Below are 112,241 nucleotides of genomic sequence, written 5' to 3' on the forward strand. Positions count from 1 at the left end.
CCGTATGCCCGTATGCCCGCGTGTCCGTGGGCGGCCCCGGCGTCAGCCGAAGAGCACGCAGGAGGCCGCGGGCACCGGGACGGACCCGGTGCGGACCGGGATGCCCGTGGCCTCGTCGAGGGCGAACCAGGTGACGTCGCCGGAGCGCTCGTTGGCGGCGTACAGATACCGGCCCGAGGGGTCGAGGGCCAGGTCGCGCGGCCAGTCGCCGCCGCACTCCACCGAGGCGGTGAGCCGCGGCCGCTCCCCCGCCCCGTCGAGCGCGAAGACGGAGATGAGGTCCTCGCCGCGCGTCGCGGTCCACAGGAAGCGGCCGTCGGGCGCGACCACGACCTCCGAGGGGTAGGCGTCGCCTTCCGGTGCCCCCGGCAGCACAGAGATCTCCGAGAGCGGCTTGAGCGTGCCGTCGGCGGGGTCCCAGGCGCAGGTGGTGAGGGTGGGCGTCAGCTCGTTGAGGACGTACGCGTGCGTGCCGCCGGGGTGGAAGGCGAGGTGGCGCGGGCCGGAGCCGGGGCGCAGGGCCACCTCGCGGTGCAGGCCGGGGCCGCCGTCGGTGAGCGCGCACACGCGCACCGAGTCCGTGCCGAGGTCGACGCTGAGCACCCAGCGGCCGCTCGGGTCCGGGAGCACCTGGTGGGCGTGCGCGCTCTGCTGGCGCTGCGGGTGCGGCCCTGAGCCGGTGTGCGGCAGGACGCCGGACGGGGCGGGGGCCAGGGTGCCGTCGGCGTTCAGCGGGACGGCGGAGACGCTGCCCGAGCCGTAGTTGGCGGTGAGCACGTGGCCCGCGTGCAGGGCGAGGTGGGTGGGTGCGTCCGCCCGCACGGGCACGGGGGCGCCGCGGAGTTCCGGCTTGTCGCCCGTGACGTCGAGGGCGGCGACGGCGCCCCGGGCGGTCTCGCTGACCGCGTAGAGGGTCCGCCCGTCGGGCGCGAGCGCGAGGTACGACGGGTCGGCGACCACGTCCGTCGCGCCCACGACGGTCAGGGCGCCGCCCTCCCCGTCGAGTTCCGCGACGAGCACTCCGGGCCCTCCCGCCGCGGTGAAGGACCCGATGTACGCCCGTACGCCATGGCTGCTGCCGACCACTGCATTCCCCTCTCGCCCTGAATCGCGACCCGGCCGCCCGCGGCACCCGTGATCGTGCGGCGACGACGCTAGCAGCAGGTCTGGACCAGGGTTGCGTCGGCTTCGCCGCGCGCCCGGGCCAGGGCCTCCGGGTGGTGCACGAAGGCGGGGCGCTGCTCGACCGTGTCGTAGGTGCGATGGAAGACGGGTGTCGCGGAGCCGGACAGGGGCGGCACGATCCAGGACCAGTCGGCGCCGACGGTGCGGCCCTTGCGCTCCTCGCGGTCGAGGTGGGCCAGGAAGCGGCGGGACTCGGTGTGGTGGTCGCTCATGGTGACGCCCGCGCGGTCGAAGGAGTGCAGGACGGCGCGGTTCACCTCGACGAGGGCGCGGTCCTTCCACAGGGAGCGGTCGCTGGCGGTGTCGAGGCCGAGGCGGCGCGCGATGCAGGGCAGCAGGTCGTAGCGGCCGGTGTCGCCGAAGTTGCGGGCGCCTATCTCGGAGCCCATGTACCAGCCGTTGAAGGGCGCAGCCGGATAGCAGACGCCGCCGATCTCCAGGCACATGCAGGAGAGCGCGGGGACGGCGTGCCAGCGCAGCCCGAGCTCCGCCCACCAGGCGTACTCCGGGTGCTCGATGGGGACTTCGAGGACGGCGTCGGAGGGGAGCTCGAACCAGCGGGGTGCACCGCCCGCGCCCTGGATCACCAGCGGCAGCACGTCGAAGGGCGTGCCGGGACCGCCGGGCCAGCCCAGGCGCCGGGCCAGGGCGGTGAAGCCGGTGGTGCGCGGGTCGCCGGTGACGCTGCCGTCGGGGCGGGCGTATCCGGCGTACCGGATGAGCTGCTCGTTCCAGATGCGCGGGCCAGGGCGGCCGGGGGCGTCCGGGGCGAAGACGGTGACGAGGGGCCGGATCCGGCCACCGTGGGTGGCCTCGCGCAGGTGTGTGGCGCAGGCGGCGGCGAGGTCCTCGGCGCGGCTCAGGGAGCGGCGGTCGAGGACGCGCAGGGAGCGCCAGTACAGGCGCCCGATGCAGCGGCTCGCATTGCGCCAGGCCACGCGGGCGCCGAAGGAGAGCTCGTCGGGCGTGTGGCGGTAGGTGCCGGTGGCGCCGATCTCGGTGAGGGCCTCGGAGACGCGGCGGGCCGGGTCTCCGAGGGCGTTCTCCGCGTGGTGCAGGGTGAGGAACTCGGTGGCGGCCCGGGTGAGGGCGGCATGGGGTGAGGGGACACCCCTCACCCTGGAGTTGAGGTCGAGACTTGGCTTCCGGGCTGGATTCCCGGTGTTCTCGGTCCGGCGCAGGCGTGGGTGCATCGCGCTCCCCCAGGGGGCTCCGGGGCGGGCCGCTCCCGCGCGGCCCGCGCGTCCGTTGGCGACGGGACTACCCCTGCGATGGCCTGATCCACCCTGTACATGTCGGGCGAACCTGCCCATGGCACGGGCGAGTTGGCGCCCGCACCCGGTGTGATCAGGCGCCGAGCAGCGGGGAGCGCGGGGAGGTCCGCAGGGGCGCGGCCAGTTCGGCGAGCGCCCTTTCCAGGCCGTGAAGGTGGGCGAGGGCGGGTTCGACGGCGGTGTGGACGGCGGGCGGCGCCGTCGCCTCCAGGGCCTGCTCGCCCGCCATCAGCGCCTCGACGGCGGCCTCCACGCGGCGGCAGGCGGCGGCGAGCCGGGCGTCGTGGGACGCCTCCGGGTCCGCCGCGACCGAGGCCAGGCCGCGGGCCTCGCGGGCGCAGTCGTCGAGCAGGGCGAGGACCTGGCGGGCGCGAGCCTTGCGAGCGCGCATCGGGCTGAGCGGGTGGACCAGCGGGGCCAGCGAGAGCCGGACCCGGCCGAGGAGCGCCTCCAGTTCGGCGACGTGCGGGGCCGGGTCGGCGTCGGGGGCGCCGGAGAGGCGGGCGGCGGACTCGGCGGCGCAGGCGCGGACGCTGCGCAGGGCGCGCTCGATCCAGGCGTGGTTCGTGGCGTGGGTGGTGATGGGCAGCACGAAGAGCACGGCCGCCACCGCCCCGAGCGCGCCGACGCCGGTCTCCAGCAGGCGCAGCGCGAGCAGCGGCGGGTCCAGGACGCCGAGCAGGCCGTAGAGCGCCCCGGCCATGACCGTGACGGCGAACATCATCCAGGTGTACGAGACGGCGGCCGTGTAGAAGATCCCGAAGACTCCGGCGGCGACCAGGACGGCCGTGGGCACGGGTGCGCCCTGGAGCGGCACGACGAGGACGAAGCCCACGGCGATGCCGATGAGGGTGCCGAGGACCCGGCGGAAGCCGCGCACCATGGTCTCGCCACGCGAGGCGGTGTTCACGAACACCCACCAGGTGGCGCCGACCGCCCAGTACCAGCGCTGCTCGGACAGGAGCTGGCCCACGAGGAGCGCGGCGCCGCCGCCGACCGTGGCCTGCACGGCCTGCCGGGTGGTCGTGCGCAGCAGTCCGGTGCCGCCGGGCGCGGCGGGCGGAGCGGCGACCGGCAGGCGTCGCTCGTAGCACCAGAGGCCGAAGCGGACGGTGGACGAGGCGAGCAGGGACAGGGCGACGGCGGCGTACAGCTCGGGGAGCTGGCCGGGGACCGTGTGCAGGAACTGCGCGATGAAGAAGGTCATGAACGCGAACACGCCGAGCGCGTGGCCGCGCGGACCGAACCGGCGCACGTACACGCCGCCGCCGACGACCGCGAGGAAGGCGAGGTCGCGCGCGAGCGGGTAGTCGTGGAGCCCGGCGGCGAGGGCGAGCACCGGGAAGCCGACGGCGGGGAGCAGGGCGGTGGTGAGGGCCTGTCCGCGCACGGTGGTGTCGGTGACAGTGAAGAGGGCGAGCAGTGCGGCGAGGCCGCCGGTGATGGCGGCGACGAGCGAGTGGCCGACGAGACCGCTGACGGTCACCGCGAGGCCGATGCCGAGGACCGCCCTCAGAGCACTGCGCAGTCGCAGCCGCCCGGGATCCGCGGCGACGAACATCCCCTTCAGCACAGCTACTTCCCGCCCCTTCCGTTTCTGTTCCCGCGTGCGTGTCCGTGGCGCCCCATGAAAAAGGGCGCCGCGGGGATCCGCAGCGCCATCGACGGGGGATATTTGAGCATGGCCGGGCCCATTGGCTCAACACGATCGAGACGTGCTGTGCCAATGGTTCACTCAGGCGGCGATCAGCAGTGCCAGAACGGGGCCAACGGATCAGCGGTCGGCGGGGGCGTGGTGCGCGGCGGTCACCAGCGATTCGGCCTCGTGGCAGACCGTGCACGTCATCCGGCGCGCGGCGCGGGGTCCGTGGCTCAGCCCCATGCCGGTGAGGTGGCGCACCTCCTCGCCGGCGACGGCGACGTGGGCGACGCACATGCCGCTGCCGCAGTGGCGGCACACGGCGACGGCGTCGACGGACTGTCCGGCGTGCGCGCAGTCGTAGCACTTCATGCGAGATCCCCCTCCTCGGAGGGTCTGGGGGCGCCCACGGCCCCTCCCGCACTCCGAGTGCCCCCGCCGACGGCATCCGAACATGGGCCCGCCAAGGGTCTGAACAGGGGCCCGGACATGGGCAAATGGCGCCGCGGAATCCGGAGCGGCGCCCTTGTCGCTCCGGCGCATCGCGGCGCCATTGATGAGCGCTAGGAAAGCATCAAGCGGGCACTGGTTCAACTGACGTCACCTTCACTGCACCATTGGTACAGTTACTCAAGATCACTTGGCGCCCCAGGGAGACCATCGGACCATGGCCGTCGACGCACTCGACACCCGCATCCTGCGACTGCTCCTGGAACAGCCGCGCACCAGCGTCCGCGAGTACGCGCGCATTCTGGGCGTCGCCCGCGGCACGCTCCAGGCCCGCCTGGACCGCCTGGAGCGGGACGGCGTGATCACCGGCACGGGCCCCTCCCTCTCCCCCGCCGCGCTCGGCCACCCCGTCCTCGCCTTCGTGCACATCGAGGTCACGCAAGGCCATCTCGACGACGTCGGGGACGCGCTCGCGGCGGTGCCGGAGATCATCGAAGCCTTCTCGATCACGGGCGGCGGCGACCTCCTGACGCGCGTGGCCGCGCGGGACAACGGTCATCTGGAGGACGTGATCCAGCAGTTGATCCAGCTGCCGGGCGTGGTGCGCACGCGCACGGAGATGGCGCTGCGCGAACGCGTCCCGCACCGGCTGCTGCCGCTGGTCGAATCGGTGGGCCGCGCGGCGGCCCAGGGCTCCGGCTCCGGCTCCGGTCCCAGCCCTTCCACCTCCGCCGGCTCCTCCGGCCCTTCCGGCTCCGCCAAAACGGAATGATCGCGTCCTTGGCATCCTGGAAGGCATGAGCACCTTCGACAGCACAGCGGTCATCTTCGATCTCGACGGCACCCTCGTGGACAGCGAGCCGAACTACTTCGAGGCGAGCCGCCTGGTGCTCGCCGAGCACGGCGTCCCCGGCTTCACCTGGCAGGACCACGAGCACTACGTCGGCATCAGCACCCTGGAGACCCTGGAGATCTGGAAGGAGCGGTACGGGCTCACCGCGCCCGTGGCCGAGCTGCTCGACGAGACGAACACGGCCTATCTGCGACTGGCCCGCGCGAACACGCAGGTCTACCCGCAGATGCGGAAGTTCGTCGAGGCCCTGCACGGAGCCGGGGTGCCGATGGCCGTGGCCTCCGGCTCCTCCCGCGCCGCGATCGAGGCGATCCTCACGGGCACGGGCCTCGGCGCGCAGCTGACCACGTACATCTCGGCCGACGAGGTGGACCGCGGCAAGCCCGCGCCCGACGTCTTCCTGGCCGCCGCCCGCCTCCTGGACGCGGACCCCTCACAGTGCGTGGTCCTGGAGGACGCCGCTCCGGGTTCGGCGGCCGCGCACGCGGCGGGCATGCGGTGCATCGCGATCCCGTACGTCGCCGCGCAGGCGGAGGACCCGGCGTTCGCGACGGCGGACCTGCTGCTGCGCGGCGGCCAGGGCGAGTTCACCGCCGAGGGCGCCCTGGACTGGCTGGCCCGCCCCGCCCGCTAGCCGGGGCGCACGCACCACCTGGCACTCCAACACCCTTACGGTCCAGACCTGTTGACGAAAGGTCTGGACCAACTTACGTTGTGGGGCATCGCTCACCCCAGCACCTCTTCAGGAACGAACCCCCACCGTCCAGGAGGTCGGCGTGTTCCCCCGCTCCCCTCGCTCCCCCCGCTCTTCATCCAGGCGTTCCAGACCGGTCGCGCGCCTCCTCGGCGCCGGTCTCACCCTCGCCTTCGCCGCCCAGTTCCTCACCGCCGCCGCGTCCCCGGCCGATGCCCGCGACGACACCTGCGCCGTCAAGCCCAAGCCCGCCGGGAAGGTCCTCCAGGGCTACTGGGAGAACTGGGACGGCGCCGCCAACGGCGTGCACCCGCCCTTCGGCTGGACCCCCGTCACGGACAGCCGCATCGCCGCACACGGCTACAACGTCCTCAACGCCGCCTTCCCCGTGATCCGTTCGGACGGGACGGCCCTGTGGGAGGACGGCATGGACGCCACCGTGAAGGTGCCCACGCCCGCGGAGATGTGCCAGGCCAAGGCCGCCGGGCAGACCGTCCTGCTCTCCATCGGCGGGGCCACCGCGGGCATCGACCTGAGCTCGACCGCCGTCGCGGACCGCTTCGTCGACACGATCGTGCCGATCCTGCAGAAGTACAACTTCGACGGGATCGACATCGACATCGAGACCGGCCTCGTCGGCAGCGGCAACATCAACCAGCTCTCGCCGTCCCAGTCCAACCTGATCCGCATCATCGACGGGGTCCTCGCCCGGATGCCCGCGGGCTTCGGCCTGACGATGGCGCCGGAGACCGCGTACGTCACCGGGGGCAGCGTCACGTACGGCTCGATCTGGGGCGCCTACCTGCCGATCGTGAAGAAGTACGCGGACAACGGCCGCCTGTGGTGGCTCAACATGCAGTACTACAACGGCTCGATGTACGGCTGCTCCGGCGACTCGTACCAGGCCGGGACGGTGCAGGGCTTCACCGCGCAGACCGACTGCCTGAACAAGGGGCTCGTCGTGCAGGGCACCACGATCCGGGTGCCCTACGACAAGCAGGTGCCGGGGCTGCCCGCCCAGCCCGGAGCCGGCGGCGGCTATATGGCGCCGGGCTCCGTGGCCCAGGCGTGGAACCACTACGGCGGCGGCCTCAAGGGCCTGATGACCTGGTCCCTCAACTGGGACGGCTCCAAGAACTGGACCTTCGGCGACAACGTCAAGGCGCTGCAAGGCCGTTGAGTCCGACCGAGCCACGGGGCCCTTCGGCCGGGGGCGGACCCGCAGCCATCCGTCCCCGGCCTGCGGGGTTCCCCCTCAGGCCCGCGGCGCCGCCCGACCTATGCTGGCCCTCATGAGGCGGACTTCCTTTGCCCACTGGCCCTGTTCGATCGCCCGCACCATGGATCTGCTCGGGGACTGGTGGACGCCGCTGGTGCTGCGCGAGGCGTTCTACGGCGTGCGGCGCTTCGACGGGTTCCAGCAGTCCCTCGGCGTCGCGCGCAACACCCTCGCGGACCGGCTGCGCCGCCTGGTCGACGAGGGCCTCCTGGAGAAGCGCCCGTACCAGACCGAGCCGGTCCGCCACGATTACGTCCTCACCGAGAAGGGCCGCGACTTCTACGGCGTCCTCATGGCGATGAACGCGTGGGGCGACCGCTGGCTCGCCGACGAACAGGGCCCGCCCGTGGTGTTCCGGCACGAGCCGTGCGGGCACACCAGCCGGCCCGAGGTCGTCTGCGCCGACTGCGGCGACCCCATGACGCCCGCCAACACCAGCGCCCGGCTCGGCCCCGGCTATCCCGCGCGGCTCGCCGGGCGCCCGGACGTGCGTGAGCGGTTCGGCGCCTGACCACCCCCTCCCAACGGCCGTGTTCACCCTTGACAGGTAAGTCTATCTACGCAACTTTGAAGGTCATGGAGTGGACAGGCGCACGCTATGCCGATACACCGACCGTCGAGGGTGAGATCTGGATCGGGGCTCCGCCCGGGCGGGTGTGGGGCCTCGTCAGCGACATCCACCTGATGCCCCGGCTGAGCACGGAGCTGCGGGGGGTCGAGTGGCTGGAAGGGCGGACCGGCCCCGCGCTCGGGGCGCGCTTCCGCGGGCACAGCGCCCATCCGTCCTTCGGGGAGTGGTCCACCGTCTCCGAGGTCGTCGCATACGAGCCGGACGGGCCGGAGCAGGTGTTCGCCTGGGCGGTCGGGGATCCCGAACTGCCCTCGGCGCGCTGGCGGTTCACCGTCGTCGAGCAGGACGGCGGGGCGCTGCTGCGGCAGTGGATGCGCATGGGGCCCGGGCGCTCCGGACTCTCGTACGCCATCGACCGGATGCCGGAGAAGGAGCAGAAGATCGTGTTCGTACGGATGCGGGAGTTCGAGCGGAGCATCGGTGCCACGCTCGACGCCGTCAAGCGGCTCGCCGAGGGCGCGGGCGACGGGGGCACGGGCGACGAGAGGGCGGACAGCTGATGCGGACGTCGACCACCATCGAGGCATCCGGCGGGAGTTGGCGCGAGACCGTCGACTTCGTGACCGAGGCGGAGAAGCTCGGCATGGACATCTGCTGGGTCGCGGAGGCGTGGGGCGCGGAGGCGCCCTCGCCGCTCGGCTATCTCGCCGCCCGCACGGAGCGGATGCTGCTCGGCTCGGGCATCATCCAGCTGGCCACGCGCACCCCGATGGCCATCGCGCGGGCCGCCCTCACCCTCGCGGAGATCTCGGAGGGCCGCTTCCTGCTCGGTCTCGGTCCGTCCGGGCCGCAGGTGATCGAGGGGCTGCACGGTGTGCCGTTCGCCCGGCCGCTGTCGCGCATGCGGGAGACCGTGGAGGTGGTGCGCGCGGCCGCGTCCGGGGAGAAAGTCACGTACTCCGGGCGGGAGTTCACCATTCCGCTGCCGGGCGGGGAGGCGCGGCCGATGCGGCTCTCGCTGCGCACCGAGCACGCCGTCCCCGTCTATCTCGCCACCCTCTCCCCCAAGATGCTCCGTCTGACCGGCGAGATCGCCGACGGCTGGCTGGGCACGAGCTTCGTGCCGGAGGGCGCGAAGGAGGCGTACTTCGACCACCTGGACGCGGGCCTCGCGGCGGCCGGGCGCGAGCGGACGGAGCTCGACGTGTGCCAGGGCGCCGAGGTGGCGTTCGCCCGGGACGAGGACGAGCTGCGCTCGATGATGGCCGAGCGGAGGGCGAAGCTGGCGTTCAGCCTGGGCGGCATGGGCTCGGCGGCCACCAACTTCTACAACGCCGCCTACAGCCGTCAGGGCTGGGCCGACACGGCGGCCGAGGTGCACCGTCGCTGGCAGGCGGGCGACCGGGAGGGCGCCGCCGGCCTGGTCACCGACGAGATGGTGCTCGGCACGACGCTGATCGGCACCGAGGACATGGTGCGCGAGCGGCTTCGGGTGTGGCGGGCGGCCGGGGTCGACACCGTGCGGCTCTACCCGGCGGGCGAGAGCCTGGCCGAACGCCTCGACATCCTGGGGCGGGCGCTCGATCTGGTCCGTGGTGTGGAGCGGGACGACGCCGCCCGGGGAGCCGCCCACGGCGCCGCCCAAAAGGCCGACGGAATCGACAGAATCAGCGGGTTTACGACGCCGCATTCCCGGACATGAAATGCGGGACTTCAATTCACGCTCCCCTAAATGCACTTGGGGACATTTGAACTGAACTGGCGATCAGGAATCCGGAGTTGAAATTCCGAATCCGAAAGGGAAGGATCTCCGCACGGGGAAAGCCCGGCCCATTCGAGGCCGGGCGCCCGCGTTTATGAGGAGACGAAACATGTCCATATCGCGCACGGCGGTCGCCATCGGGGCGGCACTCTCCGCCGCGCTCGTGCTCAGCGCCTGTGGTTCCGATGACGGGGGCAACAGCGGTCAGGGCGACGGCGGTTCGGAGGCCACCGCCCCCGAGGCGAAGGTCCTCGCCAAGGTGCCGATGGCCAAGGTGAGCGAGCTGACCGGCGCCATGGGCATGTGGACCACCGACAAGAACTTCGTGAAGACCGAGCTCAAGAAAATCGTCGGCTATCCGCTCGCCGGTGGAAAGCAGCAGTGGGAGGTGCCGCTCGCGGGCGAGGTCTGCTGGTCGTCGGAGCGGCCCAGCAAGGACGGAAAGGTGGCCGTCCTCTTCCAGAACGACAAGGAGTCGACACCCACCTGCACCGAGGTCGGCGTCGTCGACATCAACAAGGGCAAGCTGCTCTGGCAGAAGGAGGCCAAGGACAGCTACGGCTCCGCGCAGAGCTTCGACGAGGTGAGCCTCGGGGGCGGCACCGTGGCGGCGGCCGGCACCAGCGGCGCCGCGTCCTGGTCCGTGGGCGGCGCCCCGCAGTGGAAGCAGGACTCGGACACCAAGTGTCCCGACCAGGGCTACGCGAGCGAGGGCGAGAAGCTCGTCGCGGTGCGCGACTGCGGCAGCACCGACCGCCCGGCGCTCGAGGTCCAGACGGTCAACCCCAAGAACCGCACGGCCACCTCCTCGTACAAGCTGCCGCAGGGCACGAAGTACGCCCACGTCGTGTCCACCGACCCCCTCGTGGTGGCCGTGGACGACGGCAAGTCGCAGGGCGGCTCCGGGATCTCCTCCCTCCTGTCGATCGACGACGGCGCCGCCCAGGGCAAGCTGCTCAGCACGATCAGCGCGAAGGGCGGCAAGCACGGCAAGTACGAGGCGGAGTGCCCCTCCACCAACGTCTCCGGCTGCACCCAGATCACGGTCGACAAGAAGACGAACACGCTGTTCGTGGGCACCTCCGACCCGGTCAGCGCCTCCTCCGACGCCGACAACGACATCGTCGCGATCAGCCTGAAGACGGGCAAGCGCGTGGGCATGACCCAGGGCAGCGAGAGCGGCCGCATGGCGCCCGTCGGCGTGGACGAGGGCGGGAAGGTCATCGTGTACCAGGAGAGCAGCGTGGCGTCCGAGGAGGGCGGCGCCGTCTGGAGCATCGACCCGGCCACGTACAAGAAGACGAAGCTGATGCAGAACCCCTCGTCCACGTACGAGATGGAGAGCCGCTTCGAGACGGACCGGCGCGTCCTGTACGCGGGCGAGCGCCTCTACCTGGGCGCCGACCACGAGAGCGAGCCGTCCACGGTCTACAAGACGCCGCAGCCGATCGCGGCGATCTTCGGCACCAAGTAGGCGGCACGCAGGCAGTGCGCAGGCGCCAAGTGGCGCTCGCCGTACGGGGGTCGGCGGCTCAGACCGGCAGCAGCCGGGCGACGAGTTCGCTGAGGCGGCGGGCGTTGCGGCAGGGGTGCATGGCGACGGCCTCGGCGTAGGCGGGGGCGGCCGAGTCGCCGCTGCCCCACAGGGCGGGGCGCTCCGGGTTGAGCCAGTGCACGCGGCGGGCCCTGGCCACGATCTCGCGCAGGGCCGGGAGGTTGGGGTCGAAGCCGTTGGTGCGGGCGTCGCCGAGGATCAGCACGGAGGTACGGGGGCCGACCGCGCCCAGGTGGCGGTCGGTGAACTCGCCGAGGGCGGCGCCGTAGTCGCTGCTGCCGTGGTAGCCGCAGAGGGTGGCCTCGGTGAGGATGCGGCGGCCGAGTTCGGCGGGGTCGGCGGCGCCCGTGGTGATCAACCCGGTCACCTCGTCGGTGCGGTTGACGAAGGCGAAGACCCGCACCTTGCTGAACTGGTCCCGCATCGCCTGCACCAGCAGCATCGTGAAGCCGGCGAAGCCCGCCACCGACCCCGACATGTCGCAGAGCAGCACGATCTCGGGGCGTGCGGGGCGGTGTCTGCGGTAGGCGGGGCGGAGGGGGACGCCGCCGGTGGACAGGGAGCGGCGCAGGGTGCGGCGGACGTCGATCTGGCCGCGGGCGGCCCTGCGGCGGCGGGCGGCGAGCCGGGTGGCGAGTTTGCGGGCCAACGGCTGGACGGCGCGCCGCAGTTCGGCGACCTGCTCGCGGCCCGCGACGAGGAAGTCCACCTGGTCGGCGCTGGGCGCGACGGCGAGCTGAGCGATGCGGTCGGTGCCACGGCGCTCGGCGACGCGCCTGCGGGCCTCGACGCCGACGCGGGCGCGGAAGTCCTGGATGCGGCGGCGGATCTCGTCGGCCTCGATCCGCTCCGTGACGTCGGCCTCGGCGTCATCCGGCCGCTCGCCCTCCCGCAGCGCCGCGAGGACGCGGGCCAGCAGGGTCTCCGGGCGCAGCCTGCTGAGCGTCTGGTGGGCGGACCAGCCGTCCGCGCCGGGCGTCGAGCCGTAGCCGCCGAGCGCGTTCACGGCCTCGCCCGCGAGCCGGGTCAGGGCGGCCTGGTCGTTCGCGGCCAGGGCCTCGGCGAGGCGGTCGCGGATCGTGTCGCGGTCGGCTTCGGGCGTGGTCCGCGCGCCCTCCGGGGTGCCCACGCCGAGCGGGAAGTACAGCTCGAAGGTCGCGTCGAACACGGCGCGCTGGCGATCGGCCCGCAGCAGGGCGGCGGCGAGGCCCTCGCGGATCCGCTCCCGGTCGGCGAGGCCGAGGACCTCCAGGACGGCGGCCGCGTCGACGGTCTCGCCGGGCCCGATCCGGATGCCGTGCCCGCGCAGCGCCCGCACGAGGCCGGTGAGGCGCCCGGTGAGCGGCGCCTCGGTGACCGCGGGAGCGTCGGCCTCGGCCTCGGTGACCGCGGGAGCGTCGGCTCCGGCCCCGGTCGTGCGAGCGCCTGCTCCGTCCTCGGTCATGCGAGCGTCAGTTTCGCACTCGCCTTCACGACGTCCTCCTGGTGTTTGAGGATCACGCCGAGGCTGCTCTGCACCACGGCCTCGTCGAGGGTGTCCGCTCCCAGCGCGAGCAGGGTCCGCGCCCAGTCGATCGTCTCGGCGACCGAGGGCGCCTTGCGCAGCTCCATCGCGCGCAGCGCGCCGACCACGCGGACCAGGGACTCGCTCAGCACGTCGTCCAGGCCCGGCACCTTCATCCGTACGATGCGCTGCTCCAACTCGGCGTCGGGGAAGTCCAGATGGAGGAAGAGGCAGCGGCGGCGCAGGGCCTCGGAGAGCTCGCGGGTCGCGTTGGAGGTGAGGACCGTGAAGGGGTGCCGCGTCGCGGCGATGGTGCCGAGCTCGGGGACGGTCACCTGGAAGTCGCTGAGCACTTCCAGGAGGAGGCCCTCCACCTCGACGTCGGCCTTGTCGGTCTCGTCGATGAGCAGCACCGTCGGCTCGTCGCCGGTGATGGCGGTCAGCAGCGGGCGGGTGAGCAGGAACTCGTCGCTGAAGATGTCGGTGCGGGTCTCGTCCCAGCTCTCGTCGCGGCCCGCGGTGATGCGCAGCAGCTGCTTGGCGTGGTTCCACTCGTACAGGGCTCGGGACTCGTCGATGCCCTCGTAGCACTGCAGCCGCACCAGGCGTGCGGCGCCCACCTGGGCCACGGCCTTGGCGAGTTCGGTCTTGCCGACGCCCGCGGGGCCCTCCACGAGGAGCGGCTTGCCGAGCCGGTCGGCGAGGAACACGGTGGTGGCGACGGCCGTGGAGGCGAGGTACCCGGCCTCGGCGAGCCGCTCGGCGACGTCGTCCACGGATGTGAAGAACCCGGTCCCCCGGCCCGCCCCGGCCCGCTCCGCACGCTCGCTCATCGGCCCGACTCCCCTTCGCCGTCTGATCGTTCTCCCGCACCCTAGGGCCTGCCGGTCACGACGGCGCCGGACCATGACCTACGCCACATCGCGGCCCCTGGGCCGTCGCGTCTCCGCCAAGGTCCGCCCACCCCCTGTCAAGCGCTTCGGCGCACTGTCACCAGCTTGGGCGTACCGCCCTCAAGTAGCTGTCCAGATAGCTTTCTTGCGGCGCTAGCATGCGGCGACGAGAGCCCCGGGGCGGCAGCCGCGGGAGCCGGCGCAGAAGGAGGCCGAGTGGAACGGCGGACGGACCGGATCGACGACGTGGTCAGGGCGTGGCGGCGTGAATTGCCGGACGCGGTCGGGCCGACCACGGAGCTGGCCAGCCGGATCATGCTCTTGTCCACCGCCCTGGACGACGTGACGACCCGCGAGCTGAACAAGCTCAAACTGACCGTCGCCGAGTACCACACGCTCGTGGCCCTGCGCCGGGCCGGCAATCCCTTCCGGATGCGGCCGAGCCAGATCGTCAACGAGCTGCCGATCACCTCGGGCGGCACCTCGAAGATCCTCAAGCAGCTGTCGGTGCGCGGCCTGGTGGTGCGGCGCCCGGACGAGTGGGACGGCCGGGTCACCTGGGTGCAGCTCACCGATGCCGGGCTGACCTTCTCCGAAGAGGCCGTCCGCAATACGAGCGCCGCCCAGCAGGAGCTGTTCCGGCGCCTCGCCCCGGAGACGGCTGAGCACGCGACGCACGCGCTGCGCGAGCTCTCCGTGTCGGTGGCCGACCGCCTGCCTGTCTGAACCGGCCGTCCCCGGGGGCCCTCTGAGGTGGCGTCAGCCCTCCGCGCGCGGGCGCACGCTGAACTCGAAGGCGGCCGTGCCGGGGTCCAGGGCCGTGACGCCGCCGTCGACGGTGAGCGTGGCGCCGTTCACGTAGGACGCGGCGGGCGACAGGAGCCAGGCGATCGCCTCCGCGACCTCCTCGGGCGCACCGGGACGGCCCGCCGGGGTGAGCCGGGTCGCCTCCTCGTACGCCGCGTCGGCGCCGCCGTCCCCGAGCCCCGCCTCCCGTGCGAACCGCTCCATCCGCCCGTCGGCCATCTCCGTGCGCACCCAGCTGGGGCAGACGGTGTTGGCGCGCAGGCCCTGCCGTCCGTAGTCGACGGCGAGCGAACGGCACAGCTGGAGCAGGGCCGCCTTGGACGTCGCGTACGCGGCGTTGGCGACGCCGTTGCGCAGCGCCGCGACCGAGGCGACCGCCACCACGGAGCCGCGCGCCGCCAGCAGGTGCGGCAGCGCGGCGCGCAGCAGCAGGAACGGCCCGGTCAGGTTGGTGCGCAGGACCAGGTCCCAGTCCTCGTCCGACAGGTCGCCGACCGCGCCGCTGCGCCCGACACCGGCGTTGAGGACCAGGCCGTCGATCCGCCCGTAGGTGGAGACGGCCGCCTCCACGAGGCCCGCCACCTCGTCGGGGTCACCGGCGTCGGAGGGGTGCGCGAGGGCGCCGGTCTCCTCGGCGATGCGGCGCAGCGGTTCGGGCCGCCGCCCCGAGACCACGACCCGGTCCCCGGCCGCCCGCAGGCCGCGCGCGGTGGCCGCCCCGATCCCTGTACCCCCGCCGGTCACGATGACAACTCGCTGATCTGACATACCGCGAGCATAAGCAGGGCGGCCGGGCGGCCCGGACGCGTTTCGGCCAGGTCGGACGACGGGTGGACGGCGGATGGGCGGCGGGGGGCGGGCTCAGCCGGGTGAGCCGACCGCGCACACCTTGATGGGCGTCGCGTGCTCGGGGTCGAGCGCGTTGCGGACGAGGTGCCAGACGTTCAGGTCGTACGCCTCGCCGATGTGGCCGACCGGGTCGAGGGGGCAGAAGTCCTGCACGTACTGGTTGGTGACGCCCGGCTCGCGGACGAACGAGGTCTCCGGCGGCGTGACGATCTCGTCGTAGCGCGAGGTGATGATGGTGTACGCGATGCCGGGCTGGGCCACCGGGCCGTCGTTGAGGGCCTTGACGGCGGGGCCGCCGGGGAACTCGTCGGACAGGACCGGGAAGCCGAGCTTCGCCACGATCGTGTCGAGGGTGCCGCGCCCGAGGATCTTGTCGCCGAGCTTCACCAGGCCCGCCGCGTCGGTGCCGTGCGTGGGCGGGGCGATGGCCACGACGCGCTTGATGTGGGACTGGATTCCCTGCATCTTCGCCAGGTACAGCGACTGCAGACCGCCCTCGGAGTGCCCGACGACGTCGACCTTGGCGGCCCCGGTGCGCTCCCGCACCTTCTCCACGTACTCCTTGATCTCGACGTTCGACTCGGCGACCGGCTTGAGCCCGCCGACCAGCGGGAACTCGGGGTAAGCGCCGTAGGTGAGGGCGAAGGTGCAGTAGCCGCGGGCGGCGAGGTCCGCCTGGAGGAAGTTGATGTCCTCGTACCAGGTGGCGAAGGTGCCGTGGAGCAGCACGACGGGTTCGGGGTGGGCCGAACCGGGCTTGCAGGAGAAGTCGTTGATGCCGCCGGTGGCGGCCTTGGCCGGACCGTCGGTCGCGGTCGCGGGCAGGGCCGCGCCGAGAACGAGGGTCAGGGCGAGGCCCGTGCGGGCTAGCCAGCGAGGGACCCGGGGGGTGCGCGCCATGGGAGGTCCTTTCGTGAGGGCGACGGCAGCGGGTGGGTGACCGGCCGGTACTGTCCGGCTGCACAGAATGGCCCCCGCACGGCCCCGCTGTCCCTTGGCGGTACGCGCAGAAGGCTTCCCGCCGCGTTTGTGCACGGTGACAATGCGGGGATGGATGCCGCCTCGAAGAGCGAAGCGATGGGGCCGGAGGCCGGGCTCGGACCCCAACCCCCCTCCGGGCTGGCCGCACTGCTCCCCCGCGTCGGCGCCATCGCCGCCGCCGCGGCCGCCCGCTGCGTCACCGAGATCCCCGACTACCGGGAGCTGCCCGCGCACGTGCTCGACGGCGACCTGGTGGCCAACACCGAGGCGGTGCTGCGGCTCTTCGTCACCACGGCCGGGGAGGGACGCCCGCCCACGCAGGAGGAGTTGGACGCGCCCATCGCCTGGGGTGCGGAGCGGGCCAGGGACGGGGTGCCGCTCCACGCCGTCCTGCGGATCTATCCGCTGGGCGCCCGCGAGGCATGGCGGCTCGTACGGGCCGAGCCCGGCGTGGGCATCGACCCGGATCTGCTGGCCGAGCGGCTCCTCGACTTCCTCGGCGCGGTGGTGCCGCGCGTCGCGGAGGCGTATCTGCGTGAACGAGCCCATCTGGACTGGGAGTTGCGCGAGCACCGCCAGGGGCTTGCCGGGACGCTGCTCGCGGGGCGGCCCGCGCGCCGGGCCGCCGAGCGGTACGGGCGCACCCTCGCCGACCGCTACGAGGTGGTGGTCTGGCGGATCCCCGAACCCCCGTCGGCCACGCGATCGGGTCCGGCCCGCGGCCGGAGCCGGGGGCGGGTCGGCACGGACGGGCTGCGGGCCATCCGCTCCGAACTCGACCTGTCCCCCGAGGTGTTGGCGACCTTCAAGGGAGACGGCGGCGTCCTCCTCGTCCCGGCGGACGAGCAATCAGCAGACCAGAGGCGGGCAGGCGAGCGGCAGGGGGACGCCGTGGCCGCGCTCCTGGCCCGCCTGGAGAGGGCCGCAGCCACGCCCTGCACCGCCGCCTCCGCCCTCGCCCCGCACCACGACGCGATCCCCGCCGCCCACGCCGAGGCCACCGAAGTCCTCTCCCTCGCCGAGCACTTGCGGCGCCCGCCCGGCCGCTACCGGCTCGCCGACCTCGCCATCGAGTACCAGCTCGCCCGGCCGGGCCCCGCCCGCTCGGCCCTGGCCGACACCCTCGCGCCGCTGGCCCGGCACGCCCATCTCGTGGACACGCTGCGGGAGTTCATCCAGTGCGGCTACCGGCGCGGCGAGGCGGCGGCCGCGCTCACCGTCCACCGCAACACCCTCACGTACCGCCTCGGCCGCATCCAGGTCCTCACCGGCTACGACCCGACCGTCCCCGACGACGCCCGCCGCCTCGCGGCCGCCATGACCGCGTACGACATCGTCCGCTCGGCCGGGTAGCCGGGCGGAGCGACTCGGGGCACGCTCAGGGTGCGGCTCCCCACCCGCCCGGAACTCGCGCTCAGCCCTCCAGGGACTCGTACGGGAACGAGTGGTGCTCATGGGCCACGACCCAGCGCCCCTCCTCCTTGCGCAGCCCGAGGGTGAGCCGCAGCCGCTGCTCCGGGCGCGCGGCCAGCTCGTCGGGGGTGCCGCAGCGCAACAGGGCGTGGGCGTAGGCGACTTCGGCGCCCGCGGTGACGTCGAGCGCGACGATGTCGAAGCAGGCGCCCTGGGCCTGCCACGCGAAGAACGGCGGCCACACCGCGCGATACGCGTCCAGGCCCCGGACCCCGTCCTGCGGCGGCGGCACGTCGAACATCACGATGTCCTCGGCGTGGTCGGCCAGCACACCCGGCAGATCGCCCCGGTGCACCGCGCGGGCCCACTCCTCGACCAGGGCCCTGATCTGCTCCTTGTCCTGTTCCGCGTCCTGCTGCGCCACGGCTCGGCTCCTCGCTCTCCGTCGAGTCCCGCCGCCGGAACTCCCTCCTCTCCGACCCTAGGCACGGAGAGGGGGACGAAGAGGCCACCTGCCTCCGATTGGCCCAGGCGCCCCGGCGTGCGCGCGGCCTAGCCTGCACCCCGTACCCGCTGGCCGGAGCCCTCCTCCGCGCCCGACGAACGGAGCCCGCGTGCACCCCCGACTCGCCGCCGATCTCGACCAGTTGCCGCAGCACCTGGACACCACGCGGCGGCATGCCACCGCCCTGCTCGGCTCGCTCGCACAGCGGCCGGTCGTGCCGGAGTGGCAGGCCCCCGAGCCCGTCGCGCTCCCGGAGGGTGCGGGCGGGCTCACCGCCGCGCTCGACGCGTTCGCCGAGCGGTGGGAGCCGGGTCTCTCGGCCGGCGCGGGTCCGCGCTACCTCGGGTTCGTCACCGGGGGCGCGACCCCGGCCGCCCTCGCCGGCGACTGGCTGACCGCCGCCCTCGACCAGAACCCCACGTCCTCGCTCGACCCCGCAGGTCCCCAGCTCGAACGCGAGACGGTGGGCTGGCTGCGCGACCTCTTCGGCCTGCCGGACGCGCACGAGGGCGCCTTCGTCAGCGGCGCCACCCTGTCCAACACGGTGGGCCTCGCCATCGCCCGGGAGTGGCTCGGGGAGCGGCGCGGCGTCTCGGTCGCCGAGGAGGGGGTGACGGCGCTCGGCCCGGTGCGCGTCGTGTCGGGTAGCCCGCACTCCAGCATCGCCAAGAGCCTCGCGGCCCTCGGTCTGGGGCGCGCCTCGCTGGTGCAGGTGCCGACCCTGCCGGGCCGTGAGGCGGTCGACCCGGCGGCGCTGGAGGCCGCGCTGCGCGGGCCGTGCATCATCGTGGCGAACGCGGGCACCGTCAACACCGTCGACTTCGACGACCTGCAGGCGCTGGCCGACCTCCGCGACCGGTACGGGTGCTGGCTGCACGTGGACGCCGCGTTCGGCGCGTTCGCCGCCCTCTCCCCCGCCCACGCACACCTGGTGGCCGGGCTCGGGCGCGCGGACTCGGTCTGCGTGGACCTGCACAAGTGGCTGAACGTCCCCTACGACAGCGCCGTGCAGTTCACCCGCCGCCGCGACCTGCAGGCCCGCGTGTTCCAGAACGCCGCCGCCTATCTGGGCCCGCTGGGCGAACGCCCCGACCTGGTCCACCTGACGCCGGAGAACTCCCGCCGCCTGCGCGCCCTCGCGGCCTGGTTCACGCTGCGCGCGTACGGCAGGGAGGGCCACCGGGAGATCGTCGAGCGCTGCGCGGCGGGCGCCCGCGCCCTCGGCCGGGCGATCGAGGACCTGCCCGGACTGCGGCTGCTCGCCCCGGTCCGCCTGAACGTCGTCTGCTTCACGCTGGCCGCCGGCCCCACCCCGCAGCGCCTCGCCGCCCTCGCCCGCGAGCTCTCCGACGAGGTCTTCATGACACCCACGGAATACGGGGGCGTGCCCGCCCTGCGCGCCGCGTTCAGCAACTGGCGCACCGAGGAGTCCGACGTCGCGCGCATCGCGGCGGCGCTGGAGCGGGCCACCAAGGACCCCTCCTAGGGACGGCGTGGGCGCCGCGCTTACATTCGCCCTCAACGACGGCACGAACGAGGAGCACCGCCAGTGACCACGGACCACCGCACGGGACCACCCAGCATGGGCGACGAGCGCGAGACGCTGCGGGCCTTCCTCGACTACCACCGGGCGACCCTCGCGATGAAGTGCGAGGGGCTCGGCGACGAGGAGCTGCGGCAGCAGTCGATGCCGCCGTCGACGCTGTCGCTGCTCGGCCTGGTGCGGCACCTGGCGGAGGTGGAACGCGCCTGGTTCCGGCGCGTGTTCGAGGACAACGACGCGCCCATGGTCTGGTCCGACACGATCGACTTCCAGGCGGCGTACGACGCGTCGGCGTCCACCCGCCAGGAGGCGTTCGCGGCCTGGGAGGCCGAGGTGGAGAACTCGCGCCGCATCGAACGGGAGGCCGCCTCCCTCGACCTCGTCGGGCACCAGCCCCGCTGGGGCGAGGACGTGTCGCTGCGGATGGTGATGGTGCACGTACTCCTGGAGTACGGGCGCCACAACGGACACGCGGACTTCCTGCGCGAGGGCGTCGACGGCACCGTGGGCGCCTGAGAGCGGTGTGCGCGCCTGAGGGCGCCCGCGCGGAGTAAGCCACCTCACACCCCTTATCGAAACCATGTCGTTTCGGTGATGGGCTATGCTCGACGGGTACGAAACCGTTTCGTTCACTAGGCGGCGCCCGGTGAACGACCCTCCCTGGAGTGGCTTCATGACGCAGTCCGTGACCGACGGCGCCCCCACGGGCACCGTCACCGCCCCGCCGGGGCAGGAGCAGTCCCCGGCACAGCAGTCGGGCAAGCGCTGGTGGATCCTCGGTGTCATCGGCATCGCGCAGCTGATGGTGGTCCTCGACGCCACCATCGTGAACATCGCCCTGCCCTCCGCCCAGGCCGACCTCGGCTTCTCGGACGGCAACCGGCAGTGGATCGTCACCGCGTACGCGCTCGCCTTCGCCTCCCTGCTGCTGCTCGGCGGCCGCATAGCGGACCTCTTCGGCCGCAAGCCCGCCTTCCTCGTCGGCGTCGCCGGGTTCGCCGGGGCCTCGGTGCTCGGCGGCGCCGCGAACAGCTTCGGGATGCTGGTGACCGCCCGCGCACTCCAGGGCGTCTTCGGCGCGCTGCTCGCGCCCGCCGCGCTCTCCCTGCTCAACACGACGTTCACCGACGCCAAGGAGCGCGCCAAGGCGTTCAGCGTCTACGGCGCGATCGCCGGTGCCGGAGGCGCGGTCGGCCTGCTGCTCGGCGGCATCCTCACGGACGCGCTCGACTGGCGCTGGACCCTCTACGTCAACCTGGTCTTCGCCGTCGTCGCCTTCGCCGGTGCCTGGATGCTGCTCGGCAACCACCGGGACGCGGCGGGCGCCAAGCTGGACCTGCCCGGCACCGTGCTGGTGTCGGCCGGACTGTTCTCGCTGGTCTACGGCTTCTCCAACGCCGAGACGCACGACTGGAGCTCGCCGCAGACCTGGGGCTTCCTGATCGCCGGCGGTCTGCTGCTCGCCGCGTTCACCTGGTGGCAGACGCGCGCCGCGCACCCGCTGCTGCCGCTGCGCGTGCTGCTCGACCGCAACCGGGGGGCCTCGTTCGTGGCCGTCCTGATCACCGGCGCGGGCATGTTCGGCGTCTTCCTGTTCCTCACCTACTACCTGCAGCTCAACCTCGGCTTCAGCCCGACGAAGACGGGCCTCGCCTTCCTGCCGATGGTCGCCGCGATGATGGTGATGGCGCAGGTCGCCACGACCATCCTGGTGCCGCGCATCGGGCCCAAGGCCGTCATCCCCGCGGGCTTCGCCCTCGCCACCGTCGGCATGGCCTGGCTCACCGGCATCGGCCTGACCTCCAGCTACGCCTCGGCCGTGCTGCCGCAGCTGATCCTCATCGGTGCGGGCCTCGGCGTCGTGATGCCGCCCGCGATGGCGATGGCCACCAGCGGCGTCGCCGCGGCGGACGCGGGCGTGGCCTCCGCCACGGTCAACACCATGCAGCAGGTGGGCGGTTCGATCGGCACCGCGCTCCTGAACACCCTGGCCGCCAGCGCCGCCACCAGGTACATGACGGACAAGAACCCCGCCGACAAGCTCGCCAGGGCCCAGTCGACGATCGAGAGCTACACGACCGCCTTCTGGTGGTCGGCCGGGTTCTTCGCCGCCGGTGCCGTCATCGCGTTCCTGCTCTACCGGCGGGGTGTGCAGCAGCAGGATGCCGACGGGGCACCGGTCGTCCACATGTGACGGTCGGCAAGCGCCGAGAGCGTACGGGGGTACGGGGCGGGGCCTGGGTCAGGCCACGCCCCGTACCGCTCCCTCTCCCCCGGTGCCCGTGCGGTGGATCGGCCGGTCCGAGCCGGTCAGCGGCGCACCCGTGCCGCCCTGCCGGTCCGCGACGATCTCCGCGGCGATCGACAGGGCGGTCTCCTCGGGCGTACGGGCACCCAGGTCGAGCCCGATCGGGGACCGCAGCCGGGCCAACTCGGCCTCGGTGACGCCGACTTCGCGCAGCCTGCGGTTGCGGTCCTCGTGCGTGCGCCGGGAGCCCATGGCGCCGACGAACGCGACGGGCAGGCGCAGGGCGTCCGCCAGCAGGGGCACATCGAACTTGGCGTCATGGGTGAGCACGCACAGCACCGTGCGGGCGTCGGTCGTGGTGCGCCGCAGATAGCGGTGCGGCCAGTCGACCACGATCTCGTCGGCGTCGGGGAAGCGGGCCCGGGTCGCGAAGACGGTCCGGGCGTCGCACACCGTGACGTGGTAGCCGAGGAACTTGCCGACCCGGACGAGGGCGGCGGCGAAGTCGACGGCGCCGAACACGATCATGCGGGGCGGCGGCACGCTGGCCTCGACGAGGACCGTCAACTCGGCGTCCTCGCACCGCGATCCGCTCTCCGAGAGGTCGACGGTGCCGGTGCGGCCCGCCGCGAGCAGGTCGCGGGCCTCGGCCGCCGTCGCCCGGTCGAGTTCCGCCGTGCCGCCGAACGTGCCCTCGTACGTGCCGTCCTCCTGGACCAGGAGCGCGGCGCCGAGCAGTTCGGCCGGGCCCCGCACCACGCGGGCGAGCGCGGCCGCCCCGCCCCGGGCGGCGGCCGCGAGGGCCGCCGCGTACACGGAGCGGGCCGGGGCGGCCGCGCCGACCGGCGTCACCACGACATCGATGACGCCGCCACAGGTGAGTCCGACCGCGAAGGCGTCCTCGTCGCTGTAGCCGAACGACGCACGGACCGTCTCGCCGTCCCGCAGCGCCTGCTCGCACAGCTCGTAGACCGCACCTTCCACGCAGCCGCCGGAGACCGAGCCGATGACCGTGCCCGCGGCGTCGACGGCGAGGGCCGCGCCGGGCGGGCGGGGTGCGCTGCCGCCCACCGACACGACGGTGGCGACGGCGAACTCCCGGCCCTCCTCGGCCCATTGATGCAGCTCGGCGGCGATGTCAAGCATCGCCGTCCTCGGCGGAGCCGGAGCGCGGGCGGGCCGCGTCGAGGACGCGGTCCGGCCGGATCGGCAGGTCGCGGTGGCGGACGCCGGTCGCGTGCCAGACCGCGTTGGCGATGGCCGCGGCGGCCCCGACGATGCCGATCTCGCCGATGCCCTTCACACCGACCGGGTCGCCCGGGATCGGGTCGTCCACCCAGTCCGCCTCGATGAGCGGCACGTCGGCGTTGGCCGCGACGTGGTAGTTGCCGAAGTCCGGGCCGACATGGGCGCCGGACCTCCGGTCGCGGACCGCCTCCTCGTGCAGCGCCATGGACAGGCCCCACGTCATGCCGCCGATCAACTGGCTGCGCGCCGTCAGCGGGTTGACGATCCGGCCCGCCGCGAAGATGCCCAGCATGCGCCGCACCCGGACCTCGCCGGTGGCGGTGTCGACGGCGACCTCGGCGAACTGCGCGCCGAACGAGTGCCGCTCCTGCGGCGGCAGCGCGGCGATGGCCTCGGCGCTGTCCGCGCGGACGGTGAGGCCCTGGGGCGGGATCTCCGCGTTCACGGCGAGCTGGGAGCGCAGTTCGCGGGCGGCGTGCATGACCGCCCACCCCCACGAGCGGGTGCCCATGGAGCCGCCGGCGACCCAGGCGGGCCCGAAGTCGCTGTCCGCGATGCGCACATGGACGCGCTCGGGCGCCACTTCGAGGGCGTCCGCCGCGATCTGGGTGAGCGCGGTGCGGGCGCCGGTGCCGACGTCCGCCGCGGTGATCCGCACCGTGAAGCCGCCGTCCGTCTCGGCGGTCACCGACGCCGTGGACGGGGCGACGCCCGAGGTGTAGGTGGCGGCGGCCGTGCCGGTGCCGAGCAGCCAGCGCCCCTCGCGGCGGATACCGGGACGCGGGTCGCGCGCGGACCAGCCGAACCGGCGCGCGCCCTCCTCGAAACAGGCCAGCACATTGCGGCTGTTGAACGGCAGGCCCGAGACGGGGCCCACGTCCGGTTCGTTGCGGACGCGCAGCGCGATCGGGTCGACGCCGCACTTCTCGGCGAGCTCGTCCAGCGCCGACTCCAGGGCGAACGAGCCCGGCGCCTCACCCGGGGCACGCATCCACGTCGGCGTCGGCACGTCGAGGCGGACGACGCGGTGGGCCGTGTGGTGGGCCTCCGCGTCGTACAGGACGCGGCCCAGCGCGGCGCTCGTCTCGATGAACTCGTGCATCGACGACGTGAGGTTCTGCGCCTCGTGGCTGAGCGCGCGCAGCCGTCCGTCGGCGTCGGCGCCGAGCCGGACCCGCTGCGCGGTGGGGCTGCGGTAGCCGACGAGGGAGAACATCTGCCGCCGCGTCGTGACGACCCGGACCGGGCGCTGCAGCGCGGTCGCGGCCATCGCGGCGAGGATCTGGTGCGCGCGCGGACCCTTCGACCCGAAGGCCCCGCCGACGTGTTCGGAGCGCACCCGCACCGAGTCCGGGTCGAGCGAGAACAGCTTGGCGAGTTCGTCGGCCACCCAGCGGCTGCCCTGGTTCGAGTCCACGATCTCCAGGCGGCCGCTGTCCCAGCGGGCCGTGGCCGCGTGCGGCTCCATCGAGCTGTGGTGCTCTTCGGGTGTGGTGTAGCGGGCGTCCACGACATGGGCGGACGCGGCGAGTTGGGCCGCCAGGTCGCCCTTGAGGGTGTCCGCGTCGAAGCCGGGGTTCTCGGGGGTGTAGGTGCCGGGCCGTCCTGCGGAGAAGGAGACGTCGTGCGGCTCCTCCTCGTACTCGACGACCAGTGCCTCGGCGGCCTCCCTGGCCTGCTCGGAGGTCTCGGCGACGACCAGCGCCACCGGCCAGCCCACGAACGGCACGCGATCGTCCTGGAAGATCCGCACGATCGGGTCGGGGCGGCCGAGCGCGCCGATGTAGTCGGTTTCGAGGCGGGGCGCGTCGCCGTGGTGCAGGACGGTGAGGACGCCCGGCATCGCCTCGACGGGCTCCGTGTGCACCGCGCGGATCCGGCCACGGGCGATGGTCGACAACACCATCCAGCCGTGGGCGAGTTCGGCGAAGGGGATCTCCCCCGCGTACCGGGCCGCGCCGGTCACCTTCTCGACGCCCTCGACGCGGGTGCGGGCGGTGCCGACGGCTCCCGTCACGCCGGAGGGGCGGGCCGCGGTCGTCGTGCCGGTCGCGCCGGTCGGGGTGCTCGGTGCCGACGGAGCTGTCATCGGGCCGCCTCCTCGGTGAGTTCGGTCAGCACGGCCACGATCAGGTTGCGCAGCAGCGTCACCTTGTAGCCGTTGTCGGGCAGGGGCTGGGCGGCGGCCAGTTCGGCGTCCGCCGCGGCGGCGTACGCGGTGGCGTCGGCCGGGCCGCCGGTGAGCAGCGCCTCGGCGGCGTGGGCGCGCCACGGCCGGGAGGCGACGGCGCCGAGGGCGAGCCGGGCCTCCCGTACGACACCGCCTTGGATGTCGAGGGCGGCGGCCACGGAGCCGATCGCGAAGGCGTACGAGGCGCGTTCGCGCACCTTGCGGTAGCGGGACGCGGCTGCGGGCGCCGGGGGCAGGGTGACGGCGGTGACGAGCGCGCCCGGCGGCAGCGCCGTCTCCAGGTGCGGGGTGTCGCCGACGGGCAGGTAGAAGTCCGTGAGCGCCAACTCGCCCGGCCCGGACTCCGTTTCGTACTCCACGACCGCGTCGAAGGCGGCCAGGGCCACGCCCATGTCGGAGGGGTGGACGGCCACGCAGTGCCCGGAGGCGCCGAGGATGGCGTGATTGCGGTGCTCGCCCTCGACGGCGGGGCAGCCGCTGCCCGGGACGCGCTTGTTGCACGGCTTGGCCACATCGGCGAAGTAGCCGCAGCGGGTGCGCTGGAGCAGATTCCCGCCGACCGTCGCCATGTTGCGCAGCTGCCCGGAGGCGCCCGCGAGCACGGCCTGTGTCAACGCCGGGTAGCGGCGCCGGACTTCGGGGTGGGCGGCCAGGTCGCTGTTGGTGACCGTCGCGCCGATGCGCAGGCCGCCGGCCGCGGTCGACTCGATCCGGTCCAGGGGCAGTTCGCGGACGTCGACGAGGCGACCGGGCCGCTCGACGCCGCTCTTCATCAGGTCGACGAGGTTGGTGCCGCCGCCGAGGAAGCGGGCCTCCGGGTCGGCGCCGAGCAGCGCGACCGCGCCGGAGACGTCCTGCGCCCGCTGGTAGTCGAACTCCCTCACGCCGCGGCCTCCTTGACCTTGTCTTCGCCGTCTGCGCCGTCTTCGCCCTGCTCCGCGGCCTCGGCCGCCCGTGCGACGGCCTGCACGATGGACACATAGGCGCCGCAGCGGCAGAGGTTGCCGCTCATGCGCTCGCGGATCTCCTCGGCGGTCAGCGGCGCCGGGCCGGCCTCGGGCCGCACATCGGCGGTGGCGGCGCTGGGCCAGCCCGCCGCGTGCTCCTCGATGACACCGAGGGCCGAACAGATCTGGCCGGGCGTGCAGTAGCCGCACTGGTAGCCGTCCAGATCGAGGAACGCCTGCTGGACGGGGTGCAGTTGGCCGCCTTCCGCCACGCCTTCGATGGTGGTGATCTCGCGACCCTCGGCAGCCACGGCGAACTGCAGACAGGAGACGGTGCGGCGGCCGTCGACCAGCACGGTGCAGGCACCGCACTGGCCTTGGTCGCAGCCCTTCTTGGTGCCGGTCAGATCAAGGCGCTCGCGCAGTGCGTCGAGCAGGGTGGTGCGATGGTCGACGGGCAGGGTGTGCTTCTCGCCGTTCACCTGCAAAGTGATGGCGCTGGACGTCGAGGGGGCCATGAACAGCCTTCTTTCGCGAATGTCGGGCGAGGGCTGGGGCGAAGGGGAGCAACGGCGACAGGGGGAAGAGGAGAAAAAGGGAAGGGGCGGGCTGGGGGGCTCTTTCCAGCCGCGGGTGCCGCTATGGTGGAGTCAACCGGACAGCTGTCCGCTACAAGAACCTAACGGACAACTGTCCGCTTATCAAGGGCGGCCCGGCACACTTTCCCGGAGGAGGACGCGTGCGGCGGAAAAACGACGCACCCCTGCGCTCGGACGCGCAGCGCAACCGCGAGCGCATCCTCGAGGTGGCGCTCGCGGAGCTGACGCGCTCGGCGGACGCCCCGCTGAGCGCGATCGCGAAGAAGGCCGGGGTCGGGCAGGGCACGATCTACCGCCACTTCCCCAACCGCGAGGCCCTCGTCCTGGAGGTCTACCGCTACGAGGTCCACCAGGTGTCCGAGACCGCCGAGCAGCTCCTGCGGACCCGGCCGCCGGACCAGGCCCTGCGCGAGTGGATGGACCGCCTCACGCAGTACGCGATGGCGAAGGCGGGCCTGCTGGGCGCGTTGCGCAACGTCACCAGCGCGCACGGCACGTTGAAGGGCCTCGGCCACGGCCCGCTGACCGCGGCCGTCACGCTGCTCCTGGACGCGAACGAGAAGGCCGGAACGATTCGCCCCGGGGTGAGCGCAGACGACTTCATGCTGGCCATCGCCGGGCTCTGGCAGATCGACCCGCAGGGCGACTGGGAGGCCCGGGCGGGCCGGCTGATGGATCTGGTCATCGACGGGCTGCGGGCGGGGGCGCCGGGGCGCTGACCCAGCCCTTGCGGGTCACTCGCCCTTCAGGCGCTCCGCCAGCGCGTCGGTGTCGGGCAGGAACCAGGTCTGCTGCCCCCGGTTGCACTCCCGCACGAAGTCCGTCAGCGCCGAACTCGCCTCCGTGTACGGGGAGATGTCGCCGACGACGGCGAGCCGCACCCGGTACTGGACGAACTTCTGGATGATGTCCCCCGCGATCCGGGTGCTCAGCTCGAAGAAGTCCGGCGCGAACCGCCCGGCGGGGACCACGACCCACTCGGCGCCCTGGTAGCCGGCGTCGCCGATGAGATCCAGGGCGTCGCGCTCGGCGGCGATGGGCTCGCCCTCGGCGGCGCACATCAGGACGGAGACGTCGTGGATCGTCTGGATCATCGGCACGGTGCTCATGATCGTCGAGCGTACTTCCCGTGGCGGGAGCGGTCGATGGGGGGATTCCGCCACGACCGCCCCGACCGCGCCGACCGCGCCGACCGCCCAGGCCGCCCAGGCCGCCCCGGGGCCGCGGTGCCCCGAGCCCTGGCTACGAGCGGCGCCGCGGCCTGCCGCTCCGGCTGCTCTTGGCGGCCTTGCCGCTCTTCCCGCCCTTGCCGCTCCCGCCGGACCTGCCGCCGCTCGGGCGTCCGGAACCGCCGCGCGCGGGCTTGCTCTTCGCCTTGGCGGCGGACTGCCTGTCGGCGGGCTTCTTCGCCGCGGGCTCCTCCTTGGCGCGGCCCCGGCTGCTGTTCACGGTGCGGCCGCGGACGATGCCGATGAAGTCCTCCACCTGGTCGGTGGTGGCGTCGGCGGGCCACGACAGGGCGACGCGCGACTCGGGGGCGTCCAGGAGCGGCCGGTAGGTGAGGTCCTTGCGGTGGTGCAGGCGGGCCAGGGACTGGGGGACCACGAGGAGGCCGATGCCCGCCGCCACCAGTTCGATGGCGTCGGCGGTCGTGTCGGGGCGGGCGTGGGCGGGCTTGCCCGGGGGGCCCGCCCAGTCGAGCACGTCGTCCAGGGGGTGCAGCAGGATCTCGTCGGCCAGCTCCTCGGAGGTCAGCTCGTCGGCCGCCGCGAAGAGGTGGTCCTTGGGGACCACGACCACGGTCGTCTCGGTGTAGAGCGGGATCGCGCTGAGGTCGTCCCGGTCGACCGGGAGGCGCACGAAGCCCGCGTCGGCGCCGCCCTCGCGCAGCAGCCCGTACGACGCGGCCGCGGTCACCTGGACGAGCTCCAGGGGAATGTCCGGCAGCCGCTCCTTCCAGATCCGCACCCACTTCGCGGGCGTCACCCCGGGGACGTACGCGAGCCGGAAGGACGGCGCCGCGGGTACGGCTCCGGGGGCGGGCGAAGCGGGGGAAGAGGGCGGGGGAACGTCCGAGCCTGTCACCTCGCCAGGCTACCCGCCCTGGTCAGCGGCGGCGCACGCGCTCGTTACCCTTGATGCATGACGTCGCACCAGACCGCCCAGACCATGAAGCCCGCGACCGCGGCGAAGAAGCTGGGTGTGTACCTCGAGGCCACCCCCGCAGAGTTCCAGGAGGGTGTCGTCTCGCGCACCGAGCTGAACGCCCTCCAGGCCGACCCCCCGGAGTGGCTGCGCGAACTGCGGGCCAACGGCCCGCACCCCCGCCCGGTGGTGGCGGCCAAGCTCGGCGTCTCCATCTCGGGCCTCGCCCGCGGCGGGATCACCGAGCCGCTCACCACCGAGCAGATCGAGGCGCTGAAGCAGGAAGCGCCGGAGTGGCTGCAGAAGGAGCGCGCCACGCAGGCCGAGGTCCGCAAGGAGACCGTCCGCATCAAGGCGAAGCACGCGGAGCAGGCCGAGAAGGCGGAGAGGTCCGCGAAGGACGCGTCCGGGCAGCAGTAGGTCCCCCGACACGACCTGGCCGGCTTCCGCTCGTACGGGCGGAGGCCGGCCTTTCGGTGTGCGGGCGAGCGCCGCGCCGGGCACTGCCAGGGGCTGCGCACAGGCCGGACGCGGGCTGTGCGCGGCGGCGGGGCGGACGCAGGCCACGCGCGGCAGCACGGCAACGAAACGGACACAGGCCGCGCGCAGCAACGAAGCGGACACAGGCCGGGCACGGGAACGCGCGGTGGCGGCCTGAACGTTCAGGTGCCGGAAGCCGCGGCCGCCGCCCGCACCGCCTCCACCACCTCACCCCGCAGCCGCGCGAACGCGGCCGTCGCGCGCAGCACCCCCGGGTCGGTGTCCGGCGCACGGTCCAGGTCGACCGGGAGTTCCGTCACGATGCGACCGGGGCCGCCCGCCATCACCAGGACCCGGGAGCCCAGGAGGACCGCCTCCTCCGCGGAGTGGGTCACGAACAGCACCGTGGTGCCGGTCGTGGCGGCGAGGGTGCGGACCTCTTCCTGGAGGCGTTCGCGGGTGAGGGCGTCCAGGGCCGCGAACGGCTCGTCCATGAGGAGGAGTTCGGGCTCCGAGGCCAGCGCGCGGGCGATCGCCACGCGCTGTTGCTGGCCGCCCGACAGCTCCCAGGTGCGGCGGCGCGCCATGCCGGTGAGGCCGACGCGGGCGAGGAGTTCCTCGGTTCGCGCGCGCCGCAGCCGCCTCGGCACGCCGTGGCGGGCCAGCGCGAACGCGATGTTGCCGCCGACCGTGCGCCACGGGAAGAGCCGGGGCTGCTGAAAGACCACGCCCGTGCCCCGGCCGGGCACCGGCGCGCCGCCCCGTACGCGTGCCGTGCCCGACGCCGCCCCCTCGAACCCGGCGACCAGCCGCAGCAGGGTCGTCTTGCCGCACCCGGACGGCCCGACCAGGACCACGAACTCGCCCTCGGACACGGTGAGGGAGACGTTCTCGACCGCGGCGGGCGTGGGCGTCCGTCCTTCGCCCCGGGCCCGACGCAGCGCGCCTCGGGCCTCGCTCCCGTAGCGGACGGTCACCCCGTCCAGGGCGATGGCCTCTGCGCTCCGTACGGACGTGTCAGCCTGCGTCACGGACGTGTCAGGCTTCGTCACGGACGTGTCAGCCCTTGCGGACGTGTCAGCCTGCGGCACGGGACAGCTCCTTCACTGCGAGGGCCTTCTCGAAGGCGGAGCGGCCGGGCACCGCGTCCACGGCCTTCTGCCCCTTGAGGAAGACCGCCGCGTCCCGCAGGTGCCCGGCGAACGCGCCCGGCGCTCCCGGCCTGCCCAGGTACTTCGGCGACGTCTGCTCCTTGGCCGTCAGGAGCACCAGCTGGGCCAGCTGCTTCTTCGCCTCGGCCGGGGGCAGGTTCAGCTCCTTGCCGATCGACTCCGCCGCCTTGTCCGGGTCCGCCTCGGCCTGCTTGACCGCCCGGTCCTCCGCCTTCAGCCAGGCCGTGACGATCTCGGGGTGCTTCGCCGCGAACGCGTCGGTGACGAAGCCCAGGTCGGCGGTGGGCTTGCCGCGCCCCGCCAGCTCGCGGCTGGATATCAGCACCGTGCCGTCCTTCTTGAGGTCGTCGAGCGTCGGCGTCCACACGTAGGCGGCGTCGACGTCGCCGCGCCGCCATGCGCTCAGCGCGTCCTGCGGCTGCAGGTCGACGATGTCCGCCTGCCCGGCCTTCACCCCGGCCTCGTCGAGCGCGGCGAGCAACGAGTAGTGCGCGGTGGACCCGAAGGGCGTCGCGATCTTCTTGCCCTTGAGCTGCTTGACCGAGGCGATGCCCTTCTTCGCGACCAGGGCCTCGTTCTCGCCGATGAGGTCGTGGATCCACAGCACCTTGTAGGGGATGTCGAGGGGCTGGGAGAGGCCCTTGGTGAGGGGGCTGGACCCCGCGAGGCCGAGGTCCACGGAGCCCGCGATGACGGCGGTGTTCACATCGGCGCCCGAGTCGAACTTCACCCACCGCACGTCGGCGTCGGGCAGCGCCTTCTCCAACAGCCGCTGGTTCTTGACCACCAGGTCGGCGTTGGGGATCGACTGGTAGGCGATCCGCACCTGGGTCTTCCCGCCGCCGCCCGCGCTGTCGGAGGACCCGCCGTATCCGCAGCCGGTCGCGGACAGGGCGGTCAGGGCGGCGGCCCCGGCCAGGAGTGCGGTACGACGGGTGAGTGACGGCATGAACGGGCTCCAGGGGAAGGGGAGTTGAGGAGGTACGAGGAAAGGAGGAACGGGGGAAGGGGGGAAGGGGGGTCGGGAGGAAGTGAGGGGAAGGGGGGAAGAGTCAGGCGCGGCTGCGCCAGGGGACCGTGAGCCGTTCGACCGCCCTGAGCAAGGCATCCAGGAGGATGCCGGAGAGGCCGATGGCGAGGATGCCGACGATGACGACGGCCGTCTGGTTGTAGCGCTGGGCGTCGCGGATCATGCCGCCGATGCCGGGGACTCCGTTGACGGTCTCGGCCGCGACGACCGACGTGTACGCGACGCCGACGGCGATCCGTATGCCGGTCAGGATCTCCGGCAGCGCGGCCGGCAGCCGCACCGACAGGAGCAGCGAGACCGGGCCGGCCCCCAACGACCGCGCAGCCTCGACCAGTTGGCCCGGCACGGTGCGCACTGCGGCCGCCGTGGCGGCGGCGATGGGCGGCAGCGCCGCGATGATCAGGAGCCAGATCTTGGGGGCCTCGTCGATGCCGAACCAGATGACGAGGAGGGAGAGATACGCGAGCGGGGGCAGGGTGCGCAGGAAGGTGACGGCGGGTTCGAGGACCACCGCGAGCGGGCGCACCACGCCGATGAGCAGGCCGAGCGGGACGCCCACCAGGACCGCGTAGCCGGTGCCGATGCCGATGCGGCGCAGGCTCACCCCGAGGTGTTCGATCAGGAGGTGGCCGCTGTAGCCGCGGACGCCGTCGTGCGTCGTGGAGGCGAGCACGAACTGGTGCCAGACGTCGCCGGGCGCGGGCACCAGGACGCGCGGCCACACCTCGGCCACGACGACCAGCTGCCAGGCGGCGAGCAGCACGGCGAGGGCCACGGCGCGCAGGGCGAGCCAGCGCAGGGCGGCGAGGCGGGGGCCGCCACGGCGGGGTGGGGCGGCGGACGACGGGCCCGGACCGACCGGCTGCGCCGCCTTCTCCGTCCGGTCCGTCTTCTTCGAACGGTCGGTGGTCTCGTCCGTGACGCTGCCGGTGGTCTCGTCCGTGAGGTTCACGCCCGGCCCCCGTCGACCAGTGCGCGCAGCCGTGGCGCGACCTCTTCGCCGACGCGGTACGCCTCTTCGAGGTGCGGGTAGCCGGAGAGGATGAACTCGTCGACACCCAGGGCCCGGTATTCGTAGAGGCGCTCGGCGACCTCGTCGTGGGAGCCGACGAGCGCCGTGCCCGCGCCCTCGCGCACGAGGCCGATGCCCGCCCAGAGGTTGGGCGCGACGGTGAGCGCGGAGTGTGCGGAGTGCGCGCCGCCGTGCAGGGCGGTCATGCGGGCCTGCCCTGTGGAGTCCATGCGGGCGAACCGCTCCTGGCTGGCGCGCACGGCCTCGGGGTCGAGGCGGGAGAGGATGCGGTCGGCCTCCGCCCAGGCTTCGTCGGCGGTGTCGCGGCTGATGACGTGGAGGCGGAGTCCGTAGCGGAGCGTGCGGCCCGCGGCGGCGGCCCGGTCGCGCAGCCGTGTGATGCGCTCGCCGACGGCGGCGGGCGGTTCGCCCCACAGGAGCTGCACGTCGGCGCGGCGGGCGGCGACCTGTTCGGCGGCGGGGGAAGCGCCGCCGAAGTAGAGCGGGACGAGGTGCTGGGCGGCGGGGTCGGTGAGCCGGGCGCCCGCGATGTGCAGGTGGGTGCCGTCGTGGGTGACGGGCTTGCCGTCGAGCAGGTCGCGGAGCACGGCCATGATCTCGTCGGTGCGGGCGTAGCGGTCGTCGTGCGCCAAGTCGTCGCCGTAGGCGCGCTGTTCGGCCGGGTCACCGCCGGTCACCACGTTGAGCGCGACGCGCCCGCCCGCGAACCGGCGGAAGGCGTCGGCCTGTTGGGCGACGAGGGTGGGGCTGGCGAGGCCCGCGCGGAACGCGACGAGGAAGCCGATGCGGTCGGTGTGCTGGGCGAGCGCCGAGGTGAGGATCCACGGGTCGGCGCAGCCGAGCCCCACGGGCGTCAACAGCGAGTGGAATCCGGCCTGTTCGGCGGCGCGCGCGACCTGGGCGAGATAGCCGATGTCGGCGGGGCGCCGGGTCGCGGCGGCGGTCCTGGACTGGACGGCGGTGACGCCGCCGGGGTCGCGGCCGTCACCGCCCGTGGGCAGGAACCAGTGCAGCAGGGGGCTTTCGGGCATGGAGGTACCTCGGCGGGGCGCGCACGGCGGCGCGCGGTCAGGGTGCGGCGGGCAGGGGGTGGCACGTCACCGGCGGAAAGCGAGCGGGACGGGCGTCGGTCGCACGCGTGGGAGCGGCGGAGCTGCCGTACGGGAGGGGTCGCGTCAGGGGCGCGGAACGGCGCGCCCGCGGGGACGGCTCAGCGGTCGACCGGCAGCCGGGCGGAGCCTGTCAACAGCCGGGCGTACGGCGGGAGATGGCCCGACACTGCATGCTCGCGACACGCAGCAGATCCACGTGACGACGGGATACGAGTACGGGGGCCATGTCCGGCATCCTTTCCGCGCCCGCCCCGGCCTGACAACTCTGTTCCGCATCGTGGACAGTCGAGTATCACGGCTCGGGACGGGGTGTGGGGTCAGCCGTGCGTGACGGGGCCGTAGTGGGCCGCGTCGGCGCCCGTCGTGTGGGCCCAGTAGCGGTCGCCGTAGGACCAGTGCCACCACTCGGTCGGGTAGTTGACCAGCCCGGCCGTGCCGAGGGCGGCAGCGAGGGTGCGGCGGTGCGCGCGGGCGTCGGCGGAGATGCGGTCGGTCTGCGTGTAGCAGGCGCCGTCGCTCTCCTCGGGGCTGGCGTTCACGGGGGTGCCGAGGTCGAGTTCGGTACCCGAGGTGGTGGCCAGGGTCAGGTCGACGGCGGCGCCCGCGACGTGCGGGCCGACGTCGGGGGGTGACAGGGAGCGGCTGGCCTGCCGGTGGAGGTGGTCCTCGGTCCAGTCGGGGTGGGCCAGTCTGAGCTCGGCGGCGTACGCGTCGAAGTACTGGATCTGCAGGGGCAGCGGCCGATACCCCTCGGTGACCAGAAGGCGCAGCCCCTCGGGCAGCAGCCGGGCCGCGCGGGCCAGGCGCCAGGCGACGCCCTCGCGCAGCTGGGCGTAGGCACCGGCCGCGTCGGCGAGCCGGTCGTCGACATCCACGAACGGCAACTGCCGCAGGTCGACGAGGGGTTCGCCGCACTCACGGACCGGGATGTCGACGATCCGGGGATCGCTCATGAGGATGATCGGCGGCATGCTGCCCTTTCGCGGCGACGGTGGCCACGGCTCCGGGGGCGGACTGCCGCCCGCCCCCGGAGCCCCCTGACAGTGGTCCTTCCGCGACGACCGGCCCACACGCGCGACGGTGAGCCGTCGTGTGGGCCGGACGGGACGTCAGCGGCCTGTCCCCGTGAATCTCCCCCGTTGAATTCTCCGAGGTCCCCCGTATTTCCCTGCATTCCCCCGTGGTCCCGCGTCCCACGGCTCCCCCGTGGCCGTCGGCGCAGTGGCCGCCGACATCAGGAGCCTGACGCACGGCGCTGCAAATTCTCTGCAAGTCCGCCTGAAGCCGCCTGCCGGGGCCCTTCGGACCGCCCTCAGGGGCTCAACTCCGCGCGCTCGCGCGCCTCGTACGCCTCGAAGACCTCGCACGCCTCGGCGCGCAGCGCCCGCGCCCCGTCCCGGTCCCCCGCGGCCTCCCGCGCCGTGGCGAGGTCGCGCAGGGTGCGGGCGCGCGGCAGCGGCAGGCCGAGGTCCTGCCAGAGCGCGGCCGCCGCGGTCAGCTGCTCCAGGGCGGCGTCGAGGCGGCCGCCGGCGAGCGCGCACTCACCGAGGGTGCGCAGCGCGAGGGCCTCGCCGAAGCGGTCGCGGTGGGCGCGGCACACGTCGAGGACGCCGCGCAGGTCCCGGTCCGCCGCGTCCGGGCGACCGAGCCGGATCCGGCACTTGGCGAGGGCCTGCACCGCGTACGCCGACATCAGCGGGTCCCCGACGCCGCGCAGCAACTCCACGGCCTGCACGAAGAGTTGTTCGGCCGTCTCGTAGTCGCCGAGGGCGCGGTGGACCAGGCCGAGGGAGCGCAGGGTGAGGGCCTCGCCGCGGCGGCTGCCGAGCCTGCGGTACGCGTGCAGGGACTCGTCGAGGAGGGTGCGGGCGGCGCCGTGGTCGCCGAGTTCGAGCTGGACGGACCCGGCGTAGCGGCAGGACAGCCCGATGCCGGGGTCGTCGCCGAGGGCGCGGAAGCCGTCGGCGGCGCGGACCAGCGCGTCCTGGGCGGCGCGCAGGCGTCCCGACTCCCGCAGGGCACTGCCGAGTCCGGCGAAGGCGGCGGCCTGGCCCCGCATGTCGCCCAGCTCGTCGCAGAGCCGCACCGCCTGCCGGAAGTAGTCCTGGGACTCGTCGAACCGGTCCTGTTCGTAGCGGAGTTGGCCGATTCCGATGAGCAGCAGCGCCTCGCCCGCCCGGTCCTCGGCGCGGCGCGCGGCGGCCAGGGCGGCGTCGTGGGTGCGCCACCACGCCTCGAAGCGGTTACCGAGGGCGTACGCGGAGGAGCACAGCAGCGCCGCGGCCTCGCAGGCGAGGGTGTGCAGGTCGAGCGCGGCGGCGCGTTCGACGGCGGCGGCGATCGCGTCGGCCTCGGCGTCGAACCAGGCGGCCGGGTCGGCGAGGGCGCTGCGGACGGCCTCCGGGCCGACGGTCCTGACGACGTGGTCGAGGGCGTTGCGTGCGGAGGGGCCGGGGTCGCCGGTCCTGTCGGTGTGGGGCGGGTCCTGCTGTGCCGTGTGCGTGCTCTCGGCGGGCCGGCCGGCAGCCCCCGTACTGGACGCACGGCCCGTACTGGGCGGACGGCCCGTGCGGGACGGACTCGGGCCTGCGGCCGGTGCGTCGGGAGGGCGTGCCGGGCGGCGCGGGGGCGGCGGGACGTTGCCGACGCGGCCCGGGCCGCGGTGCAGCTCGACGGCGCCGGAGGGGGTGGCGGAGGCGACGCGGCGGGTGAGCCAGAGCCAGCCGCCGAGGGCGCGGCCGACGGCGGCGGCGCGCAGGGCGGGGGCGTCCTCGGCCTCGGCGCGTTCGGCCGCGTACACGCGCACGAGGTCGTGGAGGCGGAAGCGGGCCTGGCCCGCGCGGTCGACGGCGGTGAAGTGGAGCAGCTGGGCGTCGACGAGCTGGTCCACGACGCGCTCGGCCTCGTCGCCCGTCGCGTCGAGGAGCGCCGCGATCACCCAGGCGGCGACGTCGGGCGCGCCGAGCAGGCCGAGGCGGCGCAGGGCGGTGCGCGCGGGCGCGTCCAGGGCCCGGTAGCTCAGCCCCAGTCCGGCGCGCAACTCCAGGTCGCCGACGGCGAGTTCGTCCAGGCGGCGGTGTTCGTCGCCGAGCCGCTCGGCGAGGGTGCGGGCCGTCCAGTGGCGGCGGGTGGCGAGACGGGCCCCGGCGATGCGCAGGGCGAGCGGCAGTCCGCCGCAGAGCTCGACGATGTCGCGGGCGGCGTCGGGCGCGCCGCGCAGCCGGTCCTCCCCCGCGACCCGGGCGAGCAGAGCCGTGCCCTGCCCGGTGTCGAGCACGTCGAGTTCGGCGCGGTGGGTGCAGGGCAGTCCGGCGAGGCGGCCCCGGGCAGTGATGAGGACGCCGCAGGTGGGGCTGCCGGGCAGCAGGGGGCGCACCTGGGACTCGCTGCCCGCGTCGTCGAGGACGAGCAGGATGCGGCGCCCGGCGACCAGGCTGCGGAACAGGTCGCGCCGCTCGGCGTCCCCTTCGGGCGGGTCGGCGCCGAGGGCGCGCAGGAGGCGGCCGAGGACGTCGGCGGGGGCCACGGGGTCGGTGGCACCGCGGAGTTCGGCGTAGAGCTGGCCGTCGGGGTAGGCGTCGGTGACGCGGTGGGCGGCGGTGACGGCGAGGGCGGACTTGCCGACGCCGCCGGGTCCGGACACGACGACCACGGGGGTGGCGTCGCGGGTTCCCGTGAGGGCGGCCCGCACGTCGGCGAGGGGCTCGGTGCGGCCGGTGAAGTCGCCGAGGGCGGGCGGCAGGAGGGCGGCCACGGGTGTGGTCTGCGCCGGATCAGCGGTGGGGCCGGGCTCCTCGGCGGGCAGCAGACCGGCGTCGGCCCGCAGGATCGCCTCGTGGAGCCGGCGCAGGGCGGGCCCGGGGTCGATGCCCAACTGCTCGGCGAGCACCGCGCGCCCCTCCATGTACACGGAGAGCGCGTCGGCCTGCCGGTCCAACCGGTAGAGCGCCACCATCAGTTGGCCGCGCAGGCGCTCGCGCGTGGGGTGGGTGGCGACCAGGGCGGTGAGCTCGGCGACGAGGTCCGTCTCCCGGCCCGCCTGGGCCAGGTCCGCGGCGATGCGCTCCTCCAGGGCGGCCTCGCGGGCCTCCTCGAGCTGGTCGGCCATGGCCCGCAGGGTCTCCCCGATGCCGCCGAGCGCGGGGCCGCGCCAGAGCGCGAGGGCCTCCCCGAGGAGGCGGGCGGCCGCCGGGTGGTCGCCCCCGGCGGCGGCCTGGCGCCCCTCGGCGGCGAGCCGTTCGAAGGCGACCCGGTCGACGAGGGCGTGGTCCGCGTGGATCACATAGCCGGGCGGGCGGGTCTCGATGGCGTCCGCGGACAGCGCCCGGCGCAGCGTGGAGACGTACGACTGGATGAGGCCGCGCGCCGTGTCCGGCGGCCGCTCGCCCCACAGGGCGTCGATGAGGGCGTCGGCGGAGACGACCCGGCCGGGTTCGAGGAGCAGTGCGGCGAGCAGGGCGCGGGGCTTGGGCCCACCGAGAGAGAGCCGCCGCCCGGCGCGCCACGCTTCGACGGGTCCCAGCAACCGATAGTCCGTGTCCGTGCTCACGCCTCGCCGTCCCATGGGTCCCCGCCCCGCGCCCCCCGCCCTTCCCCGTCGGCCGCCCGCCTGGTCATGCTACGCAGGCGGGGTTGCTGCTCCCGCGCTGACGAGGGGGATTCGGCCAGGTGCCGGCGGTGGACAGAAGTGCGGTGGGTGTCGGGGGTTGCCGACCCATCAACCACCACGAGCTCACCACTCCACCCACACCCACCCGTAGTACGGCAGTTGCCCCTCCGGTCGGAGGCTGTTGCCGTCCCGCGTGAGCGGGACTTCTCTCGGTGGCGCCAGCGGGGCCAGCAGGGTCGCGCGGGCGGTCTCGGGGGCGGCGTCGGGCCACTCGACGCGGGGCCGGGCCGGGTCCGGGCTGCCGTTGACGAGGGCCAGGCGGTGTGTGCCGTCGCTCCGGGTCAGGCGGGGGATCAGGTGGGGGCCGCCGGAGACCAGCGGGAGCGTGCGGCGCTCGCCCTCCAGGAAGCGGATCGCCGCGTGCACGAGGCGGCGTCCGGTGTCGCTGCGCGCCAGTGCGCGCGGCTCCGTCGCGGCGAGGACCACCACGCGGCCGCCGAGCCGGTTGACGTACGCGCTGCGGCCGACCCCCCACGGGCGGCCGTCGGGGGCGCGGACCTCGGTGAGCGCGGTGGCGCCCTCCGCCGCGTCGAGGCGGGCCAGGGCGGGCTGCACGTCGACGCTCAACACGGCGTCGGTATCAGGGAGATGACCCCCGGGGACCGCCACGACGTGTTCCGACGCGTACGGTCCCGAGAGGTCGTCCTCCTCGCGTCCGACCACTCCCCGTACCCGTACGCCGAGCAGATCCGCGAAGCCGCGCGCGGCGAGGATCGCGGCGGCCGTCCCGTCCAGCATCAGCCCGCCGCCGAGCAGCGCGAGCAGCTCGCCGTCGTCGAAGGCGTCCGCGAGCCGCCCGAACAGGGCCTGCACGGGGGCCGGGCCGGCGGTGACCGGGACGCCGTAGCCGAGCAGGAAGTCCGCCGCCGGTTCGGGGTCGACGGCGAGGTCGGCGATGCGGGGCCCCAGGGAGCGTATGCGGCTCGCGGCGTCCTGGCGGAAGGGCAGGCCGACGCCGAGCGGCTGCGGGGCGCGGCCCGTGCGGGCGGCGGTCCAGTCGAGGGCCGGCCGGGCGCGGCGCAGCAGGGACTCGACCTCGGGGTAGCGCTCGGGGCGGGCGCCGTGGGTCGGGTAGAGGTTCAGCAACAGGGCGTCGGCGCCGTGGAGTTGGGCCGTGACCAGTTCGGACCAGGTCTGGGTGTCGGACTTCGCCCAGGAGGTGTGCGGCCAGTTCTCGATCTCGGGTTCGGTGGTGGCGGCCGGCGGGCGCAGCGTGCGCTGGAGTTCCAGGGACCAGACGCCGGAGGTGAGTCCGCGGCCCGGCGCGTCCGCGTACGGGGCGAAGTGCGGCCGGTGCACCACCTGCTCCCCCTGTCTCGGCTCCCCCGCGTGCCCCGTGCGCCCGTCGACGGCCAGGGCCTGGAAGAGGGCGGGCCAGTCGCGGCCCTCCGCCGAGGAGAGGTCGGGCCGCGAGCTCATCAGGCCGAGGCGGGAGCGTCCGGCGGAGCGGTCGGCGACGACCCGGGACAGTGTGTCGGCCACCTCCAACTGCGCGGTGCGCCAGACCTGTTGGAGGAGGCGGCGCCAGGGGTGGGGCGGGCCGGGGGCGGTGAACGCGCGCGCCGCGGCCGCGCGGGTGACGGGCTCGCCGGCGAGGGCGGAGAGCCGCTCCAGCATGAGGGGTTCGAAGCCGCCGCCCCAGTCGAGCGGCGCGTGGTTGTGGATGCGGAAGTCGTCCTCGATCCACAGGACGCGCAGGCCGAGCCCGGCGAAGCGCCCGTAGTGCGCGTACAGCCACTCCCGCCACCTGGGGCAGGCGAACGACGCCTGGGCAGCGGCCACTTGGCCGGTCGGTGACACCATCGGCGCGAAGCCGTGCGGGTCGCGGCGGCCCCGGTCGGCGTGGCCGACGGTGACCCAGGGGTTGAGGCTGACGCCGACGCCCTCGGCGGCGAGCACGTCGCGGGCCTCGGCGACCGTCTCGTACCAGCGGTCCTCGGCGGCCCCGGCGAGGTGCCCGGGGTGGGCCTCCTCGGCGGCGAGCAGCAGCACCACCTCGTCGACCTCGGCCGCCCCGCACGCCTTGGCGAGCGCGGCGGCGTCCTCGGCGACGTGCTCGGAAGGGCGGATCTGGAACCGCAGGTGGTAGCGGGCCCGCCGTGCCCCGGCTGCCGTCCGGCCTGATCCGTCGGTCACTTGACGCTCCCCGCGACCAGGCCCGACCGCCAGAAGCGCTGCAGGCAGAGGAAGAGGATGACCAGCGGCACGACGGAGATCAGCGCGGCGGTGATCACCACGTTGTACGGGACGGCGGTGCCGATGCCGCGCTGGGCCTGCCAGCCGACGATGCCGACGGTGACCGGCTGCAGCTTGTCGTCGGCGAGCATCAGGACGGGCAGCAGGTAGTTGGTCCAGATGCTCACGAACTGGAAGAGGAAGATCGTGACGAGGGCCGGGGACATCACGCGCAGCGCGATGGTGGCGAAGATGCGGGTCTCCCCCGCCCCGTCGACGCGGCCCGCCTCGATGAGCTCGTCGGGCACGGACGCGGCGGCGTAGATCCGCGCCAGATACACCCCGAACGGGCTGACCATGCTGGGCAGCAGCACCCCCCAGTAGCTGTTGACGAGGTGGACGGGCGAGAACATCAGGTACAGGGGGATGGCGAGCAGCGGCTGCGGCACCAGCACAGCGGCGAGGACCACGTTGAAGACGAACTCCCGCCCGCGGAAGGCGTACTTGGCGAGGGCGTACCCGGCCGCGGCGGAGACGACCGTGCTCACGGCGGCGCCCCCGACCGCGTACACGGCGCTGTTGAGGAGCCACCGCGAGAAGACGCCGTGCTGCTCCGAGAAGACGGACCGCACGTTGTCGAAGAACGCGAAGTCGCCGAACCAGAAGCCGTTTCCGGTGAAGAGCCCCGAGCTGGTCTTCGTCGCGGAGACGAGGAGCCACCAGACCGGCAGCAGGAAGTAGCAGGCGGCGATGCCCATGACGCCGAGGATCACCCAGCGGGAGGCGCCCTGGCCGGGGCGCGCCGGGCGGCGGGCGGCGCGGGCGGAGCCGGTGACGCGCCGCCGCTGCTCACGGGTTTCGAGGGTCGCGGTCACAGGGCCTCCCCCTTGCGCTGGACCAGCTTGAGGAAGCCGAAGGACAGGACGAGGGCGAGCAGCGCGAGGATCACCGACTGGGTGGCGGCGTAGGGGAAGTTCCCGGCGTTGACCGCGTTGTAGGCGGCGAAGATCGGGGTGTAGTCGCTGCTCAGGTTGGGGGCGACGTTGTGCAGGATGGACGGCTCGTTGTAGAGCTGCGCGGTGCCGATGATGGAGAACACGGTGGTCAGGACGAGGGCGGGCCGCACCATCGGGATCTTGATGCGCCAGGCGATGCCGAGGGCGGAGCAGCCGTCCATGGTGGCGGCCTCGCTGATCTCGGGCGGGATGGACTGCAGCGCGGAGTAGATGATCAGCATGTTGTAGCCGGTCCAGCCCCAGGTCAGCATGTTGCCGATGACGGGGCCGAGCAGGCCGTCGGAGGTCAGGTTGAGGTGCAGGCCCAGGTGTTCGGCGGCGGCCGTGATGGGGCTGAGGCCGGGCGCCACCAGGAACGACCACATGATCGCCCCGATGACACCGGGCAGCGCGTACGGCAGGAAGTAGGCGAGCCGGAAGAACCGCTTGAACAGGGTCTGCTTGGCGTCGAGCAGCAGCGCGAGGGCGAGCGAGAGGCCGAGCATCAGCGGTACCTGGACCACGCCGATGAGCAGCACGCGCAGCAGCGAGGCGCGGAAGCCCTCGTCGCCGAGGGCGCGGGTGTAATTGGCGAGCCCGGCGAAGGACTTGGTGGGCGCGCCGAGGCCGAGTCCGGAGCGGTGCTGCTCGAAGAGGCTCTGGTACACGGTGTACGCGATCGGCGCCAGGTACATGCCGGCGAACAGGACGGCGAAGGGGGCGAGGAAGAGGACGGCGGTCCGCGTGCGGCGGCGCGCGTGCCGCGAGGGGCGGCCGCGCGGGGGCGCCGCCGCCTTCCCGGGTGCTGCGGTGGTGGTCACGGGGTGCTCCGGTCAGTACGTGGTGGTGACTCAGTGCGTGGCGCTCACGGCTCAGCGCGAGGCGGTGACGTCTCCGTATGCAGTGATGACGGCTCAGCGTGAGGTGGTGACGTCGAGGCCCTGCTGCTTCATCTCGCCGACGGTCTTCTTCTGCGTGGCGGCGAGGACGTCGGGGAGCTTCTTGCCGCCGCTGCCCGCGGCGCCGAGGCCGTCGGCGACGTCCGTGGAGGTCTGCGTCATCGTGGGACCCCACTGCCAGCTGGTGTCGATGTGCGGGGTCTCCTTCTTGAAGACGTCGTAGATCTTCTGGCCGCCGTAGAAGGGGTCGGGCTTGGACAGGGCGGGGTGGTCGAGTCCCGCGGTCGCGGCCGGGTAGATGCCGGTCTTCTTGATGAGTGTGGAGAGGCTGTCCTTGTTCGTGCTGAGCCAGGTCGCGAACTCCGTTGCCTGCTCGGGGTGTTCACAGCCCTTCATGACGGCGGTCGCGGAGCCGCCGTCGTTCCCGTACGCGGGCTTGTCGGCGTCCCAGACGGGCATGGGCGCCACCGCCCACTTGCCGGAGGTCGACTTGACGCTGGAGGCGAGGATCGGCGCGGCCCAGACGGCGTTGACGTCGGCGATGACCTTGCCCGCCGCCATGTCCTTGTAGAGCGAGGGGTCGAAGCTCGGGTGGGACGCGAGGAGCTTCTGGTCGAGCAGGCCCTGCCAGTAGCCGGCGACCTTGCGGCCCGCGGCGCTGTCGAGGGTGACGTGCCACTTGTCGCCGCCGGTGCCGAACCACTTGGCGCCCGCCTGCCAGGCGAGGCCCGCGTAGTTGTAGGCGTCGTTGCCGAAGGAACCGAGGGAGACGTCCGGGTCGGCCTTGTGCACCTTCTCGGCGGCCGCCTCGTACTCGGCCCAGGTCGCCGGGGGCTTGTCGATGCCGTACTTGGCGAAGAGGTCCTTGCGGTAGAAGAGCGCCATGGGGGCGGTGTCGACGGGGGCGCCGTAGGTGTGGCCCGCGACGGTCACCTGGTTCCAGGTCCAGTCGGCGAACTTCTTCTTGCTCGGCGCGGCGTACTCGGTGACGTCCTGGAGGGCGCCCGCGGCGACGAAGCTCGGCATGGTCTCGTAGCCGACCATCGCGAGACAGGGCGCGTTGCCCGCCTTCGCGGCGGTCAGCATCTTGGTGTAGCCGCCCTTCGAACCGGACGCCGTCTTCTGGTAGTTGACCTTGATGTCGGGGTGCGACGCGTTGAACTGCGCGACGGCCTCCTCATAGCCCGGCGCCCACCCCCAGAAGTCGAGGGTCACCTTGCCGCCGGCCCCCGCCGAGTCGCTGCCGTCCGACGAACAGGCCGTCACGGCGGTGGCCGCGACCAGCACGGAGGCGGCCAGGGCCACCGCTCGTATCGCTCGCATCTTCAACGTCGTCTCCCTCGCTGGCAATTAGTTCGAGTAGGATCCAAACTAACTTCGGGCCCGTCAAGGGAGTTGAGGCAACGAACTAAGTTGGCGTACTGAAGGGGATGCTGGTGACGGTCGAGCCGAGCTACATCGAAGGACAGGGAGCAGCCGCGTGAAGGCGGACCTACGGGATGCGGGTGTGCGGAGCCTCGGCATGGCGGGGCCGCCGCGGGCCACCGACCGGGCGTCGGTGCGCAGGACCAACCTGGGTCTCGTGCTGCGCCTGCTGCGCGACGCGGGCGCCCGCTCGCGGACCCGGATCGCCGCCGAGACCGGACTGCCCAAGGCCACGATCACCAGCCTGGTGACCGAACTCGTCGAACTCGGCCTGGTGCGCGAGGGCGAGGCCGAGCGCGACGGGTCCGTGGGCCGCCCGAGCCGCACCGTGGAGCTCGACGGCCGCGCGATCTGCGGCATAGGCGTGGAGATCAACGTCGATTACGTCGCGCTGGCCGCCCTCGACCTGCGCGGCGAGGTCACCGTGGAGCGCCGCACGGCCCTGGACGCACGCGGCGCCGACCCGGGCCCGGTCCTGGACGCGACGGCGCACCTGATCGAGGAGACCGTCGCAGCCCTCCGCGACCGGGGCGTGCGGACGGTGGCGGTCACGGCCGCCGCGCCCGGCGTCATCGAGCGGGACTCGGGCGTCGTCTCGTACGCCCCCAACATCGGCTGGCGCGACGTGGACGTGGCCACCGGCCTCCGCGACCGCCTCGGCCTGTCCGCTCCCCCTCTCCGCGTGGAGAACGACGCCAAACTCGGCGCGGTCGCCGAGTACTTGGTGGCCTCCGCGGCCGACATCCACGACCTGATCTACGTCACCGGCGAGACCGGCGTCGGCGGCGGCATCATCAGCGACGGCCAACTCCTGCGCGGCTCCGCCGGGTTCGCGGGCGAGATCGGCCACATGCCGCTCGACCCGGCGGGCCATCCCTGCGCCTGCGGGCGGCGCGGCTGCTGGGAGACGATGGTCGGACTCGCGGCCCTGCTGCGCCGCGCGGCCCGCGACGACGACCCCGTGCTCGACCCCACCGTCGACCTCGAACACCGCCTCGCCGAGCTGCGCCGCCGCGCCGACGCCGCCGACCCGGCCACCCTCGCCGCGTTCGACGAGGTCGCCGAGGGCCTCGGCGTGGGCCTCGCCCTCCTCGCCGACGTCCTCAACCCCCGCGCCATCGTCCTCGGCGGCTACTTCGCCTACTTCGCCGACCTCCTGACCGACCGCGTCCGCGAGGTCCTGCACGCCCGAGTGATCGCCCCCGACGCCGGGGGCTGCGCGCTCCTGCCGTCCACACTGGGGTTCACGGCGCCGGCGCGGGGTGGGGCGTACTTGGCACTCGACTCCGTGTACGGGGATCCGAGCGGGGCGTCCGTCTGACGCCTCCTCCGACGAGCTTCACGTCCTGTCCCCACCGGCCAACAGCGCCGCATACAGGTCGAGTTTGTGGTCCAGCCGCGACAGATCCCGCCCCGTGAGTGCCTCGATGCGCTGGACCCGGTAGTGGACCGTGTTCACGTGCACGTGGAGGGCCTCGGCCGTGCGGGCCCAGGAGCAGTCGTGGGCCAGGAACGCCTTCAAGGTCTCCAACAGCACGTCGCGGGAGCCCTGTTCGCCGTTCACGAGGGGGCCCAGGACCGTGGTGCGGTAGATCGTGCGGACCTCTTCGGGGACGCCTGCGAGGAGCGGGGCGAGTGCGGTGATGTCCTGGACGGCGGTCACGCGGGGGCCGTGCGGGTCGGTGGCCGTGGCCGCCGCGCGGGCGTAACGGGCTTGCGTGAGAGCCGAGTTGAGGGTGGTGGGGCCGGCGGCCGGGGTGCTGAGGCCGCCGTGCGGGACGGAGTCGGGGGCGCAGGCGTGCAGCAGGGGCCAGATTTCGGTGAGGGGTGTGGGGGTGCTCGCGTCGGGACCGGCCGTTCCGTCGGGCTCGTCGGGCTCGGTGGTCCGGTCATCAGGCCCCGTCGGCTCGGGCCGCTCCTGAAGCACCGCTATCGCCTCGCCGTGCGGGAGCCGGCCCACCGCGAACCGCGCGCCCGGGAGGTGGCCCAGGGCTTCGCTGAGGGCCGCGGCGGCTTCCGCGCCGAGCGGGCCGTCGGTGCCGGTCAGGGTCGTGGAGAGGACGCGGTAGGGGCCCTGGGCGGGCGGGAGGGCGCAGGCCGTCAGGGCTGATTCCAGGGCCGTGGCGTCGGTGGTCGGGGCGGCGACCAGGGTGGCGAGGTGGTCGGCCGCCCGGCGGCGGGCCGTGCGGTGGCGCTCCCGCCCGGCCCGGTGCTGCGCGATGACCTCGGCTATGTCGTGCAGGACGCGCGGCGGGGCCTCGGTGGCGCCCGGCAGATGGAGGTGCCAGCTGTCGTACGGGGTGGCGTCGCTGTCGACGCGCAGCGTGAAGCCGTCGCCGCGCGCGAGGGATGCCGCGGCCTTCCGGGCGGACAGCGCGGGGGCCGCCTGGGTGCGGGCCAGGGTGCGGCCTGTCGCGGTGAAGAGGTAGCAGGGCAGCGGGCCGAGCGGGGCGAAGGCGCGGTCCAGGAGTTCGGCGGTGGGCGCGTTCCGGTCGAGGAGGCGGCCGAGCTCGGCACGGACATTCTCGGGGAGGGCGTGGTGGTCGGTGGAGCGGCGGCTCAGGTCGCCCCACTGGCGCAGGTACACGGTTTCGGTGATGGCCCGGAAAGTGGTGTGCGCGGGCACGGCGAGGAGGGGAATGCGGTGCTCGCGGCATGCCTTCACGACGTGCTCGGGGACGGTGCCGTGGTGCTCCTCGCCCGCCAGGAGCGCGACGGCCCCGGCGGTGCGCAGGGCCGAGACGAAGCGCTCGGTCCTGGCCGCGCCCTCCTCGAGGTTCCACCACACCAGGGCGCTCAGCACGATCTCGCCGGACTGCAGGAAGCGGACCGGGTCCTGCAGGTCGGTGGTCGTCACTCCGCTGATCTCCCGGGCGAGCAGCGGCGGCTCGCCCCACAGGAGTCGCAGGCCGAGCTCTTCGAGCTGGAGGAGGTGGTCGACGTGCATGCGGTGGCTCCTTGCGTGACTGCCGGGGACGGGCGGCGATCCCGGCACCTCGCATTCGCCGGGCGAGCACGAGTGCATGCATCGTAGATGCAAGATCAACAGTCGACGAAACCTCTTGAAGCGCCCCTCAGACGATGCCTCGGAACTGCTCCGCGACCTTTGGTCGATCCGCCAGTTGCCCCGCCGCGAGACGGTCGGATATCCGTAGCAGGGAGAGCGCATCTGCCAGGGTCGCTCTCATCATCACGTCAAGTCTGCGAGGAATCTTTCGGCTTCGGCTCGATTCTGAGATCCTCCTGTGTTGACGGATCGGCGGACCGGCGGCAGGGGGCGGGCGGATGAACCAACTCGGCATGCGCACAGGGACGTTCGCGCTCCGGGGCGAGCTGCACCGTCCCACGACGCTGTCCGTCGCCGACCTGCGCCGGGGCTGGCCGCGGCACCGCGCCGAGGTCACCTTCGACTGTGCGACGAACGGCCCCCAGCACCACGTGTTCGAGGGCCCGTTGCTGCGGGACGTGGTCGCCGACGCGCGCCCCGCCTTCGACGCCCGTCGCCGCAAGGACCGCTCGCGCTTCCTCCTGGCGGTCCACGGCGGCGACGGGCACCACACGGTGCTGTCCTGGGCGGAGCTCGACGCCGACTTCGGCGACGTGCCGGTCCTGCTCGCCACCTCGCTGGACGGCGCGGACCTGGACCGGGCGGGCAGCCAGCTCGTGGTGCCGTCCGACCGGTGCGGGGCGCGCTACATCAGCGCCATCACCCAGGTGTGGGTGGGGGCCTGCGCCGTGCCCGGCGAGGTCCTGCCCGCAGCCGGGTAGACGGGGGCGCCCGGCTGGTGGATGGTCGCGTCATGGAGAGAGCCGAGCTACCCGAGTTCGACGTGACCATCGAGATTCCCCAAGGGTCCAGGAACAAGTACGAGATGGACCACGCCTCCGGGCGCATCCGGCTGGACCGGATGCTGTTCACCGCCACCCGCTACCCCGCCGACTACGGCTACATCGACGGCACCCTCGGCCGGGACGAGGACCCGCTGGACGCCCTCGTGCTCGTCGGCGAGCGTACGTTCCCCGGCTGCACCATCCGCTGCCGGGCCATCGGGATGTTCGTGATGAGCGACGAGAAGGGGCCCGACGAGAAGGTGCTGTGCGTGCCCGCGCACGATCCCCGGCACGAGAACGTGCAGGACATCATCGACATCCCCGAGTTCGACCGTCGCGAGATCACGCACTTCTTCGAGGTCTACAAGGACCTGGAGCCCGGCAAGTCCGTGGAGGGCTCGCACTGGGAGGACCGCGACCACACCTACGCGGAGATCGCGGCGTCCCGCCTCCGCCTGCAAACAAACCGTTCACAATAATCCGTTGACGCGTTCTTGTGTGGCCCGGCACCCTGAACGCATGGCACCCACTCCTGACCCGGAGCCCACCGAATCCACTGAGCCCACTGAATCCGCCGAGTCCACCGAGTCCGCCGAACTCGCCGTGTCCGCAGCCGTGTTCACTCCCCCGGACCCCGACCGGGCGCAGGCCCGGCGGGCCCCCGCGGCCCTCTTCCGCATCGCCGAGCGGCACGCGGCCGACGCGGCGCAGCGCGGGCGCCAGGTCCACCCCGCGGTGCTCGCGCCGCACGAGGCCATCAGGCTGGTGTCGTTCCTGCTCAGCGGCGCGGCCCAACGCGCCGACGGGGAGGCGGAGGTGGACCGCGCGGACCTCACCGCCGCGCTGACCCTGATACCGCTGGCGCGCGGCGAGATGGACGAACTGGAGGCCGGGCTGCTGCAGATGGCGCGCGGCCGCGGCATGACCTGGCCGGAGATCGCCTTCGGCCTCGGCCTCGGCACCCCGCAGGCCGCCCGGCAGCGCTATGAGCGGCTGGTCTCCCGTACGACAGCGGACGCCGCTGCTACGACGCCGGACGTCTCCCCCGCAACGACGGCGGGAGAACGCGACCGTTAGGTAGGGTGGCCCGTGCAGCTGGTTCGCCCCGTCCGCCAGGCGGGAGCGTCGCAAGAGGGAACCCGGTGGGAATCCGGGACTGCCCCGCAGCGGTGAGCGGGAACGACCGCCGTCACACGCACTGGCCCCGGGAAGGGGTTGGGAAGCGACGGCCAGTAGGTGTCCTCCACGTGAGGACGTGCCCGCAAGTCCGAAGACCTGCCAACTGCCCGCGTACGAACCACTCGTGCGCGGACATCCCGGTGACCTCGAGGGCGGGTCGGCGTACATACCAGGCGGACGGACCGTGCCATGCCGCGCACGCTCGCCCCGCCAGGTCCGTCACCCTTCGCGCTCTCGTCCCGTCCCCGGGATCTCAGGGATTCATCTCGCGAAGGAGATCTCCGTGACCACCAAGCCCGCAGCCGCGGCAGCACGGGCCACCGTGTACGGCTACCCCCGCCAGGGTCAGAACCGGGAACTGAAGAAGGCGATCGAGGGCTACTGGAAGGGCCGCGTCGACGCCGACGCCCTCCGCGCCACCGCCACCGAACTGCGCCGCGCCACCTGGCGACAGCTCGCCGACGCCGGCCTCCACGAGGTGCCGACCGGCGACTTCTCGTACTACGACCACGTCCTGGACACCAGCGTCATGGTCGGCGCCGTCCCCGACCGCCACCGCGCCCCCGTCGCCGCCGACAGCCTCGACGGATATTTCGCGATGGCGCGCGGCACCCAGGACGTGGCACCCCTGGAGATGACCAAGTGGTTCGACACCAACTACCACTATCTGGTCCCGGAATTGGGCCCGGACACGGTGTTCACCGCCGACTCCACGAAGCAGGTCGCCGAGCTCAAGGAGGCCCTGGCGCTCGGCCACACCGGGCGGCCGGTCCTCGTCGGCCCGGTCACCTACCTGCTGCTCGCCAAGCCCGCGCCGGGCGTCGCCGCCGACTTCGTGCCGCTCACCCTGCTCGACCGGCTCCTCCCGGTGTACGCGGAGGTCCTCGCCGACCTGCGCGCCGCGGGCGCGGACTGGGTGCAGCTGGACGAGCCCGCCCTCGTCCAGGACCGCACCCCGGCCGAACTGGGCGCCGCCGAGCGCGCATACCGGGACCTCGGCGCGCTCACGGACCGGCCGAGGCTCCTGGTGGCCTCGTACTTCGACCGGCTCGGCGACGCGCTGCCCGTCCTGGCCAAGGCCCCGGTGGACGGCCTTGCCCTGGACTTCACCGGGGCCGCCGCCGCCAACCTCGACGACCTCGCCGCCGTCGGCGGCCTGCCGGGCAAGCGGCTCGTCGCGGGCATCGTGAACGGCCGCAACATCTGGATCAACGACTTCGAGAAGTCCCTCGCAACGCTCGGCACCCTGCTGGGTCTGGCCGAACGGGTCGATGTGGCGGCCTCCTGCTCGCTGCTGCACGTGCCGCTCGACGCGGCCGCCGAGCGGGACATCGAACCGCAGATCCTGCGCTGGCTGGCCTTCGCCAAGCAGAAGTCGGCGGAGGTCGTCACGCTCGCCCGCGGCCTCGCCCGCGGCATCCACACCATCGCCGCCGAACTCGCCGCGAACCGCGCCGACCTGGCCTCGCGCGCCGGCTCGGCGATCACCCACGACCCGGCGGTGCGCGCCCGCGCCGCCGCCGTCACGGACGCGGACGGCCGCCGCTCGGCGCCGTACGAGCGGCGGGCCGAGGCCCAGCGCGCCCACCTCGGCCTGCCGCTCCTTCCGACCACCACGATCGGTTCGTTCCCGCAGACCGGAGCGTTGCGCACCGCCCGCGCCGAGCTGCGCGCCGGACGGATCGACACGGCCGCGTACGAGGAGCGCATCGAGGCCGAGATCCGCGACGTCCTCGCCTTCCAGGAGAAGGCGGGCATCGACGTCCTCGTGCACGGCGAGCCCGAACGCAACGACATGGTCCAGTACTTCGCCGAGCAGCTCACCGGCTATCTCGCCACGCAGCACGGCTGGGTCCAGTCCTACGGCACCCGCTATGTGCGCCCGCCGGTCCTGGCGGGCGACATCTCCCGGCCCGAGCCGATGACGGTGCGCTGGACGGCGTACGCGAACTCGCTCACCGACCGGCCGGTCAAGGGCATGCTGACCGGTCCGGTGACGATGCTCGCCTGGTCCTTCGTCCGCGACGACCAGCCGCTCGGCGACACCGCGCGCCAGGTGGCCCTCGCGCTGCGCGACGAGGTCGAGGACCTCGAAGCGGCCGGAACGTCGGTCATCCAGGTCGACGAGCCCGCCCTGCGCGAGACCCTGCCGCTGCGCGCCGCCGACCACCCGGCCTATCTGGCGTGGGCGACGGAGGCGTTCCGGCTGAGCACGAGCGGCGTACGCGCGGCCACACAGATCCACACGCACATGTGCTACGCGGAGTTCGGCGACATCGTCCAGGCCATCGACGACCTCGACGCCGATGTGATCAGCCTGGAGGCCGCCCGCTCCCACATGCAGGTGGCGCGCGAGCTCGCGGCGCACGGCTATCCGCGCGAGGCCGGGCCCGGGGTCTACGACATCCACTCCCCGCGCATCCCCAGCGCGGAGGAGGCGGCGGCCCTGCTCCGCAAGGGACTTGAGGCCATTCCGCCGCAGCGGCTCTGGGTCAACCCGGACTGCGGCCTGAAGACCCGCGGCTGGCCCGAGACCCGGGCGTCCCTGGAGAGCCTGGTGGCCGCCGCCCGCACGGTCCGCGAGGAGATCACCCCGTCCTGACCGGCATCACCCCGTCCTGACGGGCAGCGTCCGCTGGTCCGGCCCCGCGTACGAGGCGAGGGGCCGGATCAGCGCGTTGTGAGCGAGCTGCTCGGTGATGTGGGCCGTCCAGCCGGTGATGCGGCTCATCACGAAGATCGGGGTGAAGGCCGGGGTGTCGAAGCCCATCAGGTGGTAGGCCAGGCCCGCCGGGTAGTCCAGGTTCGGGTGCAGGGACTTGCGGGCCAGCATGGCGTCGCGCAGGGCCGTGTGCAGGGTGGCCAGGCGGGACGTCTCCGGGTCGGCGGCGCGGGCGACCAGGCGGTCCAGAGCGTCCTGCATGACCGGGACGCGGGAGTCGCCGTCCTTGTAGACGCGGTGGCCGAAGCCCATGATCCTGCGGCGTTCGGCGAGCGCCTCGTCCAGCCACTCCTCGGCGCGCGCGGGGTCGCCGATCTCGTCCAGCATGTGCATCACGGCCTCGTTGGCGCCGCCGTGCAGGGGGCCCTTGAGGGCGCCGATCGCGGCGGTGACCGCGCTGTGCAGGTCGGAGAGGGTGGAGGTGACGACACGGGCTGTGAACGTCGAGGCGTTGAAGCTGTGTTCGGCGTACAGCGTGAGGGAGATCTCGAAGCAGCGGACCACCTCGGGCGCGGGCACGCCCCCGAAGCACATGTGGAAGAAGTTCTCGGCGTAGCCGAGTTCGGGGTGCGGCGGGATCGGGGCGAGGCCCCGGCGGCGCCGCTGGTCGGCGGCGACCACCGTCGGCAGCTTCGCGAGGAGGGCGAGGGACTTGGCGCGGTGGGCGGCGGGGCTGCCGTCGTCCTCCGTGGGGTCCTCGGCACCGAAGAGGCTCACGGCGGTGCGCAGGACGTCCATCGGGTGGCAGGTCTCGGGCAGCCGGGCGAGCAGCTCCGACGTGGTGCGGTCCAGGGGGCGCAGGGCGCGCTCGCGGGCCTGGAAGGCGTGCAGTTGCGCGGCGTCCGGGAGCTCGCCGTGCCACAGGAGGTGGGCGACCTCCTCGAAGGAGCGGTGGGCGGCGAGGTCCTGGACCGGATAGCCGCGGTAGGTCAGGGAGTTGGTCTCCTCGATGACCGTGGAGATCTCGGTGGTGTCGACGACGACACCGGCGAGGCCGCGGTGGATCGCGGGTGCGGTGGTGGGCATGGAGGTGCCTCCGAAGCGTCAGATGCGGGGGGGGGGCGGGTGCGTCAGGTACGGGGTGACGGTGCGTCAGGTATTCGGCGGGAGCGTGAAGTCGAAGACGGCCGTGTCGAAGGCCGCGTAGTCCTCGTAGCCGAGGAGCTCGTACAGCCGGGAGCGGGTCTGCATCCGCGGCAGCAGGGCTTGCTGTGTGCCGTCGGCGGCGAGCGTGCGCAGGCCGTCCTCGACGGCGCCCATGGCCAGGCGGAGCAGGGTGACCGGGTAGAGGGCGATGTCGTAGCCGAGGTCCTGCAGCGTCCGCGCGTCGAGCAGCGGGCTCTTGCCGAACTCGGTCATGTTGGCGAGCAGGGGGACGTCGACGGCCGCGCGGAACGCCTCGAACTCGGCCTCGCCCGCGAGGGCTTCGGGGAAGACCGCGTCGGCGCCGGCGTCGACGTACGCCTTCGCGCGGTCGACCGCGGCGGCCAGGCCCTCGGCGGCGCGCGCGTCGGTGCGCGCCATGAGCAGGAAGTCCGGGTCGCGGCGGGCGTCGGCGGCCGCGCGGACGCGGCGGCACATCTCCTCGCGGGCCACGACCGTCTTGCCGTCGAGGTGGCCGCAGCGCTTGGGGTTGACCTGGTCCTCCAGGTGCAGCCCGGCCAGGCCCACGTCCTCCATCAGCTGGACGGTGCGGGCGGCGTTGAGGGGTTCCCCGAAGCCGGTGTCGGCGTCGACGAGGACGGGCAGGTCGGTGACCCGGGTGGTCTGCTGGGCGCGGGCGGCGACCTCGGTGGCGGTGGTCAGGCCGATGTCGGGCAGGCCCAGGTCGGCGGCGAGGACGGCGCCGGAGAGGTAGGCGGCCTCGAAGCCGGCGTCCTGGATGAGGCGGGCGGAGAGAGGGTTGAGGGCGCCCGGCATGGTCAACAGGCGCCCTGTGGCGAGCCGTTCGCGCAGGGCGCGGCGGCGCTGGGCGGGGGTGGCGCGGGTGTGCAGCATCAGGAGTGCCCCTTCGGTATCAGAGGAATCCGTCGCGGTTTCAGAGGAGTCCGGCGCGGTTCTTAGAAGAGTCCGTCGCAGTTTCAGAGGAGTCCGTTGCGGTTCCGGACGAGCTCTCCGGGTTCAGAACAGCCCCTTCGGCAGGCGCGCGTCGTACGCCGCCACGGCCTCGGAGTCGACGGCCGGGAAGAGGCCGTCCAGGTCGGCGGCGCCGAGGTCGGCCAGGTGCGCGGCGGCGGCCAGGAAGCGGTCCTGGCCGGCCGGGGCGACCGCGCCGTCGGCGAGGGTGCGGAACTTGCCCTCGTAGGCGGGGCGTCGGAAGGGGCGGGCCCCGGCCGGGTGGGCGTCGGCGACGGCGAGCTCGTCCTCGACGACCGTGCCGTCGTCGAGGGTGAGGACGGCACGGCCGCCGAAGGCGCGCCGGTCCGGGTCGGGGTCGTGGTAGCGGCGGGTCCACTCCGGGTCCTCGACGGTGCTGATCTTCCGCCAGAGCGCGACGGTCTCCGGGCGGCGGGCCCGCTCGGGGGCGTAGGAGCGCTCGTGGTGCCAGACCCCGTCCTCCAGGGCGACGGCGAAGATGTACGGCACGGAGTGGTCGAGGGTCTCGCGGCTGGCCATGGGGTCGTACTTCTGCGGGTCGTTCGCGCCGGAGCCGATGACGTGGTGGGTGTGGTGGCTGGTGTGCAGGACCACCGAACGGACCCGGTCGAGCGGGCCGGTCTTGTCGCGCAGGCGCCGGGCGAGGTCGATGACGGCCTGGGCCTGGTACTCGGCGGAGTGCTCCTTGGTGTAGGTGTCGAGGATCGCGCGGCGCGGCTCGCCGGGCCCGGGGAGCCGGACGGTGTAGTCGGCGCCGGGTCCGTCCAGCATCCAGGCCAGGAAGCCGTCCTCGCCCTCGTAGATCGGCGAGGGGGAGTTCTCGCCGCGCATCGCCCGGTCCACCGCCTCGACGGCCGCCTTGCCCGCGAGGGCGGGAGCGTACGCCTTCCAGCTGGAGATCTCGCCCTTGCGGGACTGCCGGGTCGCGGTCGTGGTGTGCACGGTCTGCTGCACGGCCTGGTACACCGCCTCGGTGGGCAGCCGCAGCAGGGCGCCGAGGCCGCAGGCGGTGGCGGCGCCGAGATGGGCGACGTGGTCGATGCGGTGCTCGTGCAGACAGATGCCCTTGACCAGGGCCACCTGGATCTCGTACGCGGTGATGATGCCGCGCAGCAGGTCGGCGCCGGTGCGGCCGGTGTGCTGGGCGACGGCGAGGAGCGGCGGAACGGTGTCGCCGGGGTGGGAGTAGTCGGCCGCCAAGTAGGTGTCGTGGAAGTCGAGTTCGCGCACGGCGGTGCCGTTGGCCCAGGCGGCCCACTCCGGGGAGACGCGGGTCGGGGTACCGAAGACGGAAGCTCCACGCGGTGTCCCGTTCGCACGGTGGGCGGTGGCCTGGGCGCGGGCGACGGCGACCGGGCGGCGCAGCAGGGACGCGACGGCGACCGCGGCGTTGTCGATGACGCGGTTGACGGCCATGGCGGCGCTGTCGGCGTCCAGTTCCTCGGTGGCGGTGGCGACGGCGGCGAGCTTCCAGGCGAGCTGGTCCTCGCGCGGGAGGCGGTCGGCGCTGGGGTGGACGCGGACGTGGTGGTCGATCACGGGGCTCCTTGAACAGGGGTCCTGGTGGGGTGCTGACGTATCGAGGCTGCCCCCATGACCGCCCTCGGGCCACCGCTCCAACCTGCGGATCTGCTCCATGTTCTGACGGTGAATCCGCGAATCTTGCGAAGAGTGCGGATGCTAGGTTCGCAAGGGCTGCCGCCCACAAGGAGGTCCGCGATGGCCCGGCGACCCGCCGACCGCAAGATCTACGCCCACGCCAAGCTGCGCCGACTGCGCCGAGAGCACGGCATGAACCAGGTCGACATGGCCCGTGCGCTCGCCATCTCCACGAGCTACGCCAACCAGCTCGAGCAGAGCCAACGCCCGCTGACCGCCTCGGTGTTGCTGCGGATCGCGGAGGTCTTCGGGGTGGACGCGGAGTTCTTCTCCGAGGCGGCGGGCGACCGGCTCGCCACCGATCTGCGGGCGGCGCTCGCCGACGAGGCGTGCGGGGTCGAGCCGCCCGGCGCCGAGGAGATCACGGAGGCCGCACGCGACCACCCCGAGGTGGCCCGCGCCCTGGTCGCCCTGCACCGCCGCTACCGCGACGCCGCCGAGCAGGCCGCCGCCCTCGCCGCACCCGGCCGGGCCGACGGCGCGCTGCTTCCACCCGGCGAACCCCACGACGAGGTACGGGACTTCTTCTACGCCCACCACAATCACTTCGAGCCGCTGGACACCGCGGCCGAGCGCCTGGCGAAGGAGTGGCGGCTGCGACCCGGCCGCTGCGCCGACCCGCTCACGGCACGGCTCGCCGAGCGGCACGGCGTCACCGTGGTCCAGGCACCCCCGGGACACTCCCCCGACGCCCGCCGCTTCGACGCCGACGCCGGGCTCCTGTTCCTCTCCCCCTGGCTGAGCGACGGCCAGCGCGCCTTCCAACTGGCCACGCAGCTCGCCCTGTTGGAGCACGGCCCGCTGCTCTCCCACCTCTGTGCGAGCGCCGCCGCCCTGACCTCCCCGGAGTCGCGGACACTCGCCCGCATCGGCCTGGCCAACTACTTCGCGGGCGCCCTGCTCCTGCCGTACACCGCCTTCCACACCGCCGCCGAGGACGTGCGCTACGACATCGAGCTGCTGTCCGCGCGCTTCGGCGTCGGCTTCGAGACGGTCTGCCACCGCCTGAGCACCCTGCAGCGCACCGGCCGCCGGGGCGTGCCGTTCTCCTTCCTGCGGGTCGACCGGGCGGGCAACATCTCCAAGCGGCAGTCCGCGACCGACTTCCACTTCTCCCGGCTCGGCGGCACCTGCCCGCTGTGGACGGTGTACGAGGCGTTCTCCGCCCCGGGCCGGATCCTGACCCAGGTCGCCGAAATGCCGGACGGCAAGCGGTACTTCTGGGTGGCGCGGACCCTCACCCGGGGCGGCTTCGGCCACCACGCGCCCCGCGCGGAGTTCGCCGTCGCCCTCGGCTGCGACCTGCGGCACGCGCACCGGCTCGTGTACGCGGAGGGGGTCGCCCTGACCGATCCGCGCGCGGCGACGCCGATCGGTCTGGGCTGCCGGATCTGCGAGCGCCGCGACTGCGCGCAGCGGGCCCGGCCCCCGGCGGGCGGCCGCCTCGCCGTCGACCCGGACCGGCGCCCGTACGTGCCGTACCAGGTGGAGAACGGCGGCCGCTCGTGACGGGGTGCTTCAGCGGTGCCGGAACTCCGGCGGCCGCTTCTCGGCGAAGGCCCCCATCCCCTCCTTCTGGTCGGCGGTGGCGAACACCGCGTGGAACAGGCGGCGTTCGAAGCGGACGCCCTCGGTGAGCGTCGTCTCGAAGGCCCGGCCCACCGCCTCCTTGGCCATCATCGCGACCGGCAGCGACATGCCCGCGACGGTCTCGGCGACGGCGAGCGCCTCGGCGAGCAGCGCGTCGGCCGGGACGACCCGGGAAACGAGTCCGGCGCGTTCGGCCTCGGCCGCGTCCATGGTGCGCCCGGTCAGGCACAGCTCCATGGCCTTGGCCTTTCCGACCGCCCGGGTCAGGCGCTGGGACCCGCCGATGCCGGGGATGACGCCGAGTTTGATCTCGGGCTGGCCGAAGACGGCCGTGTCGGCGGCGAGCAGGATGTCGCAGAGCATGGCGAGTTCACAGCCGCCGCCGAGCGCATAGCCGGAGACGGCGGCGACGGTGGGCGTGCGCAGCTGCCCGAGCCGGTCCCAGGCGGCGAACCAGTCGCCGAGGTACATGTCCATGTACGTCTGCGGCTGCATCTCCTTGATATCGGCCCCGGCGGCGAACGCCTTGGCCGAGCCGGTGATGACGAGACAGCCGCACCCGGGGTCCCGGTCGAGGGCCTCGGCGGCGGCCACGACCTCGTTCATGACCTGGAGGTTGAGGGCGTTGAGCGCCTTCGGCCGGTCGAGGGTGAGCAGGGCGGTGCGGCCTTTGCGTTCGACCCGGATGGTCTCGTACTCGCTCGACGTGCTGTCGCTGGTCTCTTCCGTGGTCACTCCTGCTCTCCGCTCTGGTCCCTGATCGTTCGTACGATGCCGGAGAAGTCCTCCGTGGCACCGGCGCGCTCGGCGTACGCGGCGTACAACTCGGCGGCCCGCAGCCCGAGTTCGGCATGGACGCCGCCCGCGCGCACGGCGTTGGCGGCCAGGCCCAGGTCCTTCGCCATGAGCGACGCGGCGAAGCCCGGCCGGTAGTCGCGGTTGGCGGGGCTGGTGGGGACGGGGCCCGGGACGGGGCAGTTGACGCTGAGGGCCCAGCACTGGCCGGACGCCGTGGACGCCACGTCGTAGAGGGCCTGGTGGGTCAGGCCGAGGCGCTCGCCGAGCACGAACGCCTCGCTCACGGCGATCATGGAGACGCCGAGGATCATGTTGTTGCAGATCTTGGCGGCCTGCCCCGCGCCCGCGCCGCCGCAGTGGACGGCCTTCTTGCCCATGGCCTCGAGCAGGGGGCGCGCCTGCGCGAACTCCTCCTCTCCCCCGCCCGCCATGAACGTCAGGGTGGCGGCCTCGGCGCCCACGACGCCGCCGGAGACCGGGGCATCGAGGGCGCGCGCTCCCGCGGCCACGGCCCGTTCGTGGGCGGTGCGCGCGTCGGCGACGTCGATGGTCGAGCAGTCGACGAAGAGGGTGCCGGGGCGGGCGGCGGCGAGGAGGCCGTCGTAGAGGGCGAGGACGTGGCGTCCGGCGGGGAGCATGGTGAGGACCACGTCCGCGTCGGTGACCGCCTCGGCCGCGGTCGCGGCGGGTTCCACCCCTGCCCGCGCGGCGGCGTCGAGGGCGTCGGCCACGAGGTCGTGGCCGAGCACCCGGTGTCCGGCCTTGACGAGGTTGGCCGCCATCGGGCCGCCCATGTGTCCGAGTCCGATGAACGCGACGGTCGGGCTCACCAGGCCACCTCCTCGGTGGTGTCGGGTCCGGCGAGGCCGAGTTCGAGCCCGAGTTCGCGCTCGCCGAGCGGGGTGAAGTGGCGCCGGACGTCGGCGTCGGTGACGTCGGCGAGCGCGGCCGGGGACCAGCGCGGGGCGCGGTCCTTGTCGATGACCTGGGCGCGGATGCCCTCCACCAGGTCGGGGCCGGCCAGGGCCGCGCAGGAGACCCGGTACTCCTGGTCCAGGACCCGTTCGAGCGGGCCGAGCCTGCGGGCGGCGCGCAGGGACGCCAGGGTGACCTTCAGGGCGGTCGGCGACTTGGCGAGCAGCGTCTCGGCGGCTTCCTTGGCGTCGGGGTCGCCGTGGGCGAGCAGCCTTCGGACGATCTCCTCGACGGTGTCGGCCGCGTAGCAGGCGTCGATCCATGCGCGCCGGTCGGCCAGCACCCCTTGGGGCGGCGGCTGCACATGGCGGGCCAGGACCTCGCGTACGGGAAGTGCGGCGAGGTCGTCGACGAGGCCCGGCAGCGCGGCGGAGGGCACGTAGTGGTCGGCGAGTCCGCACAGCAGGGCGTCGCCCGCGCCGACGGGCGTGCCGGTCAGCGCGAGGTGGGTGCCCAGTTCGCCCGGGGCGAGGGCGAGCAGGTAGGTGCCGCCGACGTCGGGGACGAAGCCGATGCCGGTCTCGGGCAGCGCGATCCGGGAGCGTTCGGTGACGACGCGGACGCTGCCGTGCGCGGAGACTCCGACGCCGCCGCCCATGACGATGCCGTCCATCACGGCGACGTACGGCTTGGGGTAGCGGGCGATGCGCGCGTTGAGGTGGTACTCGTCGCGCCAGAACGCCGCGGTGGCGCTGCCGTCGCCCGCGCGGGCGTCGTCGTGGATGGCGCGGATGTCGCCGCCCGCGCACAGGCCGCGCTCCCCCGCGCCGGTGAGGACGACGGTCTCGACGGCCGGGTCGTGCTCCCACGCGGTGAGCGCCGCGTCGATGGCGCGGACCATGGGGTGGGTGAGGGCGTTGAGGGCGCGGGGGCGGTTGAGGGTGAGGCGGGCGGCCCGGCCGGTGGTGCGCAGCAGGACCGGCTGTTCGTCGTCGGCGGCGGTCCTGTGCGGGCTGTCGGCGGTCGTCCGCACGTCGTCGGCGGTCACGCGAACGCCTCCGTCAGGCCGCGGGCCACGATGACACGCATGATCTCGTTGGTCCCTTCCAGGATCTGGTGGACCCGCAGGTCCCGGACGATCTTCTCGATGCCGTACTCGCTCAAGTAGCCGTAGCCGCCGTGCAGTTGGAGCGCCCGGTCGGCGACCGTGTACCCGGTGTCGGTGGCGAACCGCTTCGCCATCGCGCACAGGTACGGCGCCTGCGGGTCGCCCTCGTCCAGGGCCTGCGCGGCCTGTCGTACGAGGGCGCGGGCAGCGGTCAGTTCGGTGGCCATGTCGGCGAGGCGGAAGCGCAGCGCCCCGGCGTCCAGGAGGCGGCGGCCGAACGCCTCGCGGTCGGCGAGGTGGGCGAGGCTGCGGTCCAGGGCGCTGCGGGCGCCGCCCAGCGAGCAGGCGGCGATGCCGAGGCGGCCGCCGTTCAGGCCGTTCATGGCGATGCGGAAGCCCTGGCCCTCGGCGCCGAGGAGCCGGTCGCCGGTCAACCGGACGTCGTCCAGGACGACTTGGCGGGTGGGCTGGGCGTTCCAGCCCATCTTGCGTTCGTTGGCGCCGAAGGAGACGCCGGGGTCGTCCTTGTCGACGACGAACGCGGAGACGCCGTCGGGTCCTTCGCCGCCGGTGCGGGCCATCACCACGTACAGCTGGGCGGCGCCCGCGCCGGAGATGAACTGTTTGACTCCGCTGAGCAGCCAGTCGTCGCCGTCGCGGTCGGCCCGGGTGGTGAGGGCCGCCGCGTCGGAGCCCGCGCCCGGCTCGGTCAGGCAGTAGCCGGCGAGGTCCTCCATGGCGCACAGCCGGGGCAGCCACCGTTCCCGCTGGCCCGGGTCGCCGTAGTGGTCGATCATCCAGGCGACCATGTTGTGGATGGACAGATAGCCCGCGATGGACGGGCAGCCGGAGGCGAGGGTCTCGAAGACGAGCACGCCGTCGGAGCGGGTGAGGCCGCTGCCGCCGGACTCCTCGCGGACATAGACGCCGCCGAGGCCGAGCCCGGCGGCCTTGCGCAGGACGTCGACGGGGAAGTGCTTGTCGCGGTCCCAGTCGAGGGCGTGCGGGGCGATGTGGTCCTGGGCGAAGTCCAGGGTGGTCTCGACGAGGGCCTGCTGGTCCTCGGTCAGGAGGGTGGTGGTCATCGGCGTCAGCCCATCGTCGGGAGGGTGAAGCTGGCACCCTCGCGCAGTCCTGCGGGCCAGCGGGACGTCACCGTCTTGGTGCGGGTGTAGAAGCGGATGGCGTCCGGGCCGTGCTGGTTGAGGTCGCCGAAGCCGGAGCGCTTCCAGCCGCCGAAGGTGTGGTAGGCGACGGGCACCGGAATGGGCACGTTGACGCCGACCATGCCGGTGTCCACGCGCCGGGTGAAGTCGCGTGCGGTGTCGCCGTCGCGCGTGAAGAGGGCCACGCCGTTGCCGTAGAGGTGCTCGCTGGGCAGCCGGAGGGCCTCCTCGTAGTCGGCGGCGCGCACGACGCACAGGACGGGCCCGAAGATCTCCTCGCGGTAGATCCGCATGTCCGGGGTGACCCGGTCGAAGAGACAGGCACCGGCGAAGAAGCCGTCCTCGTGTCCGGGCAGGGTGAAGTCCCGTCCGTCGACGACGAGTTCGGCGCCTTCCTCGACGCCGAGGCCGACGTAGGAGCGGACCCGGTCGACGGCGTCCTTGCCGACGAGCGGGCCGAAGTCGGACTCGGGGTCGTCGCTGCGGCCGATGCGCAGCGCGGCGATGCGCTCCTTGAGGCGGGCCACGAGGGCGTCGGCGGTCTGCTCCCCGACGGGGACGGCGACGGAGATCGCCATGCAGCGTTCGCCCGCGGAGCCGTAGCCCGCGCCGATCAGCGCGTCGACGGCCTGGTCGAGGTCGGCGTCCGGCATCACGATCATGTGGTTCTTGGCGCCGCCGAAGCACTGGGCGCGCTTGCCGTGGGCGGCGGCGGTGGCGTAGACGTGCGCGGCGACGGGGGTGGAGCCGACGAAGCCGAGGGCGGCGACGCGCGGGTCCTCCAGGAGGGTGTCGACGGCTTCCCGGTCGCCGTGCAGGACGTTGAGGACACCGGGCGGCAGGCCCGCCTCCAGGAACAGTTCGGCGATCCGCAGCGGTACCGACGGGTCCCGCTCGGAGGGCTTGAGGATGAAGGCGTTGCCGCAGGCGAGGGCGGGTGCGGCCTTCCACAGCGGGATCATCGCGGGGAAGTTGAACGGGGTGATGCCCGCGACGACGCCGAGGGGCGCGCGCAGCGAGTGGACGTCGATGCCGGTGCCCGCGTTGTCGGTGAACTCGCCCTTGAGCAGATGCGGGATGCCCGCCGCGAACTCCACGACCTCCAGGCCGCGTTGGATGTCGCCGTGGGCGTCGGCGATGGTCTTGCCGTGCTCGGCGGACAGGAGCCGGGCCAGGGCGTCCTTCTCGTCCTCGACGAGCTGGAGGAACCGCAGCAGCACGCGGGCGCGGCGCTGCGGGTTCCACTGGCCCCAGCCGGGCTGCGCGCGGGCGGCGTCGGCGATCGCCGCCTCGGTCTCGGCGCGGCTCGCGAGGGGCACGCGGGCCTGGATCCGGCCGGTGTTGGGGTCGTACACGTCGCCGTGGGAGCCGGAGGTTCCTGGGGTGTGCTTGCCGCCGATGAAGTGGGTCAACTCACGTACGGGGGCGGTGACTTGGTCGCGGACCATGGGTGTGCCTGCTCTCGTCAGGTGATCCGGGATGGCGCGCCGCCGCGCCGCGCGCACGCGGTGGCGTGCGGGAGCGGGGCTGCGCGAGACCGCGAAGGACGGTGGGCCGTCAGGGGGTTGCGACGGCCGTTCGACGCTCGCCGTGCGGGGGCCGGGCCCGTCGGGCCGCGGTTCCGCCGGGGACGCGTGTGCACACCGGTGCCATGCGTGTCAGCTCCATCCTCGTGGACAACACGGAACATCCCGCGGCCGGTATCCTGACTCCCGGATCTGCGCGCGCCGTCCGCCTTCCCGACTCCCCCTTCAGGGTTCATCGGTGGCGTACCGCTCGACGGCACACTCCCCGGTCACAGTGGCGGGACCGTGCCGGATTCACACCGGCTTCCCTGCACCGCGGGCCTTGGTCGCGACTATATAGTTGGACGTCCTAGTAAATCTAGGCCCCGCCGTCCAGGACCCCGGCTAAGCCCCCTCGTAGGCGTGGAACCCCCGTCCGCTCTTGCGGCCGAGCAGCCCCGCCTCCACCATGCGCTGGAGCAGCGGCGGCGGGGCGTACAGGGGTTCCTTGAACTCGTCGTACAGGGATTCCGCGATGGACGCGACGGTGTCGAGGCCGATGAGGTCGGCCAGTCTGAGCGGGCCCATGGGGTGCGCGCAGCCCAGCTCCATCCCGGCGTCCACGTCGGTGGCGGTGGCGAAGCCCGACTCGGCCATCCGGATCGCGGACAGCACGTACGGGATCAGGAGCGCGTTGACGACGAATCCCGCGCGGTCCCGGGAGTGGACGACGGTCTTGCCCAGCGTGCCCGTCACGAACTCGCGGACGGTGTCGAGGACGTGGGGCGCCGTGTGCAGCGAGCTCACGACCTCGACCAGCGGCAGCACCGGCACGGGGTTGAAGAAGTGCAGGCCGAGCACGCGGTCGGTGCGCCCGGTGGCCATGCCGAGGCGCATCACGGGGATCGAGGAGGTGTTGGTCGCGAGGATCGCCTCCGGATCCTCGACGATCTTGTCGAGTGCGGTGAAGACCTCCGTCTTGGCGTCGGCGTTCTCCACGACCGCCTCGATGACGAGCCGGCGGTCGGCCAGGTCGTCGAGGCTGCCGGTGAAGCTCATCCGGGTCAGTGCGTCCTCGGCGGAGATGCGGTCCAGCTTGCCGCGCTGCACGGCGCGTTCGAGCGAGACGGCGATCCGCTCGCGCGCGGCGCGGGCGGCCACGGCGTCGACTTCGCAGAGCACGGTGTCCAGACCGGCGCGGGCGCACACCTCGGCGATCCCGGCCCCCATCTGTCCGCCGCCGACGACGCCGACTCTGGTGATGCCGGCGTTCGTTCCAGGGGTGCTCATGCGTGGATCTCCGTTCGCGCGGCGAGGTGGCGGGTGTAGGCGTCGGTGGTGAAGAAGGCGGGCAACTCCCGGCCCAGGGCGGTGCGTTCGAAGAGGGCGCGGACCTCGTCGACCCGGGCCCAGGGGTGCTCGGCGCCGAGGGCGGCCGCCTCCTCGTCGAGGATGCGGAGGACCGTGTCGCGGTCCACGAGGCGGTGGCGGAGCCACTGCCAGATCTGCACGCGGGCGATCTCCGCCGTCGCGGCGTCCTCCATCAGACCGCCCAGTGCGACGGCACCCTGCCCGTGCAGCCACGCGTCGAAGTAGCGCAGGGCGACGGCGACGTTGGCACGGACGCCCTCCGGGGTGGGCGGGCCGACGGTGCGGCGCACCGCCAGGAGGTCGGCGGGGGCCACCTCGACGTCCTCGCGGGTGCGGTCCAGCTGGTGCGGGCGCTCCCCGAGGACCTGGTCGAAGACCTCCCGGCACACCGCGACGAGCCCGGGGTGGGCGACCCAGGAGCCGTCGAAGCCGTCCTCGGCCTCGCGTTCCTTGTCGAGCCGCACCGTGGCGAGCGCCGCCGCATGCGCGTCCGCGTCCCGGCCGGGCACCTGCGCCGCCATGCCGCCGATCGCATGGGCGCCCCGCCGGTGGCAGGTGCGCACGAGCAGTTCGGTGTACGCGCGCAGGAAGGGCGCGGTCATGGTGACCTTGGCGCGGTCGGGCAGGACGAAGTCGGGCCGGTGCCCGAGGTTCTTGATCAGGCTGAACAGGTAGTCCCAGCGGCCCGCGTTGAGCCCGGCGCTGTGCTCGCGCAGCTGGTGGAGGATCTCCTCCATCTCGAAGGCGGCGGTGACCGTCTCGATCAGGACGGTGGCGCGGATGGTGCCGCGCGGGATGCCGAGCAGCTCCTGGGCGAGGACGAAGACGTCGTTCCAGAGCCGGGCCTCGTGGTGGTTCTCCAGCTTGGGCAGGTAGAAGTACGGTCCGTGGCCCGCGTCGAGCTGGCGGCGAGCGCAGTGGAAGAAGTACAGGCCGAAGTCCACCAGGGCGGCGGGCAGCGGGCGTTCGTCGACAACCAGGTGCTTCTCGACGAGGTGCCAGCCGCGCGGCCGCACCACGATCGTGGCGAGCTCGCTGCGGTCGCGGAGCCGGTACTCCTTGCCCTCGGGGCTGGTGAAGTCGATGCGCCGCTCGATGGCGTCCAGCAGGGTCAGCTGGCCGCCGACGATGTTGTCCCAGGTGGGTGAGGTGGCGTCCTCGAAGTCGGCCATCCACACCTGGGCGCCGGAGTTGAGCGCGTTGACGGCCATGCGCCGCTCGGGCGGGCCGGTGATCTCCACGCGCCGGTCGGTCAGGCCGGGCGCGGGCGGCGCGACCCGCCAGTCCGGGTCCGAGCGGACCGCGGCCGTGGTGAGCGGGAAGCCCAACGGCACGCCGGAGGCGATGCGTTCGGCGCGGCGGCGCCGCTCGGCGAGCAGGTCGAAGCGGCGTGCGGCGAATGCCTCGTCCAGGCGGGCGAGGAAGTCGAGCGCCTCGGGCGTGAGGATCTCGTCGTGGCGGTCGCGCGGCGCGCCGAGAACCCGCACCCGGCTGGTGGTCGTGGTGGCACTCATCTGAACTCCTCGGCGTGGCAGGCGGAGCAGGGGGAGAAGGGGGAGAAGGGGGAGAAGGCAGGAAAGGCGGGAGAAGCGGCGAAAGGTACGGCGGGGGCCGGACGGAGCGGAGTTGTCCGGCCCCCGCCTGATCGTGGGATCTAGTGGAACTGCTCCGCCTCGGTGGACCCGGCGAGGGCCGTGGTCGAGGAGGCCGGGTTCACGGCGGTGGAGACCAGGTCGAAGTAGCCGGTGCCGACCTCGCGCTGGTGCCGGACCGCGGTGAAGCCGTGCTCCTGCGCGGCGAACTCCCGCTCCTGCAGGTCGACATAGGCGGTCATGCCGTGCTCGGCGTAGCCGCGGGCCAGGTCGAACATGCCGTGGTTGAGGGAGTGGAACCCGGCCAGGGTGATGAACTGGAAGCGGTAGCCCATCGCGCCCAGCTCCCGCTGGAACTTGGCGATCTGGTCGTCGTCCAGGGCCGCCTTCCAGTTGAAGGAGGGCGAGCAGTTGTAGGCGAGCATCTGGTCCGGGTGCTCGGCGTGGATCGCCTCGGCGAACTCACGGGCCTGCGCGAGGTCCGGAGTGCCCGTCTCGACCCAGATCAGATCGGCGTACGGGGCGTAGGCCAGGCCGCGCGCGATGACGGGGGCCATGCCGTTCTGGACGCGGTAGAAGCCCTCGGCGGTGCGCTCGCCGGTCACGAACTCCCGGTCGCGCTCGTCGACATCGCTGGTGAGCAGGTTCGCGGCGAGCGCGTCGGTGCGGGCCACGACGAGGGTGGGGACGTCGGCGATGTCGGCGGCGAGACGGGCCGCGTTGAGGGTGCGGATGTGCTGGGCGGTGGGGACCAGGACCTTGCCGCCGAGGTGGCCGCACTTCTTCTCGGAGGCGAGCTGGTCCTCGTAGTGGATGCCGGCCGCGCCCGCCGCGATCATCGCCTTGGTCAGCTCGAAGGCGTTGAGCGGACCCCCGAACCCGGCCTCGGCGTCGGCGACGACCGGCGCGAGCCAGTCCACGGAGGTGTCGCCCTCGGAGGTGGCGATCTGGTCGGCGCGCAACAGCGCGTTGTTGATCCGGCGCACCACCTGGGGAACGGAGTTGGCGGGGTACAGGCTCTGGTCGGGGTAGGTGTGCCCGGCCTGGTTGGCGTCGGCGGCGACCTGCCAGCCGGACAGGTAGATGGCCTGGAGCCCGGCCCTGACCTGCTGCACGGCCTGGCCGCCGGTGAGCGCGCCGAGCGCGTGGATGTAGTCCTGCTCGTGCAGCTGCCGCCACAGGCGCTCGGCGCCGCGCCGGGCCAGGGTGTGCTCCTCGCGGACGCTGCCGGAGAGCCGGACGACCTCCTCCGCACCGTAGGTGCGCTCGATGCCGCGCCAGCGCGGGTCCGTCGCCCAGCGCCGCTCGAGCTCCGCGGCCGTCGTGCCCTGCTGACCTGCTTGCGCCATGGTCGTCTCCCGGAGTGTGTGGTGAAGTGTGCCAACTCCTGGCACTGGGTGTCGCTGTAGTGCGGGCGCGGCCCGTCGTTCTCGCGGGGAGGCGATGCTGCGCAACTGGTGCGCGGTGGGCCGCAGTTCGACTCTGGCAGTGGCACTCAGTGCCCTCAACCGTGGATCCATGCCAAGTTCTGCGCATCTTCGGACCCGGAATTGCCAAGCTTGCGAAGCCCTCAAGTCGGCGTGATCGTCATAGGCTTACGGGCATGAGCAAGACGTACGCGGGTGCGCGGCTGCGCAGGCTGCGCGAGGAGCGGCAGTTGAGCCAGGCGGAACTCGCCCGGGTCCTCGCCATCTCACCGAGCTACCTCAACCAGATGGAGCACGACTCGCGCCCGCTCACGGTGCCCGTGCTGCTCCGGCTCACCGAGACCTTCGGCGTCGACGCCGCGTTCTTCTCCGAGCGGGACACCAGCCGCCTCGTCGCCGATCTGCGCGAGACCCTCGCCGCGGAGGTCACGGCGAACCGCGTCTCCCCCGCGGACCTGGCGGACCTGGCGTCCCGACTGCCCGCGGTGGCCCAGGTGTTGGTGGACCTGGGGCGGCGGGCCCACGCACTGACCGAGCACCTGGCCGAGACGGCCGACGGCCGGCACGAAGCCCCCGGAGCTCCGCGCGACGCGCACGAGGAGATCCGCGAGTTCTTCTACCGCCGCCGCAACTATCTGCACGACACCGATCTCGCGGCCGAGGCCCTCGCCCGCGAGATCGGCATCCGCCCCGGCGAGGTCGTGCGCGCCCTGTCCGGGCGGCTCGCCGAGCGGCACGGCGTCCGCCTGGCCACCGGCACCGACGCGGCCGCCCGGCTGCACCACTACGACCCCGAGGCCCGCGTCCTGCACCTGTCGGGACGGCTGCGCCCCGGCCAGCAGGCGTTCCGCATGGCGACGCAGCTGGCCCTGCTCGAACACGACGCGGAGCTCGACCGGCTCGCCGAGGAGGACTTCGCGGCCGGCTCCCCCACCCACGGCCTGGCCCGCATCGGCGTCGCCAACTACTTCGCGGCCGCGCTCGTGCTGCCGTACACGGCCTTTCGCACGGCGGCCGAGGAGGTCCGCTACGACATCGAGCGGCTCACCGACCGCTTCGGCCTCGGCTACGAGACGGTCTGCCACCGCCTCAGCACCCTGCAGCGGCCCCGGCTGCGCGGGGTGCCCTTCTCGTTCGTGCGGGTGGACCGGGCGGGCAACATGTCCAAGCGGCAGTCCGCGACGGGCTTCCACTTCTCGCGGGCGGGCGGCACCTGCCCGCTGTGGAACGTGTACGAGGCGTTCGCCGCGCCCGGCCGCATCCACGTACAGATCGCCTCGATGCCGGACGGCCAGCGGTACTTGTGGACCGCGCGCGCCGTGACCCGGCACCGGGGCGGCTGGGGCGAGCCGGGCAAGACCTTCGCGATCGGCCTCGGCTGCGAACTGCGCCACGCCCACCGTCTTGTCTACTCCGACGGACTCGACCTCGCCTCCACGGCGGCGGCCACCCCGATCGGCATGGGCTGCCGCGTCTGCGAACGCCTCGACTGCCCGCAGCGGGCGGTCCCGCCGCTCGGCCGTCCGCTGGCCGTGGACGAGCGGAGCAGCACGTTCGTCCCGTATCCGGTCGCGGACACACAGCCGTAGCGCCCCCGGCCCCGCTAGTCTCCCCTTCCCCGCCAGCCTCTCCTGCCCCGCTCAGACGGCGCGCGCCTCCTGCCACACAGGCTCCCCAAGGCCACGCTCCGCCAGCCACCCCCGCAGCTCCTCGACGTCCGACGCGTCGAGGAGCGCGGGATCCACGGTGGTCCGCAGCTGGTGCGCCACCCCGGAGTCCGCCAGCAGACCCAGGCTGCGCAGCGCGGGCGCGGCACTGCCCCGCACGCCGGTCACGCGCTCGTACGCCGCCGGGGCCGCCTTCACGTCGAATCCGACCCAGTCGACGAGCCCCGCCTCCAGGATCTCCCCGAAGCGGCGCGGATAGGCGCCGCCGGTGTGCAGGCCCGCCTGGAAGCCGAGGCCGCGCACCGCACGCATCGCGTCGGCGAGACCGGTCTGCAGCAGGGGTTCGCCGCCGGAGAAGACGACGCCGTCCAACAGGCCCCGGCGGCGGGCGAGATGGGCGGTCACCTCCGCCCAGTCGACGGCGGCCGGGGCGCGCGGGTCGAGCAGCGCGGGGTTGTGGCAGTAGCCGCAGCGCCACGGGCAGCCCTGGCAGAACACGGTGGTGACGAGGCGGCCCGGCCAGTCGCAGCTCGACAGGCGCGCCCAGCCGCCGATCCGGATCACACCGCCGCTTCCTGGAAGTGCACGCGTTCGGCGTGCTCCCCCTTCTTGCCGATGTTGAAGGCGGCCACGGGCCGGTGGTAGCCCATCACCCGCGTCCACACTTCACAACTGCCTCCGCAGGTCGGGCAGTTGTGGTGCTCACCGGCGAGGTAGCCGTGCTCGGGACAGATGGAGAAGGTCGGGGTCACCGTGAGGTAGGGCAGCTCGAAGCGCTCCAGGGAGCGCCGTACGAGATGGCGGCACGCCTCGGCCGTGGAGATGCGCTCGGACATGTACAGGTGCAGCACGGTGCCGCCCGTGTACTTGGTCTGCAGCTCGTCCTGGCGCTCCAGCGCCTCGAAGGGGTCGTCGGTCCAGCCGACGGGCAGCTGCGAGGAGTTGGTGTAGTAGGGGTTCGCATCGGTGCCCGCCTGGAGGATGCCGGGGAAGCGGCGCCGGTCCTCCTTGGCGAAGCGGTAGGTGGTGCCTTCGGCGGGGGTCGCCTCCAGGTTGTAGAGGTGGCCGGTGCGCTCCTGGAACGCGATCATGCAGGCGCGCACGTGGTCGAGGAGGCGGACGGCGAGGGCGTGCCCGCGCGGGTCGGTGATGTCGTACGCGTCGTGCGTGAAGTTGCGGATCATCTCGTTGATCCCGTTCACGCCGATGGTGGAGAAGTGGTTGCGCAGCGTCCCCAAGTAGCGCTTCGTGTACGGGAACAGGCCGCCGTCGATCAGATCCTGGACGGTGACCCGCTTGACCTCCAGGCTGTCGCGGGCGAGGCCGAGGAGCCGGTCGAGGGCCGCGAAGAGGGCGTCCTCGTCGCCCGCGTGCAGATGGCCGAGGCGGGCGCAGTTGAGGGTGACCACGCCGAGGGAGCCGGTCTGCTCGGCGCTGCCGAAGAGGCCGTTGCCGCGCTTGAGCAGCTCGGTCAGGTCCAGCTGGAGGCGGCAGCACATGGAGCGAATCTGGTGCGGCGCGAGGTCGGAGTTGATGAAGTTCTGGAAGTAGGGGAGCCCGTACTTCGCGGTCATCGCGAAGAGCCGCTCGGCGTTCTCGCTCTCCCAGGGGAAGTCCGCGGTGATGTTGTAGGTGGGGATGGGGAAGGTGAACACCCGCCCGCTGGCGTCCCCTTCGGTCATCACCTCGATGTAGGCGCGGTTGACGAGGTCCATCTCGGCCTGGAGCTCGCCGTAGGTGAAGTCCGCCTCCTCGCCGCCGATGACGGGCACCTGCTCGCGCAGGTCGTCCGGGCACGTCCAGTCGAAGGTGAGGTTGGTGAAGGGGGTCTGGGTGCCCCAGCGCGAGGGGACGTTCAGGTTGTGCACCAGCTCCTGCATGCACTGGTGGACCTCCTCATACGTCATCGCGTCCTTCCGCACGAAGGGCGCCATGTACGTGTCGAAGGAGCTGAACGCCTGCGCGCCCGCCCACTCGTTCTGCAGGGTGCCGAGGAAGTTGACGATCTGGCCGACCGCCGAGGAGAAGTGCCGGGGCGGCGCCGAGTCGATCTGCCCCGGCACGCCGTTGAACCCCTCGGTGAGCAGGATGCGCAGCGACCAGCCCGCGCAGTACCCGGCGAGCATGTCGAGGTCGTGGAGGTGCAGGTCGCCGTCGCGGTGGGCGTCGGCGACCGCAGCCGGATACACCTGGTCCAGCCAGTAGTTGGCGACGACCTTCCCGGCGGTGTTGAGGATGAGCCCGCCCAGCGAGTACCCCTGATTCGCGTTGGCGTTGACCCGCCAGTCGCTGCGGTCCACATATTCGGTCACCGAAGCCACGGCGTCGATCTGAGTCACGTCGGCCCTCCCACGAGGCAGTACGGAGAAAGGTCCTCGCCGCACGGAGGTGCGCGGGAGGCGGCCGGCAGGTATCGGACTCGGGCCGTCGTGCGGCACTCACCGTTGCGGGGCAGCCCCGGACTCGCACCGGGTTCCCTGTTGCCTCGGCGGGCAGCTGAGGTGCCCGCCGAACCGACTGCCGAAACACTACATGTGGGGTTATGGGCGACACGCCGACGCTAGATAGTGGGTGACGTTGGGCCCTGAGGGCGGGCCTTTGGTCCCGCGAGCGCGCCCTAGGACTTCCGCTCAACTCCCGCCGCGCCCGCGGCTTCCGGAGCTCCCGTGGCACCCGCGACTCCCCCGGCGCCCGCGCTCCCGTCCTCCTTCATCGCCCGCGTCTCGCTCTTGAGGATGCGCAGCGACTTGCCCACCGCCCGCGCGCTGTCCGGGAGCTTCTTCGAGCCGAAGAGCACGATGACGACGAGCGCCACGACCACCAGGTGCCAGGGTTCCAGTGCATTGCGGAGCATGGCCGCCCCACCCCTTCTCGCGTCGGCCCGAGAGGCGCACCTCCGGCGGACCGCCCGGGTGCCCTCTCAGGAAAGGTTGCTACATTGCGCAACTGTACAACCATGGAGGAGGGGCACCCTTGGCAGCCAGTCACAAGCGCAAGCGGGGCCGGGGGCGGCGCGCGCTCCTGACCGTCGTGTCGTTCGGCGTCCTCGCGACGGCCGGTGCGGGCTGGGTGTATCTGCGGCTCAACGGCAACATCAACACCTTCGGCTCGGACGGCATCTCCGACGACCGGCCGGGCGCGGACTCGTCGAAGGGACAGAACGTCCTCGTCATCGGCTCGGACGCGCGCACCGGCGGGAACAGCGCGCTCGGCGGCGGCGACAAGGGCGACATCGGCCGCTCGGACACCGCGTTCCTGCTGCACGTGTACGCCGACCGCAAGCACGCCGTCGCCGTGTCCATCCCGCGCGACACCCTCGTGGACATCCCGCCCTGCCGGCTGCCGGACGGCTCCTGGACGAAGACGCAGCCGGACACGATGTTCAACGCCGCGTACTCGGTCGGGCAGACCGCCAAGGGCAACCCGGCGTGCACCCAGAACACCGTCGAGCAGCTCACCGGGCTGCGCGTCGACCACACCGTCGTCGTCGACTTCAAGGGCTTCGCCTCGCTGACGGACGTGGTGGGCGGGGTCGAGGTCTGCCTGCCCAAGGACGTGTACGAGGGCGACCTCAACCCCAACCGGGGCAGCCGGGGCGATCGCCTGTTCAGCAAGGGCCCGCAGGAGGTGTCGGGCACCAAGGCGCTGGACTACGTCCGCATCCGGCACGGCATCGGCGACGGCTCCGACATCGGCCGCATCAAGCGCCAACAAGCCTTCGTGGCCAGCCTGTTGAAGAAGGTGAAGAGCGACGGCCTCACCCCGACCAAGCTGCTGCCGCTGGCGGACGCCGCGACCAAGTCGCTGACCGTCGACCCCGGCCTCGGCTCCGCCGACAAGCTCATCTCCTTCGCGATGTCGCTGCGGGACATCGACCTGAGCAACACCAAGTTCGTCACCCTCCCCTGGCGGTACGAGGGCTCGCGCGTCGCCGTCGTCCAGCCGGACGCCGACGCGCTGTGGGCCTCGCTCAAGGACGACCGCACGCTCGACGGGAAGGACGCGGGCGGCGGCGGGCGCGACGACGGCCGGCCCGCACCCAAGGACAGCGGCCCCGTCCGGGGCGACGGCATCGAGGTCGCCGTCCGCAACGGCACCACCGTCACGGGCCTGGCCGCCCGCGCCGCCGGGACGCTCACCGGGCACGGCTTCACCGTCACCGGCACCGCGACGGCCGACCGCCAGGACCACACCACCACCCTGATCGAGTACGGGCCCGGCCAGAAGAAGAAGGCCGAGTCCGTGGCCCGCCTCTTCACGGACGCCGAACTCAAGGCGGCTCCGGCCGACGCCCCGGGCATCCGGATCACGCTCGGCCGCGCCTACGCCGACGACCCGTCGACCCCCGCGTCCGGCAAGCCCTCCGCCACCCCCTCGCCCGTCCCTTCCAAGGTCGCCGCCGACGCCCGCTCCGGCGACACCGACGCCTGCTCCGACCTCTCGTACGGCTGACCCCTCGTACGGCCGACCCTGAGATGTCCCTGACCCGTCCCTGAGATGTGTCAGGAAACTTTGACAGGCCCCGGAGATACGTGTCAGCGTTTCTTGACAGGCACGAGAGAGAGGCCGCGATGGCCGGGGAAAGCGATCGGGAGCCGACGGGCGACCAGCTGCTCAAGGTGCTCTCGGCGCTGGGCAATCCGCATCGCATGCGGATCGTCGCGGCGCTCTGCGAGAAGCGCAATTACGTGAGCGCGCTGGCCCGCGAGATCGGCATGGGCCGCCCGCTGCTGCACATGCACCTGAAGCTGCTCGAGGGCGCCGGTCTCGTCGTCGGAACATCCGAGGTGGCGGCGGACGGCAAGACCATGAAGTACTTCGAAGTGGCGCCCTTCCTCTACGAGTTGACCCCCGAGGCCGTCCACCGGGCCGCCTCGACCCTCACCGAGAAATCAGCGAAAGAGGAAGCCAAGTGAACGGAGAACCGGTGACGCTCGCCGACGGCGACGCGAGTGCCTGGGTGGGGGCCGTCGGCGCGGGCGGCACCTTCCTCCTGCTGATCGTGATCGTCTGGCAGCTCGCGGCCACCTGGCGGTCCCGGATGCTGGCGGCCCGCGACCAGCAGTACCAGGAGCTCGCGGGCCAGTACGCCCAACTCCTGGAGGACAACGTGGAGTTGCACCGCCGCTCGCTCGAGGAGCTGAAGCAGACCCGCGAGGAGCTGGCGCGCACCCGCGAGTCGGTCGGCTCGATGGAGAAGATGATGCGCGAGATCGAGTAACGACACATCCGGCTATCCGGATACCCGGATATGCGGGTACGGCCGGGAGCGGCAACTCCCGGCCGTACCGAGGGAGAACACCTCACATCGACACACCGCCCGTACGCCACGGCAGGTCTGGACAACCTCGTCGCCGTGGTGCGGGCCCCGTGCGCCCTGTGCCGGTCCGGCAGGACCGGCCGTGCGCTCCACACCAAGGAGATTACCCATGCGTGCGCTGACACGGCGCGTCGCCGGTGTGCCCTCGGGCCGCCGGTCCAAGTGGTTCGTCCTGCTGGCCTGGCTGGTCCTGGCCATCGCCCTCGGCCCCCTCGCCGGGAAGCTCGGCGACGTGGAGGACTCCAGCGCCAACGCCTTCCTGCCGCGCGGCGCCGAGTCCGCGCGGGTCAACACGGAGCTGGAGAAGTTCCGTACGGACACGGTCATGCCCGCCGTCGTCGTCTACACCGGCGACGGGGCGCGGGCGAAGGCGGCCGCCGACACGGACGCCTTCGCGAAACTCGCCGCCCACGGCGAGCGGGTCGCGGCGCCCGTGCCGTCCGACGACGGCAAGGCCCTGCTGACCGTCGTCCCGCTGGACACCGAGGACGAGATCACGGACAAGGTCGACCGGCTGCGGGCGATCGCCGACGCGCACGCACCCCCGGGCGTGGACGTCGAGGTCGGCGGCCCCGCGGGCTCGCTCACCGACCAGGTCGCGGTCTTCGACAGCCTGGACTCGACGCTGCTGATCGCCACCGCCCTGGTGGTCGCCGTGCTCCTCCTCGTCACCTACCGCAGCCCGGTCCTCTGGCTCTTCCCGCTGCTCGCCGTCGGCTTCGCCGCCGTCCTCACCCAGGCCGGCACGTACGCGCTGGCCCGCTGGGCCGGGCTGCCGGTCGACCCGCAGAGCGCGGGCATCCTGATGGTGCTCGTCTTCGGCGTCGGCACCGACTACGCACTGCTGCTCATCGCCCGCTACCGGGAGGAGCTGCACCGCGAGGCGGACCGGCACGCGGCGATGCGGACGGCGCTGCGCCGCTGCGGGCCCGCGGTCCTCGCCTCGGCCGGGACCATCGCGGCGGGCCTCGCCTGTCTGGCCCTCGCCGACATCAACTCCTCGCGCTCCCTCGGCCTGGTCGGCGCGGTCGGCGTGCTGTGCGCCTTCCTCGCGATGATCACCGTGCTGCCCGCGCTCCTGGTCGTCGCGGGCCGCTGGGTGTTCTGGCCGTTCGTGCCCCGCCACGGCACGCCCGCGCACCGGTCCAAGACCGTGTGGGCGCGCATCGGGGACGCGGTCGCGCTGCGCCCGCGCTGGTCGTGGATGATGTCGGTCGCCGTCACGGGCGTCCTCGCGCTGAGCGGCTCCGGCATCTCGATGGGCCTGACCCAGTCGCAGATGTTCCAGGACGAGCCGGAGTCGGTCGTGGCACAGCAGCGGATCTCCGCCCACTACCCGTCCGGCGCCTCCGACCCCGCGAAGGTCGTCACGAACAGCGACGGCGCGACGGCGGTCGAGCGGGCCGCTGCCGACGTCGACGGCGTGTCCCGCGTCGAGGGCGGCCGGAAGACGAAGGACGGCGAACTCACCACGTACGAAGTGGTGTTGAAGGACGCTCCGGACAGCGAGGCGGCGAAGGACACCATCGACGCGCTGCGCACGGCGGTGCACGCGGTCGACGGCGCCGACGCGCTGGTGGGCGGCACCACGGCGCAGACCCTCGACACCCGGCGGGCCGCCGACAGCGACCTGAAGACGGTCATCCCGGTGGTGCTCCTGGTCGTCCTCGGGGTGCTGGTGTGGCTGCTGCGGGCCCTGGTCGCCCCGGTCCTGCTCCTGGCGACCGTGGTCCTGTCCTACTTCGCCGCGCTCGGCGCCTCGAACCTGCTCTTCGAGCATGTCCTCGGCTTCGCGGGCGTGGACTGGTCGATCCCGCTGATGGGCTTCGTGTTCCTGGTCGCCCTGGGCATCGACTACAACATCTTCCTGATGCACCGGGTCAGGGAAGAGGCCGGGCGCCTGGGCCACGCGCGCGGCGTCCTGGAGGGGCTCGCCGGCACCGGCGGCGTGATCACCTCGGCGGGCGTCGTGCTCGCCGCGACGTTCGCGGTCTTCGCCGGGCTCCCGCTGGTCTCCATGGCCCAACTCGGCGTCCTCGTCGGCATCGGCGTGCTCCTCGACACGTTCCTGGTCCGCACGGTGCTGGTGCCGGCGCTCGCCCTGGACCTCGGACGGTGGTTCTGGTGGCCGGGGCGGCTGTTCCGCGCGCGGGGCGACGCTCGGGGCGGCTCGCGGGGCGGCTCGCGGGGCGAGGAGAGCGGTGCCGGGCGGGCCCCGGCGGCGGGCGCGGAGTCCCCCGCTGTGAGCCCCACGCCGTGAGCCCCACGCCGTGAGTCCCACGCCGTGAGCCCTACGCCATGAGCCCGACGGGCCCGGACCCTTGGTGAGGTCCGGGCCCGTCGCACGGTCCGCGGATCAGGCCGCGGCGCCCACGAGCGCGGGACGCTCGGCGGCCTCCAGCGACTCGATCAGCGAGAGCCGGGCCCGGGACACGCGCGACCGCACCGTGCCCACGGGACAGCCGCTGATCAGCGCCGCCTCCGCGTAGCTCACACCGAGGAGCTGGGTGAGGACGAACGCCTCGCGCCGCTCGTCGGGCAGGCCGTCGAGGAGTTCGGTGAGCGCGATCCCGTCGTCGAAGCCGGGCAGCCCGCGCGACTGGGTGTGCTCGGCGAGCAGCTGCCAGTCGTCGGTGTCCGAGATCCGGGGCCGGGCCGCGGTGCGCCGGATGCTGTCGACGACCGCGCGCCGGGCGATGGACAGCAGCCACGTACGGGCGGAGGACCGCCCCTCGAACCGGTGCAGGCTGCCGAGGGCCCGCAGGAACGTGTCCTGGGTGAGGTCGTCGGCGGCCTGGGGGTCCGCGCCGAGGTAGGTGACGTAGCGGCGCACGTCGAGGTGGAGGGCGCGGACGAAGTGCTCGATCGCGTCGGGGTCACCGCCGCGGGCGGCGAGCGCCCACGCCGTTATCGACTCGTCGCGCGAGGGCGACAGGGCAGGAGTGATCACCTGGTGTCCTTCTCGGGAATCCGGATCGAGGACGGGTGGCGTGGCGCGTTCTGCCTGTCGCGTTCTGCGCACGCGTCAGCGGATCCGGTGGCGTGAAGTGATGGGGGACGGCCGGGCGTACGGATCCGTGCGGATGTGCACGGATGCGGATGAGTACGCGCGCGGCCGATGCCTGAGGCACGGCGCGCTGGACGCGCCCATGGCCTCGGAAACCGGCTGTCTCAGATGACAGCGGTCCCCATGGGCGGACCCCGAGAAGTGATGGCGTGGACGAGGAGGAGGTCCGGCACCGCACGGTGCGAACGGGTCCTGCGGACCCGGATCCGCGGCCGGTGCGGCGGCGCGGGCAGCACCAGGGGCACCCGCAGCGGCGCGACCAGCCAGCCTGCGAAGGCCCGCGCGATACGGAAGGCGGCACGCTCTCCGTACGCGAGCCAGAGGCCGCTCACGAGGGCGGCGAGGAGGTGGGCGGCGAGCATGCCGGTCGGGGACATGCCGCCCATGTCATGGCTCATGCCCATGCCGTGGCCCATGCCCATGTCGTGGCCCATGCCCATGTCGTGGCCCATGTCCGCAGCGTGGCCCATGTGCCCCAAGTCGCCCATGTGCTCCATGTGTTGCTGCGCCGACATAGAAGGCATAGACGCCATGGACGACATCGACGACATAGCACCCATGTCATGCATGGCCGCACCGGAGTCACTCCCGCCTCCGCCCCCAACAGCCCCACACGTCACATCCCGTACCCACTGCGTCGCGAGGGACGGACCGCCCGGCTGTGCGGGGGCCGCCAGCGTCTGGGCGAGCGTGAACGTGGAGTGGAGGGCCGCCTGGGCGGCCACGGTGGCCGAGACCACGACGAGCAGGCCCCGTTCGGTTCCGGCCAGGCACCAGGCGGCGCCGCCGGTGGCGACGACGCCCGCGGCGAGCGTCCACCCGGGCAGCCCCGCGCCGGACATCAGCACGTGCCCCAGGGCCGCGAGCAGCACACAGACGGCCGCGAACACCGCGGCCCGGACCGTGCGGGACACCCACTCAGCAGTCATGGCGGGGTCATCCTTGCATTCGCTTCGGACACCACAAGAGCCGGTCCGGAAATTGCCCATGCGGCAAGGGCCTGCGGCAAGTTGTGACCCAGGCCACAACAACATGCGGGAACTGGCGCGGCGTTCGGCCCGACTTCTAGCGGACGTGCAGGTCAGGGGATGAAGGGGACGAGGGGACGGCTGTGGCGGCGGAACACCGAGCTCGACTGGGCGGAGCGGGACCGGACACGGACCGCGCCGCAGGCGGCCCGCCTACGGGCGGACTCCCGGAATCCGCGCCCTCCGCCCGCTCCACCACCGCGCTGCTGACCTGCGCCATGGCTTTCTCGATGCTCCAGCTGTTCCTGCTCGGCGCGCTCGGCCCACGCCTGGTGGACGAACTCGGTGTCTCACCGGCCACGCTGGGGCTCACCACGACCATCGGTTTCGGCACGGCCGCCGTGCTGTCGCCGCTGGGCGGCCGGGTGGTGGACCGGGTCGGTCCGCGCCGCTGTCTGGTGGCGCTGCTCCTCGTGTCGGCGCTGGCGCTCGCGCTGATCGGCTCGGCCCGGAGTGCCGGGTTCCTGCTGGCGGCGGTCGGCGTCGGCGGGCTGCCGCAGGCGCTGGCCAACCCCGCGACGAACAAGGCGATCCTGGCGGCCGTGCCGCCCGCCGCACGGGGCCGGGTGACCGGGACGAAGCAGTCCGGTGTGCAGCTCGGGGCGTTCGCCGCGGGGCTGCCGCTCACCGCGCTCGCCGGGTGGGTGAGTTGGCGGGGCGCCGTGTGGACGGCGGCCGCGGCCGCGGTGGTCGCCGCGGCGTGGGCGGCGCGGGCCCTTCCCGCCGACCCGCCCCCGAAGTCCGTGCGCGCGGCGTGGGTGCCGCGCGGCATGATCGCCTGGCTCGCGGTCTTCTCCCTGTTCCTGGGCTGCGGCATCGCGTCCGTGAACACGTATGTGGCGCTGTACGGGACGGAGCGGCTCGGCTTCGGGCCGACGGCGGCGGGCGCCCTCGTGGCGGTGCTCGGGGTCACCGGGATCGTGGGCCGGGTCGGCTGGTCGAAGGCCGCGGGCCGCCCCGAGCGCGCGGTGTGGCTGCCGGGCGGACTCGCCGCGGGCGCGGTCGCGGCGGCGCTCCTCCTCACGGCCTCGTCGTCGGCCCGCGTACTGGTGTGGCTTGCGGCGGTGGCGGTCGGGGTGTTCGCGGTGGCGGCCAACGCGGTCTCGATGGTGCTGGTCCTGCAGCGCGCGGCACCGGGACGCGCGGGCCAGGACTCGGCCCTGGTGGCGGCGGGCTTCTTCGCGGGCTTCGCCGCGGGCCCCCCGCTGTTCGGTCTCTTCGCGGCGACCGGACGCTACGGCACCGGCTGGCTCCTGGTCGCGGCCGAGTTCGCGGTGGCGGGGGCGGTGGCGCTGGTGTGGGCGGTTCGGGACCGGCGGCGTGAGGGGGTGGGCGGGTGAGCGACTTCGGTCGTACGGGGCCGGTGAACACCTTCGGCCGTACGGGGCTGGTGAGCGCCTCCGGCCGTACGGAGCCCGTGGACACCTCCGGCCGTACGGAGCCCGTGGACACCTCCGGCCGTACAGAACCCGTGAACACCACCAGCCTTACAGGACCGGCGAACACCACCGGCCATACGGAACCCGCAAACACCACCACCCAGACGTCGACCAATTCGCCCTCCTCAGCGAGGAGTTCGCACCCCGCTGCCGCCGCACCCTCCCGGATCGGACGGACGGATCGGGGGCCCGACGCCGCCACCTCTCCCTCTCCCTCCCCCGCCCCCGACTGGGCCGGACCGGCCCTCGACTCCCTCCTCGCCCGTGTCGCCCGCACCCGGGCCGAAGTGGGCACACGGTTCCCGCTGTTCGCGGACCCCGAGGACGGGCGCTGGACCACGACCGGGCGCGGGTCGTGGACCGGCGGGTTCTGGGCGGGGCTGCTGTGGCTGCGGGCCCGGCGCAGCGGGGAGCACGGCGACCGGGCGGCCGCGCGGGACTGTGCCGAGCGTCTCGCGCCCTGGATCGACGCCGATACGGCGACCCGTGGCCTGATCCTCTGGTACGGGACCGCGTTCGCCGACGGCGCGGACCGGGACGCCCTCGCACCGCTGCGGCTGCGAGCGGCCCGCTCCTGTCGCGGCGCGTTCGACGAGCGGCTGGGCCTGGTGCCGTGGGGCTCGGCCTTCGGTGGTCCGCGCCTGCTCGCCCGCGTCGACGGGGTGCCGGGCCTCGTGCCCCTGCTGGCCCTGGTGGACCCGGACGCGGCCCGCTCCCATCTGCGCACCCACGTCGAACTCTGCCTCGGGCAGCGGCCGTTCCACTGGGCGTGGCGCCGGGAGGAGGGCGAGCGGTGGGCGCCGTGCGCCGAGCCGCCGCCCGGCTGGGGGCGGGGGCCGGCCTGGCTGTTGCTGGCCCTGGCGGATGCGCGGCACGCCCTCGGGGAGTCCGGCACGGGTGATCTCACCTCTGCCGTACGGGAGTTGACCCCTTCCGTCCTCGTACCCGCGGCAGACGCCGCCGACCGCCCCGACGACCTCAGCGCCCCCGAAAGCCCCAGCGTTCCCGGAATCCCCGGCGACCCCGGGGGCCCCGATACCCCCCGCGGCCCCGATCGCCCCCTCGACACCTCCGCCGCGGCCATCACCGCACTCGCGCTGCTCAAGCTCGGCGAGCACGAGTACGGGCACGGGCACGGGCACGGGCACGAGCGTGAACGGGCCGTGGCGGTGCTCGAACGACTCGTCCACCGCCATCTCACCGACGACGGCCGCCTGTTGGACGGCTGCTACGACCTGGGCTCGGCGACGGCCGTCCGGCACGAGCTGATCTGGGGCGACTTCTTCCTCGCGCACGCCCTCGCCGTGCTCACCGGCCTGGTGGGACCGCACGAGGCGTAGGCGCCGCCTGCCCACGCTCTCTCTCCCCCCCGCACCGACCTCCTAGGCCAGCACCCGCCGCGCCACCGACGCGATGTGCAGCTCGTCGGGACCGTCGAGGATCCGCGCCAGCCGCCCCGTGCGGAACAGCGCGGGCAGCGGGCTGTCGGGCGCGAGTCCCGCCGCGCCGTGGACCTGGATCGCGGAGTCGGCCACCTGCTGGAGCATCCGCGCCGCCGCGACCTTCGCGAGCCCCACCTCCACATGGGCGTCCTGCCCGGCGTCCAGGCGGGCCACGGCCTCGTACACCAGCGGCCGGGTGGTGCGCAGCGCGAGCAGCGCCTCGAAGACGTGGAGCTGGACGAGTTGCAGGTCGGCGAGGGGGCCGCGGGAGCGGCTGCGGGTCGTGGCGCGGTCCCGCATGAGGTCGAAGGCGCGCCGCGCCTGACCGAGCCAGCGCAGACAGCGCAACGTGCGGCCCAGCTGGAGGCGTTCGGCGGCGACGGCGAGCGCGCCGCCCCGGGACCCGATGAGGTGGTCGGCGTCCACCCGGACGTCGTCCAGCGCGAACTCCCCCTGTCCGGCCGCCCCGAGCACCGGCAGCTCACGCACCACCCGGAAGCCGGGCGCGTCGGCCGGGACCAGGAGAAGGGACAGGCCCTGGCGGTCGGGTGCCGTTCCGTCGGTCCGGGCGAGCACCGTCACCAGGTCGGCGTCGCCCACCCCGCTGGTGAACCACTTGCCTCCGCGCAGCCGCCAGCCGCCGTCCGGCCCCACCTCGGCGCGGGTCTCGGTGAGGAAGGGGTCCGTGCCCGGCGTCTCCCGCTCGGTCATCCCGTAACAGGCGCGGACGTCCCCGTCGACCAGCCGCTGCACGTACCGCTCGCGCACGCGCGGGCTGCCGTGCCGCCAGAGCATCAGCGCGTCGAGGAGGGAGTGCGAGCCGAGTGCCGCGGGGCCGTGGTCGCTGGCGCCCTCGGCCTCGGCGACGTGCGCGTACGAGGTCAACGGGAGCCCTTGGCCGCCGAGTTCGACGGGCAGGGGCAGCGCCCACAGGCCCGCGTCCTTCGCCTCCTTCTGGAGGCCGCGCAGCGTGGCCGCCGCGTCCGGGCCGCCCGCGTCGAGCACCGGCTCGCAGGGCCCGACCCGGCGGCGTACGAAGTCCGCGACGCGGTCCCTCACGCCCACGGCGTCCGCCGGGCACGGGGCCCCGCCCACCGCCTCCCACTCTCGGTCCCCCTCCCGGTCCCGCTGCGGCTCGGGCTCCCGCTCCGGCGCCACCGACTGCGCTTCCGTCATCACTTTCCTCCAGCCCCCGGGAACCCCCGGCGACGGCGATCCGACTGTCTGTTCCGTGGAACAGGTCGGGGGCGACCGCCTCCGAGTTCCCGCGCGACGGCATGCGCATCACGAAGGGCAGGGGACGAGGCAATGGGGACACCAGCCACACCGACGGCCGCGCGGACGGTCCGGCAGCCGCTCGACGGGCTCCGTCTGGAGACCTCGGCTCAGCAGGGTCCACCGGATCCGCCGGGGCCGGGAGCAGACGTGGTGGTGCAGCACCTGCGGCGCCTCGGGGCCGAGGGAGGAGAGGGAGGAAGGGACAGCGAGGACAGCGAGGGCGGCGAGTCCACGGCCGGTGGCCGGCACATCACCCTCGGCGGAGCCGGGTTCGGGGACGTCTCCCTCGTCACGGCCTGGGGCGACGCGGCACGCGACGCCACCGACGAGGCGACCGTGCAGGCCACGACCGGCATGATGGCGGTGCACGGCCGCCGCGACGGCTCCCCGCGCGGCCTCGCCGTCGACTACGCCGCCACCGCGACCGGCGTCCTCGCCGTGCAGGGCCTCCTCGCCGGGCTGTTCGCCCAGGCGCGCGGCACGGCGGCGCCCGGCCGGGTGCGGGTCAGCGCCGAGCGGGCCGGGCTGCTCGCGGTGTCGCAGTATCTGGCGGCGGCCGGGGCGGAGGAGGGCGAGGCGGCCGAACTCGCCCCGGGCGGACCGCCGTTCACATCGTCCGACGGGACCGTGTTCGAGCTGGAGACCCTCGACCCCGGTGTGTGGGCGGCGTTCTGGCGTGCGCTCGGCGCCCCGCAGGAGGCGATACGGCGGGGCTGGCGCCCCTTCCAGTTCCGGTACGCGACGGCCTGCGCGCCCTTCCCGCCGGTGCTGCACGACGTGGTGCGGGCGCACACCTGGGGCCGGATCCGGCACGTCGCCGAGGCGTCCGGCGCCGATGTGTGCGCGCTGCGGTCGATCGGGGACCGGGTCGGGGAGGCGGACGGCGCGGCGCCGTGGCAGGTCAGGTCGTACGAGGACGCGTACACACCCTCGTACTCCCGGGAGAACGGCTCTCTGGCCCGCCCCCTGTCCGGGACCACCGACGGGCCCTTGGCCGGGCTCACCGTCCTGGAAGCGGGCCGGCGCATCCAAGCACCGCTCGCCGCGCACCTGTTGGGGCTGCTCGGCGCCGACGTGGTGCGCGTCGAGCCGCCGGGCGGTGATCCGCTGCGCGGGATGCCGCCCGCCTGTTCGGGCGTCTCGGCGCGCTGGCTCGCCCTGAACCGGGGCAAGCGGGCCGTGGAGGTGGACATCAAGTCGGCGGCGGACCGGGCGCGGCTGCGGGAGCTGGTGGCGGGCGCGGATGTGTTCCTGCACAACTGGGCGCCGGGCAAGGCAGCCCAACTGAGCCTGGACCGCGCCGACTTGGTGGCGTCCGCCCCCGGTCTCGTCTACGCGTACACGAGCGGCTGGGCGGACCGTGTCCCGGACCCGCCGATGGGCACGGACTTCATGGTGCAGGCCCGCACCGGGGTGGGCGAGGCCGTGCGCCCCGCCGACGAGCCGCCCGCGCCGTCCTTGATGACGCTGCTCGACGTCCTGGGCGGGCTGCTGGGCGCCGAGGCGATCCTCGCGGGCCTGCTGACGCGGGAGCGGACCGGGCGCGGCGTGGGCGTGGAGTCGTCGCTGCTCGGCGCCGCCGATGTGCTGACGGCGTCCGCGCGGGCCCGCGTCGCGGCGGGTGGCACGGCCCGCCGGCCGGCGGGGTTCCGCCGCCCGCTGCCCACGGCGGACGGCTGGCTGTCCCCCACCGACGCGAGCGCGCCCGCGGCAGCCGCGTACGACCTGCGCCGACTCCCCACGCCCGAGGCCGTGGGCCTGCTCCGGGGCCACGGCCTGTCCGCGGCGCCCGTCACCACCGACCTCTCCGCCCTGCTGCGGTCCCCCGGTCCCTGCGGCCAGATCCCCCGCGACACCCACGGCGCCCCGGCGGTCCCGGCGCCCTGGGTCTTCGCGTGAGCACCCCCGCCCTCCCTGCGGCTGCCCCCACTCACCCGCGCGCCACCCACCACTCCGACTCCCACTCCCAGGAGCCCCGCATGACCCTCGCCCTCCCCGACCTCCTCCCCGCCGGCCTGCGCAGGTCCTGGGCCGCCGACGGGACCTGCCCCGACCTGGACCTCTACAGCCTGTTCCGGGCGCGGCAGATCGCCGACCCGCATCGCACCGCCGTCATCGACGGCAAGGGGAAGCTCTGTTACACCGCGCTCGACCGGAAGGCCCGATGTCTGGCCGCCGGGCTCTCGGGGCTCGGGATACGGGCGGGGGACGTCGTGGGCGTGCAGCTGCCCAGTGGCCGTCATGCCGTCGTCGCGGATCTCGCGCTCGCCGCGCTCGGGGCCGTCGCGCTGCCCTTCCCCGTGGGGCGGGGCGGGCGGGAGGCCGCGTCGCTGCTGCGCCGGTCCGAGGCGGTCGCCGTGCTCGCGGCGACCGAGCACCGGGGCGCCCACCACGCCGCCGACCTGCTCGCCCTCGCCGGGGAACTCCCCCACTTGCGTACGGTCGTCGCCACCGGGACCGCGGCGGAGGTGCCCGCGGGGGCCGTCGCCCTGTCCGCCCTCCTGCGGGACGGCGACCCCGCCGCCTTCACGCCGGTGCGGCCCGACCCCGACCGGGCCGCGCGCATCCTCGTCTCCTCCGGCTCCGAGGCCGAGCCGAAGATGGTCGCGTACTCGCACAACGCGCTGGCCGGGGGGCGCGGCAACTTCCTCGCCTCCCTCATGCCGGACGGCACCCCGCCGCGGTGTCTGTTCCTGGTCCCGCTGGCGTCGGCGTTCGGCAGCAACGGCACCGCCGTCGCGCTCGCCCGGCACGGCGGCACCCTCGTGCTCCTCGACCACTTCACGCCCGAGGCGGCCCTGGACGCGCTCGTCGAGCACCGGCCGACGCACGTCCTCGGGGTGCCGACGATGGTGCGGATGCTCCTGGACCGCATCACGAGCGGCGACGCCACCCGCCCCGAACTGCCCTCCCCCACCGCCCTCGTCGTCGGCGGCTCCCCCCTCGACGAAGCGACGGCCGCGGAGGCCCGGCGGGTCTTCGGCTGCCCGGTCGTCAACCTCTACGGCTCCGCCGACGGCGTCAACTGCCATACGGGGCTCGACGCACGGCCCGTCCAGGAGGAGCACGCCGCCGGGGTGCTCGCGGGCCGCCCGGACGCCCGCGTCGCGGAGATACGCATCGCCGTGCCGGACGCGCCCGGCCTCGTCGAGGCACCCGTGGGCGCCGTGGGCGAGATCGTCGCGCGCGGCCCCATGACGCCGCTCTGCTACGTCGCCGCCCCCGACCTGGACGCCCGCTACCGCACCGCCGACGGCTGGGTGCGCACGGGAGACCTGGGGCGGCTCGACGAGGACGGGACGCTGCGGGTGGTGGGGCGGCTCAAGGACGTGGTGATCCGGGGCGGCGCCAACATCAGCCCGGCGGAGGTGGAGGTCGAGCTGGCCGCGCACCCGCTGGTGCGGGACGTGGTGTGCGTCGGGGTCCCCGACCCCCTGATGGGCGAACGCCTCGCGGCCTGCGTGGTCGCGTCCACCGCTCGGCCGCCCACGCTCGCCGAGCTCTCCGCGCACCTGGACGCCCGCGGCCTGGAGCGCCGCAAGCACCCCGAACAGCTGCTCGTCGTCCGGGAGTTGCCGCTCACCCCGGCGGGCAAGCCGGACCGCCCGCTGCTGCGGAAGCGGCTGGGCGGCGCGTTCGAGGACATCGACGCGGGACGGCCGTCGCTGGCCGGGGCGGTCTGATCAGCCGTACGTGAGGGGGCCACCCGGATCATCCGGGTGGCCCCCTCACACCTGCACGTGCCGCTGCCGGTGGCGGCGGGCCTCGGTCAGCTCTCGCCCATCCCCTTCTTCACCGCCCCGGCCGCGTCCCGGTACACCGCCAGCAGGTCCAGGTCCTCGCCCGGGTAGTTGACGATCTCCACCTGCCGGGCGCCGGAGTCGGGCAGGACCTTGCCCGTCGTCATGTGGGCGTTGTCCAGGACGAGGGCGGGCTTCTTCTCCGACAGGTCGGACAGCTGCTTCGCGGTCACGGCCTCCGGGCCGTACGTGCCGACGACGTCCGCGCCCGCGAGCTTCGCGGACCACGCGGTGAACGTCTGCGCGGCGACCTTCGGCGCCCTGCCGCCGGGCCAGGACGCCGTCAGCTCCTTGTGCAGCTTGCCGTACTCGGCCTTGAAGGTCGTGTTCCAGCGGGCGGCCGCCGCCTCGGTGCCGAACTTCTTGCCCAGGCGCGTCACTTCGGCCGTCACCTTGGCGGCGTCGTTGTCGAGGCCGACCTCGACGAGCTCGGCGTCGGAGCCGGCCGCGTCCTTGATCTTCGCCGCGTACGGCTCGAAGGGCGCGTAGAGCACGAAGTCGGCGTCGGCGACGGCCGCGAGGTCGGACGGCTTCGGGTCGTAGTCGGGGGCGTGGTGCACCGACTTCGGGACGATCACCCGCACGTCGCGGGCGCCCGCCGCCTTGGCGAAGGCGCCCTCCCAGGTGGTGGTGACCACGACGGACGGCGACCCGCCCTTGGAGCCCTTGCCCGCGGAGCCGGACTTCTCGCTGTCGCCCCCGCAGGCCGTCGCGGTGAACGCGAGGCCCGCGGCCAGGGTCAGTGCGAGGGAGGCAGGGACGGAGCGGTGGGAGGGGACTGCGGGGATACGGACGCGGGTGCGCGCCATGAGCTGATTCTCCGTTCGGGGATGAGATGGACGGCGAGGACCACGGCCCCGGCCGTCAGGACAAGCACGGGGCCCGGCGGCAGGTCGAACTTGAGGGCGACGAGGAACCCGGAGAGGTTCACGGCGACGCCGATGCCGACCGCCCAGGCGGTGATGGACTTCAGGGACGACCCGAGGCGCCGGGCGGCGAGCGCGGGCAGCAGGGTGAGCGCGTCGACGAGCAGCGCGCCGGTGAGTTTGATCGCCCCGGCGACGGCCACCGCGACCAGGACGAGCAGCAGCAGGGTGAGCCGCTCGACGCGGACCCCTGAGGACAGGGCGAGTTCACGGTCGTACAGGAGCAGCGCGAGGTCGCGGCGGCGCCACCAGAACAGCACGGGAACGGCGACGGCCAGCGCTCCGACCACCCACAGGTCGGCGGCGCCGACGGAGAGGATCGAGCCCCACAGGAGCGCGAAGGCGCCCGAGGCGTTCACCCCGGACACCGCGAGCACCAGGAGCGCGGCCGCGATCGCGAGGCTCATCAGCAGGCCCATCGCCCCGGAGAGGCCGTCCGGGGTGCGGGCGAGCGGGGCGACCGAGGCGCCCGCGAGTCCGCAGGCGACCAGGGCGCACAGCATCGGGTCGAGCCCGGTGAGCAGGCCCACGGCGATGCCGAGCAGCGCGACGTGCATCATCGCGAACCGCACCGGCATGATGTCGAGCCCCACGATGACGACCCCGATCACGGGGAGCCCCAGAGCCGCCAACAGCAGTGCTGCGCCCGCCCGTTGGACCGGCAGCAGCTGCAGCAGGACGCCGAGGTCGGCCGACGCGACGGCGGTCACCGGGCGCCTCCCGCCGCCGAGGCGTCGCGCGCCACCGCGCGCAGGGTGCCCGCGGCCATCTCCAGGGTCCGGTCGCAGCGGTCGGCGAGGGACCGGTCGTGGGTGACGACGAGGACCGTCACGGGCAGCGACAGGAGCACGTCGGCGGCCTCTTCCTGGCCTTCGAAGTCGAGGGCGGCGGTGGGTTCGTCGGCGAGCAGCACCCCGGCGCCCGCGGCGACGCAGCCGACCGCCCGCGCCAGGTACATGCGCTGGAGCTGGCCGCCGGACAGGGTGTGCAGGGGCCGGTCCGCGAGGTGGGCCACGCCCAGCCTCCCGGCCGCTTCCCCGGCCGGGCCCGCCGCGCCGCCGCTGGCCAGCAACTCCCGTGCGAGCAGCGGGAACCGGCCCACGGCGGGCTTCTGCGGGATCCACGCGCAGGCGCGCCGCCGCCATGCCCACTCGGCGGCGCTGCCCGCCGTGCGGCCGCCGACGCGGATGGTCCCGCCGACCCGGCGGTGCAGGCCGAGCACGGCCCGCAACAGGGTCGTCTTGCCCGACCCGTTGGTGCCGGTCAGGGCGATCCGCTCACCTGCCGCGACGTCGAGGTCCACGCCGCGCACGGCCTCGACCCGCCCGTGGCGGCAGGCGACGTCGCGCATCCGTACGTCGAGACCGTCCGTCCCGCCCGCCCCGCGCGCGTCGGGACCGTCCATGGCGCTGCTCACTCCCCGCTCACTCCCCACTTCTGCCTGCTCGGTGTTCCTCGACAGGAGTCGGGGCGCGGGACCGATGAGTTCCCGGCGGATCCAAGTCGGGCGTGGCGTCAGCCACCGGGGCGGACCACGACCGCCTCCGCCGCGACGCGGCCCCCGTGCCGGAAGGTCAGCTCGAACCGCACCCGGTCCCCCACCCGCCAGTCGGCGCGCGCCGTGAGCATGATGTCCAGGCCGTCGGGCGCCATCGCGAGGGTCGCGCGCGCCGGGACGGTCGCGGAGCCCACCATGCGCATGGACGCCGCCCCGCCGCCCAGAGGCGCGTACCGGCCGAGCATCACGTCGTCGACGCCGGGCGCCGTCACGGACACCAACTGGTCGTCCGCGCCACCGGAGTTGGTGATCCGGAAGAACGCGGCGGTGTCCGTGGTGTCGCCGTACGGCAGGAAGACACGCCCCGCGTCGACCTCGATGCGCGGCGGGCTGCCCGCGGCTCCGGAGCCGGTCCACAGGACGAGCCCGCACAGGGCGACGGCGCTCGCCGCCACCGGAGCCAGCGCGGCGCGCAGCGCATCGGCCGTCCGTCGGGTCATCGCAGTCCTCCTCGTACGGGCTGCCAGGTGCGCAGCCGCAAGCTGTTGCCGACCACCAGGAGCGAGCTGGCGGACATCGCGGCGGCGGCGACCATCGGGTTGAGCAGCCCGACCGCGGCGAGCGGCAGCGTGACGGCGTTGTAGCCGAAGGCCCACAGCAGGTTGGTCCTGATGGTGGCGAGGGTGCGCCGGGCGAGCCGGACCGCGTCGGCGACGGCCTCGATGTCGCCGCGCACGAGCGTCACGTCGGCGGCGCCGATGGCCGCGTCGGTGCCGCCGCCCATGGCGATCCCGAGGTCGGCCCCGGCGAGGGCGGCCGCGTCGTTGACACCGTCACCGATGACCGCGACCCGGCGCCCCTCGGCCTTCAACTCCCTGACGAGGGCTGCCTTCTGCTCCGGTGTGCGGCGGGCGTGCACCTCGTGGATGCCGAGGTCGGCGGCGACGGCGCGGGCGGTGGCCGCACGGTCCCCGGTGGCGAGGACGGGGCGCACGCCGAGCCGCCGGAGCCGGTGCACGGCGCGGTAGCTGCCGGGCCTCGGCAGGTCCGCGAGGGCGATGAGCGCCGCGGGCTCGCCGTCGACACGGACCAGGACGGCGGTGTGCGCGGCGGTCTCGGCCTCGGCGAGCGCTCCGCTCAGGGCGCCGTCCAGGGGACCGTCCGGGACGCCCTCCAACGCGTCGCCCGGCGCGCCGACTTCGACGAGCCGCCCTGCGACACGGCCGCGCACGCCCCGCCCGGCGTCGGCCCGGAACTCCCGTACGTCCGGGAGCCCTTCGTCGCCCGCGCGGCTCTGCGCGTACGCGGCGACGGCCCGCCCCACCGGGTGTTCCGACCCTTGCTCCACGGCCCCCGCGAGCCGCACCACCTTCTCTTCCCCGATGCCGTCGGGGCGGGCGGTGACGCGGGTGACGCTCATGTGCCCGGAGGTGAGCGTGCCCGTCTTGTCGAGGACGACGGTGTCGATGCGGCGCAGCGTCTCCAGGGCGCGGGCACCGCTGACCAGGACGCCGAGCCGGGCACCCCGGCCGGTGGCGGCGAGGAGTGCGGTGGGGGTGGCCAGGCCGAGCGCGCAGGGGCAGGCGACGACGAGGACGGCGACGCTCGCGGTGACGGCCGCCTGCGCGTCGGCCCCGGCGCCGAGCCAGAACCCGAGCACGGTGACGGCGAGGGCGAGCACGACCGGCACGAACACCCCGGCCACCGCGTCGGCGAGCCGCTGGGCGCGCGCCTTGCCCGCCTGAGCATCCGTCACCATGCGGGTGATGCGGGCGAGTTGAGTGTCGGCGCCGACCGCCGTGGCGCGCACGAGCAGCAGCCCGCCCACGTTGACGGCGCCTCCGGTCACCGCGGAGCCCGGCCCGACCTCGACGGGCTCGCTCTCCCCGGTGACGAGCGACAGATCCACGGCGGACCCACCCGAGTCGACGACCCCGTCGGTGGCGACCCGCTCCCCCGGCCGCACGACGAAGACCTGCCCCTTCACCAACTCCCCGATGGGTACGCGCCGTTCGGTCCCGGCCCCGCCGTCCCGCACCGCGACATCCTTGACCGCGAGCCCGGCAAGGGACCGCAGCGCCTCCCCGGTGCCACGCCGCGCCCTCTCCTCCAGGCAGCGCCCGGCGAGCACGGACAGCGGCACCCCGACGGCCGCCTCCAGGTACACATGCGCGACACCCTGCTGCCCCGCACCGGAGACCCACAGGGTGAACGGCATCCGCATGCCCGGCACCCCCGCACCGCCCAGGAAGAGCGCGTACGTGGACCAGGCGAACGACGCGGCGACGCCGAGCGACACGAGCGTGTCCATCGTCGCCGCCGAGTGCCGCAGCCCGCGCAGCGCCCGGACGTGGAAGGGCCACGCACCCCACACGGCGACCGGCGCGGCGAGCACGAAGCACAGCCACTGCCAGTTGCGGAACTGGAGGGCGGGCACCATCGAGAGGACGAGGACGGGGGTGGAGAGGAGGGCGGTGACGAGGAGTCGCCGCAGGTCGTCGCGTGACCCCGACTCGGCTTCCTCCGCCGGGTGTTGCGGTTTCTGTTTCTCGTCCTCGGGTTCCGGAGGCAGCTCCGCCGTGTAGCCGGCGCGCTCGACGGCGGCGACGAGCTCTTCGGGCGCGAGGTCCGGCGGGTGGCTGACGCGGGCGCGACCGGTGGCGAGGTTGACCGTGGCGGTCACCCCCTCAAGGCGCCCGAGCCGCTTCTCGACGCGCTTCACACAGGCCGCGCAGGTCATGCCGCCGACGGTCAGGTCGGTGGTGGCGGCGGTGTCGGCCGCCTCGACGCCGCTCACCCGTGTCCTCCGTGCATGCCGCCCATGTCGCCGCCCCCGCCGCTCTCTCGGCCACCGGGGTCATCGGTGTCGCCGCGGTGCATGCCGGGCGCGACCGGCCCGGCGGCCGACCCCACGGCGTAGGCCACCGCGAACATCGCCGCGAGCAGCAGGAGGAAGGCGCAGAGCGCGAACGGAAGCTGGGACTTGCTCATCACCTCTCAGGAGTCGGACGGGGGCGGCGATCAGTTCCCGATGTCTTTCCCGCGCAGCTCTTGCCCTTGCGAGTAATAAGCAACAATCTTGACTGGTCCTTACCTACCGTCCAGGAGGCGGAGCCTTCGCATGCCCAGGTTCGTGCCGGTCGCCGGGCCCCAACGCACCCTCGCCGCGGCCAACTTCGTCTACACCGTCGGCAGCGGCGTCTACCTCACGGCGGGGGTGCTGTACTTCACGGAGGCCGTGCGCCTCCCGGCCGGGCAGGTGGGGCTGGGGCTCGGCGTCGCCGGGCTCGTCTCGCTGCTCGCGGGCATCGCCGTCGGGCACCTCGCGGACGCCCGCGGAGCGCGCGGCGTCTATGCGGGGACGCTCGTCGTACAGGCCCTGGCGACGGCCGGGTTCGTCCTCGCGGACGGCTTCTGGCCGTTCGTCCTCGCGGTGACCGCGGCCACCGGGGCGAAGGCGGCGGGGGTGGCCGCGCGCTCCCCGCTCATCCGGCACTACGGAGGCGAGCGGCCGCAGGAGTTCCGCGCCTATCTGCGCGCCGTGACCAACGTCGGGGTCTCACTGGGCGCGCTGCTGGCGGGCTGGGCGGTGCAGGTCGACACCCTGACCGCGTATCAACTCCTCGTCGTCGGCAACGCGTTCGCCTTCCTCGCGTCGGCCGTGATGCTGGTCCGGCTGCCGTCGGTCGCGCCCTCGCCCGCCGCGCGCGGACCGCGCTGGGTGGCTCTGCGGGACCGCCCGTATCTGGTCCTCACCGCGCTCGACGGCGTGATGGCCGTCCAGTTCAAGGTGCTCACGGTGGCCGTGCCGCTGTGGCTGGTGGCGGCCACGAGTGCGCCGCGCTGGCTCATCTCGGGGACGATGCTCGTCAACACGGTGCTCATCATCGCCCTGCAGGTGCGGGCGAGCCGTTCCGTCGACTCGCCCGCGGCCGGGGGCCGCGCCTATCGCCGTGCCGGAGCGGCCTTCCTCGTCGCGTGCGCGCTCATCTCCTTCTCGGCGGGCGTCCCGGCGTGGGCGGCCGCCGCCCTCCTCATGGCCGCGGTGGCCGTCCACACCGTCGGTGAACTCTGGCACTCCGCCGGCGGGTTCGAGGTCTCCTTCGCCCTCGCCCCGCACCACGCCACCGGCCAGTACCTGGGCGTCTTCGGGCTGGGCGCGGGACTCGCCGAGGCCCTCGGCCCCGGTCTGCTCATCTCGCTCTGCATCACCTGGGGCCGGCCCGGCTGGTACGTCGTCGGGGCCCTGTTCGCCGTGACGGGTCTCGCGGCGCCGCTCGCCGTGCGATGGGCGGAGCGCCGCCGCAGCGCGGGCGTCAGTGCGCCGCGCGGCGACGCGTCTCGTTCTGCCGCCACTCCCGGCCCGCCTGTCGCATCAGTGCCGGGTACACCCCCAGGTACCGGAAGGGCTTGATGCCCAGCATGTACAGGGAGCCGAGGCGGCCGTTGGGCCTGACCAGGACGGCCATCTGGCCCCGGTAGCCGCCGTGGCCGTCGGGGACCCAGCCGATGTGCATCACCCCGTGCATGGTCTTGTTGGCGTACTCGGCGGCCCACTCGTCGTGCGTCTGGAAAATCGAGGTGAAGGGCGCGGAGTCGGGACCCCGCGACCCCTCCCGCAGATCGTCCGGCAGCCGGTCGCGCAGCGTCGCCACGCGGTCGCCGACACCGGACTCCGGCCCGTCCCAGCCGAGCAGCGCGCCGAGCTTCCAGCGCACCGCGAAGAGGAAGCGGCCCACGGCGTCGGCGCCGGTCGGCTTCTCGTCGCCGTCGGCCGCGATCTGCTCGACGAGGTGGTGCAGATCGTCCGGGCCGCCGGGCGTCGGAATCATCCACACGTCCTCGAGCCGGAAGTCCCCGGCGATCTCGTGGACGCGCCAGGCGCGGTGGGTGTGGTCGGTGGCGGGAAGGCGCAGGCTGCTCATGACGGACCCCCTGTCCATACGGTCTATACGGTGCCGTATAAAGCGAGCATAGACCCATCTATACGGCGCCGTATACTCGTGGCGGGCCAGGGGGATTGTGAAAGGAGACACAAACATGGGCGCGGTCCGCACCCCGCGGGAGAAGTGGATCGAGGAGGGTCTGCGGGCCCTCGCCGCGGGCGGCCCCGAGGCCGTCCGGGTCGAGGTCCTCGCGCAGGCTCTCGGCGTCAGCAAGGGCGGCTTCTACGGCTACTTCCGCAACCGCGCCGCTCTGCTGGAGGAGATGCTCGACACCTGGGAGCGCGGAGTCAGCGATGACGTGATCGAGGAGATCGAGCGCGACGGCGGCGACGCCCGCGAGCGGCTCGAGCGGCTCTTCGACTACGTGGGCGGGCACGGAACCCACGTCACCAGCCCCGCCCTCGAACTCACGATCCGCGACTGGGCCCGCCGCGACGAGATCGTGGCGGGCCGGCTGCGCCGCGTCGACAACCGGCGCATGGACTATCTGCGGGGGCTCTACGGCGCCTTCTGCCCCGACGAGGGTGACGTCGAGGCCCGCTGCCTGATCAGCTTCTCGCTGCGCGTCGGCGACCATCTCATCGCGGCCGACAACGGCCCGCGCAGCCGTACGGAAGTCCTCGCCGCGGTCAGGAAGAGGCTGCTCGCCTGAGCGGCGCGGGCAGTTCGCGCACCCGCGCCCCCGGCTCAGCTCAACTCAGCTCGGCTCGGCTCAGCGCCGCCCCTTCGCCCGCTCCAGGCCCGCGACGCCGACCGCGGCCAGGCCGACCTGGATGGCCAGTTCGATCCAGTCGATGCCCTTGGTGTCGGCGACGTCGAACGCGACGGCGATGGCGGTGCCGACGAACGCCGCCGCGATGCCGACCAGGATCGTCCACAGCACACCGATGTGCTGACGGCCCGGAATGACCAGGCGGCCCAGGACTCCGATCACGATGCCGATCAGGATCGCGCTGATGATGCCCGAGATCTCCATGCCGCTCGCCTCTCGTCGACAGAGCACTCGACTTCATGAGTGCCCACGTCAAGGCGGGGCAGTCCTCGGCTCGGCCCGGCGCGCACCCGTCTGTTACGGGTGCGGCAGGGGCGGGTCACCGAGGCCGTCGCGCAGGAAGGGCAGCATCCCCCGCTCCAGCAGCGCCCGTTCCCACGCGTCCCGGGCCGCGCCGACCTCGGCGTCCTCGGCCAGGGACGGAGTGCCCTCCGCCACGGGCCGGTTGCGGGCCGCGGCCGAGAGCAGCCAGGCCAGATCGCCCACCGCCGCGCCGACCGCCACGCACGCGCACACCACCCCGGCCGTGAGCAGCCCGCCGCCGACGTAGTGGCGGCCGTCGACGGCGCTCATCACGAATCCCCACACCAGGAAGACCACCGACGCGATGCCGGACAGGGCCGGCACGACGATCGCGAGCGCGGGCAGGATGCCGTCGCGGGTGCGGGAGAAGGGGGCGGGGGTCTCGTCGACGCCCTGCGCCAGGCCGGGGGCGCGCTGCGCCGCGTGCTCCTTCGCCTCCTGGTAGGCCGCGTACTCCGCGGCGGCCGCGGCCTCTATGGCGCCCCTGCCCCGCAGGGCGCTCGCGCGCAGCCGCGCCCGGTCGGCGGCTCGCGCCGGGCGGGCCAGCTCTCGCGCCATCTCACGGGAGTTCAGGGCTCGGTCGAGTATCTCCTCGAAGGCGGCGGCGCGTTCCGCCGTCGGTTCGTCGTACTCCATGATGCGCATGTCCATCCCCCGATGAATGTCCGTGCGGGGCGCAGGGCCCCGCATGTGGACGACGTGTCGGCTTGCCTGGACGGTTCCGTCCGGGGGGTGAAGGGTTCCGGAACGGAAAACGTCCAGGGCCGACCCTAACGGGCCGGCCCTGGACGTCAGCACCGGGTGATCTCCGGAGGATCCGGGCGATCAGGGAGTGCCGGTCAGGCGATGTCGAACCGGTCGAGGTTCATGACCTTGTCCCACGCCGCGACGAAGTCCTTCACGAACTTCGCCTTCGCGTCGTCGCTCGCGTACACCTCGGCGACCGCGCGCAGCTCGGAGTTGGAGCCGAAGACGAGGTCGGCACGGGTGCCGGTCCACTTGACGGCACCGGAGGCGTCGCGGGCCTCGAACTCGTCCTGCGCCTCGGACGTGGACTTCCACTGCGTGTCCAGGTCGAGCAGGTTGACGAAGAAGTCGTTCGTCAACGTGCCCGGCCGGTCGGTGAGGACGCCGTGCTTGCTGCCCTGGTGGTTGGCGCCCAGGACGCGCAGGCCGCCGACGAGGACGGTCAGCTCGGGGGCGCTCAGGTTGAGCAGGTTCGCCTTGTCGATCAGCAGGTACTCGGCGGGCAGGCGGTTGCCCTTGCCGACGTAGTTGCGGAACCCGTCGGCGCTCGGCTCGAGCGCGGCGAACGACTCGACGTCCGTCTGCTCCTGCGAGGCGTCGACGCGGCCCGGCGTGAACGGCACCTCGACCTCGACGCCGCCGTCCCCCGCCGCCTTCTCGACGGCCGCGGTGCCCGCGAGCACCACGAGGTCGGCCAGCGAGACCCGCTTGCCGCCCTGGGAGTTGAACGACTCCTGGATGCCCTCGAGGGTGCGCAGGACCTGGGCGAGCGCGTCCGGGTTGTTGACCTCCCAGCCGCGCTGCGGCTCCAGGCGGATGCGGCCGCCGTTGGCGCCGCCGCGCTTGTCGCTGCCGCGGAAGGAGGAGGCGGCGGCCCAGGCGGCGGAGACCAGCTGGGCGACCGTCAGGTCCGTGCCGAGGACCTGCTCCTTGAGGGCGGCGACGTCGGCGGCGCCGAGGACCTCACCGGTGCGCTGCGGCAGCGGGTCCTGCCACAGGAGCTCCTCGGCGGGGACCTCGGGGCCGAGGTAGCGGACGACCGGGCCCATGTCACGGTGCGTCAGCTTGTACCAGGCGCGGGCGAAGGCGTCCGCGAACAGCTCCGGGTTCTCGTAGAAGCGGCGCGAGATCTGCTCGTAGACCGGGTCGAAGCGGAGCGACAGGTCGGTGGTGAGCATCGTCGGAAGCTGCTTCTTCGACGCGTCGAAGGCGTCGGGAATGATCGCCTCGGCGTTCTTCGCGACCCACTGGTTGGCACCGGCCGGACTCTGCGTGAGCTCGTACTCGTACTCGAAGAGGTTCTTGAAGAAGTTGTTGCTCCACTGGGTGGGCGTCTCGGTCCACGTCACCTCGAGGCCCGAGGTGATCGCGTCCTTGCCGACGCCCGTGCCGTGGGTGCTCTTCCAACCGAGGCCCTGCTGGTCCATCGGCGCGGCCTCGGGGTCGTTGCCGACGGCGTCCGCCGGGCCCGCCCCGTGGGTCTTGCCGAAGGTGTGGCCGCCCGCGATGAGGGCGACGGTCTCCTCGTCGTTCATCGCCATGCGGCGGAACGTCTCGCGGATGTCGCGGGCCGCGGCGACCGGGTCCGGGTTGCCGTTGGGGCCCTCGGGGTTGACGTAGATGAGGCCCATCTGGACCGCTGCCAGGGGGTTCTCCAGTTCGCGGTCGCCGGTGTAGCGGGCGTCGCCGAGCCACTCGGTCTCGGGACCCCAGTAGACGTCCTCGTCGGGCTCCCACTCGTCCACGCGGCCGCCGGCGAACCCGAAGGTCTTGAAGCCCATGGTCTCCAGGGCGACATTGCCGGTGAGGACCATGAGGTCGGCCCAGGAGATGGACTGGCCGTACTTCTTCTTGACCGGCCACAGCAGACGGCGGGCCTTGTCCAGGCTCGCGTTGTCCGGCCAGCTGTTGAGCGGGGCGAAGCGCTGCTGGCCGCCGCCCGCGCCGCCGCGGCCGTCGCTGATCCGGTAGGTGCCCGCGCTGTGCCAGGCCATGCGGATCATCAGCGGGCCGTAGTTGCCGAAGTCGGCGGGCCACCAGTCCTGCGAGGTGGTCAGGACCTCGGCGATGTCCCGCTTCACGGCGGGCAGGTCGAGGGACGTGAATGCCTCGGCGTAGTCGAATTCCTCACCGAGGGGGTTGGCCACGGCGGGGTTCTTGGCCAGAATCTTCAGGTTCAGCCGGTCCGGCCACCACTGGCGGTTGCCACCGCCCTGGGTCGGGTGCGGGGCGCGACCGTGGGCGACCGGGCAGCCGGTGGCGTCCGCCGGCTCGGGGTCGGTGACGATCGCGTCGTGGTTCTCAGTCATGGGAATCCTTCCGGACGGGGCGGATCACGATGCTCAGGAACTGCGGGCGGTGGAACGACGAATACGCGGCCATGCAGGTGTGGGAGGCCACACGCACGGCACTGGGAGGAAGCACGGCACACCGAGGAGTACGGCTGGAGAGGAGCTGCGGCTCACGTCGTCCCACACCCCGGAGGCGATCGCCTCGGTGCGAGCGGACCCGCTTCCTGAAGTCACGCACCATTCCTCGCTGTTGCCCTGTCCCTTGGCCGTCGGCCGGAACCGATCCTACGATGGACGAAATCCAAGTCAATACGACAGACAGGCCCGTACGGATTCATCCGTCGGACGACGCACAGTTAGGCTGGTGGCATGAGTGACCTGCTCGAAAGGCTTCGTGGACGCGGCTGGCGGCTGACGGCTCAGCGCCGCGTGGTGGCCGAGGTTCTGGACGGCGACCACATCCACCTCACCGCGGACGAAGTGCTCGCGCGCGCCACCAGCCGCCTCCCGGAGATCTCCAGAGCGACCGTCTACAACACCCTCGGTGAACTCGTCACGCTCGGCGAGGTGATCGAGGTGGCGACCGACGGCCGCGCCAAGCGCTACGACCCCAACGCCCACCACCCCCACCAGCACCTGGTGTGTTCGGGCTGCGGCGCGATCCGCGACGTGCACCCGGGCGGCGACCCGCTGGCCGCGCTGCCGGACTCGGAGCGCTTCGGCTTCACGGTCTCCGACGTCGAGGTGACCTACCGGGGCCTGTGCCCCGACTGCGCCTGAAGCAGCGCGCGGCTCACGGGCTGAGGGAACACCAGATCCGCTCCGGCAGGATGCGCGCGGCCTGATCGAGGTCGACGTCGTCGATGCCGGACAGCCACCGGCGCGCCGTCGCGATGACCGGCCCCATGACGAGCGCCTCCACCAACGGCACGGGCAGCGGGGCGAGTTCACCCGCCTCGATGTGCGCGCGCACCCAGTCGGCCAGCGGCGAGAGCCGGGCCTCCTGGGCGTCGCGCAACTGCTTGGCCTGCGCCATCCCCAGCCGGTCGGCGTACGAGGAGTGGAGCAGGCGAGCCGCGTCCGGATGCTCCTGGACGAAGGCCAGATAGGTCCGCACCAGGGCCCGCACGCCGGTCCGGGCCGTGCGGGACCGCTCGACGGCCGCGGCGAGTTCTTCGAGGAGGCGGCCGAGCCAGCGGAGCAGCAGCGCGTTCATGAGCCCGTCGACGCTGCCGAAGTGGTGGTAGAGACTGCCCGGGCTGACGCGACTGGACCGGGTCAGCGCGCTGACGGTGACGCCCTGTTCGCCGGAGTCGGCGTACACCCGCAGCGCCGTGTCCAGGAGGCGGTCGGCCGTCTCGGCGCCGCGTTGTTGCTTGGGACTCATGATGCCGGCCAGCGTAACTACTCCCCGCCGGTGTACGCCGACCCCGAGGGGCGCTCCCTCAGATGCGGTCGGCCGCGATGAGCAGATAGTGGAAGCTGCCCTCGCGGTACGCCGTCAGGAAGGGCTCCTCGATGCCGGTGGCGAGCGTCGACTTGGCGCGCAGTTCCCAGTAGGGGATGGTCGCGGCCGTGAGGTCGACGACGTTGATGGGCACGAGGCCGTTGGCGGCGAGCGCCTTGAAGTAGGCGCTGCGGGGGTGGATGTTGCACGTGTAGTGCTCGTCGATGCGGCTGACGGCCTTGGAGCGCAGCCCCGTCACGTCGTTGGAGCAGCCCGTGATGGTCACGTAGCGGCCGCCGCGGGTCAACTGCCGGGCGTGCTCGGCGAACAGCTCGTGCAGGTCCACGTACATGGTGGACTCGTTGTTCCAGCTGCCCTGGAAGGCGCCGGTGGGCAGGCCGGTGTCGAGCATGTTGCGGAAGTGGTAGCGGACCTTGTCGTCCACGCCGCGCTTGCGGGCCTGGGTGCCCGCGAAGTCGACCTGGGACTCGGAGATCGAGACCCCGTCGACCTCGCAGCCGAAGCGGGCGTTGGCCATGACGCTCGTGCCGCCGCGGCCGCAGCCCGCGTCCAGTAACCGGTGGGCGGGCGCGATCGGGCCCAGGTGGTCGAGGAGGACGTCGGCCTGGGCGGACTCCAGGCGGTGCAGCTCCGCGATGATCTGCTTGTCCCGGGTCTCCTCGGGGCCTTCGAGGACGGCGGGGTCCCAGTCGCCGATGCCGTAGTGGTGGTGGTAGAGGCCGTCGACGTCGCCGAGGCGGAGGTTGACCGGGTCCTTCTCGTTGTTCCAGTACTGCGCGACCGCCTGCTGGTAGGCGGTGCGCAGGACGCGCGCGGAGGAGGCGGAGTTCGCAGGGGAGGCGGAGTTCGTGGAGGGTTCCGAAGTAGTCGTCATCGTGCGGGCTCCTTACACAACGTGCCGACGCTTGCGCGGCGTTCGGGGCGGGCGGAGGGTGGGGCGGCGGCCGGTGTCAGTCGGCGGTGCGGGACACCTCGACGTTCTCCAGGACGCCGAGCGCGTCGGGCACGAGCACCGCCCCCGAGTAGTAGGTGCTGACCAGGTACGAGATGACGGCCTGGTCGTTGATGCCCATGAACCGCACGTTCAGGCCCGGCTCGTACTCGTCGGGGATGCCGACCTGGCGCAGGCCGACCACGCCGGCCGCCTCCTCGCCGGTGCGCATCGCCAGGACCGACGTGGTGCCCTCGGCCGAGACCCCCAGCTTTCCCAGCGGGAAGATCGGCACGCCGCGCCAGGCCGGGATGCGGTGGCCGCCCACCTCGGCGTCGCCGAAGTAGATGCCGCGCCGGTTGCACTCGCGGCCGAACGCCGCGATGGCGCGCGGGTGCGCGAAGAACGCCTTGGTCTGGCGGCGCATGGCGAGCAGTTCGTCGAAGTCGTCCGGTGTGGGCGGGCCGGAGTGGGTGGAGATCCGCTGCCCGTAGTCCGCGTTGTGGAGCAGCCCGAACTCGCGGTTGTTGACGAGCTCCCACTCCTGGCGCTCGCGCAGCGCCTCGATGGTGAGCCGCAGCTGCTGCTCGACCTGGTTCATCGGCTCGTTGTAGAGGTCCGCGACGCGCGTGTGGACCTTGAGGACGGTCTGCGCGACGCTCAAGTCGTACTCGCGGGGCTGCAGTTCGTAGTCCACGAAGGTGCCTGGCAGGACCGGTTCGCCCGCGTGCCCGGCGGCCAGCGCGATGTCGGCCTCGCCGCGCTTGTTCTGCGGCCGCTCCCCCTCGGTCTGCCGCCGCCGTACGTGGGAGCTCAGCGCCTCGCTCTGGCCCGCGACCTCCTCGTACGCCTGCCGGGGCAGCGCCAGGACGGTGCACGCGGTCACGGCGCGCACGGTGAACTCCCAGTCGCCGGGCTCGGCGGAGACGACCTGGCCGCCGAAGAACCCGCCGTCGGCGATGAGGCCGAGCCGGGTCTCCTCTCCGTACTTGCCGGTGCCGACCTTCTCCGCCTTGCCGTGGGCGAGCAGATAGACGTGGTCGGCGGGGCGGCCCGCCTCGGCGAGCACCTGGCCCGGTCCGAACTCCCGCTGCTGGAACCGCTCGGCGAGCGCCTGCAGCGCGTCGGCCTCGTCGAATCCGCGCAGCAGCGGCAGCTCCGCCAGCTCCGCGGGCACCACCCGCACGTCCGCGCCTTCTTGTACGAAGGTCACGCGCCCGTCGCCGACCGCGTACACCAGACGCCGGTTGACCCGGTAGGTGCCGCCGCGCACCTCCACCCAGGGCAGGGTCCGCAGCAGCCAGCGCGAGCTGATGTTCTGCATCTGCGGAACGGTCTTGGTGGTGGTCGCCAGATTGCGCGCCGCCGCGATGCCCAGGCTCAACTGGGCCTGTCCCGCACTCTGTTCAGGTTGTTCCGACTGCTCCGCCGACGATGCGGTCGTCATCCCTGTTCCCTTCCACTGCCATTGGGGGCTGCGCGCCGCAAGTGAATCAGCGTGCGACGAGGGTGGTCGAGAGTGACCACAGATGCACACAACGCGTTTGCGCCAGGGGCACCGCACCCCCGCTGGGCCCGCCACGTCCACCGATGCCCTGGCATGCCGATCGCGTCCGCGGTGGAGGACGTCCGGATTTCGGCGCATGACCTCGGCCATCGTTCAGTGCTTCAACTACCTGGGCTTATAGCGATGGTGAGGATGTGTCAGAAGTGACCGCGGGAGCCGGGAGCGCGGTAGAGGTGTCCTTGTCCGGCCCCCGCGCGCCGTGCTATCCCTTCGTCGTGTGTGCGCCGAGCCGAGCCCCTGTGAACGGAGTTGCGGATGGAAACGCTGAATCGGCTGCTGTCCGGCCCCTCCGGGCTCGGCACGAGCTCGCTGCGCCTGGCTCCGGGCCCGGAAGGGGCTGCCCCAGGCCCGGCAGAGGCTGATACACCGGCCGCCGCGCCGCCCCCCTCCCCGCGCATCGAGGGCCTCTACTGCCCGCCCGCGGTGCGGGACGACCGCGCGCTGGCCGACGAGGTCAACGAGCGCGTCGTGCGGTGGGCGGAAGAGGAGGTGGACCTGTATCCGGACACCGATCTGCGCGCGGCCCTGCTCGCCTTCGACCCCGGGCGTTCGGTGATGCTGTGCCACCCGGACGCGCCCGGCCTCGACCACCTCATGGCCGCCGCCCGGCTCCTGGTCGCGGAGAACGCCGTGGACGACTACTTCTGCGAGGAGGAGTACGGCGGCCGCGCGGACCGGCGCGGCGCGGCGCTCGTCGTCGCCCAGTCCGCCATCGACCCCGCCCACAACACCCCGCACTACGAGGCCGACGGGCGCGCCGCCCTGGCCTCCCACCCCGCCCTGCGCTCGATGCGCTCGGCCATGGACCACTTCCTGGAGCTGGCCAGCCCGGCGCAGGGGCACCGCTACCGGCACGACATCGCGAACCTCTACCTCGGCTACAACGCGGAGGGCGACTGCATCACCCGCAACCGCACCCCCGCCGTGTGGGAGTACCTGGTGCAGCGGCAGTTCAACAGCTTCCGCGCCTGCCTGACCATCACCGACGCCATCGGCGGCTACGAGCTGCCCGCCGCGCTCTTCGCGGAGCCCGGCATCCAGCGCGCGGTCGCCCTCTCGTCGAACGCGGCGACCCTCTGCAACGACCTCTACTCACTGCGCAAGGAGCAGCAGAGCGAGCGCTTCCACTACAGCCTGCCCACGGCGATCGCCGCCGAGGAGGACTGCTCCATCGACGAGGCGTTCCAGCTGGCGATCGAGGTCCACAACGACATCGTCCACCTCTTCGAGGACCAGGCCGCCGCGCTCTCCCCCACGCACCCGGTGGTGGCCCGCTTCATGACCGGGCTGTCGAACTGGATCGGCGGCAACCACGAGTGGCACTCGGGGAACGTGGGCACGCGCTACGCGACGTCGCCCTGAGCGGCGTGCAGAGTCCAGGCGGCCTCGTGCGTGGCGGCGACGAGCGCGTGTTTCGTTGTCAGTCGATGACCGCCGTCGCCTCGATCTCCACCAGGTGCTCCGGGAAGGCCAGCGCCGCGACCCCGATCAGGGTGCCCGGCGGCACGGGCGTGACCCCGAGCCTCGCGGCGGCGCGGGCGGTCCCCGCCATGAACAGGGGCATCTTGTCGGGGGTCCAGTCGACGACGTACACGGTCAGCTTCGCGACATCACCGAAGGACGCCCCGACCCCCTCCAGTGCGGTGGCGATGTTGAGGTAGCACTGCTCGACCTGGGCGGCGAGGTCCCCGGCCCCGACAGTGACCCCGTCGGCGTCCCAGGCGACCTGCCCGGCGAGGAAGACCTGCCGGGTCCCGGAAGCGACCGCCACCTGCCGGTACGCGTCGACTTCCGGCAGCCCGGGGGGATTTACCAAGGTGATGGCCATGTCGCTGTCGTCCTCTCTCGTGGTTACCGGGGAACCGTAAGAGAGCGCACGCTGACGTGGAAGAACGCACTTTTCGGAGAGTGGGGAACCTCGCGGTGACCCAGCAGCTCAGGGGCATGAACGGCTCAGGGACGTGAACCGTCAGCGCCGTGCGTGCCGGATCGTCAGCCGCCCGAACCCGACGACCCCGGAGATCCGGATCGTCGGACCGCCGGGCCGGGCACCCCGCCGGGGCTTGTAGCGCGGCTCCTTCCACCCGACACTCAGCCCCTCCAGGTCCACGGTCGCGTCGCGCGGCACCGTGATCCTGCTCCTGCCGGTACCGAGCTGCACCTCGATGTCGACCACCGGGGTCTCGATGACCGCCCGGGACAGATCCAGGTTCATCCGCCCGAACCCGGTCACCACCTTGAGCGTCCGGGGCACCCGCCAGGCGCCGCGCCGCCGGATCCGGCCCGCGGGAGCGGAGATCGTGGCCGTGTCGCCCGCCTGCTCCGCCGGGAGCGAGGCCAGCGCCGACCGGATCTCGCCCTGCGTGGCGGCGGCGAGCACCCGGCCCACGCGCTCGTCCATCTGCTCGTGCGAGAGATACCCCTCGGCGTACGCCTGCTGGAGGCGCCGGGCGGCGCTGTCGCGGTCGTCGTCGCCGACGAGTTGGGACGGATCTTCGGGCAGCTGGGGCACCGCTTCACTCTAGGCCGTACTCACCCCCGTACGGTGACCTCGAGCCGCTCCGAGGCCCGCCACTCGCCGGTGGCCCGGTGCACGAGGTAACTGACCCGTGCCGTGCCCGGTTTGGGGCCGGACACGGTGAAGACGATGCTGTGGCCCACGTCCTCGGCGCCGACGACATGGCCGTCGATCCGCGAGGTGCGCAGCACCCCGGTGTCCCAGCGCAGCTGCACCTGGTCCCCGCCGCTCATGCCCTCGTACGGCTCGACGCGGACGACGAGCCGCCGCGCGCCGCCCTGCTCCAGCGGGACGACGAGCCGTGGCGCCCCGCCATGCGCGGCGACGGTGACGCTGTCCGCCGCGTCGATGACGGGTGCCGCCAAGGGCCCCGAGAACACCTCTGCCGTCTCTGTCATCGTGACTCCCTCGCATCCCCGATGCACCGGCGCGCGAACCTGAGCGGGGACGGCACGCCGCCCCGCCCCTCTCCCCTCATCATCCTCGGCCCGGCCGCCGCCGGTACATGCTCATTCACCCTTTCTTCGCGGCCAGTTCGGCCGGCTGACACGCGCCGACGGCACCCGCCCCGGACCCCACTCGCGCCCCTGTTCCACCGGCCGCGCGGGCGTCGGGGAGGATGGGGGCATGACGACGGTGGAACCCTTGGGCGCGGTGCGCGAACGCGTGCTCGCCACGCTGCGCCAAGAGATCATCAGCGGTCGCCTGCGCCCCGGCGACCGCCTGGTCGAGCGCGAACTCGCGGACCGTTTCGGGGTCTCGCGGGTCCCGGTGCGCGAGGCCGTCCGGGCGCTGCTCGCCGAGGGCTTCGTGACCTTCGAGACGCCGCGCCGCGCCGTCGTACGGACCCTGACGCGCACCGACGTCGCCGAACTCTTCGAGCTGCGCGAGGCGTTGGAGGTCTACGCGGCCGGGCGCGCCGCCGAACGCGGGACGCGCGACGACGTGGCGCGCCTGGAGGAGCTCCTGGACGCCGCCGCCCGCGCGACGGACAGCGGCGAGGCGGAGGCCATCACCGACATCAACACCCGCTTCCACGACCACGTCCTGGCCATGGCGGGCAACGGCCTGCTGATCTCCGTCATGGAGCCGGTCGACGGCCGCCTGCGCTGGCTGACCCGGCAGAACGAGGAGTGGCGCCACCTCCTCACCGAACACCGCGCGCTGTACGAGGCCGTGGCCTCCGGCGACGCGGACCGCGCCCGCGACATCGCCCTGGCCCACGTCCGCACCAACTACCGCTCGACGGTGCGGCACCTGTTCGGTGACGGCAGGGACGGCAGGGACGGCAGGGACGGCAGGGACGGCAGGGACGGCAGGGGCGACGGGGACGGCAGCTGACTCTGTATCGGCCGTGTATCACCCAGGACGGGGTCGGCCATCGATCCGGCGCCCGGGCCCGCATCCCAGGTGATCCGTGCTGAGCTGGGGTTATCGTTCGGTATCAAGTGGCAACAAGCCACCTCAAGCCGTACGAAAGGGAGCGCTGCCCCGTGTCCCCGTCCGCCCCGGCCCCGGGCTCCTCCCGTCCCCTGCGCGTGCTGCTCGTGGAGGACGACGACCTGATGCGGCGCTCGTTCACCGTCGCCCTGGAGCGCTACGGCTACGAGATGAAGGCCGCGGCCGACGGGCTCACCGGGCTTGAGCTCTTCCGTGAGCAGAGCTTCGACCTGCTGATTCTCGATGTGATGCTGCCGGGGCTCGACGGGATCGGGCTGTGCCGCAGGGTCCGGGAGACCAGCCTGGTGCCGGTCCTGATGATGTCCGCGCGCGGCGACGGCCTCGATGTCGTCGCGGGCCTGGAGGCCGGGGCGGACGACTACGTGGTCAAGCCCGTCGACACATACGTCCTGGTGGCCCGCATCCGCTCGCTGCTGCGCCGGGCGACGTACGCGCCCGCGGTGAGCACGGAGCAGGCCGCCGTGGAGGGGCCGCCACCGCCCGACGAGGGGCAGGTCCTCGTCTTCGGGGACCTGACCGTCGACACCGGCGGCCTGGAGGTGTCCGTGGCCGGCGAGCCCGTGGCGCTCACGCCGACCGAGCTGAAGCTGCTCCTTGAGTTCGCCGCCCACCCGGGCATCGTCCTGGAGCGGCACACCCTGCTGCGCAACGTATGGGAGTACGGCTGGGACGGGGACAGCCGGGTCGTGGACCTGTGTGTGCAGCGGCTGCGCGGCAAGCTGGGCCGGGACAGGATCGAGACGGTCCGCGGCTTCGGCTACAAGCTCAGGCGCTGACCCCGGTGGACTCCCCTCGCCGACCGCCCCTCCTGCACCGGCTGCGGCCCGCCCGCGCCTCCTTGCGCTGGAAGATCGCCGCCCTCGCCGCGGGCACGGCCTGCCTCGTCGTGGCGACGGTGGGCGTGCTCGTCCATGTGTGGACCGCGCGGGACATCCGTGAACGGGCCGAGGCACAGGCGTTCAACACCGTGTACTCGGCCATGGACGTCTACCGGCGCACCGGCACCCTCGCCGACGGCGCCGAGCTCGATCCGGCCGGCCTGCCCGCCTCCCTGCGGCACCCGGCCGACGGGGCTCGGCACACGGCCCACGACGGACACGTCGACGCGGACTCCAACATGGGACCGACCGCGTGGGCCGCCCAGCGGACCGGCGGCCCGGGCAGCCCGGTCCTCGCCGTCCGGATCAACATGAGTTCCCAGTTCCACACCCTGCGCCGCCTCGACATGACCATGACGGTGGCCTCGCTGCTCGCCCTCGCGGCGGCCGTTCCGCTGACGGCCTACGGCGCCGGGCTGATCGGCCGCCGTCTGCGGCGGGTGTCCGAGACGGCGGGGCGGATCTCCGCCGGGGACCTCGACGCCAGGACCGGCCCCACCACGGGCGGCGACGAAGTGGCCGAGATCGCCGCCACCGTCGACCTCATGGCCGACACCCTCAGCAGGCGGCTGCGCACCGAGCGGCAGTTCACCGCGGACGTCGCCCACGAACTCCGCACCCCTGTCGGCGGTCTCCTCGCCGCCGCCGACCTGCTGCCGCCCGGTGAGACGGAGGATCTGCTGCGGGGCCGGGTGCGGGATCTGCGCGCCCTGATCGAGGACCTGCTGGAGATCTCCCGGCTCGACGCCGGGGCCGAACTGCCGGTCAGCGCCCGGGTGCCGCTCGGCGCCGTCGTGAGCGAGGCCGTGACACGGACGGGGCTCGACACGAAGGTCACGACGGTCCCCGCGCACGCGGCGGGTGGAGCGGTCACAGCGGGAGCGGCCGATACGGCGGGCGGCGGGGACAGCGCGGCAGGCACGGACGGTGCGGACGGCACAGACGGTGCGGGCGGCACAGATGCCTCCGGCACCGTGGAGACCGACCCGCGCCGCCTCGAGCGCATCGTCAGCAACCTCGTCGTCAACGCCCACCGGCACGGCGCCGCCCCCGTCGAGGTCACCGTCGAGGGCCGTACCGTCGTCGTGCGCGACCACGGCCCCGGCTTCCCCGATGAGCTGCTGCGCACCGGTCCGCGCCGCTTCCACACGGGCGCCGCCGAGCGCGGCACGGGCCACGGCCTGGGCCTGACCATCGCCCTGGGCCAGGCCCGGCTGCTGGGCGCCGAACTGCGCCTGGACAACGCGCCGGACGGCGGCGCCGTCGCCACGCTCCGGCTGCCCGCCTGACGGGACCGCGACGGCGCCCCGCGCGGAACTGCTACGGAGCGGCGCCATGGCCGATACACGGCGGCGCAGGTCCGGATACGTTCCCCGGACACCCTTCGGAGTGCACGTGATCGCACCCGAAGAGGAGTCCCGGTGACCGCCGAACCCCTGGCCCCGTACGTACCGCAGCACCCCGCCCCCGGCATCGCGGCCGCCGCTTCCGGCCTGTCGAAGGCATACGGCACCGGTGACACCCGGGTCGTCGCCCTCGACCAGGTCAGCATCGCTTTCCGGGAGGGCGAGTTCACCGCGATCATGGGCCCGTCCGGCTGCGGCAAGTCCACGCTGATGCACTGCGCCGCCGGGCTCGACTCGGCCGACTCGGGCTCCGTGCGCATCGGCACGACCGAGCTGAGCTCCCTCGACGACCGGCAGCTCACCGAACTCCGCCGCGACCGGGTCGGCTTCATCTTCCAGGCGTTCAACCTGCTGCCGACGCTCACCGCCCTGGAGAACATCACGCTGCCGTTGAGCATCGCGGGCCGCAGGCCCGACCCGGCGTGGCTGGACCGCGTGGTCTCCATGGTCGGCCTCGCGGAGCGGCTCGGGCACCGGCCCGGCGAGCTCTCCGGCGGGCAGCAGCAGCGCGTGGCGGTGGCCCGGGCACTGGTCTCCCGGCCCGCGATCATCTTCGGCGACGAGCCCACCGGGAACCTGGACTCGCGGGCGGGGGCCGAGGTCCTCGGCTTCCTGCGTGACTCGGTGCGCGAACTGGGCCAGACCGTCGTGATGGTGACGCACGACCCGGTCGCCGCCGGATTCGCCGACCGCGTGGTCTTCCTCTCCGACGGCCGCCTGGTCGACGAGATGGCGCGCCCCACCCCGGAACGGGTCCTGGACCGGATGAAGGAGCTGGACACCCGCTCCCGTACGAGCTGAGCCCCCGCGCAGCGAAGCCGCTCCCACGCAATCCGCCCACGCCCCACCTCCCCGAAAGCCACCATGCTGAAATCAGCCCTGCGCAACGTCCTCGCGCACAAGGCCCGTCTGCTCATGACCGTCCTCGCGGTCTGCCTGGGCGTCGCCTTCGTCTCCGGCTCCCTCGTCTTCGCGGACTCGTCCGCCGCGGCCTACCGTGCCGCCGCGACACGGAACTTCGCGGACATCGCGGTCTCCGTGACGGCGAAGGAACCCCCGCCCGGAGCCACGGCCGACGCCCACCGCAGCGCCTCCGTCCTCGACGACGCGCTCGCCCGGAAGCTGGCCGCGGTACCCGGCGTGAGCGACGTACGGCCGACGGTCCACGGCACGGCGACCCTCAACTCCGCGGACGGCACGCCGCTGCGGGCGAGCAGCGGCTGGTCCAACCTGGCCGGCGCCTACGTGCCCGGCAAGGACGGCAAGGACAGCCGCTATCCGCTGGTGGCGGGCCACGCCCCGCGCACGAGCGGTGAGATCGCCGTCGACAGCGGCACCGCGGCCGCCGGTGGCTTCTCGATCGGCGACAAAGTCACGCTCGCCACCGACGGCCCGGCCCTGACGAAGCGGCTCGTCGGCATCGTCACCACCAAGGACAGCCGGGTGACCGCGGGCGGCACCCTCGCGCTCTTCGACAAGGCCACCGCCCAGCGGCTGTTCGAGACGCCGGGCCACTATTCGGCGATCGACCTGTCCGCCGCGCCCGGCACCGACCAGGTCGCCCTCTCCGAGCGGGTCGGCGGGATGCTCCCGGCGGACCGGGCCGAGGCCACCAGCGGCGCCGCCCTGGCCGCCCAACAGGCCACGAACGTCGACATGATGACCCGGGGGCACCAGAAGCTGCCGATGGTCTTCGCCGGGGTGGCGCTGTTCATCGGCTCGTTCCTCATCGTCAACACGTTCACGATGCTCGTCTCCCGGCGCACGCGGGAGATCGCGCTGCTGCGGGCCATCGGCGCCTCCCGCCGCCAGGTGGTGCGCTCCGTCCTGTGGGAGGCGGTGCTGCTCGGGCTCGCCGCGTCGGTGGCCGGATTCCTGCTCGGCCTGGGCATCGCCGCCGTACTGCCCGAACTCCTCACCACCTCGCAGAAGGCGCTGCCGAGCGGGCCACTGGTGATCGGTCCGCGCCCCGTGGTGGCGGCGCTCGGCGTGGGTGTCGGCGTCACGGTGCTCGCGGCCTGGCTGCCGTGCCGCAGGGCGGCGCGGATCGCGCCCGTCGAGGCGATGCGCGCGTCCGAACAGCCGCCCACCGCCGCCCGGTCCCGGGTCCGCGGCGCGACGGGCCTCGCCCTGCTCGTCCTCGGCGCCGGGCTGCTGGTGTCCCTCAGCGGGGCGAAGGACGCGTCGGAGGACAACCTGCAGAGCGCGATGCTCGGCTGCGCCCTCCTCGTCGCCGCCCTGATGGTCCTCGCGCCGCTGCTCGCCGCCCCGGTGATCCGGCTGAGCGGTCGGCTGACCGCCCGCTTCGGGATCACCGGCCTGCTCGCCCGCGAGAACGCGCTGCGCGACCCGCGGCGCACCGCCGCCACCGCCTCCGCCCTGATGGTCACCACCGCCCTGGTCGCCGGGCTCGCCGTCATCGGCCACTCCACCGCGCAGGCGCTCGACCGGCAGGCCGCCGCCGGGCTCGGCGCCGACTACGTGATCAGTACGCGCACGTCCACGGACGGCCTCGACCAGGCCGCCGTCCAGCGGGTGGCCGACACCAAGGGCGTACGGACGGCCAGTCCCGTCGCGGACTCCTCCCTGTTCGTCGGCGGCGGGGTCCGGACGGTCTCCGGCGTCGACCCCGCCACCGTGAACTCCGTGATGAGGCTCGACTTCGTCAGCGGCTCCGCCAAGGACCTCGGCCCCGGCCGGATCGCCCTCTCCAGCACCCTCGCCCGGCAGCAGGGCGTGACCACCGGCGGGCAGATCCGGGCGAGCCTGGGCCGCGGCCAGAAGCCCGTGCGCTACACCGTCGTCGGCGTCTACCAGGACAACCCCGTCGCCCACGACGCCCTGGGCGCCCGCGGCGAAGTGCAGCGCACCGCGTTCAAGCCCGACTCGGTGCAGCGGATCCTCGTCCGCACCGACGGAGCCACGGTTTCGAAGTCGATGGAGGACCGGCTGCGCGCGGCCGTCGGCGGCAATCCCCTCCTGAAGGTCCAGGACCGACGGGCCCTCGCCGACGAAGCGGCGGGAGTCATGGCCGACCTGCTGACCCTGATGTACGGGCTGCTCGCGATCGGCGCCGTCATCTCGGCGCTCGGCATCGTCAACACCCTGGCCATGTCGGTCGCGGAGCGCACCCGGGAGATCGGCATGCTGCGCGCCCTCGGCATGAACCGCGCGGGCATCCGGCGCATGGTCCGCCTGGAGTCGCTGACCGTGGCCTCCTTCGGCACCCTTCTCGGCCTGGCAGCCGGGCTGTTCGGGGCCTGGACGGTCGGCGCGCTGGCGGCCGGCGCGATGCCCGAGTACTCCCTGGCACTGCCCTGGGGGACGCTGGCCCTGATCTGCCTGGTGTCGCTCGCGATGGGCGCCCTCGCGGCGGCGGTACCGGCGCGCAGGGCCGCCGGGCTGCGGCCGTTGGAGGCGGTCGCGGAGTCCTGAGGCGTGCTGTGCCGGGTGGACGCCACGCATCACCGGGGGGGGACGACACGGTTCACCGGGGGGCTGTCGCGCCGGCTGTTCAGTCGTCGGTCCTGTTCAGTCGTCGGTCCCGTTCAGTCGTCGGTCTTGTTCAGTCGTCGGTCGGCGCGGCGGCCACCCGGCCCTCTCGTCTGCGGGCCCGGTAGGCCGCCGCCTTGACGCGGTTGCCGCACGCGTCCATCCCGCACCAGGTGCGCCGGGCGCCGCGCGAGCGGTCGAGGTAGATGCGGGTGCAGTCGGCGCGGCCGCACTCCTTGAGGCAGGCTTCGGGGTCGGCGAGCAGGGCGATGGCGCTGCGGGCCAGGTGCGCGAGGACCTGGTGCAGGTCTCCCGACCGGTGCAGCCCCTTGTCGCCGAGCTTGAGCGTGAGCGGGGGCCCAGCGGCCACGGCATTGACGACCTTGAGGCTGCTCGGGTCGAAGGACCGCCCGAGCACCCGGTCGAGAGCGAGCCGGTGGACCGCCTCGCGCAGGGACAGGGCGGAGTCGAAGGCCGCGGCGTCGACGGCGACCCGGTCCGGCAGCTCGTCGCACGCGGCCACCCACCGCTTCAGGTCGGCGGGCACGGCGAGGAGCTCGATGGGCTCGTCCCGACGGGATCCCACGGTGGCGGCCAGGTCGAGGGCCGCGTTGCCGCTCACGAAAGCGAATTCCACGTCACCATCTTGACCGGTGACGCCCCCTGCTGACAAGGTCGTCACCAGTTGAACCGGTGACGCGCATCGAGGCCGGAGCCGGATCGCACGAGCTGGGAGAGAGGCCATGGTGGAGTTCCGCGACATCGAGGTCGAGGTCGTCGTCTTCGACATCCTCGGCACCCTGGTCGACGAACCGGGCGGCCTGCGCGCCGCGTTGCGCGAGGCGATGCCCGCATCGGGCGACCCGGGCGAGACCGGCGACTCGGGCGAGTCAGGCAAGTCAGACGAGGCG

General features: G+C 73.3%; 100 protein-coding genes and 3 riboswitches (1 of these 103 running past the window's edge). Of the genes, 39 read left to right on the top strand and 61 right to left on the bottom strand.

All coding sequences use genetic code 11. The annotated features are described in order from the left end of the window. Positions 1–42: 42 nt before the first annotated feature. The 4 genes from ACFWYM_RS08700 to ACFWYM_RS08715 form a co-directional block, all read right to left on the bottom strand. Positions 43–1,086 (bottom strand): lactonase family protein, encoded by a 1,044-nt coding sequence (locus tag ACFWYM_RS08700; RefSeq protein ID WP_384832128.1) that lies wholly within the window; start codon positions 1,084–1,086, stop codon positions 43–45. A 68-nt stretch (positions 1,087–1,154) separates the two neighbouring features. Then, positions 1,155–2,378 carry a nitric oxide synthase oxygenase gene (locus ACFWYM_RS08705; RefSeq protein ID WP_384832131.1) on the bottom strand — a complete coding sequence of 408 codons (1,224 nt, stop codon included), beginning with the start codon at positions 2,376–2,378 and terminating at the stop codon, positions 1,155–1,157. 154 nt (positions 2,379–2,532) lie between these two features. Further along, entirely contained in the window at positions 2,533–4,032 is a 1,500-nt protein-coding gene (locus tag ACFWYM_RS08710; RefSeq protein ID WP_384832134.1) for an FUSC family protein, read from the bottom strand. A gap of 201 nt (positions 4,033–4,233) precedes the next feature. Next, a complete protein-coding gene (locus ACFWYM_RS08715) occupies positions 4,234–4,470 on the bottom strand; it encodes a DUF2180 family protein (RefSeq protein WP_384832137.1) in 237 nt (78 codons plus the stop codon). 295 nt (positions 4,471–4,765) lie between these two features. On the opposite strand from ACFWYM_RS08715, the gene ACFWYM_RS08720 reads away from it, so the two are divergent. From ACFWYM_RS08720 to ACFWYM_RS08750, 7 genes are all read left to right on the top strand, one after another. Further along, positions 4,766–5,320, top strand: coding sequence for an Lrp/AsnC family transcriptional regulator (locus ACFWYM_RS08720; protein ID WP_384832140.1), 555 nt, complete (start codon positions 4,766–4,768; stop codon positions 5,318–5,320). Between the two features lie 25 nt (positions 5,321–5,345). Next, on the top strand, positions 5,346–6,035 hold the full coding sequence (locus tag ACFWYM_RS08725) for an HAD family hydrolase (RefSeq protein WP_384832143.1): 690 nt from the start codon (positions 5,346–5,348) through the stop codon (positions 6,033–6,035). A gap of 142 nt (positions 6,036–6,177) precedes the next feature. Beyond that, complete coding sequence (locus tag ACFWYM_RS08730; RefSeq protein ID WP_384832146.1) at positions 6,178–7,275, top strand: chitinase; 1,098 nt, start codon at positions 6,178–6,180, stop codon at positions 7,273–7,275. Positions 7,276–7,387: 112 nt separating this feature from the next. Further along, positions 7,388–7,885, top strand: a complete 498-nt coding sequence (locus tag ACFWYM_RS08735) for a winged helix-turn-helix transcriptional regulator (protein WP_384832149.1) — start codon at positions 7,388–7,390, stop codon at positions 7,883–7,885. Positions 7,886–7,950: 65 nt separating this feature from the next. Further along, a complete protein-coding gene (locus ACFWYM_RS08740) occupies positions 7,951–8,505 on the top strand; it encodes an SRPBCC family protein (protein WP_384832153.1) in 555 nt (184 codons plus the stop codon). After that, on the top strand, positions 8,505–9,647 hold the full coding sequence (locus ACFWYM_RS08745) for an LLM class flavin-dependent oxidoreductase (RefSeq protein WP_384832156.1): 1,143 nt from the start codon (positions 8,505–8,507) through the stop codon (positions 9,645–9,647). Before ACFWYM_RS08740 ends, ACFWYM_RS08745 begins: the two co-directional genes overlap by 1 nt. 169 nt (positions 9,648–9,816) lie before the next feature. Next, positions 9,817–11,181 (top strand): hypothetical protein, encoded by a 1,365-nt coding sequence (locus tag ACFWYM_RS08750; RefSeq protein ID WP_384832159.1) that lies wholly within the window; start codon positions 9,817–9,819, stop codon positions 11,179–11,181. Positions 11,182–11,239: 58 nt separating this feature from the next. Here ACFWYM_RS08750 and ACFWYM_RS08755 read toward each other — a convergent pair whose 3' ends face one another. Further along, positions 11,240–12,706, bottom strand: a complete 1,467-nt coding sequence (locus ACFWYM_RS08755) for a VWA domain-containing protein (protein WP_384832162.1) — start codon at positions 12,704–12,706, stop codon at positions 11,240–11,242. Then, positions 12,703–13,599: an AAA family ATPase gene (locus ACFWYM_RS08760; protein ID WP_384832165.1), complete on the bottom strand. Its 897-nt coding sequence runs from the start codon at positions 13,597–13,599 to the stop codon at positions 12,703–12,705. Before ACFWYM_RS08760 ends, ACFWYM_RS08755 begins: the two co-directional genes overlap by 4 nt. 276 nt (positions 13,600–13,875) lie before the next feature. Here ACFWYM_RS08760 and ACFWYM_RS08765 point away from each other — a divergent pair, with 276 nt between their 5' ends. Beyond that, the gene (locus ACFWYM_RS08765) at positions 13,876–14,385 is read left to right on the top strand and encodes a MarR family winged helix-turn-helix transcriptional regulator (RefSeq protein WP_384832168.1); all 510 of its coding nucleotides are present in this window, start codon (positions 13,876–13,878) and stop codon (positions 14,383–14,385) included. 33 nt (positions 14,386–14,418) lie between these two features. Here the strand turns inward: ACFWYM_RS08765 and ACFWYM_RS08770 are convergent, their stop codons facing one another. Together ACFWYM_RS08770 and ACFWYM_RS08775 are read right to left on the bottom strand one after the other, a co-directional pair. Continuing rightward, positions 14,419–15,234, bottom strand: coding sequence for an SDR family NAD(P)-dependent oxidoreductase (locus ACFWYM_RS08770; RefSeq protein WP_384832171.1), 816 nt, complete (start codon positions 15,232–15,234; stop codon positions 14,419–14,421). A 93-nt stretch (positions 15,235–15,327) separates the two neighbouring features. Further along, positions 15,328–16,215 (bottom strand): esterase/lipase family protein, encoded by an 888-nt coding sequence (locus tag ACFWYM_RS08775; protein ID WP_384832174.1) that lies wholly within the window; start codon positions 16,213–16,215, stop codon positions 15,328–15,330. A 150-nt stretch (positions 16,216–16,365) separates the two neighbouring features. On the opposite strand from ACFWYM_RS08775, the gene ACFWYM_RS08780 reads away from it, so the two are divergent. Further along, positions 16,366–17,649 (top strand): PucR family transcriptional regulator, encoded by a 1,284-nt coding sequence (locus ACFWYM_RS08780; protein WP_384832177.1) that lies wholly within the window; start codon positions 16,366–16,368, stop codon positions 17,647–17,649. A 61-nt stretch (positions 17,650–17,710) separates the two neighbouring features. Here the strand turns inward: ACFWYM_RS08780 and ACFWYM_RS08785 are convergent, their stop codons facing one another. Next, positions 17,711–18,133 (bottom strand): YybH family protein, encoded by a 423-nt coding sequence (locus tag ACFWYM_RS08785; RefSeq protein ID WP_384832180.1) that lies wholly within the window; start codon positions 18,131–18,133, stop codon positions 17,711–17,713. Positions 18,134–18,323: 190 nt separating this feature from the next. Here ACFWYM_RS08785 and ACFWYM_RS08790 point away from each other — a divergent pair, with 190 nt between their 5' ends. The 3 genes from ACFWYM_RS08790 (at position 18,324) to ACFWYM_RS08800 (ending at position 21,951) form a co-directional block, all read left to right on the top strand. After that, entirely contained in the window at positions 18,324–19,700 is a 1,377-nt protein-coding gene (locus ACFWYM_RS08790; protein ID WP_384832183.1) for a pyridoxal phosphate-dependent decarboxylase family protein, read from the top strand. Positions 19,701–19,763: 63 nt separating this feature from the next. Continuing rightward, on the top strand, positions 19,764–20,273 hold the full coding sequence (locus ACFWYM_RS08795) for a DinB family protein (protein WP_384832186.1): 510 nt from the start codon (positions 19,764–19,766) through the stop codon (positions 20,271–20,273). Between the two features lie 157 nt (positions 20,274–20,430). After that, a complete protein-coding gene (locus ACFWYM_RS08800; RefSeq protein WP_384832189.1) occupies positions 20,431–21,951 on the top strand; it encodes an MFS transporter in 1,521 nt (506 codons plus the stop codon). A 48-nt stretch (positions 21,952–21,999) separates the two neighbouring features. On the opposite strand, the gene ACFWYM_RS08805 is transcribed toward ACFWYM_RS08800, so the two are convergent. Genes ACFWYM_RS08805 through ACFWYM_RS08820 form a run of 4 tightly spaced genes read right to left on the bottom strand, consistent with a single transcriptional unit; the run spans position 22,000 to position 26,909 of the window. Further along, positions 22,000–23,151 (bottom strand): XdhC family protein, encoded by a 1,152-nt coding sequence (locus ACFWYM_RS08805; protein WP_384832192.1) that lies wholly within the window; start codon positions 23,149–23,151, stop codon positions 22,000–22,002. Further along, positions 23,144–25,342 (bottom strand): xanthine dehydrogenase family protein molybdopterin-binding subunit, encoded by a 2,199-nt coding sequence (locus tag ACFWYM_RS08810; protein WP_384832195.1) that lies wholly within the window; start codon positions 25,340–25,342, stop codon positions 23,144–23,146. Before ACFWYM_RS08810 ends, ACFWYM_RS08805 begins: the two co-directional genes overlap by 8 nt. Further along, entirely contained in the window at positions 25,339–26,328 is a 990-nt protein-coding gene (locus tag ACFWYM_RS08815) for an FAD binding domain-containing protein (RefSeq protein ID WP_384832198.1), read from the bottom strand. Before ACFWYM_RS08815 ends, ACFWYM_RS08810 begins: the two co-directional genes overlap by 4 nt. Further along, positions 26,325–26,909 carry a (2Fe-2S)-binding protein gene (locus ACFWYM_RS08820; protein WP_384832201.1) on the bottom strand — a complete coding sequence of 195 codons (585 nt, stop codon included), beginning with the start codon at positions 26,907–26,909 and terminating at the stop codon, positions 26,325–26,327. The genes ACFWYM_RS08815 and ACFWYM_RS08820 overlap by 4 nt, the downstream gene beginning before the upstream one ends. Before the next feature lie 221 nt (positions 26,910–27,130). Between ACFWYM_RS08820 and ACFWYM_RS08825 the strand changes: the two genes are divergently transcribed. Continuing rightward, positions 27,131–27,709, top strand: coding sequence for a TetR/AcrR family transcriptional regulator (locus ACFWYM_RS08825; protein WP_384832204.1), 579 nt, complete (start codon positions 27,131–27,133; stop codon positions 27,707–27,709). Between the two features lie 15 nt (positions 27,710–27,724). On the opposite strand, the gene ACFWYM_RS08830 is transcribed toward ACFWYM_RS08825, so the two are convergent. Together ACFWYM_RS08830 and ACFWYM_RS08835 are read right to left on the bottom strand one after the other, a co-directional pair. Beyond that, positions 27,725–28,099 carry a DUF4180 domain-containing protein gene (locus ACFWYM_RS08830; RefSeq protein WP_384832207.1) on the bottom strand — a complete coding sequence of 125 codons (375 nt, stop codon included), beginning with the start codon at positions 28,097–28,099 and terminating at the stop codon, positions 27,725–27,727. 133 nt (positions 28,100–28,232) lie between these two features. Further along, the gene (locus ACFWYM_RS08835; protein ID WP_384832210.1) at positions 28,233–29,075 is read right to left on the bottom strand and encodes a LysR family transcriptional regulator substrate-binding protein; all 843 of its coding nucleotides are present in this window, start codon (positions 29,073–29,075) and stop codon (positions 28,233–28,235) included. Positions 29,076–29,132: 57 nt separating this feature from the next. On the opposite strand from ACFWYM_RS08835, the gene ACFWYM_RS08840 reads away from it, so the two are divergent. After that, the gene (locus ACFWYM_RS08840) at positions 29,133–29,555 is read left to right on the top strand and encodes a DUF5997 family protein (protein ID WP_384832213.1); all 423 of its coding nucleotides are present in this window, start codon (positions 29,133–29,135) and stop codon (positions 29,553–29,555) included. Positions 29,556–29,797: 242 nt separating this feature from the next. Here ACFWYM_RS08840 and ACFWYM_RS08845 read toward each other — a convergent pair whose 3' ends face one another. The 11 genes from ACFWYM_RS08845 to ACFWYM_RS08895 form a co-directional block, all read right to left on the bottom strand. Next, positions 29,798–30,667, bottom strand: coding sequence for an ABC transporter ATP-binding protein (locus ACFWYM_RS08845; protein ID WP_384832216.1), 870 nt, complete (start codon positions 30,665–30,667; stop codon positions 29,798–29,800). A gap of 25 nt (positions 30,668–30,692) precedes the next feature. Beyond that, a complete protein-coding gene (locus ACFWYM_RS08850; protein ID WP_384832219.1) occupies positions 30,693–31,736 on the bottom strand; it encodes a glycine betaine ABC transporter substrate-binding protein in 1,044 nt (347 codons plus the stop codon). A gap of 103 nt (positions 31,737–31,839) precedes the next feature. Continuing rightward, on the bottom strand, positions 31,840–32,769 hold the full coding sequence (locus tag ACFWYM_RS08855) for an ABC transporter permease (protein WP_384832222.1): 930 nt from the start codon (positions 32,767–32,769) through the stop codon (positions 31,840–31,842). Next, complete coding sequence (locus ACFWYM_RS08860; protein WP_384832225.1) at positions 32,766–33,881, bottom strand: LLM class flavin-dependent oxidoreductase; 1,116 nt, start codon at positions 33,879–33,881, stop codon at positions 32,766–32,768. Before ACFWYM_RS08860 ends, ACFWYM_RS08855 begins: the two co-directional genes overlap by 4 nt. Positions 33,882–34,092: 211 nt before the next feature. Then, positions 34,093–34,197: a putative leader peptide gene (locus ACFWYM_RS08865; RefSeq protein WP_384832228.1), complete on the bottom strand. Its 105-nt coding sequence runs from the start codon at positions 34,195–34,197 to the stop codon at positions 34,093–34,095. An 82-nt stretch (positions 34,198–34,279) separates the two neighbouring features. Beyond that, entirely contained in the window at positions 34,280–34,933 is a 654-nt protein-coding gene (locus tag ACFWYM_RS08870; RefSeq protein WP_384832231.1) for a M15 family metallopeptidase, read from the bottom strand. A 341-nt stretch (positions 34,934–35,274) separates the two neighbouring features. Beyond that, positions 35,275–38,511, bottom strand: coding sequence for a BTAD domain-containing putative transcriptional regulator (locus ACFWYM_RS08875; RefSeq protein ID WP_384832234.1), 3,237 nt, complete (start codon positions 38,509–38,511; stop codon positions 35,275–35,277). Between the two features lie 183 nt (positions 38,512–38,694). Continuing rightward, positions 38,695–40,767, bottom strand: coding sequence for a hypothetical protein (locus tag ACFWYM_RS08880; RefSeq protein ID WP_384832237.1), 2,073 nt, complete (start codon positions 40,765–40,767; stop codon positions 38,695–38,697). After that, a complete protein-coding gene (locus tag ACFWYM_RS08885; RefSeq protein WP_384832240.1) occupies positions 40,764–41,681 on the bottom strand; it encodes a carbohydrate ABC transporter permease in 918 nt (305 codons plus the stop codon). The genes ACFWYM_RS08880 and ACFWYM_RS08885 overlap by 4 nt, the downstream gene beginning before the upstream one ends. Then, a complete protein-coding gene (locus ACFWYM_RS08890; RefSeq protein ID WP_384832243.1) occupies positions 41,678–42,622 on the bottom strand; it encodes a carbohydrate ABC transporter permease in 945 nt (314 codons plus the stop codon). Before ACFWYM_RS08890 ends, ACFWYM_RS08885 begins: the two co-directional genes overlap by 4 nt. 93 nt (positions 42,623–42,715) lie before the next feature. Further along, entirely contained in the window at positions 42,716–44,023 is a 1,308-nt protein-coding gene (locus tag ACFWYM_RS08895; RefSeq protein WP_384832246.1) for an ABC transporter substrate-binding protein, read from the bottom strand. A gap of 157 nt (positions 44,024–44,180) precedes the next feature. On the opposite strand from ACFWYM_RS08895, the gene ACFWYM_RS08900 reads away from it, so the two are divergent. After that, positions 44,181–45,446: an ROK family protein gene (locus ACFWYM_RS08900; RefSeq protein ID WP_384832249.1), complete on the top strand. Its 1,266-nt coding sequence runs from the start codon at positions 44,181–44,183 to the stop codon at positions 45,444–45,446. Positions 45,447–45,464: 18 nt separating this feature from the next. Here the strand turns inward: ACFWYM_RS08900 and ACFWYM_RS08905 are convergent, their stop codons facing one another. Continuing rightward, positions 45,465–47,072, bottom strand: a complete 1,608-nt coding sequence (locus ACFWYM_RS08905) for a PucR family transcriptional regulator (RefSeq protein ID WP_384832252.1) — start codon at positions 47,070–47,072, stop codon at positions 45,465–45,467. 338 nt (positions 47,073–47,410) lie between these two features. On the opposite strand from ACFWYM_RS08905, the gene ACFWYM_RS08910 reads away from it, so the two are divergent. The 4 genes from ACFWYM_RS08910 (at position 47,411) to metE (ending at position 51,737) form a co-directional block, all read left to right on the top strand. After that, a complete protein-coding gene (locus ACFWYM_RS08910) occupies positions 47,411–47,893 on the top strand; it encodes a molybdopterin-dependent oxidoreductase (protein ID WP_384832255.1) in 483 nt (160 codons plus the stop codon). Between the two features lie 32 nt (positions 47,894–47,925). Further along, a complete protein-coding gene (locus tag ACFWYM_RS08915) occupies positions 47,926–48,435 on the top strand; it encodes an inorganic diphosphatase (protein ID WP_384832258.1) in 510 nt (169 codons plus the stop codon). A 40-nt stretch (positions 48,436–48,475) separates the two neighbouring features. Next, entirely contained in the window at positions 48,476–49,033 is a 558-nt protein-coding gene (locus tag ACFWYM_RS08920; protein WP_384832261.1) for a DNA-binding protein, read from the top strand. Between the two features lie 2 nt (positions 49,034–49,035). Continuing rightward, a riboswitch (cobalamin riboswitch) is annotated at positions 49,036–49,254 on the top strand. Between the two features lie 164 nt (positions 49,255–49,418). After that, on the top strand, positions 49,419–51,737 hold the full coding sequence (gene metE / locus ACFWYM_RS08925) for a 5-methyltetrahydropteroyltriglutamate--homocysteine S-methyltransferase (RefSeq protein ID WP_384832264.1): 2,319 nt from the start codon (positions 49,419–49,421) through the stop codon (positions 51,735–51,737). 6 nt (positions 51,738–51,743) lie between these two features. Here metE and ACFWYM_RS08930 read toward each other — a convergent pair whose 3' ends face one another. From ACFWYM_RS08930 to ACFWYM_RS08940, 3 genes are all read right to left on the bottom strand, one after another. Beyond that, a complete protein-coding gene (locus tag ACFWYM_RS08930) occupies positions 51,744–52,883 on the bottom strand; it encodes a bifunctional 2-methylcitrate synthase/citrate synthase (protein WP_384832266.1) in 1,140 nt (379 codons plus the stop codon). A gap of 66 nt (positions 52,884–52,949) precedes the next feature. Beyond that, positions 52,950–53,855: a methylisocitrate lyase gene (gene prpB, locus ACFWYM_RS08935; RefSeq protein ID WP_384832269.1), complete on the bottom strand. Its 906-nt coding sequence runs from the start codon at positions 53,853–53,855 to the stop codon at positions 52,950–52,952. 123 nt (positions 53,856–53,978) lie between these two features. Continuing rightward, positions 53,979–55,493, bottom strand: coding sequence for an MmgE/PrpD family protein (locus ACFWYM_RS08940; RefSeq protein ID WP_384832272.1), 1,515 nt, complete (start codon positions 55,491–55,493; stop codon positions 53,979–53,981). A 180-nt stretch (positions 55,494–55,673) separates the two neighbouring features. On the opposite strand from ACFWYM_RS08940, the gene ACFWYM_RS08945 reads away from it, so the two are divergent. Then, positions 55,674–57,122, top strand: coding sequence for a short-chain fatty acyl-CoA regulator family protein (locus tag ACFWYM_RS08945; RefSeq protein ID WP_384832275.1), 1,449 nt, complete (start codon positions 55,674–55,676; stop codon positions 57,120–57,122). Between the two features lie 9 nt (positions 57,123–57,131). Here the strand turns inward: ACFWYM_RS08945 and ACFWYM_RS08950 are convergent, their stop codons facing one another. The 8 genes from ACFWYM_RS08950 to aceA all read right to left on the bottom strand — a co-directional run bounded on the left by ACFWYM_RS08950 (position 57,132) and on the right by aceA (position 67,007). Next, on the bottom strand, positions 57,132–57,938 hold the full coding sequence (locus ACFWYM_RS08950; protein ID WP_384832278.1) for an enoyl-CoA hydratase: 807 nt from the start codon (positions 57,936–57,938) through the stop codon (positions 57,132–57,134). Next, positions 57,935–58,831, bottom strand: coding sequence for a 3-hydroxyisobutyrate dehydrogenase (mmsB, locus tag ACFWYM_RS08955; protein WP_384832281.1), 897 nt, complete (start codon positions 58,829–58,831; stop codon positions 57,935–57,937). The genes ACFWYM_RS08950 and mmsB overlap by 4 nt, the downstream gene beginning before the upstream one ends. After that, positions 58,828–59,949, bottom strand: a complete 1,122-nt coding sequence (locus ACFWYM_RS08960; RefSeq protein ID WP_384832719.1) for an enoyl-CoA hydratase/isomerase family protein — start codon at positions 59,947–59,949, stop codon at positions 58,828–58,830. The genes mmsB and ACFWYM_RS08960 overlap by 4 nt, the downstream gene beginning before the upstream one ends. Positions 59,950–59,960: 11 nt before the next feature. Continuing rightward, complete coding sequence (locus ACFWYM_RS08965; protein WP_384832284.1) at positions 59,961–61,109, bottom strand: acyl-CoA dehydrogenase family protein; 1,149 nt, start codon at positions 61,107–61,109, stop codon at positions 59,961–59,963. Positions 61,110–61,114: 5 nt separating this feature from the next. Then, a complete protein-coding gene (locus ACFWYM_RS08970) occupies positions 61,115–62,638 on the bottom strand; it encodes a CoA-acylating methylmalonate-semialdehyde dehydrogenase (protein ID WP_384832288.1) in 1,524 nt (507 codons plus the stop codon). Positions 62,639–62,867: 229 nt separating this feature from the next. Beyond that, positions 62,868–63,056, bottom strand: a riboswitch (cobalamin riboswitch). 44 nt (positions 63,057–63,100) lie between these two features. Further along, a complete protein-coding gene (locus ACFWYM_RS08975) occupies positions 63,101–63,985 on the bottom strand; it encodes a 3-hydroxybutyryl-CoA dehydrogenase (protein WP_384832291.1) in 885 nt (294 codons plus the stop codon). Further along, a complete protein-coding gene (gene aceB / locus ACFWYM_RS08980; RefSeq protein WP_384832294.1) occupies positions 63,982–65,580 on the bottom strand; it encodes a malate synthase A in 1,599 nt (532 codons plus the stop codon). The genes ACFWYM_RS08975 and aceB overlap by 4 nt, the downstream gene beginning before the upstream one ends. 140 nt (positions 65,581–65,720) lie before the next feature. Then, positions 65,721–67,007: an isocitrate lyase gene (aceA, locus tag ACFWYM_RS08985; RefSeq protein ID WP_384832297.1), complete on the bottom strand. Its 1,287-nt coding sequence runs from the start codon at positions 67,005–67,007 to the stop codon at positions 65,721–65,723. Between the two features lie 254 nt (positions 67,008–67,261). Between aceA and ACFWYM_RS08990 the strand changes: the two genes are divergently transcribed. Beyond that, complete coding sequence (locus tag ACFWYM_RS08990; RefSeq protein WP_384832299.1) at positions 67,262–68,674, top strand: short-chain fatty acyl-CoA regulator family protein; 1,413 nt, start codon at positions 67,262–67,264, stop codon at positions 68,672–68,674. Positions 68,675–68,725: 51 nt separating this feature from the next. Here ACFWYM_RS08990 and ACFWYM_RS08995 read toward each other — a convergent pair whose 3' ends face one another. The 3 genes from ACFWYM_RS08995 to tatA all read right to left on the bottom strand — a co-directional run bounded on the left by ACFWYM_RS08995 (position 68,726) and on the right by tatA (position 71,606). Beyond that, the gene (locus ACFWYM_RS08995) at positions 68,726–69,316 is read right to left on the bottom strand and encodes an anaerobic ribonucleoside-triphosphate reductase activating protein (RefSeq protein WP_384832302.1); all 591 of its coding nucleotides are present in this window, start codon (positions 69,314–69,316) and stop codon (positions 68,726–68,728) included. Further along, positions 69,313–71,091, bottom strand: coding sequence for a ribonucleoside triphosphate reductase (locus ACFWYM_RS09000; RefSeq protein ID WP_384832305.1), 1,779 nt, complete (start codon positions 71,089–71,091; stop codon positions 69,313–69,315). Before ACFWYM_RS09000 ends, ACFWYM_RS08995 begins: the two co-directional genes overlap by 4 nt. A 48-nt stretch (positions 71,092–71,139) precedes the next feature. After that, a riboswitch (cobalamin riboswitch) is annotated at positions 71,140–71,285 on the bottom strand. Positions 71,286–71,369: 84 nt separating this feature from the next. Then, positions 71,370–71,606 carry a Sec-independent protein translocase subunit TatA gene (tatA, locus tag ACFWYM_RS09005; protein WP_384832307.1) on the bottom strand — a complete coding sequence of 79 codons (237 nt, stop codon included), beginning with the start codon at positions 71,604–71,606 and terminating at the stop codon, positions 71,370–71,372. A 119-nt stretch (positions 71,607–71,725) separates the two neighbouring features. Here tatA and ACFWYM_RS09010 point away from each other — a divergent pair, with 119 nt between their 5' ends. The 4 genes from ACFWYM_RS09010 to ACFWYM_RS09025 all read left to right on the top strand — a co-directional run bounded on the left by ACFWYM_RS09010 (position 71,726) and on the right by ACFWYM_RS09025 (position 76,332). Next, positions 71,726–73,204, top strand: a complete 1,479-nt coding sequence (locus ACFWYM_RS09010; protein ID WP_384832310.1) for an LCP family protein — start codon at positions 71,726–71,728, stop codon at positions 73,202–73,204. 119 nt (positions 73,205–73,323) lie between these two features. Continuing rightward, a complete protein-coding gene (locus ACFWYM_RS09015) occupies positions 73,324–73,668 on the top strand; it encodes an ArsR/SmtB family transcription factor (RefSeq protein WP_384832313.1) in 345 nt (114 codons plus the stop codon). Then, on the top strand, positions 73,665–73,973 hold the full coding sequence (locus ACFWYM_RS09020; RefSeq protein WP_384832316.1) for a hypothetical protein: 309 nt from the start codon (positions 73,665–73,667) through the stop codon (positions 73,971–73,973). The genes ACFWYM_RS09015 and ACFWYM_RS09020 overlap by 4 nt, the downstream gene beginning before the upstream one ends. A 208-nt stretch (positions 73,974–74,181) precedes the next feature. Beyond that, on the top strand, positions 74,182–76,332 hold the full coding sequence (locus ACFWYM_RS09025) for an MMPL family transporter (RefSeq protein ID WP_384832319.1): 2,151 nt from the start codon (positions 74,182–74,184) through the stop codon (positions 76,330–76,332). A gap of 96 nt (positions 76,333–76,428) precedes the next feature. Here the strand turns inward: ACFWYM_RS09025 and ACFWYM_RS09030 are convergent, their stop codons facing one another. Both ACFWYM_RS09030 and ACFWYM_RS09035 read right to left on the bottom strand, forming a co-directional pair. Continuing rightward, positions 76,429–77,022: a sigma-70 family RNA polymerase sigma factor gene (locus ACFWYM_RS09030; RefSeq protein WP_384832321.1), complete on the bottom strand. Its 594-nt coding sequence runs from the start codon at positions 77,020–77,022 to the stop codon at positions 76,429–76,431. A 221-nt stretch (positions 77,023–77,243) separates the two neighbouring features. Further along, positions 77,244–78,068: a hypothetical protein gene (locus ACFWYM_RS09035; RefSeq protein WP_384832324.1), complete on the bottom strand. Its 825-nt coding sequence runs from the start codon at positions 78,066–78,068 to the stop codon at positions 77,244–77,246. Positions 78,069–78,385: 317 nt separating this feature from the next. Here ACFWYM_RS09035 and ACFWYM_RS09040 point away from each other — a divergent pair, with 317 nt between their 5' ends. Both ACFWYM_RS09040 and ACFWYM_RS09045 read left to right on the top strand, forming a co-directional pair. Continuing rightward, on the top strand, positions 78,386–79,507 hold the full coding sequence (locus ACFWYM_RS09040; protein ID WP_384832722.1) for an MFS transporter: 1,122 nt from the start codon (positions 78,386–78,388) through the stop codon (positions 79,505–79,507). Beyond that, positions 79,504–80,946, top strand: a complete 1,443-nt coding sequence (locus ACFWYM_RS09045) for a sugar ABC transporter permease (RefSeq protein ID WP_384832327.1) — start codon at positions 79,504–79,506, stop codon at positions 80,944–80,946. The genes ACFWYM_RS09040 and ACFWYM_RS09045 overlap by 4 nt, the downstream gene beginning before the upstream one ends. Positions 80,947–80,988: 42 nt before the next feature. Here ACFWYM_RS09045 and ACFWYM_RS09050 read toward each other — a convergent pair whose 3' ends face one another. Then, positions 80,989–82,224, bottom strand: coding sequence for an acyl-CoA dehydrogenase family protein (locus tag ACFWYM_RS09050; RefSeq protein ID WP_384832330.1), 1,236 nt, complete (start codon positions 82,222–82,224; stop codon positions 80,989–80,991). A 132-nt stretch (positions 82,225–82,356) separates the two neighbouring features. Between ACFWYM_RS09050 and ACFWYM_RS09055 the strand changes: the two genes are divergently transcribed. Both ACFWYM_RS09055 and ACFWYM_RS09060 read left to right on the top strand, forming a co-directional pair. After that, positions 82,357–84,225 (top strand): CoA transferase, encoded by a 1,869-nt coding sequence (locus ACFWYM_RS09055; RefSeq protein ID WP_384832333.1) that lies wholly within the window; start codon positions 82,357–82,359, stop codon positions 84,223–84,225. 80 nt (positions 84,226–84,305) lie between these two features. Beyond that, positions 84,306–86,009, top strand: coding sequence for an AMP-binding protein (locus ACFWYM_RS09060; protein ID WP_384832336.1), 1,704 nt, complete (start codon positions 84,306–84,308; stop codon positions 86,007–86,009). An 86-nt stretch (positions 86,010–86,095) separates the two neighbouring features. Here ACFWYM_RS09060 and ACFWYM_RS09065 read toward each other — a convergent pair whose 3' ends face one another. The 6 genes from ACFWYM_RS09065 to ACFWYM_RS09090 all read right to left on the bottom strand — a co-directional run bounded on the left by ACFWYM_RS09065 (position 86,096) and on the right by ACFWYM_RS09090 (position 91,541). Beyond that, entirely contained in the window at positions 86,096–86,935 is an 840-nt protein-coding gene (locus ACFWYM_RS09065; protein WP_384832339.1) for an ABC transporter substrate-binding protein, read from the bottom strand. Next, on the bottom strand, positions 86,866–87,762 hold the full coding sequence (locus ACFWYM_RS09070; protein ID WP_384832342.1) for a metal ABC transporter permease: 897 nt from the start codon (positions 87,760–87,762) through the stop codon (positions 86,866–86,868). The genes ACFWYM_RS09065 and ACFWYM_RS09070 overlap by 70 nt, the downstream gene beginning before the upstream one ends. Then, a complete protein-coding gene (locus ACFWYM_RS09075) occupies positions 87,759–88,457 on the bottom strand; it encodes a metal ABC transporter ATP-binding protein (protein ID WP_384832345.1) in 699 nt (232 codons plus the stop codon). Before ACFWYM_RS09075 ends, ACFWYM_RS09070 begins: the two co-directional genes overlap by 4 nt. A gap of 110 nt (positions 88,458–88,567) precedes the next feature. Then, the gene (locus ACFWYM_RS09080) at positions 88,568–89,050 is read right to left on the bottom strand and encodes a copper chaperone PCu(A)C (RefSeq protein ID WP_384832347.1); all 483 of its coding nucleotides are present in this window, start codon (positions 89,048–89,050) and stop codon (positions 88,568–88,570) included. Beyond that, the gene (locus tag ACFWYM_RS09085) at positions 89,047–91,290 is read right to left on the bottom strand and encodes a heavy metal translocating P-type ATPase (RefSeq protein WP_384832725.1); all 2,244 of its coding nucleotides are present in this window, start codon (positions 91,288–91,290) and stop codon (positions 89,047–89,049) included. Before ACFWYM_RS09085 ends, ACFWYM_RS09080 begins: the two co-directional genes overlap by 4 nt. A 53-nt stretch (positions 91,291–91,343) precedes the next feature. Then, positions 91,344–91,541, bottom strand: coding sequence for a hypothetical protein (locus ACFWYM_RS09090; RefSeq protein WP_384832350.1), 198 nt, complete (start codon positions 91,539–91,541; stop codon positions 91,344–91,346). Between the two features lie 130 nt (positions 91,542–91,671). On the opposite strand from ACFWYM_RS09090, the gene ACFWYM_RS09095 reads away from it, so the two are divergent. Next, positions 91,672–92,964 carry an MFS transporter gene (locus ACFWYM_RS09095; RefSeq protein ID WP_384832353.1) on the top strand — a complete coding sequence of 431 codons (1,293 nt, stop codon included), beginning with the start codon at positions 91,672–91,674 and terminating at the stop codon, positions 92,962–92,964. On the opposite strand, the gene ACFWYM_RS09100 is transcribed toward ACFWYM_RS09095, so the two are convergent. After that, positions 92,867–93,475, bottom strand: a complete 609-nt coding sequence (locus ACFWYM_RS09100) for a DUF2867 domain-containing protein (RefSeq protein ID WP_384832356.1) — start codon at positions 93,473–93,475, stop codon at positions 92,867–92,869. The genes ACFWYM_RS09095 and ACFWYM_RS09100 overlap by 98 nt on opposite strands. A gap of 115 nt (positions 93,476–93,590) precedes the next feature. On the opposite strand from ACFWYM_RS09100, the gene ACFWYM_RS09105 reads away from it, so the two are divergent. Beyond that, positions 93,591–94,148, top strand: coding sequence for a TetR/AcrR family transcriptional regulator (locus ACFWYM_RS09105; RefSeq protein ID WP_384832359.1), 558 nt, complete (start codon positions 93,591–93,593; stop codon positions 94,146–94,148). Positions 94,149–94,208: 60 nt separating this feature from the next. Here ACFWYM_RS09105 and ACFWYM_RS09110 read toward each other — a convergent pair whose 3' ends face one another. The 3 genes from ACFWYM_RS09110 to katG form a co-directional block, all read right to left on the bottom strand. Continuing rightward, positions 94,209–94,472 carry a GlsB/YeaQ/YmgE family stress response membrane protein gene (locus ACFWYM_RS09110; protein ID WP_384832362.1) on the bottom strand — a complete coding sequence of 88 codons (264 nt, stop codon included), beginning with the start codon at positions 94,470–94,472 and terminating at the stop codon, positions 94,209–94,211. A gap of 93 nt (positions 94,473–94,565) precedes the next feature. Further along, positions 94,566–95,216 (bottom strand): hypothetical protein, encoded by a 651-nt coding sequence (locus ACFWYM_RS09115; protein WP_384832365.1) that lies wholly within the window; start codon positions 95,214–95,216, stop codon positions 94,566–94,568. Between the two features lie 194 nt (positions 95,217–95,410). Then, the gene (gene katG / locus ACFWYM_RS09120; protein WP_384832368.1) at positions 95,411–97,627 is read right to left on the bottom strand and encodes a catalase/peroxidase HPI; all 2,217 of its coding nucleotides are present in this window, start codon (positions 97,625–97,627) and stop codon (positions 95,411–95,413) included. A gap of 351 nt (positions 97,628–97,978) precedes the next feature. On the opposite strand from katG, the gene ACFWYM_RS09125 reads away from it, so the two are divergent. Beyond that, positions 97,979–98,389 (top strand): Fur family transcriptional regulator, encoded by a 411-nt coding sequence (locus ACFWYM_RS09125; protein WP_384832371.1) that lies wholly within the window; start codon positions 97,979–97,981, stop codon positions 98,387–98,389. A 13-nt stretch (positions 98,390–98,402) separates the two neighbouring features. On the opposite strand, the gene ACFWYM_RS09130 is transcribed toward ACFWYM_RS09125, so the two are convergent. The 3 genes from ACFWYM_RS09130 to ACFWYM_RS09140 all read right to left on the bottom strand — a co-directional run bounded on the left by ACFWYM_RS09130 (position 98,403) and on the right by ACFWYM_RS09140 (position 101,455). Beyond that, positions 98,403–98,996 (bottom strand): TetR/AcrR family transcriptional regulator, encoded by a 594-nt coding sequence (locus tag ACFWYM_RS09130; RefSeq protein WP_384832374.1) that lies wholly within the window; start codon positions 98,994–98,996, stop codon positions 98,403–98,405. A gap of 58 nt (positions 98,997–99,054) precedes the next feature. After that, a complete protein-coding gene (locus ACFWYM_RS09135; protein ID WP_384832377.1) occupies positions 99,055–99,951 on the bottom strand; it encodes a geranyl diphosphate 2-C-methyltransferase in 897 nt (298 codons plus the stop codon). 76 nt (positions 99,952–100,027) lie between these two features. Next, positions 100,028–101,455 carry a family 2B encapsulin nanocompartment shell protein gene (locus tag ACFWYM_RS09140; RefSeq protein ID WP_384832381.1) on the bottom strand — a complete coding sequence of 476 codons (1,428 nt, stop codon included), beginning with the start codon at positions 101,453–101,455 and terminating at the stop codon, positions 100,028–100,030. 375 nt (positions 101,456–101,830) lie between these two features. Between ACFWYM_RS09140 and ACFWYM_RS09145 the strand changes: the two genes are divergently transcribed. After that, positions 101,831–102,937 carry a family 2 encapsulin nanocompartment cargo protein terpene cyclase gene (locus tag ACFWYM_RS09145; RefSeq protein ID WP_384832384.1) on the top strand — a complete coding sequence of 369 codons (1,107 nt, stop codon included), beginning with the start codon at positions 101,831–101,833 and terminating at the stop codon, positions 102,935–102,937. Positions 102,938–102,995: 58 nt separating this feature from the next. Here ACFWYM_RS09145 and ACFWYM_RS09150 read toward each other — a convergent pair whose 3' ends face one another. From ACFWYM_RS09150 to ACFWYM_RS09160, 3 genes are all read right to left on the bottom strand, one after another. Next, on the bottom strand, positions 102,996–103,403 hold the full coding sequence (locus ACFWYM_RS09150) for a RidA family protein (RefSeq protein ID WP_384832387.1): 408 nt from the start codon (positions 103,401–103,403) through the stop codon (positions 102,996–102,998). 141 nt (positions 103,404–103,544) lie between these two features. After that, entirely contained in the window at positions 103,545–104,087 is a 543-nt protein-coding gene (locus ACFWYM_RS09155; RefSeq protein WP_384832390.1) for a DUF1707 domain-containing protein, read from the bottom strand. Between the two features lie 20 nt (positions 104,088–104,107). Continuing rightward, the gene (locus ACFWYM_RS09160) at positions 104,108–104,491 is read right to left on the bottom strand and encodes a hypothetical protein (RefSeq protein WP_384832393.1); all 384 of its coding nucleotides are present in this window, start codon (positions 104,489–104,491) and stop codon (positions 104,108–104,110) included. Between the two features lie 229 nt (positions 104,492–104,720). On the opposite strand from ACFWYM_RS09160, the gene ACFWYM_RS09165 reads away from it, so the two are divergent. The 5 genes from ACFWYM_RS09165 (at position 104,721) to ACFWYM_RS09185 (ending at position 111,273) form a co-directional block, all read left to right on the top strand. Next, on the top strand, positions 104,721–105,434 hold the full coding sequence (locus tag ACFWYM_RS09165; protein WP_384832396.1) for a GntR family transcriptional regulator: 714 nt from the start codon (positions 104,721–104,723) through the stop codon (positions 105,432–105,434). 224 nt (positions 105,435–105,658) lie between these two features. After that, a complete protein-coding gene (gene cseB, locus ACFWYM_RS09170) occupies positions 105,659–106,330 on the top strand; it encodes a two-component system response regulator CseB (RefSeq protein ID WP_384832728.1) in 672 nt (223 codons plus the stop codon). A 5-nt stretch (positions 106,331–106,335) separates the two neighbouring features. Beyond that, a complete protein-coding gene (locus tag ACFWYM_RS09175) occupies positions 106,336–107,721 on the top strand; it encodes a sensor histidine kinase (RefSeq protein WP_384832399.1) in 1,386 nt (461 codons plus the stop codon). Positions 107,722–107,868: 147 nt separating this feature from the next. Beyond that, the gene (locus ACFWYM_RS09180; protein WP_384832731.1) at positions 107,869–108,639 is read left to right on the top strand and encodes an ABC transporter ATP-binding protein; all 771 of its coding nucleotides are present in this window, start codon (positions 107,869–107,871) and stop codon (positions 108,637–108,639) included. A gap of 63 nt (positions 108,640–108,702) precedes the next feature. Next, positions 108,703–111,273, top strand: a complete 2,571-nt coding sequence (locus tag ACFWYM_RS09185) for an ABC transporter permease (protein WP_384832402.1) — start codon at positions 108,703–108,705, stop codon at positions 111,271–111,273. A gap of 130 nt (positions 111,274–111,403) precedes the next feature. Here ACFWYM_RS09185 and ACFWYM_RS09190 read toward each other — a convergent pair whose 3' ends face one another. Beyond that, a complete protein-coding gene (locus ACFWYM_RS09190; RefSeq protein ID WP_384832405.1) occupies positions 111,404–111,967 on the bottom strand; it encodes a CGNR zinc finger domain-containing protein in 564 nt (187 codons plus the stop codon). A gap of 106 nt (positions 111,968–112,073) precedes the next feature. On the opposite strand from ACFWYM_RS09190, the gene ACFWYM_RS09195 reads away from it, so the two are divergent. Then, positions 112,074–112,241, top strand: partial view of a haloacid dehalogenase type II gene (locus ACFWYM_RS09195; protein ID WP_384832408.1) — the beginning only. It continues 582 nt past the right edge of the window; only the first 168 of its 750 coding nucleotides appear in the window; the start codon lies at positions 112,074–112,076; the stop codon falls past the right edge of the window.

Origin of the sequence: Streptomyces sp. NPDC059009 (assembly GCF_042740175.1) — a bacterium.
Taxonomy (GTDB): Bacteria; Actinomycetota; Actinomycetes; order Streptomycetales; family Streptomycetaceae; genus Streptomyces.

What these genes read in the sequence shown, in the direction of transcription:
- ACFWYM_RS09140 (WP_384832381.1), bottom strand. Translation starts at nt 101,455, where the DNA reads ATGACGACCGCATCGTCGGCGGAGCAGTCGGAACAACCTGAACAGAGT.
- ACFWYM_RS09090 (WP_384832350.1), bottom strand. Translation starts at nt 91,541, where the DNA reads ATGAGCAAGTCCCAGCTTCCGTTCGCGCTCTGCGCCTTCCTCCTGCTG.
- ACFWYM_RS09135 (WP_384832377.1), bottom strand. Translation starts at nt 99,951, where the DNA reads ATGACGACTACTTCGGAACCCTCCACGAACTCCGCCTCCCCTGCGAAC.
- ACFWYM_RS09040 (WP_384832722.1), top strand. Translation starts at nt 78,386, where the DNA reads ATGGCTTTCTCGATGCTCCAGCTGTTCCTGCTCGGCGCGCTCGGCCCA.
- ACFWYM_RS09095 (WP_384832353.1), top strand. Translation starts at nt 91,672, where the DNA reads ATGCCCAGGTTCGTGCCGGTCGCCGGGCCCCAACGCACCCTCGCCGCG.
- ACFWYM_RS09025 (WP_384832319.1), top strand. Translation starts at nt 74,182, where the DNA reads ATGCGTGCGCTGACACGGCGCGTCGCCGGTGTGCCCTCGGGCCGCCGG.
- ACFWYM_RS08800 (WP_384832189.1), top strand. Translation starts at nt 20,431, where the DNA reads ATGACGCAGTCCGTGACCGACGGCGCCCCCACGGGCACCGTCACCGCC.
- ACFWYM_RS08990 (WP_384832299.1), top strand. Translation starts at nt 67,262, where the DNA reads ATGAGCAAGACGTACGCGGGTGCGCGGCTGCGCAGGCTGCGCGAGGAG.
- ACFWYM_RS08975 (WP_384832291.1), bottom strand. Translation starts at nt 63,985, where the DNA reads ATGAGCACCCCTGGAACGAACGCCGGCATCACCAGAGTCGGCGTCGTC.
- ACFWYM_RS09160 (WP_384832393.1), bottom strand. Translation starts at nt 104,491, where the DNA reads ATGACAGAGACGGCAGAGGTGTTCTCGGGGCCCTTGGCGGCACCCGTC.
- ACFWYM_RS09055 (WP_384832333.1), top strand. Translation starts at nt 82,357, where the DNA reads ATGGGGACACCAGCCACACCGACGGCCGCGCGGACGGTCCGGCAGCCG.
- ACFWYM_RS08780 (WP_384832177.1), top strand. Translation starts at nt 16,366, where the DNA reads ATGGATGCCGCCTCGAAGAGCGAAGCGATGGGGCCGGAGGCCGGGCTC.
- ACFWYM_RS08920 (WP_384832261.1), top strand. Translation starts at nt 48,476, where the DNA reads ATGGCACCCACTCCTGACCCGGAGCCCACCGAATCCACTGAGCCCACT.
- ACFWYM_RS09015 (WP_384832313.1), top strand. Translation starts at nt 73,324, where the DNA reads ATGGCCGGGGAAAGCGATCGGGAGCCGACGGGCGACCAGCTGCTCAAG.
- ACFWYM_RS09130 (WP_384832374.1), bottom strand. Translation starts at nt 98,996, where the DNA reads ATGAGTCCCAAGCAACAACGCGGCGCCGAGACGGCCGACCGCCTCCTG.
- ACFWYM_RS09080 (WP_384832347.1), bottom strand. Translation starts at nt 89,050, where the DNA reads ATGACCCGACGGACGGCCGATGCGCTGCGCGCCGCGCTGGCTCCGGTG.
- ACFWYM_RS08715 (WP_384832137.1), bottom strand. Translation starts at nt 4,470, where the DNA reads ATGAAGTGCTACGACTGCGCGCACGCCGGACAGTCCGTCGACGCCGTC.
- ACFWYM_RS08930 (WP_384832266.1), bottom strand. Translation starts at nt 52,883, where the DNA reads ATGCCCACCACCGCACCCGCGATCCACCGCGGCCTCGCCGGTGTCGTC.
- ACFWYM_RS08945 (WP_384832275.1), top strand. Translation starts at nt 55,674, where the DNA reads ATGGCCCGGCGACCCGCCGACCGCAAGATCTACGCCCACGCCAAGCTG.
- ACFWYM_RS08725 (WP_384832143.1), top strand. Translation starts at nt 5,346, where the DNA reads ATGAGCACCTTCGACAGCACAGCGGTCATCTTCGATCTCGACGGCACC.
- prpB (WP_384832269.1), bottom strand. Translation starts at nt 53,855, where the DNA reads ATGCTGCACACCCGCGCCACCCCCGCCCAGCGCCGCCGCGCCCTGCGC.
- ACFWYM_RS08810 (WP_384832195.1), bottom strand. Translation starts at nt 25,342, where the DNA reads ATGACAGCTCCGTCGGCACCGAGCACCCCGACCGGCGCGACCGGCACG.
- ACFWYM_RS08735 (WP_384832149.1), top strand. Translation starts at nt 7,388, where the DNA reads ATGAGGCGGACTTCCTTTGCCCACTGGCCCTGTTCGATCGCCCGCACC.
- ACFWYM_RS09065 (WP_384832339.1), bottom strand. Translation starts at nt 86,935, where the DNA reads ATGGCGCGCACCCGCGTCCGTATCCCCGCAGTCCCCTCCCACCGCTCC.
- ACFWYM_RS08840 (WP_384832213.1), top strand. Translation starts at nt 29,133, where the DNA reads ATGACGTCGCACCAGACCGCCCAGACCATGAAGCCCGCGACCGCGGCG.
- ACFWYM_RS08905 (WP_384832252.1), bottom strand. Translation starts at nt 47,072, where the DNA reads ATGCACGTCGACCACCTCCTCCAGCTCGAAGAGCTCGGCCTGCGACTC.
- ACFWYM_RS08820 (WP_384832201.1), bottom strand. Translation starts at nt 26,909, where the DNA reads ATGGCCCCCTCGACGTCCAGCGCCATCACTTTGCAGGTGAACGGCGAG.
- aceA (WP_384832297.1), bottom strand. Translation starts at nt 67,007, where the DNA reads ATGGCGCAAGCAGGTCAGCAGGGCACGACGGCCGCGGAGCTCGAGCGG.
- ACFWYM_RS08910 (WP_384832255.1), top strand. Translation starts at nt 47,411, where the DNA reads ATGAACCAACTCGGCATGCGCACAGGGACGTTCGCGCTCCGGGGCGAG.
- ACFWYM_RS09060 (WP_384832336.1), top strand. Translation starts at nt 84,306, where the DNA reads ATGACCCTCGCCCTCCCCGACCTCCTCCCCGCCGGCCTGCGCAGGTCC.
- ACFWYM_RS08750 (WP_384832159.1), top strand. Translation starts at nt 9,817, where the DNA reads ATGTCCATATCGCGCACGGCGGTCGCCATCGGGGCGGCACTCTCCGCC.
- ACFWYM_RS09085 (WP_384832725.1), bottom strand. Translation starts at nt 91,290, where the DNA reads ATGACCTGCGCGGCCTGTGTGAAGCGCGTCGAGAAGCGGCTCGGGCGC.
- ACFWYM_RS08775 (WP_384832174.1), bottom strand. Translation starts at nt 16,215, where the DNA reads ATGGCGCGCACCCCCCGGGTCCCTCGCTGGCTAGCCCGCACGGGCCTC.
- ACFWYM_RS08870 (WP_384832231.1), bottom strand. Translation starts at nt 34,933, where the DNA reads ATGCCGCCGATCATCCTCATGAGCGATCCCCGGATCGTCGACATCCCG.
- ACFWYM_RS09075 (WP_384832345.1), bottom strand. Translation starts at nt 88,457, where the DNA reads ATGGACGGTCCCGACGCGCGCGGGGCGGGCGGGACGGACGGTCTCGAC.
- ACFWYM_RS08830 (WP_384832207.1), bottom strand. Translation starts at nt 28,099, where the DNA reads ATGAGCACCGTGCCGATGATCCAGACGATCCACGACGTCTCCGTCCTG.
- ACFWYM_RS08755 (WP_384832162.1), bottom strand. Translation starts at nt 12,706, where the DNA reads ATGACCGAGGACGGAGCAGGCGCTCGCACGACCGGGGCCGGAGCCGAC.
- ACFWYM_RS08745 (WP_384832156.1), top strand. Translation starts at nt 8,505, where the DNA reads ATGCGGACGTCGACCACCATCGAGGCATCCGGCGGGAGTTGGCGCGAG.
- ACFWYM_RS08705 (WP_384832131.1), bottom strand. Translation starts at nt 2,378, where the DNA reads ATGCACCCACGCCTGCGCCGGACCGAGAACACCGGGAATCCAGCCCGG.
- ACFWYM_RS09110 (WP_384832362.1), bottom strand. Translation starts at nt 94,472, where the DNA reads ATGGAGATCTCGGGCATCATCAGCGCGATCCTGATCGGCATCGTGATC.
- ACFWYM_RS08740 (WP_384832153.1), top strand. Translation starts at nt 7,951, where the DNA reads ATGGAGTGGACAGGCGCACGCTATGCCGATACACCGACCGTCGAGGGT.
- ACFWYM_RS09145 (WP_384832384.1), top strand. Translation starts at nt 101,831, where the DNA reads ATGGAAACGCTGAATCGGCTGCTGTCCGGCCCCTCCGGGCTCGGCACG.
- tatA (WP_384832307.1), bottom strand. Translation starts at nt 71,606, where the DNA reads ATGCTCCGCAATGCACTGGAACCCTGGCACCTGGTGGTCGTGGCGCTC.
- ACFWYM_RS09150 (WP_384832387.1), bottom strand. Translation starts at nt 103,403, where the DNA reads ATGGCCATCACCTTGGTAAATCCCCCCGGGCTGCCGGAAGTCGACGCG.
- aceB (WP_384832294.1), bottom strand. Translation starts at nt 65,580, where the DNA reads ATGAGTGCCACCACGACCACCAGCCGGGTGCGGGTTCTCGGCGCGCCG.
- ACFWYM_RS08805 (WP_384832192.1), bottom strand. Translation starts at nt 23,151, where the DNA reads ATGCTTGACATCGCCGCCGAGCTGCATCAATGGGCCGAGGAGGGCCGG.
- ACFWYM_RS09125 (WP_384832371.1), top strand. Translation starts at nt 97,979, where the DNA reads ATGAGTGACCTGCTCGAAAGGCTTCGTGGACGCGGCTGGCGGCTGACG.
- ACFWYM_RS08860 (WP_384832225.1), bottom strand. Translation starts at nt 33,881, where the DNA reads ATGCCCGAAAGCCCCCTGCTGCACTGGTTCCTGCCCACGGGCGGTGAC.
- ACFWYM_RS09035 (WP_384832324.1), bottom strand. Translation starts at nt 78,068, where the DNA reads ATGACTGCTGAGTGGGTGTCCCGCACGGTCCGGGCCGCGGTGTTCGCG.
- ACFWYM_RS08915 (WP_384832258.1), top strand. Translation starts at nt 47,926, where the DNA reads ATGGAGAGAGCCGAGCTACCCGAGTTCGACGTGACCATCGAGATTCCC.
- ACFWYM_RS08760 (WP_384832165.1), bottom strand. Translation starts at nt 13,599, where the DNA reads ATGAGCGAGCGTGCGGAGCGGGCCGGGGCGGGCCGGGGGACCGGGTTC.
- ACFWYM_RS09165 (WP_384832396.1), top strand. Translation starts at nt 104,721, where the DNA reads ATGACGACGGTGGAACCCTTGGGCGCGGTGCGCGAACGCGTGCTCGCC.
- ACFWYM_RS08850 (WP_384832219.1), bottom strand. Translation starts at nt 31,736, where the DNA reads ATGCCGTCACTCACCCGTCGTACCGCACTCCTGGCCGGGGCCGCCGCC.
- ACFWYM_RS08865 (WP_384832228.1), bottom strand. Translation starts at nt 34,197, where the DNA reads ATGCCGGACATGGCCCCCGTACTCGTATCCCGTCGTCACGTGGATCTG.
- ACFWYM_RS09115 (WP_384832365.1), bottom strand. Translation starts at nt 95,216, where the DNA reads ATGCGCATCATGGAGTACGACGAACCGACGGCGGAACGCGCCGCCGCC.
- cseB (WP_384832728.1), top strand. Translation starts at nt 105,659, where the DNA reads ATGCGGCGCTCGTTCACCGTCGCCCTGGAGCGCTACGGCTACGAGATG.
- ACFWYM_RS09050 (WP_384832330.1), bottom strand. Translation starts at nt 82,224, where the DNA reads ATGACGGAAGCGCAGTCGGTGGCGCCGGAGCGGGAGCCCGAGCCGCAG.
- ACFWYM_RS08965 (WP_384832284.1), bottom strand. Translation starts at nt 61,109, where the DNA reads ATGACCACCACCCTCCTGACCGAGGACCAGCAGGCCCTCGTCGAGACC.
- katG (WP_384832368.1), bottom strand. Translation starts at nt 97,627, where the DNA reads ATGACTGAGAACCACGACGCGATCGTCACCGACCCCGAGCCGGCGGAC.
- ACFWYM_RS08770 (WP_384832171.1), bottom strand. Translation starts at nt 15,234, where the DNA reads ATGTCAGATCAGCGAGTTGTCATCGTGACCGGCGGGGGTACAGGGATC.
- ACFWYM_RS09100 (WP_384832356.1), bottom strand. Translation starts at nt 93,475, where the DNA reads ATGAGCAGCCTGCGCCTTCCCGCCACCGACCACACCCACCGCGCCTGG.
- ACFWYM_RS09105 (WP_384832359.1), top strand. Translation starts at nt 93,591, where the DNA reads ATGGGCGCGGTCCGCACCCCGCGGGAGAAGTGGATCGAGGAGGGTCTG.
- ACFWYM_RS08895 (WP_384832246.1), bottom strand. Translation starts at nt 44,023, where the DNA reads ATGCGAGCGATACGAGCGGTGGCCCTGGCCGCCTCCGTGCTGGTCGCG.
- ACFWYM_RS08720 (WP_384832140.1), top strand. Translation starts at nt 4,766, where the DNA reads ATGGCCGTCGACGCACTCGACACCCGCATCCTGCGACTGCTCCTGGAA.
- ACFWYM_RS08970 (WP_384832288.1), bottom strand. Translation starts at nt 62,638, where the DNA reads ATGGTCCGCGACCAAGTCACCGCCCCCGTACGTGAGTTGACCCACTTC.
- ACFWYM_RS09185 (WP_384832402.1), top strand. Translation starts at nt 108,703, where the DNA reads ATGCTGAAATCAGCCCTGCGCAACGTCCTCGCGCACAAGGCCCGTCTG.